We start from the raw sequence: 115,343 nt of genomic DNA on the forward strand, positions 1-115,343 counted from the left end.
AGCTGATAAAGGCAGACTAAAAACAACAAACAAGCCATAAAGAAATTTGAATAATTTATTCATTTTTAGTCTACAGGTATATTTAGACTCAAATATAAAAAAAACATCCTGCCTAATATTTAAAATTAGACAGGATGTTTAATACAGTTTTGAAAAAATGACCTATTGGTCTTTATTGCATATTTTGTAATGCATCACCTTCTTTGGTTGTATAGTTGATTTTAAGAGCTTCAGCTTTTCTTAATTCTTGTTTAATATCTGAAACCAGCCCCATATTTGTTTCTTCATCTACCTTAAGGGCAGTTGTAAGATATGGTATCAATTCTTCTCGTTTTGTTTCTCTTTCAGAAAAGATAAACTGTTGAACTTCACCAACACTGGCAAATTTATCGTTCAACTGAATCCTTGCCTCAGTACCAAATGTTTGCTGGTATCTCGAACTTGGCTTTCCTGCATAGATATACATTACAAGATCCTTCTTGTCAAGCTTTTCAACCTGATCGGCGAATGGTAGTTTATTTTGTACCATTAACGTATTCTGGCGCATAACGGTAACAACCATAAAGAAGAACAGTAACATAAATACAATATCTGGTAAAGATGCTGTACTAATGGCTGGTTGCCCTTCGCTCTTTTTCTTTTTGAATTTAGACATAATTGAGTCTTAAATTTAAGTTTTAATTAGGTTATTAACTCTGCGGTTCAGCTTCAGAAAGCTTTTGAGGAATCATATCTTTAATTAATTCAATTCTCTCTTTAAGCGTTTCTTTAGCGCCTTCACTTGTACGCGAATCGTTATATTTAGCTTCCATCTCAGTAAAGCTGGTACCGAATAAACGCTGCGCTTCCCTATCTCTAAGTTGGTTATAAGCCGCCACAAGTTCGTTTTGTACAGAGATATAAGTTCCATACTCGGTTCCACGGTTATTTACCAAAGAGATAATAGCTTTCTGTGGGTTTACAGAAGAAGTGGCTTCTCCCGCTCCCTGGCAGAAATCACAAGCTTCATCACCTGTTCCTCCACCATTATCGATAAATTCAACTGCAGCTTGTCGCAGCTCCTCTATCTCCATCTCCTCATCTTCTACAAGTAATTGGTTGTTACTGTTAACCAAAACCTGAAAGATATTTCGTTCTTTAATTACCGGTGGCTCTTGCTCTTCTGGCTGCCATGGGGGTAGTTTTCTACTAATCCCACTATCTGTCTCAATGGTTGTGGTTACCAAAAAGAAGATTAGTAGCAAGAAAGCAATATCGGCCATAGAGCCGGCATTAACTTCTGGTGCTTCTCTTCTTGCCATAATTTTATTTCATTAATTTTTTAACTCCGGAAATTACCATTGCTAAAATAGCGATTCCTGCAAGGATGTAAAAAGTTACTAAACCTGCACTTATCCAGTGGGCTGCGCTAGCCGAAAGTATGTCTCCGTCTTTAAGCGTCATTTGAGAACCATCTGTAACAAGATAAGCTATTACAATAACTGCCAAAAATGTTCCTACGGCAATTAATGTGTTTTTTATATTTCCTTTAAACAGGCCTTGTACCACAAAGATAAGGACCAAAGCAACTACTATTGCCAATACTAAATATGCAACATACATAAATGGATTGAGCAAACTGGTTTGCAAATCGGCCGAGGCCTCTATAGCATCACCGTCTTCGGCAAGGATCCTTCCAAGAAGGATAAGCCCTATAACGCCAATAACGATAGATACATATTTTAATATTTTATGTAAAGTCATAATTTAATCTGGTCTTAGATTCTTTTTTTGTTTTTGTAAGCTACCAACATATCGATAAGAGTGATAGATGCATCTTCCATATCATTTACAATACTATCTATCTTAGCAATAATATAGTTGTAAAATATTTGAAGAATAATAGCTACGATCAAACCAAATACGGTTGTAAGAAGTGCTACTTTAATACCTCCGGCAACAAGAGAAGGCTGCATATCACCAGCTGCTTCAATTCTATCGAAGGCGGTAATCATACCAATTACAGTACCCATGAAACCAAGCATAGGAGCAATAGCAATAAATAAAGACAACCAGGAAACGTTTTTCTCTAATTGCCCCATTTGAACACCACCGTAAGCTACAACAGCTTTTTCTGCAGCATCAATACTTTCGTCTGCACGATCCAGACCCTGGTAATAGATAGAAGCAACAGGCCCTTTTGTATTTCTACAAACCTCCTTAGCTGATTCTACTCCACCACTATTTAAAGCATCTTCTACATTTCTAGCTAATTTTCTAGTGTTCGTAGTAGAAAGATTTAAAAAGATAATTCTCTCAATGGCAACAGCCAAACCAAGAATTAAACATAAAAGAACAATCCCCATAAATGCAGGACCACCTTCTATAAAACGTTTTTTAAGTTCCTGATGAAAACCAAGAGTTTCTTCGCCTGCCTCATCTGCGGAAGCTGCAGCCTCTTCATCCTGAACAAAATTCACAATTGTTCCAGGTAATGTGTTAACATCGTTGGCCGCATTCAGGTTTCCGGCTCCAAGCACCATCACCGCGGCGATTACCAAAATAGAAAATAATCTTTTCATTACTGTTTGTCTTAATTTAATTAGTTAAAGGGTTAAAGATATAAAAATAAATTTTTAATAAAAATATAATAATTATAGCAGAGAGGAAGGGATTCGAACCCTCGATACGCTTGTGACGTATACACACTTTCCAGGCGTGCGCCTTCGACCACTCGGCCACCTCTCTTTTTGTTAACGTTTCTAAAACGGTTCGCCAAATAACGAAAAAAAATATACTCCGTCAAGCATCTGCCGTTATTTTTATGACATTTCCCCTCTTAACGAAGTTTCGAAGATGGTTTTAAACACTTTTGGAGACAATTCTTTCCCTAAAAGATACATTAATTTGGCTACCGCAGCCTCGGTACTTATGTCTTTTCCCGAAATCACACCTATCTCTTTCAGCCCTACGCTTGTTTCATACTGCCCCATCACCACACTACCTCCTATGCACTGTGTAACATTTACTATAATTAAGCCTTCTAAAATCTTTTTCTTTAAAATATCCAGAAACCAATCGTCGCTAAGAGCATTACCACTCCCATAAGTCTCCAACACCACTCCCTTTAATCCTGGCTTAGACAATATATGAGCTAAAGTAGCTGCATTTATACCAGGAAACATTTTTAAAACCAATACCTCGTTATTAAAATTGGTATGTAATTTTGTTTTTTGTCTTCGGTTAGGTCGCCAAAGTGCATTATAATTTACCGACAAGTAAACACCAGACTCGGCCAAAGGTTCATAATTTAGAGATGCAAAGGCCTGAAAATGTTCAGCATTAATTTTTGTAGTCCTATTAGCCCTATATAATTTATATTCAAAATATAGACCTACTTCCGAGATTACCGGTTTCCCATTCTTTTGCAAGCCTGCAATTTGAATACTGGTAATAAGATTTTCCTTCGCGTCAGTTCTTAAATCTCCAATAGGTAACTGAGACCCTGTAAAGATGATAGGCTTGGTTAAGTTTTCAAACATAAAACTTAAAGCCGAAGCGGTATAAGACATGGTATCACTTCCATGCAAAACCACAAAACCATCGTAAGCTTTAAAATTATCATGTATAGTATTGGCTATTTTCACCCAACATGCTACATTCATATTAGAAGAATCTATAGGATCTTCAAAGCTCAAGGTATCTATTTCGTGTTCAAGAATTTTAAGTTCAGGAATATTATGTAATAATTCATCAAAATTAAAAGCTTTTAGGACTCCTGTATCATAGTCCTTTATCATCCCAATAGTTCCGCCGGTATAAATTAAAAGGATTTTAGCTTTTTTATTCATAAAGCGCTTCTTTATTAATTACCGGATTTGCATACATTAATAAGTAACTATTAAGCTCAAGGGGATTTTTCACATCTATCCTACGAGTTAGGCGACGTTCAAATTGCCTTTTTTCTTTATCTGAATATTTTTCAGCATAGGTTTCTGAATTTTTAAGCAAATCGAATGCGATATAATTAGCCGGCCATAATTTATAATTTCTATAAATATGTTCGTCTATTTTTGAAGCGATAGCTTTTAACTGTGCGTTTATTGAAGCATGCTTCTCTTCAATTTCTTCAAAAACCTCTTTACCTAAAACTTCTCCTGCATTAATATGGATACGCCCTTTATTACCAAGCGCACCTTGCATAATACTATTAAAATCTTCATTCGCAGACTTCACGTATTCCTCCTTCATTCTTTTGGCTAGAATTTCAGGCATTTTCAAAATATCTGTAGGATCAAATTCATAGGAAATCGCCATCGGAACAATTTTAAGATCGGCAAAATACTGTGCCAGGCTTTGCTTGCCTTTGGCCATACCAAGCATTTTCAACACTCCCTGCTGGGTATAATCACTTCCATCCTTGGTTCTACCCTCTCTTTGCGCCATCCAAACCGACCTACCATCTTCTAAGAGCAACTTTTTAATATAAGCTGAAAGGACCATAGAACTTTTAAGCATTTCCCGGGGACCAAGCCCTCGTTTTACCAAAAAATTCCTATTTAAACGAGACAATGTCATTAAAAAAGGTTTCTGTACTAAATTATCACCAATAGCCGAAGCTGTCATTATTAGATCTTGCTCATACAATGTTGTATTCAACAAGCAGGTATCAAGAATAATATCACGATGATTTGACATGTAGAAATACGCCTGCCGGCTATCTAACTTATCAAAACCACTATACGTAAGCCCCTCGGTACTTTTTTCAATAACTTTTAATACAGAATTATAAATCACTTTAGACTGAAAATCCCTGATAGAATGGCAAGTACCCAATATAGCAGCAATTTCTTCTGAACTTTTCTCGGGAAAAGTAAATTGTAGAAGCGCTTTTATCATAGGATGCCCCAAATATTCCATCAAGGCAGGCTGTACCTCGCTATCTTTATAAAACCTTATGTCTTCGAATTCTTTCACGCAAATTTTATTAACTAGGCAAATGAACAAATTTTAATCCTAACCTACTTTATATCCCGAAGATATCTTTTGAATTTTGGGTGGTTATTTGAGCGATTTCAGCTAAGGGTTTTTGGTAAATGTCTGCTATCTTTTCTGCTACCTTTAGAAGATACTCAGGCTCATTTCGTTTTCCACGGAAGGGCGAGGGTGCCAAATATGGCCCATCGGTCTCCAAAACAATATCTTTTAAAGGAACTTGATCCAGAAATTTATTGATGCCGCCATTTTTAAATGTAACCACCCCACCAATGCCGAGCTTCAAATTATAAGAGAGCGCCCTTTTAGCTTGGTCCAGGTTACCTGTAAAACAATGAAAAATCCCAAAAAGATCATCGCTTTTTTCCTCTTCTAACACCTCAAAAACCTCATCAAAAGCCTTTCTACAATGAATTACAACCGGCAATTTATGTTTTTTTGCCAATCTAATCTGCCTTCTAAAAGCTTCCTGCTGTATCGCCAAAGTACTTTTATCCCAATGCAAGTCTATCCCTATCTCCCCCACCGCATAAAACCTTCTTTGCCCAAACTGCTCCTCCACATGCTTCAATTCATCTTCAAAATTCTCCTGAACATGCGTTGGGTGCAAGCCCATCATTAAAAAAACATGCTCGGGGTAACGAGCTTCCAGGTCGTACATGGCCTGCGTGGTTTCAGAATCTATTGCCGGAAGAAAAAATCTTTCAATATGCTGCTTAAATGCATTTTCTATAAGCTGGTCCCTATCATCTTCATAATCTTCGCTATAAAGATGTATATGCGTATCGGTTAAAATCATAAAAGCAAAAATAATTTATTTTGAAGACCTATCTTTGTGAAAAATACAAAGAATGTCATCTTTAAAAAAATTACTTAAAGAAAAAGGCTTTAAGCGTGTAAAGCTAAAATATACAAAAACACAGCATCTGGAATTAGTAGCCAGGATTAATGGGATTGAAGGAAACTTTATTCTAGATACAGGCGCCTCCAGCACTTGTGTAGGCCTTGAAGCAGTAGAACACTTTAAACTGCTTGCAGAAGATAGCGATATAAAAGCTGCCGGGGCTGGTGCAACCAATATGCTTACTCAAATTGCACAAAAGAATCAAATTGAAATTAAAGGCTGGAAAAAGAAAAAAGTAGACCTTGTACTTTTTGATTTAAGACATGTAAACGAAGCTCTTACAAATCATGAAGCTGAAAAAGTACATGGAATTATTGGCGCAGACCTGTTAAAAAAAGGGAAAGCCATTATAGACTACAAAGCACCGGCTCTTTACTTAAAATAGTAAAAAAGGGGGTTTATCCCCTTGTCGTGAAACCACATTCTACCTAAGTTTGAGCTAATTAATGTTAGTAGAATGTCCAGCGTTTCGAAAAATAAAAATCCACATATTTTCCTTTATATACTATTGGGAATCTTTGTGATTTGTGTTTTATCTTTAAACATCGCGAATTTGTTGTTATTATTATAATTTGTTTTTACCAAAAAAAAGAGGCAACGAATTCGTTGCCTCTTTTTTTTTTGATTATCACTCTTTCCAATTAAAGTTCTAGAGCTCTTTTTACATCGTTATCCATCAATAATTCTTCCGGGTTTTCTATAGCTTCTTTAACAGCCACCAGGAAACCTACAGATTCTTTTCCATCAATAATTCTATGGTCATAAGAAAGCGCCAAATACATAATAGGTCGAATCTCTACATGACCATCTATAGCAACAGGACGCTCTACTATATTATGCATTCCTAAAATTGCGCTTTGCGGAGGGTTTATAATTGGAGTAGAAAGCATAGAACCAAATACCCCACCATTTGTAATAGTAAAAGTACCCCCGGTCATTTCATCTACAGTAATTTTCCCATCACGCGCTCTTAATGCAAGGCGTTTCACCTCATCTTCTACACCTCTAAAACTTAAGTTTTCAGCATTTCTTATTACAGGCACCATCAAGCCTTTTGGGCCAGAAACTGCAATACTAATATCCTGATAGTCAAACTTAACCTGATGATCTCCATCTATCATAGAATTCACATCAGGAAATTGCTTTAAGGCTCTCACTACTGCAAGGGTAAAGAAAGACATAAAGCCTAAACCAACCCCATGCTTATCTTTAAATTCTTCTTTATATTTCTTTCGTAAATTAAAAATAGGCTGCATATCTACCTCATTAAAAGTAGTAAGCATAGCGGTATCATTTTTAACTGAAACCAAACGAGAAGCTACTTTTCTACGAAGCATAGACATTTTCTTCTTAGACTCCCCTCGTTTTCCTTTACCCGGGCTACCCATAGAAGCTTTGGCCTGAACCGCATCTTCTTTTGTGATACGACCATCTTTTCCGCTACCTTCTACATCCTTCTTATCAATCCCTTTTTCGTCCAGAATTTTTTTAGCTGCAGGAGACGGGGTCCCTTTTGCGTGAGAATCTTGCTTTTGCGCAGGTGTTGTGGACTTAGAAGGCTCCTCAGTTTTAGGTGCTGCCTTATCTTTATTATCTTCCTCTTTATTTGAAGCCCCATCTTTAGACTCCTTTTTATCGTCACTTCCACCCGGCTTTTCAGCTTCGGTATCTATAAGACAAACTACTTCACCTACAGCCACAGCATCACCTTCCTCTGCTTTTAGTGTAATAATTCCGCTAGCTTCAGCCGGAAGTTCCAGGGTAGCTTTATCGCTATCTACTTCGGCAATTGCCTGATCTTTTTCTACATAGTCGCCATCTTCAACTAACCATTCAGCTATTTCAACTTCGGTTATAGATTCTCCCGGAGAAGGAACTTTCATTTCTAAGGCCATGATCTTTGTTTTTATTTAAAGTTTCCGCCAGGCGAAAACATTGGATTCGTTATTTTAAATTCTTTTTAATTCTCTACTGTTTTATCAAAAACGCTTGCAATCACCTTTTCGTGACGCTTTTTAAATCTTACAGAACTTCCGGCAGCAGGAGAACCATAAAATTTTCTACTGCAAACCCTAAAGTTTTTAGCTTGGTCAAAATGCAATAACATATGTCCATAAGCACCCATATTTCTTGGTTCTTCCTGGGCCCAAACTATATCATCTGCATTCTTGTATTTTTCAATAGTTCTATTCATTTTATCTGTAGGCAACGGGAATAATTGTTCCACACGCACCAATGCCACATCATCACGCCCATTCTCCTCTTTATATTCCAATAAATCGTAGTAAAATTTACCGGTACAAAACACAAGGGTTTTTACCTCTTCTGCCTTTGCTTTTGGATCGTCAAGTAAAGGCTGAAAACCGCCTTTTGAAAAATCTTCTTTTGTTGAAATTACTTTAGAATGCCTTAACAAGCTCTTTGGCGTAAAAATCACCAAAGGTTTTCTAAATCCGGCTTTCATTTGCCTACGCAAAATATGAAACATATTTGCCGGTGTAGTCACATCGGCTACGTACATATTATCTTTGGCACAAAGTTGAAGAAAACGCTCCATTCTTCCTGAAGAGTGTTCTGCCCCCTGGCCTTCATACCCATGTGGCAAGAAAAGCACCAGGCCGTTTTGTAATTTCCACTTATCTTCTGCAGCAGAAAGATACTGGTCTATCATTATTTGCGCACCATTTACAAAGTCCCCAAATTGAGCTTCCCAAATAGTTAAGGTTTTAGGGCTTGCCATCGCATAACCATAATCAAACCCCATAACACCATATTCTGAAAGCGGAGAGTTATACACAAAGAAATCGCCATCCCGACCTTCTATATTATTGTGCAAAATGATTTCCTCTTCACTATCTTCTACTTTTACTACTGCGTGGCGGTGAGAAAAAGTACCTCTTTCACTATCCTGACCACTAATTCGAATATTGAATCCTTCTTTTAGAAGTGAACCGTAGGCCAAGTGCTCTCCCATAGCCCAATCCAGCTTATCTTCCTCAAAATATTGTTTATTACGAAGCTCTATAATCTTTTTTACCTTACGCATAAACTTTTTATCCTCAGGTAATTTAGAAATAGCATCGGCAACCAAATCAAGATCCTCTAATTTGTAGGTAGTATCTATATCCTTGATCATTTCATCTTCAAAGACATTTTCGAAGCCTTCCCATTCATCTTGCATAAATGGGGTAATTCTTGTGTTTTTCTCTTTTTTAGAGTCCTCGAGGTTTTCTTCCAGGTCTGCCTTATATTCTTCTTCAAGCTTCGTAAGATAAGCTTCATCAATTACCCCGGCTGCTTTTAATTTTTCAGCATAAATATCTCGTGCATTCTTATGTTTTGAAATAGCCTTATACAGTTTAGGTTGTGTAAACTTAGGCTCATCCCCTTCATTGTGGCCATATTTTCTATAGCCCAATAAATCTATAAAAACATCTCGCTTAAATTTCATTCTAAAATCCAGCGCAAATGAAACTGCATGCACAACAGCTTCTACATCATCGGCATTTACATGCAATACAGGAGAATGTGTTACTTTCCCTACGTCGGTACAGTAGGTAGAAGATCGCGCATCTAAATAATTTGTGGTAAAACCTATTTGATTGTTCACTACAATATGTATTGTACCTCCGGTTTCATAGCCTTCTAATTGGGCCATTTGCACCACTTCGTACACTACACCCTGCCCTGCAATAGCAGCATCGCCATGCACCAGAATAGGCAACACCTTCATATTGTCGCCTCCATAGTGCCTATCTTGTTTGGCTCTGGATATTCCCTGAACCACAGGCCCTACTGTTTCTAAATGCGAAGGGTTTGGTGCAATATTTATATTTATTCCTTTTCCATTATCCGTAAGTCGGCAAGAAGTCCACCCAAGATGATATTTTACATCACCATCAAAAATATCCTGTTCGTAATCCTTCCCGTCAAACTCGCTAAAAATATCCTTTGCACTTTTACCAAAAATATTGGTTAGAGTATTTAACCTACCTCTATGAGCCATACCCATCACAAAATCCCTCACCCCGTAATCTGAAGCTTTTTCGATAAGCACATCGAGGGCTGGAATAAGGCTTTCGCCACCTTCTAACGAAAAACGTTTTTGACCCACATATTTTCTATGCAAAAATGATTCAAAAGAAACCGCCTGATTTAATTTCTTCAGGATTTTCTTTTTCTCCTCATTATTAAAATTAGGATGATTTTCGTTTGTATTTAATTTATCCTGAATCCATTTAATTTCCTCTGGTTTACGAATAAACATATATTCGATTCCGATAGATTCGCAATAAATTTTCTCTAGATGGTTTATTATCTCACGAAGGCTGCTTGGGCCAAGCCCCAACATGTCACCCGCATTAAATTTTGTATCAAGATCAGCTTTTTCAAGCCCAAAGTTTTCTATATCCAGGGTTGGACGATATTGACGACGCTCCCTAACCGGATTTGTTTTTGTAAACAAATGCCCCCGGGTTCGGTAACCGTCTATAAGGCGTATAACCTTAAATTCCTTCACAACATGATCTGGAATCTCCCCTTCTTGAAAATTAACTGGAGCTTCTTCCAGGTTTTCTGCGGAAACTCCGTTTTGTTGCATTCCAAAATCAAAGCCTTGAAAAAAAGCCCTCCAACTGGGCTCTACACTATCGGGGTACTGAAGGTATTGATCGTAAAGTTCGGCAAAATATGCTGTGTGCGCAGCATTTAGAAATGAAAATCTATCCATAGTTTGAAACTAATGTTTCTTTTAAGTGTAAAACTAAGCAAAAATACGATTTTAAAAAAAACAGCCTGTAGTAAACCATAGAATTATCTTATGAATTATAAGAAGTTTAACATCCTAAAAACTTCAGGAGGTTGTTAAAAATATCTATTGCTTATAAATATGCAGATATAAGAGCAAAAGTATTAAGAAATTCTTAATCTAGGTTTTTCAAAAATTAAACCGTACGATTCATAAGCATTTCCCCAAATTCTCGTAAAGGGCGCTTTTTTTCTTCAGAGATTTCAATTTCATCAAGTACCTTAAAAGCCATTTCAGTATATTTTTCTATTTCAAGCTTTGTTAAAGCTGCGGCACCACTACTTCTAAATAGGCTTTTTACCGCATCAATTTTACCCGCAGTCTCAACAGGATTTATAGTATACAAATGTTCCAACTGGCGCGCCTCGCTTTCTCCGGAAGCCTCCAGAGATTTTAAATAAAGAAAAGTCTTTTTATTTTCTATAATATCTCCTCCAGGCTGCTTCCCAAAAGTCTCAGGGTCTCCAAAAGCATCTAAATAATCGTCCTGAAGCTGGAATGCAATACCCAATAAGCGTCCAAATTCATATACAGATTCTTTATTTACGGCCGAAGTATTGGCCACAATGGCACCCATTTGCAATGAAGCCCCCACCAGCACGGCAGTTTTATACTCTATCATTTTAAGATAATTCTCAATGGTAACATCATCTCTAGACTCAAAATCTATATCATATTGCTGACCTTCACAAACCTGCATAGCGGTTTTACTAAACAATTTTGCCAGTTCCTGAAAGGTCTCACTGTCATAATTTTCAAATAGTTGATAGGCATTTATCAACATAGCATCACCCGATAAAATTCCGGTGTTAATATCCCATCGCTCGTGCACGGTCTGCTTTCCCCTACGCAAAGGTGCATCATCCATAATATCATCGTGAACCAAAGAGAAATTGTGAAATATCTCTATGGCCAGGGCAGCATCCAGGGCTTTTTCATAATTGGCTTCAAAAATTTCAGCAGACATCAATACTAACACCGGCCTTAAACGCTTTCCTCCCAAACCAAGAATATAACGCATAGGGTTATAAAGGTTCTCGGGCTCTTTCACCTCTATTTTATAATCCAGATATTCCTGAAAAGCTTCTCTATATTGAGAAATAGACTTCATACCAAAAAATTTTCCGGCTAAAATACATTAATTGAAACTATTTCAAATTCGTAGAATAAGTTAAATTATCTTAAACCTTAGAAACTTTTCTTGTATCATAAGTTTCCATGACCTAATTTTGCACAAAAATTTCAAGAGAAATAACGTGAAAGAAGCAATTCAAACTACAGCTACCAACCTCTTCTTAAAACTAGGTTTTAAGAGTGTAACTATGGACGACATTGCAGAAGAAATGGGCATTTCCAAAAAAACTATTTATGCGCATTACAGCAACAAGTCTATGCTTATTGAAGGCAGTGTTTGGCAACTAATGGAAGAAATAAACACTGGTATAAAGTCTTTACGCGCAAAAAAACTAAATCCCATCGTAGAGAATTTTGAGGTAAAAGTATATGTACAGCGTATGCTTAAAAATGAAAAGACATCACCCCAATTTCAACTTAAAAAGTATTACCCCAAGATATACAACACAATTCGCAACAAGAAATTTGAAATCGCACAACATTCTATAATAGAGAATTTGGAGCGAGGTATTAAAAGTGGTCATTACCGCCCTAACATTTCCATTTCTTTTGTGAGCAGGCTTTATTTTGCCAGCTTATTAGCCATTAAGGATAAAAACCTTTTTCCAGAGGAAGAGTACAGCAACAATAAACTCATGGATTATTTACTGGAATATCATTTAAAAGCTATATGTACTCCAAAAGGCCTAAAAGTTTTAGAAGATTTATTAATCAAGAATAAAGAAAAAAATGAAATATAGACACCTGTTACTTTTACTGATTTCTTTAAGCAGTATGGCCCAGGAAACTTCCCAAAGTTACAGTTTCTCCATGGAGGAAGCCATTGAATTTGGTTTAGAAAATAATTACACATCGGTAAATGCACAAAAAGATATTGAGATAGCCCTTAAACAAAAATGGGAAATTATTGCCCAGGGATTACCGCAAATAAGTGCTACTGCCGATTATCAAAATTATCTCAAACAGCCCGTAACCTTACTTCCGGCTGAAATAACCGGCGGCGAACCCGGCACTTTTACCCCGGTAACTTTTGGTACCAAGCAAAATGTAAATGCTACGGCCACCTGGAACCAATTAATTTTTGACGGGTCTTATATAGTAGGTATTCAATCAGCCAGAACTTTGCTTCAAATTTCTGAAAATGCCAAAACGAAAACCAATCTTGAGATAAAGAAGGCCGTAATTAATGCCTACGGAAATGTGTTACTGGCCGAGGAAAATGTAGCTATTCTTCAAAAAAACGTAGAAAACGTACAGAAGAACTACGATGAGACCAACGAAATCTATAAAAACGGGCTTGCAGAACAAGAGGATGTAGAACAACTGAAAATCACCTTACTTAACTTAAAAAACAATTTAAGCCGAAGCAAACGTATGCGGGATATTGCTTATGAAATGTTTAACCTAACACTTGGGATTCCCGTTGAAATTCCCGTTAACCTAACCGAAGAACTGGATAACCTGGCGATGGAGTATTTCGACCTGTCTCTATTACAAAAAGAAGTTCCGGTAGAAGAAAATATAGATTACCGGATTGCTGCGAATACAGCAGAGTCTCGTGAAATAGAGGTAAAACTGGAAAAATCTAAAGCGCTTCCTTCACTTACCGGATTTCTAAATTACGGCGTACAGGGGTTTAGCCAGGAATTCACTTTTTTAAATGAAGACCAGGAATATTTTGGGCAATCTATTTTAGGCTTAAGCTTAAACATCCCAATTTTAAGTAGCGGTATGCGTAGTGCCAGAACGCAGCAAAAACAAATTGCCTACGAACAGGCCATGATAGAACTGGAACAAACAGAAAACGAAGTAAAACGCAAGATTAATTCGGCCAAAAGCGATTATGAGTTTAGCCTGGAAAACTACCAAAACCAAAAGAAAAATCTTGAACTTGCAGAAAGGATAGAGAGCAAAAATCAAATAAAGTTTTTTGAAGGAATTGCCAGTAGTTTTGAGTTAAGCGAAGCACAACGCCAACTCTACCAGGCACAACAAGACTTTTTACAGTCTATGCTTGATGTAATAACGGCCAAAGTAGAATTAGAAAACCTCCTGGACACCAGAAAATATAACAATGAAGATTAAATACACCCATCAAATAACAACAATGAAAAAGTTAGCTGTTTTAATAAGTATTCCGCTTTTTTTGCTCTCCTGTGGAAATAAAGAAGAAGGAAAATCTATAGATGAACTTATAGAAAGTGAGAACCTCACAGAGATTAGAGCCAAAAAAACAGAATTGAGCAAAGAGCAAAGCGACCTTACCCAAAAGCTTGATAAACTTGACCAGGCTATAAATAGATTGGACAAGAGTAGACGTCTTGATCTCATTATGACGCAAGAAATAACTGACACTTTATTTAAGCATTATGCAGAAGTACAGGGTGATGTTGCAACTGATGAAAATATTGTAATCTATGCCGAGTTTTCAGGAATTCTTCAGGACGTGCGCGTAAAAGAAGGAGCTCAGGTAAGAAAAGGGCAAGTACTTGCTAAAATAGATGATGGCGGACTCTCAAGCGAATTAGCTCAATTAGAAACCCAGGCTACTTTAGCAAAAACCACTTTTGAGCGCCAGCAGCGTTTGTGGGAGCAAAATATTGGATCTGAGATGCAGTATTTAGAAGCCAAAACCAATTACGAATCTATGCAGAATTCGGTAAACAGATTAAAATCCCAACTAAACAAAACTATTGTAAGAGCTCCCTTTAGCGGAATTATAGACGAGATAATTACCGAAGAAGGAGAGGTTGTAAACCCAGGGCAAAGTCAGTTATTTCGCTTAGTAAGTTTAAAAAACATGTATGTAGAAGCTGATGTGCCAGAAGGTTATTTAAACAAAATAAACAAGGGCACCGAAGTACTTGTAGAAATTAGCTCTTTAGGCCGTGAATTTGAAGGTGAAGTAAGAAGAGTTGGTAATACAATTAATCCTAACAACCGTTCTTTTAGCATACAGGTTACGGTTCCTAACGAAAACGGGATGCTTAAACCCAACCAAATTGCCACCCTTAAACTAAATGACTACACGGCAGAAAACGCTGTAATTATTCCTGAAAATGCATTGCTAAAAAATGCGCAGGGCCAAAGTGTAGTGTTTATTTACAACGAGAAAGAAGCAACCAAAGACAATATAGGTATTGCTAAAAGACAAATAGTAGAAACAGGATATACTTATAATAGTCAGGTAGAAATTACCAGTGGCTTAAAAGCCGGAGAAACACTGATCGTAGAAGGCGCAAAAAACCTTAGAGATGGTCAGGAAGTTAAAATAAGAAACTAAGCTACAATGAATTTAGATAAAGAATTTAAGCTTTCGTCCTGGGCCATCAATAATAAAATGACGGTATATGTAATTATCGCCATTATCATGATTGGTGGACTCATGTCTTACTACAATATGCCAAGGGAAACTTTTCCTGAGGTTGTAGAGACTAAGATTTATGTAAGCTCTATTAACCCCGGAAACTCGGCCGAAGATGTAGAAAAATTTATTACCGAACCGCTGGAGGAAGAGTTTAACGATGTTGCCGGAGTAAAAGAAATTTCCTCTTCTACATTTCAGGATTATTCCCTGGTAATTGTTGAGTTTGAAGAAGATGTAGAAGTTGAAAGTGCCAAGACAAAAGTAAAGGACAAGGTAGATATGGTGAAAGCCGAAACTACCTGGCCTACCTTAGATAATGGCGCCAAGGTAGAACCAAACGTGTTTGATCTTAACATTTCAGAAGAAATGCCTATTCTAAACATCAATCTTACCGGAGATTATACCGTTCAGCAATTAAAAGAATATGCCGAATATCTTCAGGAACGTATTGAATTGCTTCCGCAAATAAAAGAAGCCAGTATTCGTGGGGCTGAAGAAATGGAAGTTGAAATCGCAGTAGACATCTATAAAATGACGGCTTCTAAGGTTAGTTTTTCAGATGTAATAAACGCGGTAAGTGCAGAAAACAGAACAATTTCAGGCGGAAATGTTATTAACAGCGGCGTTCAAAAAAATATACGTATAGTTGGAGAAATCGAAGATCCAAAAGAACTTCAAAATGTTGTAGTTAAAACCGATGGGGGCAATATTTTCTTAAAAGATATCGCGAATATTAATTTTAGGGAAAAAGACGCTACCACCTTTGCACGGGAGTACGGTAAACCGGTAGTAATGCTTGATGTAAAAAAGCGTGCCGGTAAGAATATGATCGAGGCCGTAGACCAGATTAAAGAAATTGTAAAGACAGAACAGGAAGAATACCTTCCTGAAAGTCTTGGAATAAGCATTACCAACGACCTTTCTACCAATACCAAGAGTCAGGTAGACGATTTGGTGAACAACATTATTTTTGGGGTAATTCTGGTTGTTTTAGTCTTAATGTTTTTCCTTGGCTTTAGAAATGCCCTGTTTGTAGGAATTGCAATCCCACTATCTATGTTCCTTTCTTACATTATTCTATCCAGTATGGGATACACCCTAAATACCATGGTGCTTTTCGCTCTGGTAATGGGACTTGGAATGCTTGTAGATAACGGTATTGTGGTAGTAGAAAACGTCTATACCTTAATGGACGAGGGAATGCCACGAAAACAGGCGGCCAAGCAAGGTTTAGGAGAAATTGCCTGGCCAATTATAGCTTCAACAGCAACTACATTAGCCGCATTTTTCCCACTAGGACTCTGGCCGGGAATTATAGGAAGTTTTATGGTAATTTTCCCTATTACACTGTCTATAGTCTTAGGTTCATCGCTTTTTGTAGCCCTTATAATTAACTCGATGCTTACTTCTCAGTTTATGAAAACAGAAGAAGGTGAGTTCACTAAGAAAAAACTTATAAGAATAAGCTCTATTCTAGCCGGGTTTGGAGGTTTATTACTCCTAATTGGATTCCTGATAGATGCTGGTGCTTTAAGGGCTTTTGGAAATATATTAATCCTGGCAGCTATCCTGCTTTGGGCTTATAAATATTTTATATCAAAAGGTGTAGATTACTTTCAATATACCGCCCTTAAATGGATGGAGAATATTTATGAAAAAACCCTTAAGTTCTCGCTACGCGGAAAAAAAGCTTATTTAGTTTTCTTCGGAACCCTACTTTTGCTATTCCTTTCTTTTGTATTAATTGCATTGGTACAACCAAAAGTATTGTTCTTTCCTGAAAATGAACCCAACCAGGTAATCACTTATATTGAATACCCTCAGGGAACCGATATTCATAAGACAAATACCCTTACCAAAAAAGTAGAGCAACGCATCTTTGAAGCCATAGAACAATATGAAGATGAAGACGGCTATAACTTTATGGTAGAGTCGGCCATTTCCCAGGTTGGTGAAGGTGCAGGAAACCCACAAACCGATGGTGGGCAGCAAAATGAAATGCCACATAAAGCCAAGGTCACACTCTCTATGCGCGAATTTACTGAACGACGCGGCGTAAGCAGTAGTGAAGTTCTATCTGTAGTTCGGGAAGCAGTACAGGGGTTCCCCGGTGCTTCTATTGTAGTTGAAAAAGATGCAGCCGGCCCACCTACAGGTTACCCAATTAACATGGAACTAAAAGGTGAAGACTATGAGCAAATGCTAATGGAAGCAGAGAACCTGCGAACCTATATTAATGACCTTAGCATTGCAGGGATTGAAGAGTTAAAAATAGATGTAAACAAATCTAAACCCGAGTTAAGCGTAGAAGTAGATCGTAAAAAAGCAGGACAACTTGGAGTTTCTACCTCACAGGTAGGCCAAACGCTGCGACGTGCAATCTACGGGGAAGAGGTTTCAACTTATAAAGACGGTGACGACGATTACGAAATAAACGTAAGATTTGGTGATGAATACCGCTACAATGAAAATGTATTGTTCAATCAACCAGTTACTTTTAAAGACCAGAACACAGGAGAAATAATTCAGGTACCAATTTCATCTTTAGTGAATACCGAGTCTTCTTCTTCTTTTAGTTCTATTAAAAGGAAAGATCTAAAAAGAGTAATCACCCTATACTCTAACGTGCTTCAGGGCTATAACGGCAATGAAATTGTTGGGCAGTTAAAAACAGCACTTAGAAGTTACGATCTTCCAAAAGATATTACCCTGGAGTTTACCGGGGAACAGGAAGAACAGGAAGAAAATATGGCTTTCCTATTAAAAGCCTTATTGATTGCCATGGGTGGTATTCTACTAATTCTTGTAGCCCAATTTAACTCGCTTTCAAAACCAATTATTATTGTTATGGCAGTGGTATTGAGTTTGGTGGGAGTATTTCTTGGTCTAATTATCTTCCAAATGGATTTCATAATCATTATGACAATGATGGGAATTATCTCACTTGCCGGAATTGTGGTAAACAATGCCATTGTTCTAATAGATTACACGCAAATCCTGATAGACCGTAAAAAACGGGAACTAAATATAGATGAAGATGAATTGCTTACCCGTGCACAGTATTTCGACTGTATTGTTAGGGGTGGAAAATCCAGGTTAAGACCAGTATTGCTTACTGCAATCACTACGGTTCTTGGTCTAATTCCATTAGCAGTAGGACTAAATATTGATTTCTTTAGCCTGTTTACAGATTACGACCCCAAAATATTTATTGGTGGTGATAACGTAGTTTTCTGGGGGCCATTGGCCTGGACGGTAATCTTTGGATTGGTGTTTGCCACCTTCCTTACACTGGTAGTAGTTCCGGTTATGTTTTACCTGGTAAATAGAGCCAAGGTAAAAGCCGCCGACAAACGCAAAGCGCGTAAACAAAGAAAACTGGAAGCACAGGCTTAAAAAATAAAAATGGCTGTTTAAAAATTTTAAACAGCCATTTTTTTCAACTAAAAAACTCTATAAACCTATCATCTACTAATTACTCCTAGCTTAGCAAAAAACTAATTTTATTCTACTTTTTACAGGAAGCCCCTTATTTCATTTTCCGTTTCAATTAGCTAGCTTATACTAGCAAACTTATTCCAATAAGTATTAACCAAAACAAGCGGAAATCATGAAAACAAAACATCAATTTACCAGTTTACAAAAAATTTCAATCCTGTTAATATTTTTCTTTTCCTGCGGAATTTTTGCACAGGAAACCTATGAAAATTCAATTTCTTTTTCAAAAAGTGACTCAAACCTGAAATGGAGCCCCTGTCCAGATTTTATGCCTGAAGGTTGTAATATCGCCGTACTACAAGGTAATCCTACCGAAAAGAATACAGACATCTTTTTTAAAGTTCCAGCAAATGCTTATATCCCTGCCCACACTCACACCTCGGCAGAAAGAATGGTTCTTATTGCCGGCGAGTTAGAAGTAACTTATGAAGGGGAGCAACCCCAAACTTTAAAAGAGGGCACGTATGCCTATGGGCCGGCCGGTAAGCCACATTCAGCCAAATGCGGAGATTCTCCCTGCGTTCTTTTTATTGCTTTTGAAGAGCCTATAGATGCTATGCCTATAGAAAAAGAATAGAAGTATGGACACAAAAAAAGCCGCCTAATTTAGACAGCTTTTACACTTATATTATATAGATATCAAGCTCTAGTTCTCAGCTAAAGCCGCATCACTTTTCCAGGTATTTACCCCGGCAATTTGATTATTATCGTAATCTATTTCAGTAAGTTTATCTGAACTCCAAAAAAACCATTTTCCGGTTTTTTTCCCTTCGGTATAATTGGCTAAACTTTGCTTTTTTCCTTCAGTATCATAAGCCACCCATTCTCCATGCAGTTTTCCATTCTTATAAGTTCCCTGCTGTCTTATAGTTCCATCTTCATAAAAAAAAGTTCCTTTAATAAGGTCTCCTTCCTTTTCAAACTTTGGTTCCGGGCCTTCCTGCGCCATAGCAGCTGCACCAATAGTAAAAATGGCAGCCATCAATATGTTTTTTATCTTCTTCATAGCTTTTTTATTTATAATTCTCTCTACGAATATAGCCAAAACTTTACCTTAAAACAACAATCACGTAACATTAATTTAACATTGAAAACAAATATCGTTGTTTTTCAGCGTTTTGCGTTTTGTTTTTAATCAAAAAGTAAACTAACCAAGGGGCAAGCCTCGGGATATTATACCCTTTGGCAATGCCAATAAATTAATGCATAATATTTTCTGAGACTATTATATCGGGAAACCCAATTGAACTTCTTACTTTTGCGCTACTTAAAATTTTAGGAATATTATGTATAGAAGTCATACCTGCGGGGAATTGAACGCAACTTCAATTGGTAAGGAAGTAAAACTTTCTGGCTGGGTGCAGAAAATAAGGGATAAAGGCTTTATGGTTTGGGTAGATTTACGCGACCGCTATGGCATTACCCAACTTATTTTTGATGAAGAACGCTCTTCAAAAGAACTTATGGAGAAGGCACAGGGCCTGGGGCGCGAATTTGTAATCCAGGTTAGCGGAAAAGTGATTGAGCGGGAATCTAAAAATACAAATATTCCAACCGGGGAGATTGAAGTTTTGGTTACTGAGCTTACCATTCTAAATACTTCCCTTACGCCTCCATTTACTATTGAAGAAGACACCGATGGAGGTGAAGACCTTAGAATGAAATACCGCTATCTTGACATAAGAAGAAACCCGGTAAAAAATAAGCTTAAATTTCGTCATAAGGTTGGAATGGAAGTTAGAAATTACCTTTCTAACCAGGATTTTATTGAGGTAGAGACGCCATACCTAATAAAATCTACACCAGAAGGTGCTCGCGATTTCGTGGTACCAAGCAGAATGAACGAAGGGCAATTTTATGCCCTACCCCAATCGCCACAAACCTTTAAGCAATTATTAATGGTTGGGGGAATGGATAAATATTTCCAGATTGTAAAATGTTTTAGGGATGAAGATCTAAGAGCAGACAGACAGCCGGAGTTTACGCAAATTGATTGCGAAATGGCTTTTGTTGAACAGGAAGACATCTTAAACATTTTTGAAGGTTTAACCAGGCATTTATTGAAAGAAATCAACGGTGTGGAAGTTGAAAAATTCCCTAGAATAACCTATGATGAAGCGATGAAAAAATACGGAAACGACAAACCAGACATTAGGTTTGGGATGGAGTTTGCCGAATTGAATAGCCTGGCCAAAAACAAAGGCTTTAATGTTTTTGACCAGCAGGAATTAATTGTGGGTATTGCGGTTCCGGGTGCGGCTTCGTTTACCAGAAAAGAAATAGATAAATTAATATCCTGGGTAAAAAGACCACAGGTAGGGGCCAACGGACTTGTATGGGCAAAATATAATGAAGATGGTACTCTAAAGTCTTCGGTAGATAAGTTTTATTCAGAAGAAGATTTAAAATCCTGGGCAAAGGAAACCGGCGCTAAACCAGGAGACCTTATTTTGGTTATGGCTGGAGACACAGCCAAAACCAGAACGCAGCTTAGTGCATTAAGAATGTATTTGGGTAACGAACTTGGCCTTAGAAAAGCTAATGAGTTTGCACCACTTTGGGTTATAGATTTCCCACTATTGGAATGGGACGAAGAAACAGAGCGTTTTCACGCCATGCACCATCCTTTTACTTCGCCAAAAAAAGAAGATTTCGCTTTATTGGAAACAAAGCCGGGTGAAGTACGTGCCAATGCCTATGATTTAGTTTTAAATGGTAATGAGATTGGTGGAGGTTCTATACGTATTCACGATAAAGAAACTCAGTCTAAAATGTTCGATTATCTTGGTTTCACACCAGAAGAAGCTAAAGCACAATTTGGATTTTTAATGGATGCTTTTCAATATGGTGCTCCTCCTCATGGAGGTATTGCCTTTGGCTTTGACCGTTTGGTTGCCATTCTTGGAGGACAGGAAAGTATCAGGGATTTTATTGCTTTCCCAAAAAACAATAATGGCAGGGATGTAATGATAGATGCTCCGGCAAAACTTGATGAAGCACAATTAAAAGAACTTCATCTTCAAATAAACCAGCAAGTAGAAAGCTAAAAAGAAATTCTTGGAGAATGATTTTAGTTCTAAATCAACTTCCGGGGTATTTAACTATCGAACAAAATAATTATTGATAAAAAATCCCGGTTTCGCACCGGGATTTTTTTATCTTCATTTAAATAATTTTTGAGTGGGGACTAAAGCTACAAAATTGCTAATACGTTTTTCTAAGTGGAGCAATAAACACTTAAGCCATCAGCAATTTCTGATGTTATTAAGTGCCATTATTGGCTTTACAGCCGGATTGGGTGCGGTAGCGATTAAAAACCTTACCCACTTTATACAGCGATTACTTGAAGGAAGCCTTATCGTAAACTACCACCATGCGTTTTACTTTATTTTTCCATTAATTGGCTTAAGCCTTAGCTTGTTTATAGTAAAGGTAGTTCTTAGAAAAAAAATTGGTCACGGCATTCCATCTACTCTCTATGCTATTTCACGCCGAAAAGGAATTATGCGAAGCTTTCAAATGTACGCGTCGCTTATTACCGCCCCATTAACTGTAGGCTTTGGGGGATCTGTTGGTTTAGAAGGTCCTACCGTTGCCACCGGTGCTTCCCTGGGATCTAATATCTCCAGGTTTTTTAAGATGAACCAAAGCTCCCGCACCCTATTAATTGGTTGTGCAGCAGCCGGCGCTATGTCTTCTATCTTTAAGGCACCTATTGCGGCTATTATTTTTGCCATTGAAGTATTTAGTTTAGACCTTACCCTAATCTCCATGGTCCCTTTGTTAATTGCATCGGTCTCAGCAATCCTCACTTCCTATTTTTTCTTTGGCTCTGATATTATTCTACCTTTTGAATTACAGGATAATTTCACGATTTCTGAAGTTCCTTTTTACATCATCCTGGGAGTTCTTGCTGCAGGTTGTTCTATGTATTTCACTCATATTTATTTTAAAATTGCCGATGCTTTTAAAAAAATAGATTCGCTTTTTTTTAGATTATTATTAGGTGGACTTGGCCTGGGATTTCTAATTTATTTAATTCCGCCTCTTTATGGCGAAGGCTATAATGTTATAAACAATTTACTTGCTGAAGACTACATACAAGCACTGGGAACCAATTTCTTTAACGAATACCTGGATAATATTTGGATTGTGATTATCCTACTGGCAGGCCTTGTGATTTTTAAAATCGTTGCTACTTCCTTAACTTTTGGTGCTGGTGGTATTGGTGGTATTTTTGCCCCGGTATTATTTATGGGAAGTGCCATGGGACACTGTTTTGCCTTACTGGTAAATAACATGGGAATATTAAGAAATCCCATCTCGGTAAGTAGCTTTACAATGGTAGGTATGGCCGGGCTTATGGCTGGAGTTTTACACGCCCCACTCACGGCAATTTTCCTTATCGCAGAATTAACCGGTGGCTACGAGCTTTTTGTTCCCTTAATGATCACTGCGGCAATTTCGTTTATGATTACAAACCAGTTTCAACCGCACTCGGTGTACACAATGGAACTTGCAAAACGAGGGGATTTATTAACTCATAATAAAGACCAGGCGGTTTTAACCCTCTTGAATATTCAACAAATTATTGAAAAGAACTTTATAAGTCTAAACATAGACATGAATCTTGGCGATATTATTCATAAAGGTGTAATAAAATCTTCCCGAAATCTTTTTCCTGTTATCGATGAAGATCGTAACTTTCTAGGAATTATACTTTTAGACGACATACGTCCCATAATGTTTGATCAAAAAATGTATAACGAAGTAAAAGTAAGCGATGTAATGCAAAGGGCTCCAACCGTTATAGATCTTAAAAAAGACCGGCCAAAAGATACGATGCGCAAATTTCAGGAAACAAATGCCTGGAATTTACCAGTGGTAGAAGACGGGAAATATGTTGGGTTTATCTCTAAATCTAAGCTACTTACCGCTTACCGCCAAAAATTAATTGAAGTAACCGTTTAATGCTATGAATACCGTTTTAAAGATTTTAGGAATATCGATACTAATTGCCATTGGAGTGGGATTTTATTACCGCACTTTTGAGGATGTTCTCTTAGGAGACCAAATAATTGGTCTTGCTGTTTTGGCGAGTGCATTTATTTTAATGCCCATTTTCCTTTATGTTAGATGGAAAGGAAAACGCCTTAAAGACTACACTCTTACTAAAGAGAACATGGATAAAATGCGAGACAAAGGCATAGATTAAACACTTGTTTTAGAATACTTTCAAAAGAAAAATAGTATTATTGCATTGTCTTCAATAATATTGTACTAACTTTGTTCTCTATTAATTATTTATTTTATTATTACAATGGAAGGTACAGTTAAATTTTTCAATGAGTCTAAAGGATACGGATTCATTACCAACGACGAAACAGGAAGAGATATCTTCGTACACATTACTGGATTAGATGGCGAGAGCTTGAACGAAGGTGATAAAGTTGAGTACGTTGAAGTAGAAGGAAGAAAAGGAGTTAACGCTGCAGAAGTACGCGTTATAGAATAATATATATTATCCTATTTCAAGAACTGGAAAGCCGCTTTATAAGCGGCTTTTTTATGCTTTTTTCTTAAAAAAAGAAAAGCCTTCTATGATACACTAGAAGGTTTGTAAAAATACTATTTTTTAAAATGTGTTCATTTCGAATTTTTTAACTGGCCTGAAACACCGGTAAGCATCTCTTTAACCAGGCTTTGTAAATCAAATTCGTGCTTCCAGTTCCAGTCTTTTCTTGCCTCAGAATCGTTTACACTTGAGGGCCAGGAATCGGCTATTTTCTGTCTAAAATCTGGTTGATATGCTATTTTAAACTCGGGAATTTCCTTCTGAATAGCTTCAGCAAGAATTTTTGGTGTAAAACTTAAAGCCGATAAATTATAAGAAGACCTTACTTTTATTTTTTCTGAAGCTGCTGCCATAATATCTACGGTAGCCTTTATTGCATCGTCCATATACATCATAGGCAGGCCGGCATCTTCAGCCAAAAAAGAAGTATACTCTTTGTTCTTTAGTGCTTCATGAAAAATTTCAATTGCATAATCGGTAGTTCCACCCCCGGGAAGGGTTTTATAGCTTATAATTCCCGGATAACGTATACTTCTTACATCTACGCCGTATTTATCATGATAATATTCGCACCAACGTTCTCCGGTTTGCTTACTGATACCGTACACCGTAGAAGGCTCCATAATGGTAGTTTGCGGGGTATCGTTTTTAGGAGTAGTCGGACCAAAAACTGCTATACTTGAGGGCCAAAATACCTTTTCAATCTTTTTATCCTTAGCGAAATTCAAAATATGAAAAAGCGAATCCATATTAAGGTTCCAGGCCTTCATTGGGGCCTTTTCTGCGGTAGCACTTAACATAGCAGCCATTAAGTAGACTTCACTAATATTATATGTGTCTATCAAAGCTTCAATTTTTGCAGCGTCGGTTGCATTGGCAAGCTCAAACGGGCCAGAACTCATCAGCTCTTCATTTCCTTCTCTAATATCACTCGCCACCACCTGATCATTTCCATAAAGATCCCGTAATTTCAGCGTTAATTCGGTTCCAATTTGTCCGCAAGCACCAATAATTAAAATTTTTCCGGCCATGGTATTCATTTTTCCGCAAATATATTTAAATACATAGAGGTATTCGTAAAAAAACTTCTGAAACCTTCACTTCTATTAGACAATTTTCATGTATTTAGTTTTATCAGCATAAATTCTATGAAAACTGAAGTAATTTAGACTAACTTTGTGTTTATATGAAAAAACTGGTTTTTATATCAATAATTCTCTTTTGGTCTTGTACCGAAAAGTCTTCTAATAAAGACAATTTCAATACGAAATTAGACTCTATAACCTTAAAGCAACCTATAAAAACCACTAACCAGGAAATAGTTTTACTTCCTGAAGCCAGGGAGCAAGCCATAAAGTGGTTGGCTTATATCGCTGCACAAAATGAAGTAGACCAATTAAAAAACTATAACCTGCAACAAACCATTGAAAGCTCTAAACCTATCTCGCAGGTTATGGGATCCCTTGTCTCCAGCATTCCAGATTCACTAAATTCTAATGCAGTAAGTGCCCGCGCCAATGTGTTGGCCACCAAAGCAAAGGTTTTGGAGCAACTCTCCCATCGTAGACATTTAGACGCAGAAGCAATTGCCGAAGTTGCAGGGGAAATCCCGGAAGAATTTAATAATTTTAAAATTCAGCTAAATGAACTTTTTCTGAAAACCCTGGAGGATTTTGAAGAAGAACTGGATGAATTTAAAGCCGAAAGAGATACCATTTCTACTCCTGCCGATTCTATCTCTATAGAATAAATTACCTTGTGGTAAGCCAGCGAAGTATTAAAAGAAAAGGTTTTTTATATCGAGGCAGGCCCCGGAACATAAAATTTAATTACCGAAAAAATTAAAAAGTATTAGCATGAAAAAGATTGCAGTAATTATTTTCCTGTTTTTCAGTATAACTGGTTTTGCACAAGACAAATCTAAAATAGACCATGTATTAACACAATGGCATAAAGCGGCGGCAGAAGCTAATTTTCAGGATTATTTTGATTTAATGACCAAAGACGGTGTTTTTATAGGCACAGATGCAACAGAAAACTGGCAAAATAAAGATTTTAGGGAATTTTCTAAACCTTATTTTGACCGCGGAAAAGCCTGGAGTTTTAAAACTTTAGAACGAAATATCTATACCGAAGAAAATGCTAAAACTGCCTGGTTTGATGAATTATTAATTACCCAAATGGGCATTTGTCGTGGCTCGGGCGTGCTTCAAAAAACAGCAAATGGTTGGAAAATTGCCCACTATGTGCTTTCAATCACCATCCCTAATGAAAATGTTGCCGAAATAACCCAACTTAAAAAAGAATTTGACCAAAAGCTTATAGAAGAAAAACAATAAGCTAACTACTTCTTACAATATCTGGATTCACTCTAGATAAATTAATAATAATCAGCTACATATATCAATTTATTGTTCGTTATTATATATGCTACTTTTTAGTATTTTAGCCAAAGAATTTATAATAATTTAAACCACACATGAAAAAAATAACCAAAGTAATGTTGCTTTCGGTTTTGGGGACTGCTACGCTTAGCAGTTGTCAGGATAACGAAAAGGAGCAATCTAAAAAAGAAGAAGTTCACGGTATTAACCTTGCTTACATGGATACCACCGTTGCACCTCAAGACGACTTTTTTAAGTATGTAAACGGGAAATGGGTAGATGCTACCGAAATCCCATCAGACCAGACTACCTGGGGAAGTTTTATGGAGCTTCGTGAGCGAACCGATGAAGATGCCATGGCTATCCTTGAAGGTGCTTCTAAAAACGATAGTTTAGACCATTCCAGCGACCAGGCTAAGGCGGTTTATCTTTACAATACCATTATGGACACCCTTGCCAGAAACGAAAAAGGCGTGGAACCGGTAAAACCATATTTGGAAAAAGTAGACGCAATAAATAACAAAGAAGATTTACAGGAGTTCCTTAGCGAAATGCAACAATATGGTGGCGCCGGATTTTTCTCTTTTGGGGTAAGTTCAGATGCTAAAAATAGTAATATGAATGCAGCATATATCTATCCTTCAGGTTTAGGATTACCAGATCGTGACTACTATGTAGCCGATGATGCAGATTCTAAAGAAAAAAGGGAAAAATACAAGCAGCATATTACCAGGATGCTTCAGTATATAGATTACTCTAAAGAAGAAGCTGCTAATGCTGCAGCACGAATCCTGGCCTTTGAAACCAAGCTTGCAGAACCCAGGCTGGATAAAGTAGAACGTCGCGATGCCCGTAAAACTTACAATCCAAAAACGCTAGCCGAGCTTCAAAATATGGTTCCTGCTTTTAAGTGGAATACCTATTTTGAAAAAATTGGTGCAAAAAATTTAGATACCATTATAGTTTCACAACCTGAATATATGAAATCACTACAAGAAGTGATTGCTAAAAATGAGGTTGAAGACTGGAAAGATTATTTAAAATGGAGCATTTTTAATGATGCCGCCGGAACCCTTTCTACAGATATTGAAACTGCAAACTGGGAATTCTACAGTAAAACCCTAAGAGGAGCACAGGAACAACGCCCACGTGACGAGCGGGCTTTACAAACCGTAAACAGAACACTTGGAGAGGCCTTGGGCAAACTTTATGTAGAAGAACATTTTCCGGCTGAAGCTAAAGAAAAAGCTCAGGAAATGATAGCTAACCTTATCAAAGCTTACGAAAACAGGATTGATAACTTAAGCTGGATGGGCGAAGAGACTAAGAAAAAAGCCAAAGAAAAACTGGGAACTACCACTATTAAAGTTGGATATCCCGACGAGTGGGAAGATTATAGCAAGCTGGAGATTGTAAATACTGAAGAAGGTGGGTCGTATTTCCAAAATATGATGAACTCAAGCAAATGGAGAGTTGCCAAAAACATGGCAGAACTAGGCCAACCGGTAGATAAAAGCAAATGGTTTATGCCACCACAAACCGTAAATGCATATTACAACCCAAGTTACAACGAAATTGTATTCCCGGCAGCTATTTTACAACCACCTTTTTACGATTATAAAGCCGATGCCGCTGTAAACTACGGTGGAATTGGAGCGGTAATTGGCCACGAAATATCTCACGGATTTGATGATAGTGGTGCTCGTTTTGATGCTGAAGGAAACCTAAACAACTGGTGGACAGATGAAGACTTAAAACAATTTGAAGCACTTGGCAAAGACCTTGCAGATCAATACAGCAGCATTGAAGTATTGGATAGTGTTTATATAAACGGACAGTTTACCCTGGGTGAAAATATTGGAGACCTTGGCGGCGTGAATGCTGCTTATGATGGGCTACAAATTCATTTAGAAGAACATGGAAATCCTGGAAAAATAGATGGTTACACACCAGAACAGCGTTTCTTTATGTCCTGGGCCACCGTTTGGCGAACAAAAATGCGAGACGAAGCTCTAAAAAACAAAATTAAAACAGATCCTCATTCTCCGGGAATGTACCGTGCTTATGTACCGCTACAGAATATAGATGCTTTTTATACTGCTTTCGATATTAAAGAAGGAGATAAAATGTATGTAGCCCCGGAAGAGCGGGTGAAGATTTGGTAATTAAACTTCTTTAAAAGAAAATCTATAAAAATATAGACCTCCCAGGTTTCAAAAACCTGGGAGGTCTTTTTATTTAGATCAAGTTGGCTCACCCAAAATGTAGAAAAGCATCTTCCAAATGTTCAACCTTTATTCCGGCTTTATTTTTAATGATAGCGATAATATCAAAGCGAGTGTCCAGTTCTAATTGATGATCATTTAAAAAGAAATCGGCAGCTTTTACCAGCTGCCGAATTTGTTTAGGCTTTACAAAACTTTGTGGGTCCCCAAAATCGGGTGTGCTTCTTGTCTTCACTTCCACTACTACCAGAACCTCATCCTTCCGGGCTAAAATGTCTATTTCCGCTTTGTCATAAACATAATTTCTAGCCAAAATTTCATATCCCTTTTTCAAAAGAAGTTCTTCAGCAAGGCGTTCACCCAATTCCCCCAAAGCATTATGCTGAGCCATATGTGAATTTAAAATTTTACAGGGGCTTTCAGCCTGGGGGTTTCCCTGTAAAAAGCACCTAGTTCATAAGCATAATACTTGAGACCTTTAAATCCATTTTCTTTACTTCCTCTTCGTTCACTTCAATAATGCTGTCTTTATAGTATTTATTTGGCATATCAACGTTTGGAGCAAGAAACACCCTTAAATTAGAGTCTTCTAATTTTCCATCATTCCAAAGTACTGCTCCTCCATAATCCCAGCCAAACCCATAAAAAGAGATTTTTTGGCCATTAAGTTCATTTAAAGCATCATAAGAAGTTCCAATTTCAATTCCCTGTGCAGATTTCCATCTTCCCTTTCCTGAAAAGCGAATATCGAAAATTTCCTCTCGCTTTTCACTTTTCCAGCTAATATGCAACTCATCGGTAGTTTCCGGGTACATTATGGTATAGGCTCTCTCTACGGTCCCTTCTTCAAACATCCCGCTATCTTCATAGAAATTAGCGTCCGGATAATTATTTATCAAATCTTCGGCGCTATATCCTGTAAGGTTTTCTACTACAAATTTATCTTTAGAGGCTTTATGCTTAGAACTTCCACAAGCCGCTAAACTCAGCACAAAAATTAGTAAGCTTAATTTTTTCATTGGTTAGTTATTAGAAATAGTTTTAAAAGGCTAAAATCAGAAACATTTGTGGCAGTCATGCTGTGTTTTACAAGAATTTAACGCGTATTTTTATGGAGTTGCTTACCTTTGCTGCCTCAATAAATTTTAAGATAAATGAACAATACTCCACAGCGATACACTATTACCGCAGCATTACCATACACCAACGGCCCTATTCACATTGGCCATCTTGCCGGTGTTTATGTTCCAGCCGATATTTATGCCCGATACTTACGAATGCAGGGTAATGATGTGGCTTTTGTATGTGGAAGTGATGAGCACGGAGTACCTATTACCATAAAAGCAAAAAAAGAAGGTGTTAGCCCGCAGGATATTGTAGATAAGTATGATGGTATCATCAGCAAATCTTTTGAAGATTTTGGAGTTTCATTTAATAATTATTCCAGAACTTCTGCAAAGGTACATCACGACACTGCTTCTGCATTTTTTAAAAAAATGTATGAAGCCGGAAAGTTCGTAGAAGAAACCACTCAACAACTTTACGATGAAAAGGCAGGCCAATTCCTGGCCGATAGATTTGTAACGGGAACCTGTCCTAAATGTGGAAACGAGGAAGCCTATGGCGACCAGTGTGAAAGCTGCGGAACCTCATTAAACGCTACAGACCTAATTAATCCAAAATCGGCCATTACTGGTGAAGTTCCTACCTTAAAAGAAACCCGTCACTGGTTTTTACCACTGGACCAATACCAGGAGTGGCTAGACGAATGGATTGTAAAAGGCCATGCCCACGATTGGAAAAGCAATGTGCATGGGCAGGTAAAATCATGGTTAAACGATGGTTTACGCGCAAGAGCGGTAACCCGAGACCTCGACTGGGGGATTCCGGTACCGGTAGAAGGCGGGGAAGGCAAAGTACTTTACGTTTGGTTTGATGCACCCATTGGTTATATTTCTTCTACCAAAGAATGGGCCGAGCGCGAAGGCAAAGACTGGGAACCTTATTGGAAAGACGAAAACACCAAACTAATTCATTTTATAGGAAAAGATAATATAGTATTTCACTGTATAATTTTTCCAACCATGCTTAAAGCTCACGGAGAATATATTTTGCCTGAAAACGTTCCTGCAAACGAATTCCTTAATCTGGAAGGAAAAAAGCTTTCTACCTCCAAAAATTGGGCGGTTTGGTTACACGAGTATTTAGAAGAATTCCCTAATCAACAGGATGTGTTGCGTTATGTTCTAACTGCAAATGCACCTGAAGCCAAGGATAATGATTTTACCTGGAAAGATTTTCAGGCAAGAAACAATAATGAATTGGTGGCTATTTTCGGTAATTTTATCAATCGTGTTATTGTATTAACCAATAAATATTACTCGGGCATTGTTCCAAAGCCAAATAATTATACGGAAGTAGATGAGCAAACCATTGCCGAACTAAAGGCCTATCCTGCCGTTATAGCAAGTTCTATTGAAAAATACCGTTTCCGTGAAGCGCAGGGCGAATTAATGAATTTAGCTCGTTTAGGAAATAAATACCTGGCCGATGAAGAGCCCTGGAAATTGATTAAAACCGATGAAGAACGTGTAAAAACCATTATGTATGTGGCCTTACAAATCGCTTCGGCTTTAGCCACCTTAAGCGAACCGTTTTTACCGTTTACTTCGGCAAAACTTCAAAAAATGCTGAATTTTACCGATGCTGAAAGCAAGCTTTCTGCAAAGGAACATTCACAATGGGATAAAATAGCCACACGGGATTCTTTACTTCCCGCAGGTCATCAAATCGATAAAGCGCAATTACTTTTCAGTAAAATAGAAGACGCACAAATACAACAACAATTGGATAAACTGGAAGCAACAAAAACAGCCAATGCTGCCGAAAACAAAGCAATAGAGCCGCAGAAAAAAACCGCTACTTTTGAGGATTTCACCAAAATGGATTTACGTGTGGGCACTATTATAGAGGCCCATAAAATGCCAAAAACCAAAAAATTAATGGTGATAAAAGTAGATACGGGCTTAGATCAAAGAACAGTGGTTTCCGGAATCGCCGAGCATTATAAAGCTGAAGAAATTATTGGTAAAAAGGTAACTGTTTTAGCCAATTTGGCACCTAGAAAACTACGTGGTGTAGAAAGCCAGGGAATGATTTTAATGACCGAAAATGCAGCCGGAAAATTGGTTTTTGTAAATCCGGATGAAGATGGGGTTGAGCCGGGAACTACGATAAATTAATACTTACCCCAAAATGCATTCGGATTGACTAAATTCATCAAACATTAAATAATTATGAAGAAAATTTCTCTCTTTTTACTTATTCTTTTTCAGTTTTCATATGCACAAGAAAGAGTATTAGAATTTAAAACAGAGCTTAACCAAAATTCAGAGGTATTTAATATTGTAGATGAAGAGAATGATAACCTTGCATTATTCACTCTTAAAGGAAGAAAAATCGAGGCGCTTTTATTTGATAACAATTTTAAAAAAATTGGCCATATAAAGCCTTTAAAAATTCCTAATAAATTCGACATTTTCTCTGGATATATTATCAAGGATAAGGAAGTGAGCCTTTTTTTATCCAATACAACTAAAACTAAATTTTCGAAAATAGTTTTTCATTTTGATTCCGGAGAAACTAATTTCACAGAATTAGAAATTAGATTAAAAGAAGAAAGGTTTTTAGGAAGTATAAATTACAAAAACAGTTTTTTTATTTTCTCTCTTCCTAATAGCTCTGAAGCCATTAAGTTATATAAATATACAAAAGACAACTCTCCTTCTACCACCCTAATAGATTTTAGCGAAAGTAACTACCTCAACGAGAATAATAGACCAATAAAATTCAATGATCTTTTCACATCTTATGAGGGATTCTCAAAAATCACTGACATTGGTATAATGCAGGAGGGACAACCCAATAGTATTGAAGAAGCTTCCAAAAACGTAAAGATCTTAAAACAAGAAAATCAGCTTTTGGTTAACCTCGATAAAAATCATTATTTCACCTATCTTTTACAAATAAATTTAGATGAATTGACTGGTGATATAAGTAGGATTGCCAAACCACGTTTTGGAAAAGAGATGAATCATAAAGCTTCGAACAGCTTTGTTTTAGATCATAACATATATCAGGTAATTACAACTAAAGATGCTCTGAAGTTTCACATTGTAAATCTTAAAAACAACTCTGTTTTAAACTCCCATGAAGTTAGTAAGGGTGAAGAGATTTACTTTAAGAATACTCCTATAGTTCAAGAAGGAGGTATGTATACATCATATCGTGAATATGAAAAAACAGCCAAATTTATCCGAAAAATGAAAAATCTACCTATTGCCATAACTGCTAGAAAAAAGGGCGAGGTATATCAAATAAATCTAGGAAGCTCACTAGAGGTCAAAAGTAATCCTGCCATGGGCATGGGCATGATGGGTGGTGCCTTAGGTGGAGGAATGGCAAGTGCCATGACTATAGGGTTTAACCCAATGTTAACCGGATATATTTCTTATGGCTATAGTAGAACAGTGGAAATTAATGGTTTATTTGATAAAAATTATAAACACATTGAAGGCGATATAGAACCAAATATTTTTAATAAAATTAAAAAAGTTTCTGAAAAATATGGAAATATATTCGCCGAAACGATTTTTGAAAAAAACGGAAATTATTACTGGGGCGGTTATAACAATTTTGCTAGTGTTTATAATATTTACAAAATATAATTTTCAACCACGCAATGCAGGTAAATATGGCCATTGGGAATGATTAGAAAGTTAGTTCATGCTCAAAATCGCTTACCATCCCATCTATAAACATCCTTTACCCGAAGGCCATCGTTTCCCGATGGAGAAATATGAGCTTCTACCCAGACAGTTGCTTCACGAAGGAACCTGTAGCGAAGACAACTTTTTTGAACCGGGATTCCCCGAAGAAAAATATATTCTAAATGTTCACGATAAAGATTACTTTGAACGATTATGCAACTTAAATCTTAGTAAAAAAGAAATTAGAAGAAGCGGCTTCCCACTGTCTGAAGCTTTGGTAAAACGGGAAATGATTATTGCCGATGGGACCATGAAAGCTGTTCATTACTCTTTAGAAAATGGAATCTCTTTTAATATTGCCGGTGGTACCCACCACGCTTATACCAATCGTGCAGAAGCTTTTTGCCTGCTAAACGACCAGGCAATTGCCGCCAGGTACCTTCAGCATAAAAAATTAGCTGATAAAATTCTTATCGTAGACCTGGACGTTCATCAGGGAAACGGTACAGCCGAAATTTTTCAGGATGACCCTTCGGTTTTTACTTTTTCTATGCACGGAAAAGGCAATTATCCCTTCAAGAAAGAGAAGTCAGACCTCGACATTGAAGTACCGGACGGTAGTAGCGACGACAATTACTTAAAACTATTAAAAGAAACTTTACCCGGTTTAATTGAAAAACAGAAACCAGATTTCATCTTTTACCTAAGCGGCGTAGATATTTTAGAAACCGATAAGCTAGGCCGACTTTCCTGCACTGTAAATGGCTGTAAAGAAAGAGACAGGTTTGTTTTAGAAACCTGCCACGATCTAAATATTCCCGTGCAATGCAGTATGGGCGGCGGCTACTCTAAAGAAATAAGAGTGATTATAGAAGCTCACGCCAATACCTATCGCCTGGCCCACGAGATCTATTTTTGACCTAACAGCAACAACTCATTGCAAACAATTTCAGTAATATAGCGTTTATTGCCATCTTTGTCGTCCCAACTCCGGTTGGTAAGCTTTCCCTCTATCCCAACTTCTTTACCTTTACCTACATATTTTTCTACTAACTCGGCAGTTTTACCCCAGGCTATAATGTTATGCCATTGGGTATCGGTAATGCGCTCCCCATTTCCATTTTTGTAATTCTCGTTAGTCGCAACCGAGAATTTCGCGAGCTTTTTGCCCGAATCAAGATTTACGATTTCAGGTTCCTTTCCTACATTCCCGATCAATTGTACTTTGTTTCTAATAGTGCTCATAACATATTCATTTAAAAAGCTGAAAATCGTTGGTTCATTTCAACAGCACAAACATATATCTTAAAACAAATTCTAATCGTCTGGTAATTATTTATTTACGTTTAAAGACGCTTGTAAACGTTTGTAAATGATTAAATAGTAAATTTAGATTAATCATAATAGGTTATAGAAATTATTTTTTGCCCAGAGTTGTGATTCTCAAATTGAAAGCTTTTATTAGAGGAAAAAGATGCTACAAGAAGAGCCCAAAGTTTGGTATGCCTGTTATGGTTCCAATTTACTAAAAGAACGTTTTAGCTGCTATATTAGTGGCGGCAAACCTGCAAATGCTAAGCGTGTTTATCCCGGTTGCACTAATAAAACACTTCCTGAAAAATCTAAAAGTATTAGTATTAGCGGTGAACTTTATTTCGCTAAATCTTCAAAAACCTGGAGTGGAGGCGGTGCCGGATTTATAAAACCCGACTTTAATCAAAATATTAAAACCCTGGGCAGGATGTACCTCATTACCCAACAACAATTTGTGGATTTGGTGCAACAGGAAATAAAATTTGAAGGCGATTTTGATATAGATCTGAAACAAGTAATTAAAAATGCTAGCCTGGATATGAAAAATAACTCCTGGTACGGGAAAATTATTTACCTGGGGGAGGAAGAAAACTGCCCTATTTTTACCTTCACCAATGAAGAATACTTAAAAGATGAAATCAATTCTCCGCACGAATTCTATTTAAAAATTATTATTGAAGGCCTAAAAGAAACCTACTGTATGACCAATACAGAAATTGAAAATTATTTAAAAACTAAAGAAGGAATTAAAGGCTTCCCCATTGAAACCAGATTACAGCAACTCATAAAAGCCTAAAGGATTTTTATTGCAAAAGTCTAGACACCAGAGTGGTTAAAAATCTCACTTATCGTATAAATAACAAACCTTTTGTTTCAAACCTGAAGTAATTTAAAAGCAATTATATTTTTATAGCGCTATAACTGTAGGGAACCTTATCTTTGTAAGTCCCGTAAGTCTTTGATTTTTAATAAAAAAGCATCTGGTTTAAATCAAATTGTATGTCATTAGAAAAACTGAATGTTCCGCTTAAAGAAGCTTTGGAAAGACTAAAAATTGAAAAGCTGCTTCCTTTTCAAAAGCAAATTTTACCCAAAATTAAAAGTGGAAGGGATTTATTTATCGTAGCTCCAGAGGGTTCGGGAAAAACAACGGCACTTGTAATTAGTACCATTCAGAAATTAGATAGTGCGGCATTTGAAGATGCTCCAAGAGCATTGATTTTTGTGCAGGACAAAGAGGCTGCCCTTGCTTTGGAGAAAGAATTCGACAAATTCACTAAATATATGGATTTGCGTGTATATAGTGCCTACGATGCTCCAGACATCAGTAAACAAAAAGATGATATTTATGCCGGTGTTGATATTGTTATTGCTACTCCTAAAAAGCTATTCAAGCTTTTTAAAATCACCGGTATTAATGTAAGTCAGTTAAAAGTTCTTGCCGTAGAAAACGCCGAATTTTTAACTAAGAACAGTGATTATAACGATCTAATTAGAATTCCCCAGCATATTTCAAGATGTCAATATTTGGTTTTTGCATCCAATATGAGTCCAAAAATAGAACGCTTAAAAGATTCTTTTATGGCTCGTGCAGAAACGCTTAGGCTTAAGGTATAATAGTTATTTTGTATTTTAGAATATGCGAAAATTTATAAGCTGCTATATTCTAATTTTCTTCAGCGTGAGTTTACACGCCCAGGATCTTTCTAAACACCAATGGAAAGACCGTCTCATTTTAATTATTGCTTCAAAAAACAACCAAAAATTTCAACAACAATATAAAGAACTTCAAAAAGAGCCTGAGGGCTTAAAAGAACGAAAACTGGTGATTTACCAAATTCTACCCGAAAAATATAAAACTGGCTTTAAGGAGAAAAACTGGAAAAAATCAACCGAACTCTTTGAAGCATATAATGGTAAAAAAAGTGATTTTCGGGTATTGCTTATTGGTTTAGACGGCGGTAAAAAACTGGATCAAACTAAAATGCTTTCAGCAAAAAAACTCTTCAATATTATAGATAGTATGCCCATGCGCCAGGCAGAAATACAAAAAAACGAACAGTAAACTACCTCGGGGGCGGCACCAATAAAAAACCTTAAAAAACTGAATTTCAGAATTTAATAAGGTTTTTCTTATATTTAATGTAAACTAACTATCTTGAAATAGGCTTAGAGAGAATTTACTCAAAGGTTTAAATCTCGATTATCAAGCTAATATGCAAAAATCCTGTTTGGAATGTGGCGAAAAAATGGTGGGGCGTGTAGATAAAAAATTCTGCAGCGATTACTGCCGCAATTCCTATCATAATAACCGCAACAAAGACAGGAAAAACCTTGTAAGGAATGTAAACAACCAACTGCGTAAAAATTACCGCATTTTAGAGGAATTTAATCCAAACGAAAAAACCACGATTCGTAAAAATAAATTACTATCTCGTGGTTTTAGTTTTGAATATATTACCAGTATTTATACTACAAAAACAGGAAAAGTCTATTATTTTGTGTACAATCAGGGCTATCTCCCTTTAGAAAACGACGTTTATGCGTTGGTAAAACGCAATTAAACCTGGTGCCAATTATTTCCTTTTAATTTTACTGCTGCCCGCAAAACATCACTCTGACTAATTTGTCCAACAAGCTTTCCGTTTTCTACAATGGGAAAACGTCTAAAACGCTTTTCAATAAAGAGTTTGGCCGCATCCATAACATTCATGTTTCCCTCAATGGTTTCTACATTGCAAGTCATTCGCTTTCCAACCGTAGCATCATCTAAAGGCATATTGTAATATCGGCTGTCAGAAATTTGTTTCATGCAATCTCCTTCAGAAATAAGACCCAATAACCTATTATTATCGTCTACAACACACCCACCAGAGATCTTATGCTTGGTAAGTTTTTCGGCAACATCCATAATATTCTCATGCTCCTTAAAAGTTATAAGCGAAGTACTCATATAATCCCTAACCAACATAGGCGCGCTTTTCGGTTTTTCCGGCGCTGCCCTTTTTCCCTGAAAACTTTTAATACCCATAGCCCAATTTTTTGATTACTAATAACTTAAATATAGGTAAAATTTAATTATTTTGAAAGCTTACTTAGCAGTGCTACAATTCCTTAAAATCTTAAGTATCTTTAAACCCTGTGAAATCTTTTGTTCTTTTCTGAATTATGCTGAAAAATATACCTCGTTTTTTCTCATTTATTTTTATTGCTGTTGCAATTTGGTTTAGTTTTTACAGCAGCCAGCCAAAAACTATTGAAGCTGAAGACGCTCTAGAAAACACGTTTTCAACCCAAAGCGCTTTTAAACATGTTGAAGCAATAGCCCAAAAACCACATTACGTAGGAACCGCATCACATAGTCGTGTTAGAAACTATATTGTGTCCCGCCTACAGGAAATGGGTTTACAGGCGCAAACCCATGAAGATTATACCCTTAATAAACATGGCGTATTGGTTCGCCCTCAAAATATCATGGCCCGTATAGAAGGCAACGGAAACGGTGAGGCTTTAGTGATTATGACGCATTATGATAGTAATCCGCATTCTTCATTGGGAGCCAGCGATGCCGGCAGCGGTGTGGGAACAATTTTAGAGGGAATACGCGCTTTTTTAACCGAAAACCCAAGCCATAAAAACGATATTATCATCCTATTTACCGATGCCGAAGAATTAGGTTTAAATGGTGCCGAACTTTTTATAAAAGACCATCCCTGGGCTAAAGATGCAAAACTTGCCCTTAATTTTGAAGCTCGTGGTAGTGGAGGCGATTCCTTTATGTTCCTGGAAACCAACACGGGTAACGCCGGGCTCATAAAAGCTTTTAAAGAAGCTAATCCCAAATTTCCCGTTACCAATTCCCTGGTCTACAGCGTTTATAAAATGTTGCCTAACGATACAGATCTAACGGTTTTACGTGAACAAGGCAATATCCCAGGATATAATTTCGCATTTATAGACGATCATTTTGATTATCATACCGCAACAGACACTCCCAAAAATTTAGATAAAGAAAGCCTGGCACACCAGGGCAGCTACCTTATGCCATTGCTTCAGTATTTCAAAGATGCCAATTTGAATGAAGTTAAATCGCAGAAAGAAGTATTGTTCTTTAATCTTCCTGGCGGGGAAATTATCAGTTATCCATTTTCATGGATTTTCCCAATGCTTATTCTGGCTTTTATCTTATTTTTTGGTCTCTTGGCTTATGGTGTTTCTCAAAACAAACTTGATTTTAAAGAGATTGCAAAGAGTAGTATTCCTTTTATTGTAAGCCTTGTCTTCTCTGGCCTATTGGTTTTTCTTTTTTGGAAGCTTCTCCTCTACAGCTATCCGGAATATTCAGAGATGGAACATGGCTTCACCTATAACGGGTATTATTATATCGCTGCATTTGTTTCACTAAGTTTATTGATTGCCTTTTTTAGCTATTTTCGATTTCGACATATAGAAAACAAGGCAAATCTATTTGTTATCCCCCTATTCTTCTGGCTACTGCTTTGTACTTTACTCGCTTTCTTTTTAAAAGGTGCGGCCTATTTTATTATCCCCGGCCTATTTGCCTTGTTACAATTTTTTATTATGCTACGGCAAGAATCGCCTAACTCATTATTGATGGCTTTCTTAAGCCTTCCGGCTATCTTTATTTTGGCACCTTTTATAAAAATGTTCCCGGTAGCTTTAGGCTTAAAAATCTTATTTGTTTCGGCTTTGCTTAGCGTATTATTGTTCCAACTTTTATTGCCGGTTTTCACCTATTTTAAGAGTAATAAAAAAATTGCGGTATTCTTCTTTCTTCTGTTTAATATCCTTTTAATTACCGCTCATTTTAAAGCCGATTTCACCAAAGAACATCCAAAACCCAATTCCCTAGTGTATCTTTTTGATGCCGATAAGGATAAAACCAATTGGTATTCATACGATAAAATGCCCGATGAATGGACGGCTTTATACTTTGGAAAAGAGCCTTTAATTGCTCCTTCCGAAAACAACACATTTAGCAGTAAATACAAGTCAAATTTCACCTGGCGTAACAGTGCACCAAAAATTAAACTGAAATCGCCCGGCATAATTTGGAAACAAACCGATTCTACCCCGGCCTTTAACTCCTATTCCCTAAAAATAGCTACCAACCGCAATGCCGGGAGAATAGAACTCTTTGCTGATAGGGAAACAGATTTTGAAAGTTTTAAGGTAAACGGGCTTGAAGCTGATTCGGTGGCACTTGGCAATAATAAATTTCATATTCATACCCGAAGATGGCACAACCGGATTTTAACTTATCACGTTTCAGGCAGGGATACTTTACAATTGGAATTCAGTTTAAAGAAGGATAAAAAACCTCAATTTACACTTTACGAGTCTAGCTACGATTTAATTGAAAATGAAGCTTTAAATGTAAAACCAAGGCCAGAGACTATGATTCCGAGACCCTTTGTACTAAATGATGCTGTAATTTTTAAGAAAACCATAAGTCCTGAGTAGAATTTGGTTTTGTAGCTTTGGGTTAAGTGGTTTTTTGCCCCGAATACACGAATATTTTTTAAGATCATTAAAATTGTTTAAATATTTTCCAGGTTTCGTCAAGCTAAACTTGCCCGTGTGTTTAGGTGGGCTTGTTTCAGCTTCTAACATGTTCTTAGTTTAAAACAAATTAGATCCTGAAAATAATTCAGGATGACGTTCCATCAATCTTCAAATAGCCTATCAAGAGAACTATTAATTATGAATATATCTATACTAGGAACCGGTTGGCTGGGATTGCCACTAGCAAAAAAACTAAAAGAAGAGCATACTGTAAAAGGCTCGGTAACCGGCAGGGAAAAAATGCAAAAGCTACGGGAAGCCGGGATTACACCTTATCAGATTAAAATTTTTACAGAAGGTATCCAGGGAGACCTTACTTCTTTCCTTGCCCATTCTGAAATTTTAATTATTGATATTCCGCCGGGATTACGCAGCGATCCCAAAGCCGATTTCGTAGGAAAAATTGGGCGAATCATTGATTATATTGAAAAATCTCCTATTGAAAAAGTGCTTTTTGTAAGCTCTACTTCAGTTTATAAAGATGAAGAAGATATACCGGAATATACCGAGGAAAATGAAGCCAACGGAATTTCAGAAGCGGCGAAACAACTAATTTCTTCTGAAAAAATGGTATTAAAAAATAAGCATTTTCAAACCACCGTTATTCGGTTTGGGGGTTTAATTGGCCCGGGAAGGCATCCTGTAAATTTTCTTGCAAATAAAACCGGCATTAAAAACCCAAAGGCACCTGTAAATCTTATTCAACAGATAGATTGTATTGAAATTATAAACCAGATCATCAAAAAAGAAGCCTGGGGAAAGATCTTTAACGCCGCCTACCCCTATCATCCCACCAAAGAAGATTATTACACGAAAACCGCAAAGGAAAAGAATTTAAATATTCCCGACTTTGACCAAAATGGAATTTCTAAAGGAAAAAAGATTAGCTCGGTAAATTTGAAGGAAGTTTTAGATTATGAGTTTAAGGGAACTATTTAACAGCATAGATTGCGAAAACAAGTTCAGAATGTGGGAAGTTCTTAACCACCCCGGCCTATCGGCCACCCCTCCTTAAAAAGAAGGGGAGCTTAAATTAAAAATTTGGGCAAAAAACAGGTCTATGATTAAAATAAAATATCGTCGATGAAACAGGGTCCAAATAAAGAAAACTAAAGCTCCTTCCCTTTCTAAGGGAAGGTGGAATTCCGCAGGAATTACGGAAGGGTTCCAACCACCCCGGCCTATCGGCCACCCCTCCTTAGAAAGGAGGGGAGCATTATTCAGAATAAATCCTTCTTCGGGAGTTAGAGCTTGTCCCGAATTTACTTAGAAAGGGTCTCAACCTCTTCTTCTTTCGTCCTAAAGTCTAAGGGTACCAAAACTTTTAATGCACTTTCAATAGAAGTAATTTTATCAAAAGTTAAGAGTAATCTCAGGCCATTTCTGGTTTTCTTCTCCTTCATAGTACATTTATGCCTATGGGATTGCACATATTGCAACACTCTGGTAAAAGTTTTGGTTTGATAAAACCTGGATTGTTGATCGGAAATAAAGTAGCCCACCAGCTTGCCTTGTTTTAGGATAATTTTTTCTATACCTATAGCAGCGGCAATCCATTTTATACGCACACTATTCAATAAATCTACTGCCTGTGCCGGTAATTCTCCAAAACGATCTACAAGTTCAGCTTCAAATTTTAGCAATTCTTCTTCCGAAGTGATTTTATTCAGCTGCGTATATAAATTTAGTCTTTCTGTAATATTATTGATATAATCATCAGGGAATAAAATCTCAAAATCGGTATCTATTTGCGTATCCTTTACAAAGGTTTTATCCTCTATGTTTTCTGCTTCGTTATACAATTCCTGGAACTCATTTTCTTTTAATTCTTCAATCGCCTCATTTAGGATTTTTTGGTAAGTATCAAAACCTATTTCATTGATAAACCCACTTTGCTCACCGCCCAGTAAATCGCCGGCACCCCGAATTTCCAAATCTTTCATCGCGATATTTATCCCACTCCCAAGATCTGAAAACTGTTCCAGTGCGCTCATTCGTTTCCGGGCATCTTCGGTCATTACCGAATATGGCGGTGTTATAAAGTAGCAAAAAGCTTTTTTATTGCTTCGGCCTACCCTACCCCGCATTTGGTGAAGATCTGAAACTCCAAAGTTGTTGGCGTTATTAATAAAAATAGTATTTGCATTGGTTACATCCAGTCCACTTTCTACAATAGTGGTAGAGACCAAAACATCAAATTCACCGTTTATAAAACTCAACATCAGCTTTTCCAGCTTTTTACCTTCCATTTGCCCATGTCCCACACCAATCTTAGCATCGGGCACTACACGCTGAATCATGCCGGCAACTTCCTTAATGTTTTCAATCCTGTTATGGATAAAGAAAACCTGCCCTCCCCGCTGAATTTCATAAGAAACAGCATCCCGAATAGTTTCTTCAGAAAACCGTATCACATTGGTTTCTATTGGGTATCTGTTGGGTGGTGGCGTAGTAATGGTAGATAAATCTCTTGCGGCCATTAAACTAAACTGAAGCGTTCTTGGAATAGGCGTTGCCGTTAAGGTTAAGGTATCTACATTTTCCTTTATGGTTTTTAGCTTATCTTTTACCGAAACCCCGAATTTCTGTTCTTCATCTACAATTAAAAGTCCGAGATCCTTAAATTTTACAGCTTTGTTTACTAATTGGTGCGTACCAATTATAATATCTACTTTACCATTTTCGAGATCTGCGAGGGTTTCCCTACGTTCTTTGGCCGTTCTAAACCTATTTAAATAATCTACAGTGACCGGAAAATCTTTTAAACGTTCAGAAAAAGTTTCATGGTGTTGAAAAGCCAATATGGTGGTGGGTACTAAAACCGCCACCTGCTTCCCGTTGTCTACGGCTTTAAAAGCTGCCCGAATGGCCACCTCTGTTTTTCCAAATCCAACATCCCCACAAACCAACCTATCCATGGGCCGTTCGCTTTCCATATCTTCTTTCACCGCCTGGGTGGCAGTACTTTGGTCTGGAGTATCTTCATACATAAAAGAGGCTTCCAGCTCGTGTTGTAAATAAGAATCGGGGCCAAATGCAAATCCCTTTTGCAATCGGCGTTTTGCATACAGTTCAATTAAATTATAAGCAATATGCTTTACCCGGGCTTTGGTCTTTTGTTTAAGTTTCTTCCAGGCATTACTTCCCAATTTAAAGATTTTGGGCTCCTTACCATCCTTCCCGTTATACTTTGAGATTTTATGTAAGGAATGGATGCTGAGATATAAAATATCACGCTCACCGTAAAAAAGCTTAATGGCTTCCTGCTTCTTTCCTTCTACATCAATTTTTTGCAGGCCTCCAAACTTCCCAATTCCGTGATCAATATGAGTAACATAATCGCCTACTTCAAGATTACTCAATTCCTTGATGGTAATTGCCTGTTTTTTGGCATAGCCATTCTTTAGATGAAACTTATGATAGCGCTCAAAAATCTGGTGATCTGTATAGCAAATATTTTTTCCGGTTTCATCTATAAAACCCTGGAACAAAGACAAAGCGACGGTTTGATATTTCACGATACGGTCCTGGTCGTCGAAGATATCATGAAAACGTTTGGCTTGCTGTTCACTTACACAGAAAATATAATTGGTATACCCGTTTTCCTGGTTTTTAATTAAGTTATCAATGAGTAAATCGAATTGCTTATTGAACGAAGGCTGAGGTGTTGTTTGAAATTCTATACTTTTTTGAGGCTCTAGATACGCCTGGTTACTCAATTCTACCACAGAGAAGAGCTCCAACTGACTTTTAATTAACTGCCCGCTACAGAACAGCTCTTTAGGCTCGCTGTGTTTTACTTCTTCAGAGAGTTTTTGAAAAGCTTCTTCGGCCTTACCAAAAAGTTTATCGGCCTGTGCTGTAAGCAAATCAAGGTTTTTTACAAAAACCACTGTATTTTCAGCAATATATTTTAGAAAACTCTCCCTGATTTCGTCCAGGTGCTTGTTTTCAACATTAGGCATTACCGAAATTTTCTTCACTTTATCTGTAGAAAGTTGGGTCTCTACATCAAAGCTTCGAATGCTATCTACCTCGTCTCCAAAAAACTCGATACGGTAGGGCTCGTCGTTACTAAAGGAAAAAACATCTATAATCCCTCCACGTACAGAGAATTCTCCCGGTTCGGTTACAAAATCTACCCGCTTAAATTTGTATTCAAAAAGTACTTCATTTACAAAATCTATAGAAAGTTCGTCTTCAACAGATATTTTAAGGGTACTGCGATCCAGCTCTTTGCGGGTTACTACTTTTTCAAATAAAGCGTCAGGATAGGTAACAACAATCGCCGGTTTCTTTCGTGAATTAATTCGGTTTAAGACCTCGGCCCTTAAAAGTACGTTTGCATTATCGGTTTCTTCAATTTGATATGGGCGCCGGTAACTGCCGGGATAAAAAAGCACGTTTTTTTCTCCAACCAATTGCTCGAGATCGTTAAGATAATAAGCGGCTTCTTCCTTATCATTAAAAATTAGCAAAAAGGGTTTTTCTGCCTCTTTAAATGCATTAGCAGCAACGAAAGAAAAGGCAGAACCAACAAGACCTTTTAATTGAATTTTAGTTCTATTTTTTTCTTTTTTGTCCTCCTGAGCAGAGTCGAAAGAGGCAAGGGATTCCCTCAATTCCTGCTGTTGCGGGGATTGTGCAAAGCTCTGGGCGATCATTGATGTACTCATTGGCGCAAAGATAATTGCAGAAACATTGTCCCGCAACCTCTCAACATTTTTTTAACGTTAGTGGGTTTATACTTTTTTCTTTGCGGGATCTTGCCATGTATTAAACACAGAATAAACAATTACCTCACTTTCCAGAACTTCGTAGATAATAATATACGGGAAACGCTTAACTACAGCTTCCCTAAATGGTTTTCTTTTTTGCGAAAAATGAAGCGGATAATTTCTAATCCACCTAAAATAAGAAGTAAGATGATCTAAAAACAAATCGCCCAGCCCATTTTGTTTTCGCTCATAATAAAGAAAAGCTTCCATTACTTCTAACTGAGCTTCCTCTTTAATTATAAGTTTAAAAGTCATTTCTTCAAAGAATCTTTAACTCTTTGCTGCACTTCTTCCCAGGAATAGGATTCACTTTTCTCTTTTAGATGATTCAACCTACGCTTATCCATTTCCTGGTAATCTGATTCGGAGAGAACTGAAGAGTCGTTATTTTCATAACTTTCGGCGAGAGAAAGCATCATTTCTAATAGACGTTCATCTGCTTCTTCAACATATTTCAGGACCGTTTTTTTTAACGCTATTGTTTCCATAATCAGAATGTTATTGATAATATAAAATTACAAATTTTATATTTTAGAACTTTTAAAGTTTCATCCATTTTCCACTTTTACCATTTCCATAACAGCAAATGCAACTGAAGATGGCTAATTTGCTATGATAAATAATTATTATGGGATTTGAGCATTTTGATGTATTTGTAATAGGAACAGGAACTGCAGGCAAAGGTGTGGCCAAAGACTGTGCAAAAGCAGGCTGGAAAGTCGCCATAGCCGATAATAGGGAATATGGCGGCACCTGCCCCAATAGGGGTTGCGATCCTAAAAAAGTTCTGGTAGGCTTTACCGAAATTATAGATAGGACTCAAAAAATGAAAGGAAAGGGAATTACAAAAATACCTCAGGTAAGCTGGAGCGAACTTATGGCATTTAAAGAAACTTTTGTAGATGCCATTCCTGCCGCTACCGAAAAAGATCTTACCGGTTTGGGCATAAAAATGTATCATCAGTCCCCAAGATTTTTAGATAAAAACACACTTTCGGTAGAAGGAAAAACGGTAACAGCCGATAAAATTGTAATCGCCACCGGCCAAAAACCAATGCCTTTAAAAATACCCGGGGAAGAACATGCGCTATTAAGTGAAGACTTCCTGAAATTAGAAAAATTACCGGAAACCATGCTTTTTATAGGCGCCGGCTATATTGGGATGGAATTTGCCCATATTGCTGCAAGATTTGGGGTGAAAGTTACGATGATGGATTTTGCACCGCGACCACTTTCCAACTTCGATAAAGATATGGTAAACTACATTCAACAGGTTTCAAAAGAAGACCTTGGCATTGAATTTATTTTTAATGCTGAAGTAAATGAAATTGAAAAACTACAAAAGAACTTTAGGGTGAAGGCGATGCAAGATGGAAAAGAAATTTCAGCAAAAGCCGAAATAGTTTTTAATACTGCGGGCCGTGTACCATCTATAGACGATTTAGCATTGGAAAAAGGCGAGGTCGCTTTTAGCAACAAAGGGATTACTGTGAACGAATTTCTTCAAAATACCACCAACGAAAATGTTTATGCTTGTGGTGATGTTTCGGCAAGTCCCGGCTTACCGCTAACCCCACTTTCTTCGCAGGAATCGAAGATTGTCGCAGCAAATCTTCTAAACGAAAAAGCATCTAAAAAAACAGATTTTCCGCCTCAACCTACCGTGGTTTTTACGCTCCCCAAATTGGCTTCGGTAGGGCTTTTAGAAAAAGAAGCAAAAGAACAGGGCTACGATTATACTTTAGAGCATAAATTAGTTCCAGATTGGTTTAATCCCAAGCATATAAATGAAAAAATATATGCCTACAAAACATTAGTAGACAATAAAACCGGACTTGTAATTGGGGCGCACCTGATTGGCCCTGAAGCGTCAGAAATCATCAATATGTTTGTTATGGCTATGTGTGGCAAACTGGATTGTGAGACTTTAAAAAAGATGATTTTCACGTATCCCAGTTGGGCAAGTGATATAAAGGGAATGGTGTAAATATCTCTCGCAAACAGCTAAAGATTGTTAGTTAATCGCGCTTAATTAATTTATACATCGGGTTTGTCTCTTTATTCATCCAACCGTGGTAAATAATATTCGAAAAAATGGCAATTGCACCTATTAAAGCTGAATAAGCAATGAGGGGAAACTCCCCAAAATGCCTAAAATAGATTGCAACCAATGCCCAAACCCCAACAGCGGCAAATTCACGCATATTTCTTCGCCAAATGATTGCGATGTTTAGAAAAGTCGCCACGACAATCATCACAACCGTCCAAATTTCCTCTCCAAAAAAAGGTGCCGTCCATTCAATTTTAGCTAAATAAGCTGAAACATTAGCAATACTGGCCACAGCTATCCAACCCGAATAAAGACAAATAGGCCACCAGCTAAAAGCCAGAATTTTTAGGGGAGCATCCCAACGCTCCATATTGGTGTTCAAAATCACCTTTATTAGTGCAAAAAGGATTAAAAACATGAACAAGACCGAGATTCCGGTAAACTCATACAACCAAACAAGTACCCAGCCGGCATTGGCCAGGTTGGCAGTTAAAAACCAATAACCTGAATCCCTTAAAAACTTTAAATCTTCTTTAGCTGAAAAGGCCTGATAAACCTGATATCCGGAAAAGGCCAAAAGCGAAAGAAAGATTATTCCCCAAATAGCAAAAGCATAAGCTGCCGGAGTAAAAAGGTTATAATATTCGGCGCTAAGACTTCCCATTGTATTGCCATTAATAATTCCTGTTTGGGAAATATAGCTCACTGCAATGATTAGGATTACCGAGATAAAGTTCAATATTGCAAGTCGTTTTTCCATTTTTAGGTGTTTTCTATTAAAATTACTTCATTTTGTGTAATCGCGTATGCTTTTTCCCCATCATTTAGCTTCATCAAAAAATTCCCTGTAAATTCGCCAAAAGCAGGAAAAATAAACTGATCTATTTTTCGGAAAAAACAGGGCAGTTTGAGGCTTTGCTTTCCTTTTCCGTTAAGTTTATAGGCCGGGTGAACATGACCGCACAGGTTAAAGAAACCTTCCCTGGTTTCGGGGTGATGCGTGAGTAAAAAATCTTTCAATTGCCATTCTGAATGAATTTCCACACCCAATTCTTCATATTTTAAAGGAGAAATTATATCGTGATTACCAGCTATTAGAATCACCTTAGCTTCTACAAACCCAAGCCAGTCTTCAAATAATTTCCATTCACTATTAAGATCACTATGAAAAAGATCGCCTAAAAAGCAAACAACTTTGGGCTGAAACTTTCCTACAACTTCGCTTAATCTCAAAAAATTTGCGTGAATTGCCTTATGAGGCACAGCACTTCCAAATTTCCTAAAATGCGAAATCTTCCCTAAATGAACATCGCTAATAAGGAGAATTGCTTGCTCCTTCCAAAAAGCAGCACCGCTTGGATGGAGTTCAAAGCTTTGTTTTTGGAGGTTTATAGTCATTGGTTTATTTGAGTAACGTAATTAAAATCGGCATCCTGAAGTTATTTCAGAGCCTAGCTAGATTATTTTGCCGGAGATCTAAAATGTTGATAATTAAAAACAAGATAGAAGTTGAAACGAGTTCAGCTTGACGTAACCAGGCTTTTCAGACAAACCTGGTGTTATAATTTATGTAAAATCTCAGCTGCTTTTTCCAGGGTTTCGTCTGTTTTAGCAAAGCAGAAACGCAACTGTTTATGATCTTTCCCATTTTTATGAAATACAGAAACCGGTATGGCAGCAAGTCCATGTTCGGTAATTAATCGTTTTGCAAAATCAACATCGGGCTCGTCGGTAATTTTTGAATAATCCATTACCTGGAAATAGGTTCCTTTAGAAGGAGTTCCCTTAAACCCTGAACCTTGCATTAAGTCGAAAAATTTATCCCGTTTTTGCTGATAAAAATCACCTAATTGCAGATAATGCTCAGGTTTTTTCAGGTACTCTGCAAAAGCACGCTGCATAGGATGATTTACACAAAACACTGTAGCCTGGTGAAGTTTTATGATTTCTTTCATTAAAACTTCGGGAGCAACGCAGTAGCCCATTTTCCAACCGGTATTATGAAAAGTTTTCCCAAAAGAGGCACAAACAATAGCTCTTTCAGCTAAACCAGGGAACTTTGACGCACTTTCATGTACTTCATCATCAAAAATAAGATGCTCGTACACTTCATCGCTCAGCAGAATGATATTTGTACATCTTATCAACTTTTCCAGTTGTTGCATATCATTTTTTGAAAGTACCGTACCTGTGGGGTTATGTGGAGTATTAATTATGATCATCCTGGTTTTGGAAGTGATTTTTGCCTCAACTTCCTGCCAGTCTATTTTAAAATTTTTTCCTTTTAATTCTACTAAAACAGGTTTTCCTCCGGCTAATTTAATATCAGGTTCATAAGAATCGTAAGCCGGCTTAAAAACAATCACCTCATCACCGGGGTGTACAAAAGCGTTTATTGCACAGTATAAGGCTTGGGTTGCGCCGTTGGTAACGAGTATTTCGGTCTCAAAATCATAACAAATATCATATAAAGCTGCAATTTTTTCGGCTATTCGCGTACGTAACGCCCATACTCCACTCATTGGCGGATATTGGTTATAGCCATCTTTCATCGCTTTACAAACCAAGTCTTTTAAATGATTATCGGTTTCAAAATTTGGGAAGCCTTGAGAGAGATCTATGGCTTTATGCTTTCTTGCAAGTCCACTCATTACCGAAAATATACTGGTTTTCCCGGCTGGAAGTTTTGAGGGAAGGTTTTTAAAATTTGGCATGTAGTCAATTTTCAAATAAGTTGCATAAAAAATCCCAAATTCGAAAAGAATTTGGGATTGATTTGTTCTTATTTAAGGAAGTTTTATCCTTTGGTACTGGCTGAAAGATATTCACGGTTCATACGTGCAATATTGTCTAAAGAAATTCCTTTTGGACATTCAATTTCACAAGCTCCCGTATTACTACAGTTTCCAAAACCTTCTTCGTCCATTTGCCTAACCATGGCCTGAACACGCTCGGTAGCTTCTACCTGACCCTGAGGCAGCAAGGCATATTGAGAAACTTTTGCCGAAGTGAAAAGCATAGCACTTGCATTTTTACAAGCCGCTACACAAGCTCCACAGCCAATACAGGTTGCTGCGTTAAAAGACTCATCGGCTTTTTCTTTTTCTACCGGAATCGTGTTGGCATCTACGGTGTTTCCTGATGTATTTACCGAAACATAACCCCAGGCCTGCTGAATTCGGTCAAAAGCACTTCTATCTACAATAAGATCTTTTACTACCGGAAACGCCTTGGCTCTAAATGGTTCTATATAAATAGTATCTCCATCCTTAAAAGAACGCATATGCAACTGGCAGGTAGCGATTAGTTTATCAGGCCCATGAGGCTCTCCATTAATTTGGAGTGAACAAGAACCACAAATTCCTTCACGACAATCGTGATCAAACTGAATAGTATCTTCTCCTTTCTCTACCAACTGCTCGTTAAGTATATCCAGCATTTCAAGAAAAGACATATCCCCGTCTATCCCATCTATAGGATAATCTACCATTTTTCCTTTAGCCGTGGCACTTTCCTGACGCCATATTTTAAGTGTTAACTTCATAATCGTTAAAAGTTAAGTGTTAAAAGTAAATAGGATTTATCTGCTTTTTTCAGATAATTAATATAGCCATTCAAAACAACTATTCCTTCTTCAACTTTTTTCTTTAATTTTTCAAATTTTTTCTCGTCAATATACTGTTCATCCAGTGCAGTGATTAACTGATCCTTTATTTCATAAAGCGAGCCTCTGGAAACTCTACAGAACTGGATATTTTCCTTAAAATGAAATCTTCCATACCCTTCAGCTAAATTATGAGTTACCGATCGAGAAGCCCTTCTCATTTGGGAAACCAATTCAAATTTTTCTTCAGCAGGAAATTGTTTAATAAGTTGAGAAATCTCCATTCGAATAGCCCTACCTTTTTGCCAGCAGACTAAATCTTCGAATGATTTTATCTTTTCCATTAACAATTAACCATTCACTATGAACTTACTTGTAACTTCTTGTTTTCAATTCTATATTTTCAAATACCAGGTCTTCTTTGTGAAGAACTGCATCTGCGGGTTTTCCTTTATATTCCCAGGCAGCAACATATTTAAAGTTTTCATCGTCCCTTAATGCTTCTCCCTCTTCGGTTTGGTATTCTTCCCTAAAATGCCCTCCACAAGATTCATTTCTATGCAAAGCATCTTTAGCAAATAACTCACCTAACTCAAGGAAATCTGCCACACGTCCGGCCTTTTCAAGTTCTGCGTTCTTAGAAGTAGCACTTCCGGGAACTTTTACATTCTTCCAGAAATCTTCTCTTAAAGCCGCAATTTCTTCAACAGCTTCCTTTAGTCCCTTTTCATTACGAGCCATTCCGCATTTGTTCCACATAATCAAACCTAATTCCTTATGATAGGAATCTACAGATTTGTTTCCGTTGGCATTCATTAACTTCTCGATACGTTCTTTTACGGCCTTTTCGGTTTCCTCAAATTCTGGAGAATCTGTAGAAATTGCTCCGGTACGAATATCATCAGATAAATAATTACCAATAGTATAAGGCAGCACGAAATAACCATCTGCCAAACCTTGCATTAATGCCGAAGCACCAAGCCTATTGGCACCATGGTCAGAGAAGTTGGCTTCTCCTGCAGCATAGCAACCGGGAATGGTTGTTTGCAGGTTATAATCTACCCAAAGACCACCCATAGTATAGTGCACAGCCGGGTATATCATCATTGGGGTTTCATATGGGTTCTGGTCTACGATCTTGTTATACATATCGAAGAGGTTTCCATATTTTGCAGCCACAACTTCTTTTCCAAGTTTTGTAACTTCTTCTTTCGAAGGGTTTTTATGTCCCGAAGTAAAAGCTTTTTCTTTTCCGTAGCGTTCAATGGCACTGGAGAAATCAAGAAATACTGCCTGCCCGGTTTTATTAACTCCAAAACCGGCATCACAACGCTCTTTAGCCGCTCTTGAAGCCACATCACGTGGTACAAGGTTACCAAAAGCAGGATAGCGACGCTCTAAATAGTAATCTCTTTCTTCTTCTGAAAGCTCGGTTGGTTTTTTCTTCCCTGCCCTTATAGCCTCAGCATCTTCTTTTTTCTTAGGCACCCAAATTCGTCCATCATTCCTTAGAGACTCAGACATCAATGTTAATTTAGATTGATGATCTCCGGAAACCGGAATACAGGTTGGGTGAATTTGTGTATAACAAGGGTTGGCAAAATAAGCTCCTCTACGGTGTGCTCTCCAGGCAGCTGTTACGTTACTTCCCATCGCATTTGTAGAAAGGAAGAATACATTTCCGTAACCACCGGAAGCCAATACCACGGCGTGTGCCGAGTGGCGCTCAATCTCGCCGGTAACCATATTTCTGGCAATTATTCCACGCGCTTTACCGCCTACCAATACCAAATCCATCATTTCGTGACGGTTATAAGGCTTGATTTTCCCACGATTAATTTGACGGTTCATTGCCGAATATGCTCCCAGTAACAACTGTTGTCCTGTTTGCCCTTTTGCGTAAAAAGTACGGGATACCAACACTCCTCCAAAAGAACGGTTGTCAAGATAACCACCATATTCACGGGCAAAAGGAACTCCCTGTGCCACACATTGATCTATAATATTTCCTGACACCTCGGCAAGACGGTAAACGTTTGCTTCACGAGAGCGGTAATCACCACCTTTTACGGTATCGTAAAACAAGCGATAATCTGAATCTCCATCGCCCTGGTAATTCTTAGAGGCGTTAATTCCTCCCTGAGCCGCAATAGAGTGTGCACGTCTTGGAGAATCCTGGTAACAAAATGTTTTTACATTATAACCTAACTCTGCAAGGGTTGCAGCTGCCGCTCCTCCTGCAAGTCCTGTTCCTACTACAATAACGTCTATATTACGCTTGTTGGCAGGGTTAACAAGATCGATATTGTTTTTATGATTGGTCCACTTCTCTGCTAGAGGCCCTTTAGGTATTTTTGAATCTAAAACTGACATAAATCTTACTTATTAAAGGTTATTAATATAGTGAAAAAGGGCTATAAAAATAAATCCTAGCGGTATAACGATTGCATAAGCTTTGGTGAATCCTCTAAGTCCTTTGGCATATTTATTTCTCCATCCCATAGACTGAAAAGAAGAAGAAAACCCATGATAAAGGTGTAGGGCCAAAAATACAAATGAAACCACGTATAATATTGTTCTAACCGGGCTTTCGAATTTCGCAACCAACTCACCGTAATAACGAGTTGCATCTTCGGGATGAGACTCTACGTATTTGTGTATCATTTCCGGAAACCAAAAATCGTAGAAGTGAAGTGCTAAAAAAGCTAAAACTACAAGGCCTGAGTAAATCATATTTCTTGATACCCAACTTGAGTTTTCATTTCCGGCAAACTTAACATACTTAACGTTTCTTGCTCCACGGTTTTTCGCCTCCAGGATAAAACCCATTATAAAATGGAAAATTACCCCAAAAATCAATATGGGTTGCAATAAAGCCTGCACAAAGAAGTTGGTCCCCATAAAGTGGGAAACCTCATTAAATACGTCTTTACTAAATACCGAAATAAAATTGATGCTAAAATGCTGAGCTAAAAATAAGACCAGAAATAGTCCCGATAAGGCCATAGCAAATTTTCTTGCTATGGTTGAATTTAGAAATCCACCCATTGGTTTGATAATTTTATAGAAATTTAACAGCAAAAATACACTGCAAATCACTTACTGACAAACTTTCAAGCCTGTTTATAGGGCTATTTAGAATAAATATAAGTAAGCAATAATTTTGTTGAATATCATTATTTGCATTTCCTATATTACCAAGAGCTAAAACCTTTAGTTAACCAATATGTCTCATAAAGTAAATGCAGTTTTTTGGTAGAATTCAAAGAGATGCCGCTTCCACAATTCACAAACTATGTTAAGATTAAATTACCCAACGAAGATCGGTAATGTTTAAATCTGAACTACCCGGTAAAAAACTTCGTAAACTACTTCGGGACATTACACTCTTTGGCGTAAATAAAAAAAGCTACCTGGATTCAGGTAGCTTTTTAGTAAACTATCTCGAGGCAAACTTCGAGGTATTATATTATTTGACTGTGCCAATAAAACCTAAGTTTCAATTGGATTTATCAATCTTTTAATAACTATCGGAGTGAACATTGGCTACTGCTCTACCCGATGGATCGTTCATATTTTTAAAAGACTCATCCCACTCTAAGGCAGTTGGAGTACTGCAAGCTACAGAAGGTACAGAAGGTACAGATTTTGCTGCGGCATCGCTTGGAAAATGATTCGCAAAAATAGTACGGTAATAATATTCTTCCTTGCTAGATGGTGGCTGAATTGGGAATTTAAAGTGTGCATTTTCAAGCTGTTCATCACTTACCTCTGCATTCACCAATTCTTTAAGAGTATCTATCCAACTATAACCAACCCCGTCAGAAAATTGTTCTTTTTGTCTCCAGGCTACACTCTCTGGCAAATAATCTTCAAATGCCTTTCTTAGCACCCATTTTTCAATGCGTTCGCCGGTAATCATCTTATCCTTAGGGTTTATTCTCATGGCAACATCCATAAACTCTTTGTCCAGGAATGGAACACGCCCTTCAATACCCCAGGCAGAAAGAGATTTATTAGCTCTTAAACAATCGTATTGGTGTAATTTATCTAATTTCCTAACGGTTTCCTCGTGAAATTCTTTGGCATTGGGGGCCTTATGGAAGTAAAGATACCCACCAAACAATTCATCAGATCCTTCACCCGAAAGCACCATCTTAATCCCCAAAGATTTAATAGTTCTAGCCATTAAATACATAGGCGTAGACGCTCTAATCGTAGTTACATCATAAGTTTCTAAATGATAAATAACATCTTTAATAGCATCCAAACCTTCTTGAATGGTAAATTTCACCTCATGATGTACTGTATCTAAATGATCGGCTACTTTTTGAGCAGCAGCAAGGTCTGGCGATCCCTCTAAGCCAATGGCAAAAGAGTGTAATCTTGGGTACCAGGCCGCATCTTTATCGTCGCTCTCTATCCTTTTTTCAGCATACAGTTTAGCAACTGCTGAAGTAATTGAAGAATCTAAGCCACCCGAAAGCAATACACCATACGGTACATCACTCATTAATTGACGGTGCACTGCTCTTTCAAGAGCCTCCTTTAAATCTTCAATACTGGTTTCATTGTCCTTTACGGCATCATACTCCATCCAGTCACGCTCATACCACTTTTGAAAACCTTCTTTCTTACTTGATAGATAATGCCCCGGAGGAAATAATTCAATCTTAGCACATTTCCCTTCCAAAGCTTTTAATTCTGAAGCCACATAAAAAGTTCCATTTTGATCCCAACCTATATATAAAGGAATAATCCCCATATGGTCGCGAGCAATAAGATACTCATCATTTTCGGCATCATAGATAGCAAAACCAAAGATCCCATTTAATTCATCTAAAAAGCTATCGCCTTTCTCTTTATAAAGCGCAAGAATAACCTCGCAATCAGATTCTGTTTGAAAATTATAATTTGGAAATTGACTTCTTAAATCTTTATGGTTATAGATTTCCCCATTCGCAGCAAGTACAAGCTGCTTATCTTCAGACAGTAAAGGCTGTCCTCCAGAAATGGGATCTACAATGGCCAGTCGCTCATGCGCCAAAATAGCTTTTTCATCACTATAAATTCCACTCCAGTCCGGGCCACGATGCCTTAAACTTTTAGCCATTTCTAATATCTGAGGTCTTAAATCTTCAGACCTTTCTTTTAAATCGAAAGCACAAACAATTCCACACACAATTTTAAAGTTTTAAGTATTAATGTTGAAACAAATATTGAACTAATATTTCGTAAAAAAAGCTAATAAATCACATTTGATTACAAATGAAAATTAAAAAACATAAATTAACTTCATATCAAAAATTAAACCCAGCAATAGCTACAATTTAATTTCAACAGTAAAAATTTTAGAAAACGCTTAATAAATCACCTGTAAAATTGAAACCCAAAAACCAACAACCAACTCTTTTTCAGCTATTAAAACCTGTATTTTCGAATATTATTTCTTATAAAAATTACAAAAGATTTGCAAAAGAGAGAACAATGCCAGCGTTTCCATTGCTAATACGACACACCTTATTTCACAAAAACTTAATGGAAAGTAAGCCAGCTTTTTAGTAATTTCAGGAGATATAATTTCAACATAAAATTTTATGGATTTTATAGACTATTACAAATTATTGGAATTAGACAAATCTGCCAGCCAGGCCGATATTAAAAAAGCTTATCGCAAACTGGCCCGAAAGTATCATCCAGACCTCAACCCCAATAATAAAGAAGCACAGCTAAGGTTTCAGCAGATAAATGAAGCCAACGAGGTGTTGAGCGATCCTGAAAAACGAAAAAAATACGACCAATACGGAAAAGATTGGCAACACGCCGATGCCTATGAAGAAGCCCGAAAACAGCAACAAGCCTCCGGCGGCAGAACCTATACCGGCGGCGGGTTTGGAAATACCGGATTTGGAGGCGGCCAGGGAAGTTACTCCTATTCGGGAAATTTTGACGAAGATACTTTTTCAGATTTTTTTGAGGAAATGTTTGGCAGCAGGGCGAGGGCCCATGGTTCAGGTCGCGGCCATCATTTTAAAGGTCAGGATTTTAATGCCGAGCTTCAACTAAAATTAAGCGACGTATACACCAGCCACAAACAAACTCTTAGTGTAAACGGAAAGAACATTAGGCTTACAATTCCTGCAGGTGTTGAAAACGGACAAACCATTAAAATTAAAGAACACGGTGGTCCCGGCGTTCAGGGCGGGCCAAAAGGCGATCTCTATATTACCTTTAATATTATAAATAACACCAAATTTAAACGTGAAAAAGAGGATTTGTTTAGCCAGGTAGACCTGGATTTATATACCGCCTTACTAGGGGGAGAAATTACCGTAGATACTTTTAATGGAAAAGTGAAATTAAAAGTGAAACCCGAAACCCAAACCGGAACCAAAGTGAAATTAAAAGGCAAAGGTTTTCCTAAGTACAAAAAAGAGAACCAGTTTGGAGACTTAATAATTACCTACAATGTAAAAATGCCCGATAATTTAAGTACTCGTGAAAAAGAATTATTTAAAGAACTTCAAAAATTACGCTCATGAATTTAGAAGATTTAATACCCACCAATGAGATTTGCGCAAAGTACCGGGTAGAAAGCACTTTTGTGCGTTCATTACACGAAAGCGGACTTATAGAAATTATTACCGTGGAAGAAACCCAATATGTGCATTGTGATGCTATTTCAGAATTTGAAAGGTTACGAAGATTGCATTACGACCTGGACATAAACTTAGAGGGACTGGAAGCTATTCAGCATTTATTAGGACAGGTAAGAAAACTACAAAAGGAGAATTTAGCGCTTAAAAACAGGCTGAATATATTTGAATAAGCAAGGAACTGTTTATCCAATAACCGAAATTAAATACACCAAAACTTGTCACAAAATCAAATTATAGTCTTTAGATAAGAATTTATGGGATTACTGAGAGGTTTTTTCCTCTGTATTATATTGATAACTTTGCAAACACAACAAAAAACTAAATAAATTATTTCTCGTCAAGCTGAACTTGTTTTCAGCTTCTAACATGTTTTTAATACCAAAACTTAGATCCCCGAGAAAATAATCGGGGCAGGCTCTGAAATAAATTCAGGATGACGTTACAAAATACTTTCTTAACCAAGAAAACCAAATATAAACCTAAAGGTTTTAAATTAATAAATATGAGATACGATCAAATAGACAGTAAGTTATTTATAAAAAACCGCAAAAGCTTTATGGCAGGGATGAAACCTAATAGCCTGGCGGTTTTTAATGCAAACGATATTTACCCTATTGGGGCAGATAGCACCATGCCTTTTCAACAGAACAGGGACTTATTTTACTTAAGCGGTGTAGACCAGGAAGAAGCAATTTTAGTGCTTTTCCCAGATGCTCCAAAACCGGAACATCGCGAAATTTTATTTTTAACCGAAACCAATGCGCATATTGCCGTGTGGGAAGGTGCAAAATTAGATAAGCAAAAGGCTTTAGAAGTTAGCGGTATTGAAACGGTTTACTGGCTTCAGGATTTTGAAAAAATTTTCTTTGAAGTAATGACTCAATGTGAAACGGTATATTTTAATACCAACGAGCATTATCGAGCCAATGTACAAACCGAAACCCGCGACGAAAGATTTATAAAATGGTGTAAAGAAAAGTATCCGGCGCACCAGGTAGCAAAAAGCAATCCTATTTTACAAAGACTACGTTCAGTAAAAGACCCTATTGAGCTGGATTTAATGCAAAAAGCCTGCGACATTACCGAAAAAGCTTTCCGTAGAGCTTTAAAATTCACCAAACCCGGAGTATGGGAGCACGAAATTGAGGCCGAATACTGGCACGAAATGATAAGAAACCGTAGCCGCGGATTTGCCTATACCCCAATTATTGCCAGTGGAAATAATGCAAATGTTTTGCATTATACCGAAAACAACCAGCAATGTAAAGAAGGAGACCTAATACTTCTTGACACCGGAGCAGAATATGCAAATTACTCTAGTGATATGACCAGAACCATCCCGGTTTCAGGAAGGTTTTCAGAACGTCAGAAACAAATTTACAATGCCGTAAACAAAGTAAAAAAAGAAGCTACCAAGTGGCTGGTTCCCGGTACTATTTGGGCTGAATACCATAAAGAGGTAGGTAAATTAATGACTTCTGAATTACTGGATCTTGGATTACTGGACAAGGCAGATGTTCAAAATGAAGACCCAAAATGGCCGGCTTATAAAAAGTATTTTATGCACGGTACAGCCCATAATATTGGCCTGGACACGCACGATTATGGAATTCTAACCGAACCCATGAAACCTAACCAGGTATTTACGGTAGAACCGGGAATTTATCTCCCCGATGAAGGTTTCGGAATTCGATTAGAAGATGATGTGGTGATTCAAAAAGAAGGAGAGCCCTTCAACCTAATGCGTAATATTCCTATTGAAATTGAAGAGATTGAAGAAATTATGAATTCTTAATCGAATAATTCTTACAACTAGATCAGTTTATTTTACCGTCAAGCTGAATTTATTTCAGCTTCTAACATGAGACTAATTAGAATTATATTAGATCCTGAAACCAGTTCAGGATGACGATTTCAAACCAAAGCCACGAATACACGAATTAATTTGTGAGTTCGTGGCTTTTTCTATTTTAAACAGCCATGGAAACAACCTATAAAGACACAACTATTGCTTATACAAGTATGGGAACCGGGAACCCGCTTGTTCTCTTACACGGATTCTTAGAGTCTAAAATTATCTGGAAAGATTTTATCACAGAACTTGCTGTGAAAAGACAGGTTATTTGCATAGACCTTCCCGGCCACGGAGATTCAGGAAACCTTAATGAAATAAACACAATGGCCGATATGGCCAGGGCAGTAAAAGCGGTTTTAGATGAGTTAGATATCACAAAAGCTTCCTTTGCCGGTCACTCCATGGGAGGCTATGTAAGTTTGGAATTCCAAAATATTTTTCCTAACATACCTCGTAGTTTAGCACTCCTGAACTCTACTCCCGAAGCAGATTCAGAAGAACGCAAAGTTACCCGCAACAGGGCAGCAGCATTGGTTCTAAAAAATAAAAGAGCATTTGTTAGTATGGCACTATCTAACTTATTAACTCCTGAAAATAATAAAAAGTTTAGATCTCAAATTGAAATTTTAAAGAAGCATGCCCTACAATTTTCATCTGCCGGAATCTATGCAGCTATTAAAGGCATGAAAATTCGTACAGATCATACGAAGCTTTTTGCAAAATTTAAGGGTCAAAAAATTGTTGTTGCAGGAAAAAATGACCCAGTTATGGATTACAACACAATAAAATCTGTTGCAAAACGCTGTAATAGCAAGTTTATTGGTTTACCGGATGGGCATTTGTGTTTTATCGAAAATCAAACAGAAGTTCGAGAGATTTTGCATTTGATCGATTAATATTAACTTTTTGCCGAAATATTAACTTTTTTTTATAATTTTAAACTTTCAAAACAAACAGAATCAAACTTTTATGAAGGAAAGAGCCCCCAAAAAATTTTCGTTCGCTAAAGTTTTTTGCAGCATTTTTGGGCATAAACTACGAGTTTCCAAAAATGTGACAGATCATGTTCACGAATATAAATGCGAAAAATGCGGAATGGAAATGACCGATACTGCAAATGGCTTTTTAGCCCGGTTAACACCAAAATTTAAGGAAACCAACGATTATATTGCCAAAATACACCAAAGAAGAAAGCGCAAGCATTACGCCAACGCTTCCTAGTTTTCTTTGTAATATTATTGGAGAATTTTATTTTTCGTTTGCATCCCTATTATCCATAGAGTTCCAACCACGAGCAATAAGGGGAAGTTTTTGGTTTGCACGTGTAATTAAATGCATACCTTCCTTTTCTTCGGTCATATGCCCAATAATGCTTAAATTGGGGTTTGCTTTTATTTTTTCGTAATCATCTTGTGAAACAGTAAAAAGCAATTCATAGTCTTCACCGCCACTTAAAGCTATTGTGGTACTATCTATATCAAACTCTTCACATACCGAAATTACCGCAGGGTCTAGCGGAATTTTCTCTTCAAATAAATTAGCCCCTACTTGCGAGTTTTTACACAAATGAATAATTTCAGAAGAAAGCCCATCACTTATATCAATCATAGAGGTTGGTTTCACTCCAAGTTCCTTTAATAAAGGTGGGATATCTTTTCTGGCTTCCGGCTTTAATTGCCTTTCAATTAAATAGGTATAAGGATCCAGGTCGGGCTGTGCATTAGGATTGGCTTTAAAAACTTCTTTTTCACGCTCTAAAATTTGCAAGCCCATATAAGCAGCCCCAAGATCACCGGTTACCACAAGTAAATCATTTGGTTTAGCTCCACTTCTGTAAACTACATCTTCTTTTTCGGCCACACCCAGCGCAGTAATACTAATTAATAATCCAGAAGTAGAAGAGGTGGTATCCCCACCCACAACATCAATATTATACAAATTTGCAGCCAGTTCTATTCCAGAATATAATTCCTCTAGCGCCTCTACCGGAAACCGGTTGGAAGCTGCAATAGAAACAGTTATTTGTGTGGCTTTGGCATTCATTGCGTAAATATCAGATGCATTTACCATTACGGCCTTATAACCCAAATGTTTCAAAGGCATATAGGCAAGGTCAAAATGTACACCTTCAACCAAAAGATCGGTACTAACTATCGTGTGCTTATCATTAAATTTCAATACCGCGGCATCGTCGCCAATACCTTTTACGGTAGAAGATAATTTAGGCTCGAAACCTTTTGTTAGGTGATCTATTAAACCAAATTCACCTAATTCTGAAAGATTTGTGCGCATATCCTGACTATTCTGAAACATAAGAGTATATTTTATTTGGCAAAATAAATGAATATTATTCAACTGTGATACTAAAGATAGGCATAGATTAAAAAAGCTAACAAATCAATTTTAGAAAAAACAAATAAAACCACACAAAACAGACTAATTTTCAATCATTTAAGCATTTCAAATCCTATAATTCAGGAATTGGTAACACTTATCATTGTATTTTTAAAACATATACAGAGGCTATGGTAAACCGTTAGTTTTATAGTATATTTGTAGCTAATTTAGAATTAATCTTTTTAGCTATGATAAAAGTAAGCGAAAGCGCTAAAAAAAAGATTGCAGCGCTAATGAGCGATGAAGGTTTTGATAATTTACAAGACTTTGTGCGTGTTGGTGTTAAAAGCGGTGGCTGTTCTGGCTTGTCATACGAATTAAAATTTGACAAAGCTAAAACAGAAGACGACAAACTTTTTGAAGATAATGATGTAAAAATAGTAGTTGACAAACGCAGTGTTTTATACCTGGCAGGAACTGTTTTAGAATTTTCTGGAGGCTTAAACGGGAAAGGTTTTGTATTTAACAATCCCAATGCCCAAAGAACCTGTGGATGTGGAGAGAGTTTTTCTCTTTAATGGTTCAAACTTTAGATTTTGACCTTAACTTATAAAAAATTGAAATGGCATATACTGAAGACGATTTAAAAAAAGAGCTCGAAACGAAAGAATATGAGTACGGATTTTATACCGATATTGAATCGGATACTTTTCCTGTGGGATTAAATGAAGACATCGTTAGAGCGATCTCTAAAAAGAAGGAAGAACCAGAGTGGATGACCGAATGGCGATTAGAAGCATTTCGCTACTGGCAAACCCTGGAGGAGCCGGAATGGGCAAACGTACATTACGAAAAACCAAACTTCCAAAATATATCTTATTATTCGGCACCAAATAAAAAACCGAAATATGATAGTTTAGACGAGGTAGATCCAGAATTGCTGGATACTTTTAAGAAATTGGGTATCTCTGTAGATGAGCAGAAGAAATTGGCCGGTGTGGCCGTAGATGTGGTGATGGATTCTGTTTCGGTAACCACAACTTTTAAAAAGACCCTGGCCGAAAAAGGAATTATTTTCTGTTCTATCTCAGAAGCCATTAGGGAACATCCCGAGCTTGTAAAGAAATATATTGGATCTGTAGTTCCTAAAACCGACAACTTCTACGCCGCATTAAACTCGGCTGTATTTAGTGATGGTTCGTTTTGCTACATCCCAAAGGGCGTAAGATGCCCAATGGAACTTTCTACTTACTTTAGAATTAACCAGGCCGGAACAGGACAATTTGAACGTACACTGGTAGTGGCAGAACCGGGAAGCTATGTAAGCTACCTGGAGGGTTGTACCGCTCCCATGCGTGACGAAAACCAACTACACGCTGCCGTGGTAGAACTTATTGCATTAGATGATGCAGAGGTTAAGTACAGTACCGTTCAAAACTGGTTCCCCGGAAATAAAGACGGAAAAGGTGGCGTGTTTAACTTTGTTACTAAACGCGGACTTTGTGAAAAAGGTGCAAAAATTTCCTGGACACAGGTAGAAACAGGGTCGGCGGTAACCTGGAAATATCCTTCTTGTATTTTAAAAGGAGATAATTCTATTGGAGAGTTTTATTCTATTGCGGTTACCAATAATTTCCAGCAGGCAGATACCGGTACAAAAATGGTACACCTGGGTAAAAACACAAAAAGTACTATTATTTCCAAAGGTATTTCGGCGGGACAATCGCAGAATTCTTACCGCGGATTGGTACAAATAAACGGAAGAGCCCAAAATGCACGTAACTTTTCACAATGTGACTCTCTTTTAATGGGTAACAAATGTGGAGCGCACACCTTCCCATATATTGAAGTAAAAAACAAAACCGGACAGGTAGAGCACGAAGCTACGACAAGTAAAATTGGGGAAGACCAAATTTTTTACTGTAACCAACGTGGTATTGATACAGAAAAAGCAATTGCACTTATTGTAAACGGATTTAGCAAAGAGGTATTGAACAAATTACCAATGGAATTTGCAGTAGAAGCCCAAAAACTATTAGAAATTTCGCTTGAAGGATCTGTAGGATAAACAGCAAAATGAAAATTGATAGAATGAAAAAGCTTTTGCTCATCTTTGCTATTGCCCTAACTGCCTTTTCTTGCCAGGACGAAGGCAGGGAAGATTTAATGAACCAACCTGAAACCGAAAAAGTGCCCGATAGCATTCAAACGCTAACCGGGGATTTTATCTATGCAGGAGACGAGGCAATTTTACGGGGTAGCGATTTTATCTATGGCGTAAGTATAGACTCTATGTCTAAAATATTGGCCAAACAGGTACAGCCATTTCAAAAAGAAGAATTTGACATGGTAGCTGTTAAGGTAAAAGGGAAGATAATTACCAATCCGCGCCAGGATGGCTGGGATGAAAATATAGAAATACGAGAGATTTTAGAAATTCTGGAAACCGAAAAGGCTACAGAACAAAACGAAGAAGAATAATAAACCAATCCCATTTATTAGGGATGCATACAGAGAACTTATGCTAAAAATAAAGAATTTACACGCGAGTATAGAAGATAAAGAAATCCTTAAAGGAATTAATCTAGACATTAACCCTGGAGAGGTTCATGCTATTATGGGACCTAACGGTTCAGGAAAAAGTACACTTTCTTCGGTAATTGCCGGAAAAGAAGAATTTGAGCAAACTGAGGGAGAAATCATTTTTGAAAATACAGAAATTTCAGAAATGGACCCTGAAGAAAGAGCCCATAAAGGTATTTTTCTTTCTTTTCAATACCCGGTAGAAATTCCAGGTGTTTCGGTTACTAATTTTATGAAAACCGCCATTAATGCGCATAGAAAAGCTAACGGGCTTGAAGATATGCCGGCCAATGAAATGTTGAAAAAAATTAGAGAGAAGTCAGAAAGTTTAGAGATAGACCGTAAGTTCTTATCAAGATCTTTAAACGAAGGTTTTTCCGGAGGGGAAAAGAAGCGAAACGAGATTTTTCAAATGGCTATGTTAGAACCAAAATTAGCTATTCTCGATGAAACCGATTCTGGTTTGGATATTGACGCCCTTAAAATTGTTGCCGATGGTGTTAATAAACTTAGAACTAAAGACAACGCGGTACTGCTAATTACGCACTACCAACGTTTACTTAACTACATTGTACCAGATGTAGTTCACGTAATGGTAGATGGAAAAATTGTGAAGTCTGGCGGTAAAGAACTTGCTCTAGAGCTGGAAGAAAGAGGTTATGAATGGATTAAAGCTGAAAAAGCCCTTTAAAAATAATCCGTTTTTAAAACCAAAACACTAAAATTATGATTCCCTTATTTTAAGGGGAAATAAATTGAATCTGCAATGGAATTAAAAGAAAAATTAGTATCATCATTTCTGGCTTTTGAAGAAGAGTATACAGGAACGAATGATGATCTTCATAAAATACGCAACCAGGCAATTAAAGATTTTGAAGCCCTGGGTTTTCCAAGCCGAAAGCAAGAAGAGTATAAATACACTTCCCTAAAATCGGTTTTAAAAGAAGACTACAGTCTTTTTCCAAAGAAGGAAAATACCATAGAATATAGAGATATTGAAAAATACCTTATTCACGAGATAGACACTTACGATTTGGTATTTATAGACGGCATATACTCCTCTCACTTATCAAGTACTACACACGATAAGATTGATGTTTGCCTTATGTCTTCGGCACTAAACAAAGATCTTTACAAGCCGGTAATTGATAATTATTTCAACAAAATTGCTCCAAAAAATGGGCTAAATTCGTTGAATACGGCATTTACCAAAGAAGGTGCCTTTATACATATTCATAAAAACACATTAGCCGATAAACCTATTCAGATTATAAATTTCTCTACCGGAAATGAATCTTCTGTTTTGGTACAACCGCGCAACCTGATTGTGGTAGACGAGAATTCACATTGTCAAATTATTGAACGTCACCAAAGTTTAACCGAACAACCGGTACTTACCAACTCGGTTACCGAAATCTTTGCCAATAAACGCGCTATTGTAGACTATTACAAGATTCAAAACGATAATCTATCGGCTTCTTTAATAGACAATACCTATATAGAACAACAAACTGAAAGCTTTTGTTCGGTACATACCTTTTCCCTTGGCGGAAAATTAACCCGAAACAATCTTAATTTCTATCAAAAGGGAGAACGTATAGATTCTACCATGAAAGGTGTTACCATTATCGAAGGAAAACAACATGTAGATCACAACACTTTAGTGCATCATATAGAACCTAATTGTGAGTCTCACCAGGATTACAAAGGTATTTTTGATGAAAAATCGGTGGGGGTTTTTAACGGAAAAGTGGTTGTAGAAAAAGAAGCGCAAAAAACAAACGCTTACCAGTCTAACAACAATGTTTTGTTAAACGACAAAGCAACCATAAACTCAAAACCTCAGTTGGAGATTTTTGCAGACGACGTAAAGTGTAGCCATGGCTGTACCATTGGTCAATTAGACGAAGAAGCTTTATTCTATCTGCAGTCTCGTGGTATTCCAAGAAAAGAAGCTAGCGGTTTACTAATGTATGCCTTTGCCAACAACGTACTGGAAAGTGTAAAAATTCCGGAAATTAAAAAGAGAATCAATAAACTTATAGCCCTAAAATTAGGGGTAGAATTAGGATTCAATCTATAAATTGCTTTTAAAAGTAGCATTAAATAGAATCTTTAAATCCATATTAAAATGAGCATTGCTACTAATAACATAGCATTTAACGTTGAAAAAATTAGAAAAGACTTCCCTATTCTAAATAGGGAAGTTAATGGTTATCCCCTGGTATATTTAGACAATGCGGCAACCTCGCAAACTCCAAAACAGGTAATGGATGCCATTGTAGACTATTATTCTAACTACAACGCAAATATTCACCGTGGGGTGCATAGCTTATCCCAGGAAGCAACCGACAAATATGAAGTTGCCAGAAAAAAAATTCAACAACATTTCAATGCTAAAAAAGCACACGAAATAATATTTACCTCAGGTACCACCCATGGAATAAATTTGGTTGCCAACGGCTTTGCATCCTTTTTGGAGGCAGGAGACGAAATTTTGGTTTCGGCCTTAGAGCATCACTCCAATATTGTTCCCTGGCAAATGCTTTGTGAAAAAACAGGAGCAATTTTAAAGGTGATCCCTATGAGCGAAGAGGGGGAGCTTATTTATGAAACTTTCGAAGAATTGCTTTCTAAAAAAACAAAAATGGTTTTCCTAAACCATGTTTCAAACGCTTTGGGAACCATAAATCCTATTAAAAAAATTATAGATAAGGCCCACGAGAAAGGTGCAGCCGTTTTAATAGATGGTGCCCAGGCAGCCCCGCACATTAAAGCCGATGTCCAGGCGCTGGATGTTGATTTCTATGTGGTTTCTGCACATAAAATGTGTGGCCCAACAGGAGTTGGGGTTTTATATGGCAAAGAAGAATGGCTCGATAAACTACCCCCTTACCAGGGTGGTGGTGAGATGATTGCTACGGTAAGTTTTGAAAAAACAACCTATGCCGGACTTCCCCATAAATTTGAAGCAGGTACCCCCAATATTTGTGGCGGTATTGCTTTTGGTGCAGCTTTAGATTATATGAACAACATAGGATTTGAAGCTATTGCACGCTACGAAGAAGAATTGTTAGATTATGCCACTTTAAAACTTCAGGAAATTGAAGGAATGAAAATTTACGGCACGTCTAAAGAGAAAACTGCGGTAATTTCTTTTAATATTGAAGGATTACACCCTTACGATATTGGCACCCTGGTAGACAAAATGGGAGTTGCCGTTAGAACCGGCCACCATTGCGCCCAACCTATTATGGATTTTTATAAAATTCCCGGTACGGTTAGAGCTTCTTTTTCGTTCTATAATACCAAACAGGAAGTTGAGCGTTTTATTGAAGCGGTTAAAAAAGCAAAAACCATGCTTTCCTAAACAAAAAATAATGAAGAAACTTATATTTATACTAAGTGTATTTTTAATGATTTCCTGCGGAAATTCAGAAGAAAAAATTTCAGAAAACCCGGCCGACCTCGCAAGTCTTAATGGCAATTACAAATTGCTGGAATTGGATGGGGAAAATATTGCTTCCGAAGGATTTATCCTAAATTTTGAAGGAAAAGAGCAACGACTTTCGGGAAAGACCGGTTGTAATAATTTTGTAGCAAGCTATAAAGTCCAGGACTCTATCATAAGATTTAATCAGCCTTTAGGCACAAAAATGTTTTGCCAGGGGCAAATGGAACATGAAGAGATTTTTGGCAAAGTGCTACCTGAAATTAGAAATGTAAAGATTAGCGATAAAGATTTAATATTTTTATCGGCAGAAAATCAGGAGCTTTTAAACCTGCAAAAAACAGAAGACAGTGAGTAAAACGATACAGGAAATACAGGAAGAAATTGTAGATGAGTTCGCCATGTTCGAAGACTGGATGCAGCGTTACGAATATATGATAGAGCTTGGAAAAGCACTTCCGCTTATAGAAGAAAAATATAAAATTGAGGAAAACCTTATTAAAGGTTGCCAAAGTAAAGTTTGGGTTCACGCTGAATTAAAAGATGATAAATTGGTGTTTACGGCCGATAGTGATGCGATAATCACCAAAGGGATTGTAGCTATTTTAATAAGGGCTTTTTCAAATCATCATCCTTCTGAAATTATAGAAGCCGACACAAAGTTTATAGATGACATTGGCCTAAAAGAACACTTATCACCAACTCGTGCCAATGGTTTGGTAAGTATGGTCAAACAACTTAAAATGTATGCTGTGGCATACCAAACACAATTAAAATAAGATGGAGCAAGAAATAGACACGCAAGAATTGGGAGAAAAGATCGTAAAGGTTTTAAAAACCATTTATGACCCCGAGATTCCTGTAGACATATACGAATTAGGGCTTATTTACGACGTAATGGTAAATACAGATTATGAAGTAAAAATCCTTATGACCCTTACAACACCCAACTGCCCGGTAGCCGAAAGTTTACCACAGGAAGTGAAAGAAAAAGTCGCTTCTATAGATACCGTTAAAGAAGCCGAGGTAGAGATCACTTTCGATCCGCCCTGGAACCAGGATTTAATAAGTGAAGAAGCGAAATTGGAATTAGGACTTTTATAAATTCTAAAAGTTTAAAAACCTATTAACTTTTAACCATAAACCCTTTACTTTATTATGGCCGAAGAAATTGTAAACCGGGTAGCCAACAGTAAACTTATAACCTTTAATCTTGAGGATTATTATCCCGAAGGTGAACGTGTATTGTTTGATGTGAAAGATTGGCTCCTGGAAGGTTTCGTTTTACGCGAAAGTGAATTTAGAGAGCAGGCCAAAAATCACGACTGGGGCCAGTATCAAGACAAGTTTATTGCGCTTACCTGTTCTAGTGATGCGATAATCCCGGCCTGGGCCTTTATGCTATTGGCCACTTATTTACAAGCCTACGCAAAAAAGGTAATTACCGGCGATTTAGAAACCCTGGAAACTATACTTTATACTGACGTTATTTCAAAGTTAGATGTTAGCGAATTACAGGACAAACCTGTAATCGTAAAAGGCTGCGCCCATAAACCGGTTCCAAAAAACGCCTATTTATTACTTATCGAAAAATTGCAGCCGGTGGTAAAGAGTTTAATGTATGGCGAGGCCTGCTCGTCTGTACCTTTATACAAAAAACCAAAAAATTAATATGAAGAAACTAGTATTTGCCCTCGCTTTATTTGGCGGGATTTTCAACCTAAGCGCCCAGGAAGAGGAAGAAGAACAAAAACAAGGATGGACTACAGAAGGGAATATTTCATTACTATTTAATCAATCGGCTTTTAACGCCGAATGGACCGGGGGTGGAACTTCCAACATTGCCGGAAACTTACTCTTCGATTATAATTTCAATTATTTAAAGGACGATTTTACCTGGGACAATAAATTGCTTGTAGATTACGGACTCACCAAACAACGAAGCGATGAATTTGCCAGAAAAACCAGTGACCGTTTAGAATTTAACTCTATTGCCGGGAAACAACTACAAGACTCAAACTGGTATTATTCGCTTTTCCTTAATTTTAGAACCCAATTAACCAAAGGGTATAAGTTTGGTGAAGACGCTGAAACAGGGGAGACTACCAGAACAGAATATACCAACTTCTTATCGCCGGCGTACCTACAATTTGGTCCGGGTATAATGTGGAAAAAAAGTGAAAATTTATACGTAAATCTTGCCCCGGCTACCGGAAGAATGGTTTTTGTAGATAAAGATTTCACCTCTGCACCAGGGTATGTAGATGGGGATTATTTTGGTGTAGACGCCAATAAAGCTATGCGTTTTGAACTTGGTGCCTCGCTTTCAGGCTATGCCAAATTCCAAATTATCGAGAACGTAAGCATGGAAAATTTACTTAACCTTTACTCTAACTACCTAGAAGATCCTAAAAATGTTGATATAGATTACACTATGAACATGAAAATGAAGATTAACGATTATCTCTCTACCAATCTTATTTTTCAGGCAATTTATGATGATAATGCCGTGAAGGGTTTTCAAATTAGAGAGGTGTTTGGCCTGGGCTTCAATTATGGGTTTTAGGTACTGTACCAGGGCTCAGAAATTTCGTCTAAGCCTAAAGAATTAAAAATACGAGGCTGTTTGAAAAGTCTATTTTCGTTAAACTGAACTTGCTTCATGATAACGGTTTTAAAAGCTTTTCAAACAGCTTTTTTTATATGTTTTTAGTTAAAAATATGTTGAAATGAATTCAGCAAAATCGCAGTAGCAATCTATTGTGTAACTTTGTATTTATGATTGAAAAAACCGACCTAAGCCACGAAAAAGCTGTTTTAATTGGTATCGTTACCAAAGAACAGGGGCATGATAAATTAAAAGAATACCTGGATGAACTGGAGTTCCTTACTTATACCGCCGGTGGGGAAGTAATAAAGCGTTTTAGCCAGAATATGGACAAACCCAATCCTAAAACTTTTATTGGTACCGGGAAGATGAACGAAGTAAAAGAATTTGTTGATGAAAACGAAGTAGGTACCGCTATTTTTGATGATGAACTTTCTCCTGCCCAGCAAAAGAATATTGAGAAGATATTAAAATGTAAAGTCTTAGATAGAACCACCCTAATCCTGGATATTTTTGCCCAAAGGGCCCAAACAAGTTATGCCAGAACACAGGTAGAACTTGCCCAATATGAATATTTATTACCAAGACTGGCAGGTATGTGGACGCACCTTGAACGGCAACGTGGGGGTATTGGAATGCGTGGCCCGGGGGAAACAGAAATTGAAACCGACCGTAGGATTGTTAGGGATAAAATTGCGCTTCTAAAGAAAAAGCTCGAAACCATAGACAAGCAAATGGAAGTGCAACGCGGTAACCGCGGGCAATTGGTTAGAGTAGCCCTGGTAGGTTATACCAATGTAGGCAAATCTACTTTAATGAATACCATTAGCAAAAGCCAGGTATTTGCAGAAAACAAGCTTTTTGCAACCTTAGATACCACGGTTAGAAAAGTAGTGATTCGTAATTTGCCTTTCTTATTAACCGACACAGTAGGTTTTATACGTAAGTTACCTACGCAATTAGTAGAGTCTTTTAAATCTACCTTAGATGAGGTAAGAGAAGCCGATTTGCTATTGCACGTAGTAGATATCTCCCATCCTAATTTCGAAGATCATATAGCCTCTGTTAACCAGATTATGAGTGAGATTAAAAGCAATGATAAACCAACCATCATGGTTTTTAATAAAATAGACCAATATGAAGCCGAAGAAATTGAAGAAGATGATTTGGTGACCGAAAAAACCAAAGCCCATTATACCCTGAAGGAGTGGAAACAAACCTGGATGAACAAAATGGGAGACAATGTGTTGTTTATTTCGGCTTTGAATAAGGAAAATATGGAAGATTTTAGAAGAAAAGTTTACGAAGCGGTTCGCAAAATACATATTACCCGCTTTCCATACAACAACTTTCTCTATCCGGAATATGATAAATATGGAGAAGAAAAATAACAATAGTAAGCCCCGAAATTTTCGGGGTTTTTTATTGAATTTTTCCGTAAATTGGATTATACCAATATATTAGCTTATGAAAAAATTAACATTACTCCCTCTCTTATTTTGTTTTGGTTTTATAACAGCTCAGGAGCTGGATGGTGCCTGGAAATTAATTCAAAAGAACGGAGAAAAGGTCACCGATCGTGAGGTGATTAAAATAGTTCAGGACGGTTATTTTGCACTGGGCTCTAAAAGTCTGGCTAATGATGAGTTTTTAGGAGCAGCAGGTGGGGAACTTAACTTAGATGATGAAACCCTTACCGAAATAAGGGATTTTGACACTTACAATTCCGAAAATATTGGCACTGAACAAGAATTTAATATTTCATGGGAAGGAGAGCGTATCTTAGAAATTTCTGATGGAATAGCTACCAAAGTATGGGAAAGAATATCTGAAGAAAGTGATGCTCTAACCGGAAACTGGGTAATTACGGGTCGCCAAAGAAACGGAACGATGAATACCATGACTCCCGGTGACAGACGCACTATTAAGATTTTAAGTGGAGGCAGGTTTCAATGGGTTGCCTTCAATTCGGCTACCAAAGAATTTAACGGATCGGGTGGAGGCACCTATACTGCAGAAAACGGAAAATATACAGAAAACATCGAATTTTTCTCAAGAGATGTAAGTCGCGTAGGGGCCAGTTTAGAATTTCAATATGAAGTAAAAGATGGCAAATGGCATCATCGAGGCAAAAGTTCTAAAGGAGATCCTATTTACGAGATTTGGTCGCCATATAGCCAGGCTTATCAAAAATAAAGTTATTGAATAAGGAAAGCCTCCTTTGGTATGTAAAATTCTCCGGGAGGCACTTCTTTTAAATAAAACCGTATTGTCTTTTCACTTTCTATATATTGTAAACGTATTTTTCCGGAGCTTAGACTTACAGCACTTTCTATAGTGCCATCGTAAATACCTTTAGCAATTTTCACCAGATTAATACTAAAAGTACCGACCTCATTATTCCTACAGTCGGTTTTCCCTTCCTTATTAAAAACCACACAATGGGTTCCATTAATTCTGTTTTGATTTTCATATGTAAGCTGTAGCTCCATCGTGTTTTGACCATTTGGTGATTTCCAAAACCACTTACCGGACAAATCCTGGGATTGCTGCGAAAATCCCGAAACGAAAAATAGTAAAAAGAGGTAGGGTAAAGTTTGCTTCATATATTAAAATTAAACGAATGTGCTAATTTACTCAAGATTCAATTCTCAGGGGTTTAGTCGAAATCATTTTTTGCCCTTTAAGGCCTTGTTGTTTTTAACAAATGGCAATGTACTCAATTCCCGGTTACCCGAATGTTATCAATATCATAAGTAGTGCTTTTATCTGGTGCGGCGCCCAAATACCTGAAAGCAAAATGAACCTGCCCCTTTAAACAAGAAATATCAATCTTACTTTTTACAAAACCCCTACCGTATTGATTGGTGGGGCCTATAGGAATTATCGCATCTAAAGTTTTCCATGTAGTGCTAACTACATTACCGGTAAATTCTTCGGCAATTAAAACACTTAAAATAGTTGCGTTATCGTAAGAAGCCATAATTTCAAAAGATAATTGGGCGTCTAACACAGTACTTAAATCTATTGCCGGGCTCACCAACCAGGCTTCCAGTGGAGTTTCTTCAGAATTAAAAGCCGAAATTCGCACATACCTGTTACCATCAAAAGTTCCGGGTTCAAACTTTTTACCTCCGTTTACATTGATATTGATCCACCCTGAATTTTCCAAAGAGGCAAGACTGGTAATATTGGTAAAATTTTCTTCAAAAATAACATCTATTCCTTCAGAAGTATTGTTTGAGCAATGTAAAAACTCAGGATCACAGCGTTCAGCATTAAAACTTAAATCATCGGGGGAATTTACAGCGATCACAAAATAATCATCAAAAAAATTACGCGTTAGCACGCCTTTTACACTCCCTGATTCCTTTGGTAAATACAAAGATTTAAATCCGGAAAAAGTACTTGTACCAAGCATTGTACTACCACCTGTGCTACAACTCTCCAATTGCCTTTCCCCATCATATTCATCGGTCACTTCCCCGGCAAAAGTATAGTGATGATTCTCTCTTAATAGATTTCGGTTGAATTGAACATCCTGAATTTCAATAAATAAGTTTTCGTGCATTTCCTTAAATTCTGAAATTTCTAATGGAAGCGGAACAATTTCAGCTGTTTCAGTAGTTCTAAGAATGTGATCGTCTATTCTGGAGGGCGGGATCGCTACCACATCTCCCCTATTTTGAACCCCTAACTGGTGTACTCCGTTATTAGACCATAAAGCAAGCCCATCTAATTTCACATAGATTTTACGACCAAAATTATAAGTCTCAAACAGCGAATTATCATCTAGCAATAAAAGGATTCCCGCATTAGGATTTTCGGGTTTATCCTGTAACACCAACTCTTTATAAAAATTACCTCCTTCATCGCTAGAAACCACATAAGCCTCCATCCAGGTATTGGTTTCAGAAAACACATAAATCCCTTCGCTTTCGGGCTTAAAATTGCTTTTTACGGCTGAAATTCCGGTAATATCACCTTCTATATTCACCTCCTTAATTTCAGTTCCTGGCAATTGAAAATCATCGGTTTTTACACATGAAATTTGCAAAAACACACCCAAAAAGACCAGGTTTATTATTTTTAGTTTTTTCATCGCAGCAGTATTAAAATCGTATATAGACCATAGCAAAATAGGAAGCACCGGTTCCATACCAGTATTTTGGGCCAAAAATGGGGATTTCCCTCTCCAGGTCTTGTTTTAAGGTTCGGTAGTTCGCATTTCGGGATTGCTCAAAGCCACCCGTTTTATAGAGTTTATCAAAAATATTATTCAGACTTACAAAAAAACCTATAAATTTTCCTTTTACCAGCCAGGATTTACCACCTATGGCATTCACCAACATATAATCCTTAAACTGTTCTTGTTTTAGCATATCCCGGGCAATATTTTCGTCGAAATTTAAAATTGGGAGGCCATCGCTGTCATTCCTAAAATTTGCCGTTCTTGTTAAAGGACTTATATCTAAAAATGCGTGGGAAAAGAAATTGGCTGTAGTCGCAAAGAACCAATAATCGGCATCCCTATATTCAAAACCAATTTGGGCGGCTCTTTGAGGCCCGCCGGCAATTCGGTAATCTTTTAAATAAGAAGTTCCATAATCTACAATCTCATTAAAATCGTCTGAAGTTAAGTACAGGTTTGGGTTATTGTTATAAGTAAACTGCCCCAATGCCCCGGCTGCCTTTAATTTTATAGCCGGGGTTATTTTTGCTTCAATCCCCATTTCTAAACCTATATATTGTTTATCTATTCCGCTTAAAACCTCCTGAACAAAAGCCGTGGTGCTATTTCTTCCCAGGCCTGACAGCCCATCGGCATAATAAAAAGAGATTTCGGTGGCGTTTTTTATTTGGGTATAATAAGCAGAGATTCTGGCTTTAATATTTGGAGATCTATAACGGTAACTAAAATCTATATTCTGAATTTGCTCGCTTTTAAGACCCTTTACAACCTCATTATTTTGTCGGGAATTTGAAAAGGAATTTCTAAGATTGGGCGGTTTAGAAAACCAGGCTGCATTAAAACCCAACAAGTGTTTTGCGGTAATTTTATAGTTTGCACCAATTTTTCCTCCAAAATCGGTGAAATTTAATTGTTCACTTTTGCCCAGGGAATTATCGGGATAATTGCCATTTTGAAATAGCCCATCTCGCTGATAAGAAGTTTGGGAAGCCATAGTTGCGGCATAAAAATCAAAGCGATCGTAATCGAAATTTAACTGGGCAAAGGCTTTGGCCGAATTCGCATAAAGCCGAAAATTATATTTGTAGGCCTCATTTTCGGTTACACTTCTATTTGGATTTTGAAGATCGCTTTGCGCCCTGTTTTCCAGGGAGGTTTCCCGGTTTCCTTCAGCAAAGAAATCTACATCAAGAAAAGTGTCCCCACCCAGCATATCTTTAATTGAGGCAAAATTATGTGAATTCAAATAGGCAAAGGCCAGTTTCCCATTTAGGTCTATATGCTCATTTATTTTAGCTGAAAGAATAGAGTTCAAATCAAATTTAAGATCGTCGTTTCTATCTTCAGCCAATGCGTATAAGGTATACCCGGCAGCTTTATTCGCATTATACAGCTGTTGCCAGTCTACTTGTCCATTCTCTTTAAACTCTTGTTGCGCCAGGTAAGCTGCTTCATAATTGGGATTGTCTTTAAAGCGCAAATAATAGCTGGGTAATTTTTGATAATAAGTAGGGTCTGGATTGGTGCCGCCACCTACATAACCCGACTGGCCATTAATTTCTACCTTTTTGGTCCCTCCAAAATCTATCCTTGAATTGCCGGTTTTTCCAAACTGAAAAGCGAAATTATTATTGATGCTTATTTTCTCAGAAACATCCCAATAATGATTCAACATCAACACGGGTTCTTTTATTTCCCTAACCCGGGAATTTCTAACCTCTCCATCCTGGTAACCCCAGTAAGCATTATACTTTCGACCTTTTAATTCGAAAACCTCTTCAGTATTGGGAGAAGACTTTCCGCGGATATTCGGCGTATAAAAACCGGTAAAATTAAGACTATGTTTTTCATTAAAAGTTTTTTCAACCGAAAGGAAAAAACCATTGGCATCGTACAGGCTCCCGTCTACGTAAGCTTCTTTTGCAAACCTTCGGGAGGCTGAAACTGCATAAGCCCAGCCATTTTTCAACTCTCCTGAACCATAACTTGCCATGAACCTCCCATTATAACTCCTATTAGCCGCTGCGATAGAAGCTTTACCACCTTTGGCGTATTTTGAAGCCCGCATAATTATATTGGTAGTTCCGGCCAATCCGCCAAAACCAACTTCAGAAGGGCTAAGACCCATCGAAAAAACCTGGTTGCGCTGCACATCGTTTAATCCGCCCCAGGCACTCCATTGGGGTCGGCCGGTATAAACCTTATTCATTTCTACACCATTAATCAAAACCTTCCCGTGTTCGCTATCAAGTCCGCGAGGCCTAAAGAAAGTCTGACTAAAATCGAAAGCTGCCGCGTTAAGAAAAACATCGCGGGAAGCCTGTAAAAAGCCTGAGAGGTTCTCTATATATGCTTCATCCTCATCTAGCTCGGCATCAGAAAGACTTATAGTACTTATTTGATTGGCATAGTCGGCTACAACAGGCTGCATAAGAATAAGTCCCATATCTTTAATCCCTGCTTTTTCGATAATTACCGGGATTCTAAGTAGTTTGTAATTGGCCAGGCTTATTTTTAAAATATGTTCGCCGGTTGGGAGATCTTTGCCGGTAAGTATAAAAGTGCCATCTTCAGCAGAAAGGGTTTCAAAAAAGCTTTCCTCGATTTGAACTTTGGCACCCGATAATTCTTTATAGGTTTGCGCATCTACCAACTTTCCTTTCAGCGAAATTTCCTGTGCTAAAGAGCCAGAAAACCCCAATGCAAAAAAGAACATAAAAATTAAAAATTTCATAGCCAGGTAGTGTCATATTCAATATAAGTTAAGATATTTAAGAGTTAAAAATCAAAATATCAACACTTTACAACAATAATTTAGCGTTAATGTAAGACTATGAGTACCCGTATTTTTCCCCTTTTTGTTTTTTGTCTGTTATTCCTTTTAGGAGTTGAAAGAGGATTCTCACAGGAAAAGGAGTATAAAATTATAAGTGTTGCCTTTTATAATGTTGAAAATTTATTTGACACCGAAGATAATCCGTTCACTTTTGATGATGATCGTACCCCGAAAGGAAATGATGTTTGGACGCAGGAGAAATACCAGGATAAAGTGCAAAAACTAGCCAGGGTTATTACTGAAATAGGCTTTGAAACCACAAATCAGCCTCCAGCAATTGTAGGCGTCTGTGAAGTGGAGAACCGGGGAGTTTTAGAAGACTTAATCAATGAACCTAAACTAAAACAATACAACTATGGTATTGTACATTATAACTCTCCAGATCGCCGTGGAATTGATGTTGCTTTATTATACCGAAAGGATATTTTTAAATTAGAAAATTCAGTTTCTCACGAATTATTGATCTACAACAGCAAAGAGCCCGATAAAAGGGTTTATACCAGGGATCAGCTGGTAGTTAGTGGTAATATAGATGATGAAAAGTTACATTTTATTGTAAATCACTGGCCTTCCCGAAGTGGTGGAGAAACAGCAAGCAGTTACAAACGGGAAAAAGCGGCGGCACTAAATAAAATCATTCTTGATTCCATCTTTAAAAAAGAACCTTTAGCCAGGGTAATAAGCATGGGCGATTTTAATGATGACCCTACCAATAAAAGCTTTAAAGAAGTCCTGAAAACCAAAGCTGATGCAACAGGCCTAAATCCGCATCAGTTATATAATCCTATGGAGCCTATGTTGAAAAAGGGAATGGGGACACTTGCCTACCGCGATGGCTGGAATTTATTTGATCAAATTCTTGTGTCGGGCGCATTAACAACTAAGGATTATTCCGGCTTTCAATTTTATAAAGCAGGCATTTTTAATAAAAAATATCTTATCACTAAAAACGGACAATACAAAGGTTATCCCTTTAGAAGCTATGGTTATTCGGGATATCAGGGCGGTTATAGTGACCATTTTCCGGTGTATATCTATCTTATAAAACAAGTTGCTTATACTTTATCTATTAAGAATTAAATAAAATACCCCGCGATAGGCTCACGAGGTATATAATAAAATTTCTTTTAGATTTCGCGCTTAGCCGCCCGGCATTAAATCTAGCTTATCGGGGAAAAACAACTGTTTATTAAAACCAGGCACTCCATGGAATTCGGGACAACATCACCAATAATCCAAGGGTATAAAATATAGCCAGGGTTTTAAATTTTGGCTTTGAGGTAAGTTTATTCTTATGCTTAGAATACCCAATTGTTATCAATACTAACGCAATAATCATCATTAAAGGGTGCTCCATGATGTAAAGTCTAAGTGTAGGATCTGGCATAACCGTACCCATACCCTTTTCTAATAATACAGAAAAATAAGGGGAAGTAAAATATAAGACCACTCCTATTAAAAACTGAATATGGGATGTGATAAGCGTAAAAAGAGCAATTCTAAAGTTGGTGGCTCCGTACTCTTTATTTGAAGCATACCCAATAATTGCATTTAAGGAGGCAACAAATAAAACAATAAGCACTAAATAGGCCCAATAAGAATGTATGAATTGTACTGTTGGATACATAAAAATAATTTTTTAGTAAATATAGGATTTTCTATAACAAAGCTACTCAATTATAGGTTAGTTTATACCACACTTCAGCATTTATAAATTAATCAAAAAACAACACCAAACACATAAAAATGATGTTTATGTACTCTTATGGCATTTTAATTGATACATAATCAGTCAACCAGCCTTTCTATTACACTTTTAATTTTCGAGTACTAACTGTTAAATAATCTATCTTATGAAACCCAAGAAAAATCCAAAAGCCGATCTTCGAAAAAAATCAAATTTGTTTTTATCCTTCGGACTTATCCTTGCTTTGCTGGCCAGTTTTCTGCTAATAGAATGGAAAGTTTATGATAAAAAAGACATCAGCTCACAAAAAGTATATTTTGATGCGCTGGATACCGAAGAAATTCCTATTACAGAACTGGCAAACACACCACCTCCCAAGCCTCCGGTAATTCCCGATGTAATAGATGTTGTTGAAGACGATCCCGAGCTTGAGGAAGACGAGATTGAGTCTAGCGAGATAAACCTGGACGATATTGTAGAGCCCGGGGAAATAGTTGAACCTGAAAACGTAGAAGAACCCGAAACAGTACCTTTTATCTTACTGGAAGATGTCCCCATATTTCCGGGCTGCGAAGCCTTAAAAGACAATAGCAAAAGAAAAGCCTGTATGACCGAAAAAATAACTGCTTACGTAAATAAAAATTTTAATAAAGAGCTGGGTAGCGAATTGGAATTATCAGGGGTAAACCGCATCAACATTCTTTTTCAAATTAATACCGAAGGAGAAATAGTAAACATACAGGCACGGGCACCACATCCACAACTTGAAGACGAAGCCAAAAGAGTTATAAAATCTTTACCAAAAATGAAACCGGGAAAACAACGTGGAAAACCTGTTAATGTAAACTATTCATTACCTATAATTTTCCAGGTTCAAAATTGATATCACAGTATAACTAAGAAATTTGTTTTTATAATAAGCTTCTAGAATAAGGCTAAAAATTATCAAGGCTGGAAACTTTATTGGCACCGCCAAAGGGTGTAATAGCCCGAGGAAGTTTACTGATAAATAAAACTCGAATAGCAAAAGAGTTTTAACCAGTAGAGATTAGGCTCGTAGAACTAAAAAAGGTAACAGGTAATTAGAAAATATTAACTCCTGAATATGCTAAGAAAAATCAGAAAATAGTTTATCTTTTATTGATACAATAGTCATGTAAAAGATTAATTATGATTGCCGCTGTTACCTTATTTTTTATCATCACCCTTTCAGCCTTAATTACACGCATTGCAGCTATTGCTTTGGCGCACACGGGACTTTCTACCCAAATAGCAAGGTTTCAGGCACGCTCTGCATATACCGGCTCGGGTTTCACTTCATCAGAAACTGAGAAAATAATGAACCACCCGGTTCGTAGAAAGATTATTTACAGCCTTATGCTTATTGGTAATGCCGGTATTGTAACCGCTATGTCTTCCTTAATTTTAACTTTTGTGCTGCCAGACAGTAATGCTTCCCGGCTATACGGTTTACTAATTGTAGTGGTAGGCCTGGCTATATTATGGTGGGCCATTAGAAGCGATTGGGTAGACCGCGGACTATCTAAAGTGATTAATAGAATGCTAAAAAAATACACCGATATAAATGTACAGGATTATGCGGCCGTATTACACTTACACGATAATTATCATGTAAGCGAAATGCGAGTAGAAAAAGACAGTTGGCTAGCCAATAAAACTTTAATAGAATTAGACCTGAGAAAAGAAGGCATAACAGTTCTTGGGATAGATAGAAAAGGCGAAGGCTATTTAGGTTCCCCTACAGGAAATTCGAAAATATTGCCACTTGATGTTATTACCGTGTACGGCAAGGCAGAGGTTTTTGAAAGCATCTACAAAAGATCTCGTGATATTGGTGGTGAAATACAACATCAAAAATTTGTTGAAAAAGAAGCCGATAGGAAACAGCAGGAAGAAGGTAAGAATTAAGAAAAAACTAAAGAATAGTTTTCTTTATCATATTAAAAAGGCTTCTTAATAGAAATTAAAAGAGTGTAAAACGCGGTATAATTAATGTTATTCTAAGAAACCACTCAAAATAAAAAGGCCGTCTAAAAATTGCTTTTAGACGGCCTTTTTTGTGATCTTTTATTCTATTAACTAGAAGTTAAAGGTTATTCCCGCATTCCAGGTTCTTCCAAATCCGAAATAAACTCTGTTATTCACATTAACTCCGTTATAAGTTTCATCTCCAGCTCCAGCTAAAAGATTAGTGTCTGCCTCAGAAATATACATAGTATCAAAAACGTTATTGACATTAAGTCTAAAGTTAAGACTATTATTATCTTTCCCAATTGGCAGTCTAAACGAAGCTCCAGCATCTACCAACCCATAAGAAGGTAGCTTTAATGCCTTAAAATTATCGTCGCCTAATGCATCAGTTGCATCGAAATCAGCATAAAGATTATCTATATATCTATAATTAGCATCAATTCCAAGACCTTCAATTATCTCATAGTCAGCACCAAAACTAGCAGTAAGTTGCGGTGCATCTCCAACTTTTACTCCGTCCAAAGCCAAAGTTGCAGTTTGTGGATTTCCATTTTCGTCTAAAATTGGTTCTTGATCGTTATCGAAGTAAGTTGCTTCAACATCTCCCTCATACTCCCAATTTCCTACAGAAAACATACCTTTAAACCTTAATTTATCTGACACTCTTCCAGTAAAATCAATTTCAAGACCAGTATGTACTTGAGTAATTCCATACAAATTGGCTCTACCTCTTATTTCCTGAGGAGTTTCTGCATTAAATACAGCTCCCACATCCTCGAACCTATCTGCCCAGGATGTTCTGTAAATATTTACATTGGCACTAAATAAACTAGATCTAAATCCATATCCAATCTCGGTTCCAATTATTTGTTCATTTTGAAGATCTGGGTTTAGATTATTTCCAAAATTAATATAAACTGCATCAAAAAGTGGCTGTTTTGAATAGTAGCCTGCATTTGCATATACATTATGCATTTCATCTATATTCCAGTTTAAACCACCTTTTATATTACCTCCAATAATATTCTCCCAATCTGTCTCCTGATTTCCTTCAAGTTCTCCAAAGTATTCCACTCGCTTAAAACCTTGATTTGAAATAGAACCTTGAACAAAAGCTGAAATAATTTCGTTATTATATTCTAACTGTCCAAAAGTACCAGCCCATCTTACTAAACCGTCATTATAATAATCGATCTTTTCTTCTGAATCTATATCAGAAAACACCCAGAATTTGGGCTCAGCTGAGTATGTTTCTCTTAGTACGGGGTCTGGATCATTATTAATGTTATCTGTTTGAAGATAAGCATCTCCTCCAAGTAAATCATTAACTCTTCTATAATGAATTCCTTTATAAGTTCTTAAATCAATACCTACATCTAAAGTAAGTTCATCTGTTAACTGGTTGCTTAAGTTAGATAGTACTCCAAACCAGTTATGAGAATTTATTGAAGCTCTTCGGCTAATACCATTGGCAGCCGATCTATCTCCATTCCCTTGATTAAGATAAATTCCATCAGTCAAAGCTCTTTGTCCTGTTGGGTTATCGTCGCTCCCAAAATCTGGTACAGCCTGACCACTATTATAAGCAATAATATCGTCTACCCTAACCAAACCATCTTCAGTACGAGGTAAGGCAAATTGTCTTCTTCCGTTTATTCTTCCTATCTCGCCTGTTCCACCACCACGACCAAACGATGCATAAGCTGAAGTAGAAAGCTGAGTCTTAGAATTAATGTCAAAATCCCAGTTTAAAGACATAATTGGTTTGTGATAGAAGTTTTTTCTAAAAGAATACTCCTCTCCATTTCTGTATCCCCACTCTTCATTATACTTAATATTAGGCTCATCATTATCACTATAACGTTGATAAGTTTCTATTGAACTACTTCTACTACGCTGATGATGCCATTGTGGAGCTCCCGTTACGGTAAACTGAAAGTCATGTTTATCGTTAGGTCTATAACCAAAACCTAAGTAGTAATTATACCCCTGAAATTTCGTACCATCTACATAACCATCACCTTGAGTTTGGCTCAATAATACGGTAGTGGAAAAACCACTTTCCATTAACCCAGTATTATAAGAAGCAATAGTTTTTAAGTATCCGTCATTACCTGTAGTGGCGGTAACAAATCCACCTTCAGATTTATCTGCAGCTCTGGTAAGAACATTTATAGTTCCACCTACAGAAGATACTGCTAATTTAGAAGAACCAAGTCCTCTTTGAACCTGTATAGCAGAAGCCACATCACTTAAACCAGCCCAGTTACTCCAGTAAACAGAACCGTTTTCCATATCATTAATTGGCACACCATTAATCATCACGGCTGAATTGTTGGTATCAAAACCTCTAATATTAATACGAGCGTCTCCAAATCCACCCCCTTGTTTGGTAGCGTAAATTGAAGGAGTGTTATTAAGTATTTCAGGGAATTCCTGAGAACCTAATTTCTCCTGAATTTCAGCTGCTTTAATAGTCGATACAGCCACAGGAGTCTCACGATCTTTTGCTAAATCGGCTACACCAGTAATTACAACTTCAGCCAAAGCACCAGCATCAACCCCTAAAGAGATCGTGCCCAAGTTTTGGGTTTCTCCACCAGACACATTAAATCTGACAGTTTTTCTTTCATAACCAATAAAAGTTATGTTAATCTTACCTGTAGTTGACGAAACGTCAAGGGAGAAATTCCCATCAAAGTCCGTAGTAGTCCCATTGCTGGTACCTACTACCATAACCGTAGCCCCAGGCAATGGACCGTCCATTTCCGAATCTATCACCGTACCGGTAATAGTTCCTTGAGCAAAAATTGTAGCTGATGTTAAAAACAACGCTAATGCTAATAATTTCCTCATGTTTAAAATTTGTTTGTTTTGAGTTTAAATTTCGATGCAAATGAAGTCAAATCTTTCAAATCCCGGTTTATCAGAATGTTAATAAATTTAACTTTAACATCTCTTTCGCTGCAAAACTAAAACAAAATTTTAACTATTTGATTCTTTGGAAACTAATGATTTGCACAAATTGTTAACAAAACAACTATTTTTACTTAAAAAACACCTCTAAAAGCTTTTTAGTAGAAGAATCGTGATTTTTAACCGATTTATCTTCGATTTCCGCAAGAATTTTACTCGCAAGCTGCTTACCCAGTTCAACACCCCATTGATCGTAGCTATAGATGTTCCAAATCACCCCCTGTACAAAGATTTTATGTTCATACATAGCGATAATTTTCCCTAAACTTTCGGGGGTTAGTTTATCTATTAGCAAAGTATTAGTAGGCTTATTCCCCTCAAACTCCTTAAAAGGCACCAACTGCTCTATCTCATCTGTAGATAGGCCCTGGGCCTCCAATTCTTTTTTAACTTCTTCTTTACTTTTCCCCTGAAGCAAGGCTTCGGTTTGAGCAAAGAAATTAGCCATTAGTTTGTTATGATGGTCATTATCCTGATGCAAAGACTCTTTAAACCCAATGAAATCTGCCGGGATCAATTTAGTTCCCTGGTGGATTAATTGAAAAAAAGCATGCTGAGAATTGGTTCCAGGTTCACCCCAAATAAGGGTACCGGTTTGATAATCTACTTTTTTTCCATTTCTATCTACACTCTTTCCATTACTTTCCATAATGGCCTGCTGCAAATAAGCCGGAAGCCTGTTTAAATATTGTGTATAAGGAATTACCGCTTCGCTTTCTGCCCTGTAAAAATTATTGTACCAAATACTTAACAATGCAAGCTGAACCGGAATATTTTCTTTAAAATCTGAAGTTCTAAAATGCTCATCCATTTTATGAGCACCCTTCAACAGGGCTTCAAAATTATTATAACCTACCGCCAAACTTATAGACAGTCCCACGGCACTCCATAGCGAAAAACGCCCTCCAACCCAATCCCACATGGGGAATACATTTTCTATAGCAATACCAAACTCCTCTACCTTTTTTAGGTTAGTAGAAACAGCCACAAAATGCTTAGATACTGCGTCTTTTGGCGCTGTTTTTCTAAACCAGTTTCTAATTGTTGTGGCATTAGAAAGGGTTTCCTGAGTAGTAAAGGTTTTTGAAACTACCAGAAATAAAGTAGTTTCAGGGTTTAAATTCTTTATGGTTTCATAAACATGATCGCCGTCTACATTAGATACATAATGAACCTTTAAATGATTATGATAATATTTCAACGACTCGGTAACCATTACGGGACCAAGATCTGAGCCTCCAATTCCAATATTTACGATATCGGTAAAAGCCTTCCCGGTATACCCCTTTTTCTCCCCACTTATAATTTTTTCAGAAAAATTGCTAATCTTCCTTTTCACTTCCTGCACCTCAGGGACCACATTCTGGTTATCTACTTCTATATTAACATCAGCAGGGGCTCTTAGTGCTGTGTGCAAAACCGCACGGTTCTCAGTTCTATTAATCGCATCTCCACCAAAATAAGAATTTATTGCAGCAGTAAGATCACAGTCTTCTGCCAACTCCAACAACAAATCCCTGGTTTCCGCTGTAATTCTATTTTTACTGTAATCCAGATAAAAATCTTCCCAGGCAATAGAGAACTCTGAAGCTCTCTCAGAATCCTTCTCAAATAACTCTTTAAGTTTCACTTGCTCCACCTGGCTAAAATGCTTTTCTAATTTTTTCCAGGCTGTGGTTTGGGTTGGATTAATATTTTTCATTTTTATTTAATTTTTCGGCTTTGCCTAAACTTTTATTTATCTTAAAATTACACGCACCTTCTATACTTTCGATCTTTAAACCGAAAAAATAGAAGCTTTCATCTATCATGAGAACTTAGTTCTTGCTTTCTAAATCTCTTTATAAGGGATTCCGTCTAATGAGGTTTTCAAATCTTCAATCGCTGCAAGATATTTGTCCTTATGCTCTGGCTCTATATGCTTGGCAGTTGGCAGTTTTTGGCGGTAAGGATCTACCTGCCTTCCATGAACCCAAAAACGATAACACACATGAGGCCCTGTAGCCAGGCCTGTACTCCCAACAAAACCAATAACATCTCCTTGTTTCACACGTTGGCCGTTTCTAACATTTCGTTTGCTCATGTGCAAATACTGGGTGGTATATTTATCGTTATGCCTTACTTTAACATAGTTCCCATTACCTGAAGTATAACTGGAAGCTATTACCGTTCCGTCGGCAGTACTTACAATGGGTGTTCCGTGTGCTGCCGCATAATCGGTTCCCAGGTGAGCTTTCCAACGTTTTTGAACAGGATGAAACCTCCTTTTCGTATATCTTGAAGAGATTCGGCTGTAATTTAGGGGCGCTTTTAAAAAGAAACTTTGCAAAGATTTAGCTTCTTCATCGTAAAAACTAGGTTGCCCGGTCACCGAATCTGTCTTGTATGCAAAAGCATAAAAAGGCCTATCTTCATGTTTAAAAACAGCGGCCTCCACATTTTCTATTCCCGCAAAAATAGTATCATCTATATATTTTTCAGAATAAATCATTTTAAATTGATCTCCTTTCTGGAGCTTAAAAAAGTCGATACTCCATTGATATATATCAGAAAGCTCATACACCAACAAATTGCTCAATCCCTGTTCTGCAACTGCTTCTGAAAGCGAAGAACTCACCACACCGGAAACCTCCCTCTTTTTTATAGTAACAGGCTTCTTTTTACGTGCTGCACTAATGCTATCGCCAATGCCCACCACGGTATAGTTTATCCTATCGTTTTGATAGATAAAATACTGAGGCGTCCTGGCCGAATCTTTTGATTTAAGAATCATGTATTTTCTACCGGCCGTGATCCTTGCGGGATTAAAGGTATCTTTTACCTTCTCTGAAATCTGATATATTTTCCCCCTGTCTACTCCGTGCTGATCTAAAAGGTAACCAAAACTATCTCCCGATTCTATAACACCATTTACCACCTCATAGTCATCCAAAATAAAGCCGAACTCCTTTTTTACAGGCTTGGGCGCCTTTTTTTCGGCTTTCTCAGCATTTAACGCCGTTTCTTTTGTATTATCTTCACAGGCTGTAAAAGCCAATATCAATATTAGTAGGAAACTTAATTTTTTCAATTTTCTAGTAGTTTTTCTTTTCTGTATTAAACATATGGTTTACCCATTCTCTACCCCAATTTTCCAATTCTTCTTCACTCCATAAATAAGGAAAAAAACTATTTTTTTGAAATGTAGGTGGTAAAAATTCCTTCCAATTTGTACCGCCGGTAGCTGCAACCGCCTCTCTATCCTTATTTAAGTACCTATAAGCTGCCCCCATATGCATTAAGGGCCAGTTTACATTTACATAGGTATCAAAATTACGCAATGCTTCCTTTAAAAACTTATTATTTTTAACCGAATCTGGCAGTTCTTTATATTTATGAAAAAGAGTTCTTCCTTTATACTCTGAAGCTATTCGCAAGAAACGCGGCGTATAGCGCTTTTCGAATTGTCTAAGTGTTAAAGTCTTTTCCCTGGTTTTAAGATCTATACCTCCTTCTTTCCAGTAAATATTTTCGTACAATTCCTCCAGGCTATTTTCTTCTGAAAATTTATCCCTAAGCTCATAAGAAACCAAATTTTCCAGGGGCGTAGCATACATTTCTATCATTCTAAATTGTGCTGATTGAAATCCGCTTGCCGGCAATAAAGACATTCTAAATTTTAGAAATTGTTTACGCTCCATCCCTTTTATCATCACATCAAAGGAATCGGTTAGAATTCTAAAATAGCGATTTAAACGATTGTATTTTTCAATTAAAAAATCGGCATCTGGCGATTCTTTTTCAATTATTTGCCGCTGCTCATGGATTATAAGCTTAAAATATAGCTCTGTAATTTGATGATAGGAAATAAAAATTTTCTCATCGGGAAAATGAGTTAGGGTTTTTTGTAAACTCAAAAGGGTATCTATACTTAAATAATCCCAATACGTAAGATACCTATCATGTAAAAGCCCATCTAAATAGGAAGCCAAATCCTGACCTGAATTTTTAAACTTTTCCTCTAATGCAAAAATGCGCTCTGCAATTTCCGGCTTTATTTCCATGTACTATTTCATAATTATTTTAAACGGATGCTTTAAACCTTTGTATGCATCTAAATCGGCATCGAGAGAACCAACCGCAAGATTTGCTTCTATTTTAAGAGGAAGCCTATTTGCATCGTCACTTACCCAAAAAGTAAGGCTTTCTTTCTCTTTAAAAACCCTTCCGGCCATTACATAAGGTCTAAACTTTAAAGTAGCAACTTTCCCAAATTTGGTTCTAATCACCTCCCTACCAAGAAATTTCAATTTGAAATCCATATTCTCATCATCTATAAAAAGATTGAGTCGCATTTCATCTCCGGGCCTAAGCTCGTCGTTCTTAATATTGTTGCGAATATAATAAAATGCCGATAACATATCGTGCACATTTGGCTTGGTAGTGTAGGTATGATGCTCATTATGCTTTCTATCAAAAACATAGGCCTTGTTATCGCTATGATCAAAGTCTATTTCCAGGTCTTTTGTATAACCACCTTCATCAATTTTACGGATAAACTTATAAGGTTTCCCATCTTGCTTATCTATAAAAGTTTGGTAATCGTCATCTACTTTAAAAAACCAATGCAATAATCCGGTAGACTTCCCCCTACCTTTTATATGATAGACAGACTCTCCCTTTATTCTGGTTTCATCTACCTCTAATGTAGCATAACTTGCGTTGAAAGGACCATAATGTATACGAAACTTAAACCATTCTCCGGCACCAAATGCCGTTTGTGGTTGCGCCTGAAGTACAAAGCCTGTAATAAGAAAGAGAAAAATTGTAAATAGACTTTTTTTCATACCAAATTTTTAAATACTGAATTTCAGATTGATTAGGCTAAGTATATTTACAATTTCTATTCCAAATGTATTAAAACAAAAAACCCCATCAAATTAATGAAGGGGTTTTTGTCTTATTAACCAACTAAAACTTAAATTATGAAAAAAATTTATTACATTATTGGTAACCACTCCAAAAATGCGAGCGCAAAATTCCACATTTAGTAGAGTATTAGCAACAATAAAATCAAGTTTAACACAAAACTTTTAGAAGGTATTTATTTTTAACACAAAACAATAATTTACTTCCATTTTTTGTGATTATTGCAAAGTTCCTCGCAAATCCTGCTCCCTTTCTATCGCTTCAAATAAAGCTTTAAAGTTGCCTTTTCCGAAAGATTGAGCTCCTTTTCGCTGAATAATCTCAAAAAACATAGTTGGACGATCTAAAACAGGCTTGGTAAAAATTTGCAAAAGATAACCCTCATCATCCCTATCTACCAATACCCCTAACTCTTTTAAGGGTTCAAGATCTTCATCAATTTCACCAACCCTTTCTAACAAAGTGTCGTAATACGTGTCTGGAACATATAAAAATTCCACACCACGATCCCTAAGCTGGGTTACTGTTTCAATAATATTATCTGTTGCAAGCGCAATATGCTGCACACCTGCCCCGTGGTAAAAATCTATATATTCTTCAATTTGGGATTTTTTCTTTCCTTCAGCAGGTTCGTTTATCGGAAATTTAATCCTACCATTCCCATTACTCATCACCTTGCTCATTAAGGCCGTATAATCTGTAGAAATATCTTTATCATCAAAAGAGACCATTTGCGCAAAGCCCATTACTTTAGCATAAAAATCTACCCATTTATTCATCTCGTTCCAGCCTACATTTCCAACCATATGGTCTATATAATTTAAGCCCGTATCTTTTGCTTCTGCTTTCGTAGCATAAGCCTTATAGCCCGGCAAAAAAGGACCTTCATAATCTTTTCGCTCAACAAATAAGTGAATGGTCTCCCCATATGTATGAATTCCGGAAATTACGGCTTTTCCATGCTCATCTTCCATTTCATAAGGAGCTACATAAGACTTTGCTCCACGTTTTGTAGTCTCTTCATAACTCTTTTTAGCATCATCTACCCAAAGCGCCACCATTTTCACACCATCACCATGCTTATTGATATGGGCATTTATATCGCCATCTGGCTGTAAGGGAGAGGTGAGCACAATTCTAATCTTACCTTGTTGTAGTACATAAGAAACACTATCTTTTCTACCTGTTTCCAGACCAGAATAAGCTACCGGCTGAAAACCCCAGGCGTGCTGATAATAATAAGCCGCCTGCTTGGCATTACCCACATAAAGTTCAACAAAATCTGTTCCCAGGATTGGAAGAAAATCTTCAGCATCCTGCATTACCTTTTCTAATTTTAATGATGTATTATCGGTTGTCATTTTTAAAATTTTAATGCTGTTTTCAATTTTTTGTTATTTAAAATCTACACCCATTATTCTAACCAGGATTTATAATAGGTTTCATCGGCTATCTCCATAGCATCTTCGGTAAGCATAAGTGGCTTGAAGGTATCTACCATTACCGCCAACTCTTCGGTTTCAACCTGCCCAATACTTCGTTCTACAGCTCCGGGATGAGGCCCATGTGGAATTCCCGCCGGATGTAAAGAGATATGCCCTGCCTCAATATCGTTTCTGCTCATAAAATCGCCATCTACATAATAAAGCACCTCATCACTATCTATGTTACTGTGACTATATGGTGCCGGTATACTTTCCGGATGATAATCGTACTTACGCGGACAAAAACTGCAAACTACAAAAGCATCGGTTTCAAAAGTTTGGTGCACCGGTGGCGGCTGATGAATTCTACCGGTTATGGGTTCAAAATCGTGAATAGAAAAAGCATAAGGATAATTATACCCATCGTAGCCCACCACATCAAATGGATGGGTAGCATAAACCATATCGAATATTTCGCCCTGCTTTTTCACTTTTATAATAAAATCGCCTTTCTCATCATTGGTCTCCAACTCATGAGGTTGCCTCAAATCGCGCTCACAAAAAGGCGAGTGCTCTAAAAGTTGCCCAAACCAGTTTCTATAGCGTTTTGGGGTATATATTGGCCTTCTGGACTCAACAATAAACAAGCGATTATCTTCGTCATCAAAATCTATTTTATAAATAGTACCCCTTGGGATTAACAGGTAATCCCCATATTTAAAATCAAGATTACCAAGGTGGGTTCTTAATTTACCTGTTCCTTTATGGACAAATAGCAATTCATCTGAGTCGGCATTTTTATAAAAATAGTCTTTTGTAGATCCTTGTGGAGAAGCCAAAGCAATATCTACATCGCTGTTAGTAAGAACCACTTTTCGGCTTTCAAGATAGTCTGGATTAGGCTTTACCTGAAACCCCTTAAAGCGATAAGACTTTATATTGTTGCCTACAGCTATTTTTGGTTTTACACTATAACTCCCTTTTACTTCTTTTACCTGGGTAGGGCGGTGCTCATGGTAAAGATTAGAAGACATGCCGTCAAAACCAATAGTACCAAAAAGCTGCTCGTAATAAAGACTTCCGTCGGGCTTTTTAAAAACCGTATGGCGTTTATGAGGAATTTTACCGAGTTTGTGATAAAAAGGCATAATTTGATATTTTTATTTAAATCGCAATTTCTAAAAGAATATTGAGAATTTGTTATTTTTTTCGGCATAATTTTACCTTAAAACAAATATCGGGAATTTTTAAAGAAACATTCTTAAAACATCTCTAAAAACAGGATTGTAGAATTTAAAATATTTTCAGCAAAAAGGCATTAAATCCTTATAGGGATCTTATTAAAACCAGAAGCCAAGACTAAAAAACCATTCACTAGCTTTAATTTCGGGCGAGTACGTATATTTTAACTCCAGAGGCCCCACAAAAGTATCTATACCATAACCTAATGCATAACCCGTATAATCTGGAGCGGTAAACCAGTTTCCGGAAGAATACAACTTGTTACCTACATTGGCAATATTAGCCCCTAAAATCACATGATTTTTTCTAAAAATTTCATAATCAAACTCCAGGAGACCTTTAATATAACTATCACCCGAAAGGCTTATAAAATCATATCCGTAAAACGGAACAAAATTATTGATGAGGTTATTTCCGTAGCCACCCAGGGAAAAATCAAGTGTGTTCCCCCCATTATTTCCTATTTTAAACCCTGCTTCAGTCACTATTCTGGCTGAAAATTTATTAAAAGGAGAGAAGGCATATCCCAAAGTTCCCTTAGCTATCGAAAATTCGGCAAAATCATTATTATAATCTGATGAAAACAGGTATACGTGAAAGTCTCCATCAAAATAAACTCCCCTGGAAGGAAAGTATTTATTATCATAAGAATCATATTTTAAATACCCAAACACACTATAAAAATGACTGTTTTCGAATAGGATTTGTTCATTAAGAGCAGTATCGGGATTTACTAAAGTTTCAGATGCAATTTTCAGGTACTTATGCTCTGCCCCCAAACCAAATGAAAAAACCTGTTTAAACAAAGTCTCTGCATATATTTGGTTGGTAAAGTCACGGTAATCTACATCTATTCTATTTATACCAATATCTTCTAATTGGGCGTTTTTTCTGGCAAAATCAAAAGAAACCGGATGTTCAAATTTATTATAACGTGATTTTATCCCTATGCTCCAATAAAAACCTTTGTCTATGTAATAGTCGAAATTATATCTAAATTGGTCACCAACCACCAGGTCCAGGGAGGCCACATCATTTGAAAACAGCAAACTTTTGCGGGTGTAATTAATCAAGGCTCCAATATTATATAGTTCATCATAATGTAAGCCCAAACGCAAAAGACTTTTATTTTCGCTCTCTTCCATCTTCATGGCCAGCGTATAAAGCCCATCGTCGTTATTAGGAATTAACCGATAATTAATCCTATTAAAATTCCCGGAAGCCGAGAGGTTATTAATCCCACTATTTAAGTCTTTAAGGGTGAAATCTGTAAAATAATTAAGTCGTAATTTCCCCATAATATACGAACGCGGGTAGGCATTATTCCCCTCCAGGGTTAAGGTGCTTATTTGAAAAGTATCTATAGCAGAAATCTTTACATTCTGGCGTTTAAGGCTTTGCCGTTCTGCCAACTTTTTAAGTTCGTTTACTCTTTTTAAAGCAGCAACCTCACCGGTATCTATAATTGCCTTCCCTTTTTCGAAAGACATTACCGAAAACGGACTTATATCGGGTTTAATATAAATATCGGTTTTGGGAATTTTCTCTTTCATATCGTTTATAGTACGAAAGTTGCTAATTTGGGTAAGGATATCAAACGCACTACTTAATTCTTCCCTATCTACCAAACTATCCTGCACATCTACTCCAATAATTACTTCTGCCCCTCTTTTTCTAAGTTCTTCTACCGGGTAATTATTCGCTACCCCACCATCTATCAACAATTTTCCATCTATTTTTACGGGACTAAAAACAGAAGGGATGGCACCGCTCGCAGAAACAGCTTGCGCAAAAGAACCTTCATCTAAAATCACTTCCTCCCCGGTTTCCACATCTGCAGCTATACAGAAAAACGGAATAGGCAATTTGCTAAAATCGTCTACGTTTCCTAAATGCATTGTGAGTTGGGACATTAAATTATAAATATTTTGCCCTCGCGAAAGTCCCGATGGTAAACCTATTTTAAAATTATCAAAAGGGAGGCTTAGTGCGTATTTTTCGGAATCTTCCTTTTCGTAAAAAGATTTAGCGCTACGCGGAATATTATCCTGGATTAGGATATTGAAATTGGTCTCATGAAATATAGAATCTAATTGTTGCGCGGTATACCCTGAAGCATAAAGCCCCCCAACAATAGCCCCCATACTACTCCCGCCTATATAATCTATTCTAATTCCAGCTTCTTCTATAACTTTTAGAGCTCCAATATGAGCAAGGCCTTTTGCACCACCACCACTTAAAACCAAACCAACTTTTAAATCTTCCTCATCCTGGGCAAAACCAGGAAGGGCTAAAAGCAGAAAAATTAAAAGCAGTAGTTTTTTCATCTATCTATAATTTTAAAAGCTTATTAAGTTTCTTTTTTAGACTTATAATACTTGTAGATAATCGCGGCTTTAGAAACCCCAATAACTTCGGCCAGTTCTTTCTCTGAGGCTTCTTTTATTCGTTTTACCGATCTAAATTGTTTCAGTAATTCTATCACTGTCTTTTCACCGATTCCGCTTATCTCTTCCAACTCTGTATTTAACGCACTTTTACTTCTTTTGTTACGATGAAAAGTAATTCCAAACCTATGCGCCTCATTACGCAACTGTTGAATAATCTTTAGGGTTTCAGATTTCTTGTCTAAATAAAGAGGAATACTATCTCCCGGATAGAAAATCTCTTCCAAACGTTTCGCAATACCAATAATAGCAATTTTTCCGCGCAGCCCTAAAGCTTCCAGGGCTTTCACCCCAGAAGAAAGCTGGCCTTTGCCACCATCAACAATAACTAACTGGGGCAAATCCTCGCCTTCATTCAACAAACGTTTATAGCGCCTAAAGACTACCTCTTCCATAGATGCGAAATCATCGGGGCCTTCTACGGTTTTAATATTAAATTTACGATAATCTTTTTTACTTGGTTTTCCATTTTTAAAAACCACACAGGCGGCTACAGGATTTGTTCCCTGTATGTTGGAATTATCAAAACATTCTATATGAGTGGGCGCTACCTGAAGCCGAAGATCCTCTTTCATTTGTGCCATAATGCGCTTCACATGCCTATCTGGATCTACAATCTTCATCTGTTTAAAACGCTCCTGGCGGTAATACTTGGCATTTCGCTGCGATAATTCTACGATTTTCTTTTTATCGCCCAGTTTTGGGATGGTAACCTTTACATCTTCTCCTGCATCAACTTTAAAAGGAACATAGATTTCTTTTGATTTAGAGCTAAAACGCTGCCGTATTTCGGTAATTGCCAATTCCAGTAACTCCTCATCGGTTTCATCGAGTTTTTTCTTCATTTCTATGGTATGCGACCTAATAATTGCCCCATGGGAAAGCTGAAGAAAATTCACATAACCATAACCTTCATCTGAAACTATAGAAAATACATCTACATTCGTAATTTTTGGATTTACCACTGTAGATTTTGCCTGGTAATTCTCCAGCACATCAATTTTGTTTTTAATGCGCTGGGCATCTTCAAACTCCATCTTTTCAGCGTGCTGCTTCATTTGCTCCCTAAATTGTTGCAAAGATTCTTTAAAATTACCTTTTACAATCTGCCTAATTGCCTCAATGTTACTGTTATATTCGGCCTCAGGCTGTTTTGCCTCACAAGGGCCCTTACAGTTCCCCAAATGATATTCAAGACAAACTTTATACTTTCCGTTTCTTATTTTCTCTTCAGAGAGATCGTAATTGCAGGTTCTAAGCTTATACAAACCCTTAATAAGGTCCAGTAATGTATTTACCGTTTTAAAGCTGGTAAACGGCCCATAATATTCGCTGCCGTCCTTTACCAATTTTCGGGTTGGAAAAACTCTTGGGAATCGCTCATTTTTAATACAAATCCACGGATAGGTTTTATCGTCTTTAAGCATCACGTTAAACCGTGGCTGATGCTTTTTTATAAGATTGTTTTCCAAGAGCAAAGCATCGGTTTCAGATTCAACCACAATATGCTTTATCTCCTTTATCTTTTTTACCATTACCCCAATACGATGACTATCGTGACGCTTGGTAAAATAAGAGGTTACTCTTTTTTTTAGGTTTTTAGCCTTCCCTACATATAGAATTTTTTGGTTTTTATCGTAATATTGATAAACACCAGGACTACTGGGCAAGGTTTGTAATTGTACTTCTAAAGCAGGCGTTTCCATCTTCCCAAAGGTAGAATTTATTATGGGTAGCTCTAAAAATTACGGCCGCCTACAATTGTTAAATTTATATTAAATAAAAAGCAAAGAAACCTGCCCGATATACTTATTTAAAAAGGTAAAGCCATAAATTTTATAATTTCTATAAAAAGATTGCATGGGTATTTTACTAACTTGCAGTATGGAGAAAACAGTAATTGGGCGTTTCGACAAGGCAGACTTCCCTGCTTTGCACCTGGAAGATATCGCTATTAAAATTGACACAGGGGCTTATACTTCATCAATTCATTGCGAGAATATCCTTGAGAAAGATGGGGTTTTAGAATGTATGTTCCTGGATGAAGAACATCCTCTCTACAATGGAAAAAAATTTACTTTTACCGATTATGATATTGTTTTTGTGCGCAGTAGCAACGGCATGATTCAAAAAAGATATCAAATAAACTCTACTATTAAAATTTTTAATAAGGTCTACAAAATTTCACTTTCTTTGTCCTCACGACAGGAAATGAGGTTTCCAGTATTAATTGGCCGAAAATTCCTTACCAAAAAATTCATAGTAGATACCGAATTAACTGACGTTTCTTACAATCTTAAACAACAATGAAAATAAAAATCCTTTCGCGTAATAGCCATCTTTACTCTACCAAACGACTAGTGGAAGCAGCTACCAAACGTAAACACGAAGTAGAAGTAGTAGATCCGCTAAAATGCGATATCGTAATTGAAAAGCGCAAACCCAATATATATTACAAAGGAGCCTATATAGAAGACGTAGACGCGGTAATACCACGAATTGGGGCTTCGGTCACTTTTTATGGAACCGCAGTAGTACGCCAGTTTGAGATGATGGGGGCCTTTACCACCACCGAATCGGAATCTCTTATTAGAAGTCGCGATAAATTGCGCAGCCTACAAGTGCTTTCCAGAGCTAAAATTGGACTTCCAAAAACGGTTTTCACCAACTACTCCAGAGATGTTTCGGGAGTTATAAAGCAAGTAGGCGGCACACCATTGGTTATAAAACTACTGGAAGGAACCCAGGGAGTAGGTGTAGTTTTGGCAGAAACCAAAAATGCTGCAGAATCTGTTATTGAAGCTTTTAATGGCTTACAAGCTCGTGTAATTGTTCAGGAGTTCATCAAAGAAGCAAAAGGCGCAGATATTAGGGCCTTTGTGGTAGATGGCCACGTAATAGGCGCTATGAAAAGACAGGGTAAAGATGGAGAATTTAGATCTAATTTACACCGTGGTGGAAGCGCAGAGGTAGTAGAACTTACCGACGAAGAAGAAATAGCAGCCGTAAAAGCTACTAAAGCCATGGGACTTGGTGTGGCCGGAGTAGATATGCTTCAAAGTGCCCGCGGCCCATTAATTCTTGAGGTTAATTCTTCTCCAGGACTGGAAGGTATTGAAAGAGCCACCGGGAAAGATATCGCTAAATCTATTATAAGATATATAGAACGGAACGTTTAGTAGATGGCAAGAATAACCAGTGATAATGTCCTGGAAATCCTGGGCGAAAAAGTAAAACCCGGAAAAAGCGCCACGATCAACTTCAACATGGCCAAACTCTACACGACAACCTCGGTAGAAGTTCCGGTAATTATTGAACGCTCTAAGAAGCCGGGACCTGTGGTACTCATTACCGCCGGAATTCACGGCGATGAGATTAACGGGGTAGAAATTGTTCGGCAAATTATTTCTAAAGGAATCAACAAACCTCAAAAAGGGACTATTATTTGTATTCCCGTAGTCAACATTTTTGGGTTTTTAAATTTACGTAGAGAATTTCCCGATGGGCGCGACTTAAACCGAATGTTTCCCGGAACAAAAAATGGATCGCTGGCCAGCCGCTTTGCATTTCAGTTTGTAAAAAATATATTGCCTCTTGCAAATTTCTGTTTAGACTTTCATACCGGAGGTGCCAGCAGATTTAATGCCCCACAAATAAGGGTAAAGCGTGGGGATGAACAAAGCATTAAATATGCCCGTATTTTTAGCGCTCCATTTACCATTCACTCTAAAACAATCACAAAATCCTATCGTGAAACCTGTTCCAAAAAAGGAATTCCTGTACTCCTATTTGAGGGCGGAAAATCTAGAGACAGCAATAAAGAAATCGCAAAATTTGGAGTAGAAGGGGTGATGCGTATTTTGAGTTTTTTAGAAATGTTACAGCCAAAATTCGAATATCCAGATCCCATTGGCGATACCGTGGTTATTGAAAACAGTATTTGGATGCGCGCCAAATACAGCGGATTATTACATATAAAAATTCCTTGCGGGAAACATGTAGAAAAAGGTGAATATATTGGAACCATTACCGACCCCTATGGTAAATTTAGGCATAAAATAAAAGCCGTTAATACCGGCTACGTAATCAATATAAACGAATCGCCTATTGTATACCAGGGCGATGCCATTTTTCATATTTCAGCCCCAACTAAAGATGAATAAAACAGCACTCCGAAAGAAATACAAAAACTTACGCCTAGGGCTTTCTGAAGAAAAAATAGAGGAATTAAGCCTGGAAATAGCCAACAACCTTTTACAGCTACCCATTTGGCAAAAAGAATTTTATCATCTTTTTCTTAGTATAGCCGAACAAAAAGAAATTGCTACCGAATATATTTTACATATTCTGCAAGGCAAAGACAAAAATGTGGTACTGTCTAAAACCAATATTCAGGAGCATACATTAGATCATTTTTTACTAACCGACAATAGTGTAATAAAGAAAAATAAATGGAATATCCCAGAACCTGAGGGAGGTATTGCCATTGCCCCAAACCAGCTTGATGTGGTTTTTGTGCCACTACTGGCATTTGATGAAAAAGGGCACCGTATTGGTTATGGTAAGGGATTTTACGACAATTTTCTTAAGGAATGTAAACCAGATGTACTAAAAATTGGGCTCTCATTTTTTAAAGCCGAGCCCGAATTTAAAGAAGTATTCAACAGCGATGTACCACTAGATTATTGCGTTACACCAAATAAGATATATAGCTTTAAAAATTAGGGAATTAAGAAGTTTTATGTTATTTTTAACAAAACTCTTGTTTCTTTAATGTTAAACGACATTCAATTAAACAGTATTCTTGAAGATTTTGATATTGCTTACTGGAAGATTAATCTTCTGAATAAAGAGGTAAGCTGGTCAGAACATTTTAACACGCTGGTTGGAAAACCGGAACTCTCCGAATCTAATTTTGATTATTTTCTAAAAGAAATTTTACATAGCGACTATCGTTACGATTTCAGAATTTATTTTGAAAAGCTAACCGAAGAGAATGAAGCCTTTAGCATTGAAGTTAAACTAAAACTTAGCAATGGTAAATATCGTTGGTTTGAATGCCGAAACCTTATAAACAAAGACAATAATAGGAAAACCGCTGTGTTGCTGTTTGTAAACATACACCAAAGCAAGCGCGACCAATATACCATTGAAGAAAACTTTTTCTATTACCATGAAACCGCACAAATGACCAATACCGGGGGATGGTATATAGACATCGTAAATCGCAATATTTATTGGGATAATGTTACCAAAAAAATTATTGACTGCCCCCTTGATTATCAGCCCCCCTATGAAGAACATTTTAAGTTCTACGCACCCCAGGAGCATGCAACCGTAATGTCGGCTTTTGAGAAATGCGAGAAATATGGAATTCCGTTTAAACTGGAATTAAAAATGCGAAACCTCTATCATAAGGATTTTTGGATATGCGCCACAGGAAAACCGGTTTATAACGAAGAACAAAAAATCATAGGAATCAGGGGCGTTTTTCAGGACATCAATAAACAAAAGATCAATGAACTTAACTTACAGAATTCCCTGGATATCATAGCCACCCAAAATTCGAGGCTATTTAATTTTGCACATATAGTTTCCCATAGTTTACGCTCCCACAGCAGCAATTTATGCCTTATTGCAGAATTATTAAAAGAAGCGAAAACCGATACCGACAAAGTAGAGTTAATTCCTAATGTGACAGATATTTCAGAAAATCTGGATTCGGCTATAAATCAATTAAATGAAATTGTAAACAAGCAAACACTTTTGCGAAAAGAACGCAGAATTATATCCTTTGAAAAAGCATTAAGTGGGGTAATGGCTTCAACCTCATCTCTAATAAATCGAGAAAATGCAAAAATCGTAGCTGAATTTCACAACCTAAAAGAAATTAGCTATATCCCTGAATATCTTGAAAGTATTTTACTAAATTTAATCACAAATGCTATAAAATATAAACATCCTGGAAGAAAACCGGTGATTTTTATACAAACCTATATGAAAAACGAAACTCCTTTTTTGGAGATTAGTGATAATGGGTTGGGCATTGACCTGGATCGATATGGTGATAAGATGTTTGGGATGTATAAAACCTTTCATGAGAACCTGGATTCGCGAGGTATTGGGCTTTTTATAACTAAAAACCAGGTAGAAACACTTGGCGGTTCAATCTCGGTAACCAGCACTATAGATGTAGGCACTACATTTAAAATTAAGTTTTAACACTAAACACTAATTCTCATGGGGCAAAAAGTAGAATTGGCGTGTATTATTGACGATGACAAAATATACGTAAACCTGGTTAAAAAGATTATTGAGATCAAAAAGCTATCAAATAATCTCCTTATTTTCAAAAATGGCAAAGAGGCTTTAGATCATTTCAAACTTATACTTGAAAATGCCAACGAAGAAATACTACCCGACATCATTTTTCTTGACATTAATATGCCTATAATGGATGGCTGGGAGTTTTTAAATGAATTCATTAAAATCAAGAATATTTTTGACAAAAAAATAACCCTTTATGTAGTAAGCTCTTCTATAGATCCGAGGGATTTGGAACGGGCAAAATCTTTTAACCTGGTTACAGATTATTTAATCAAGCCTATAGAGCTAAAAAAATTCGAGAAAATTTTTCACCGTAACGGCCACGCTGCGGCTTAACTTTATTTTTTTGTTTCTTCTTCTTTTGGAAAAGCACGTTTATTAAAAAGCAGCAGCAATATTACCCCGGCACTAATGGCGGTGTCAGCTATGTTAAATACAGGCTCAAAAAATGTAAAGTAATTTCCTCCCCAAAAAGGAATCCATTCGGGCAGGTTACCCTGCCATAAGGGAAAGTATAGCATATCTACCACCTTTCCATGAAATAAGGTGCCGTAGCCACCCTCTGCCGGCATAAATTCGGCTACCTGACCGTAACTATCGTTAAAGATAATACCATATATAACAGAGTCTATAATATTACCCATAGCCCCTGCAAAAATTAAGGCTATTGCGGTAATTAAAATCCTGGAACCATTTTTTCTAACCGAGTCCCACAACCAATAACCAATACCTACAACGGCCACCAATCTAAAAAGTGTTAGAAAAAGCTTACCATATTCGCCGGGAATTTTTGTCCCCCAGGCCATACCCTCATTTTCTACAAAAAGAATCCTAAACCAATCAAAAACCGGCACTTCCTCGCCAAGCGCAAAATTGGTTTTAATATAAAATTTTGAAATTTGGTCTATTAAAAGTACCAAAACGATTATAATACTCGCTTTTTTTAAGGACATGAACTCTATAAGATTAAATAAAGCCGCTAAAATACTATTTTTATTTAGTTTTTAACCGGTTATAAATCAGCTTACAGAAAACCGATTTATAATTAAATAAAACATCCCCAAGCATAAGCCAAGGGATGCTGTATAATTGCTATGCAAGAAGTTGTTATTTCTGCATATTTTTAGCTTCAATGCTCAAGGTAGCGTGTGGCACCAGCTTTAAACGCTCTTTAGCGATTAATTTTCCGGTTACACGACAAATACCATAGGTTTTATTTTCAATACGATTTAGTGCGTTTTTTAGATCACGAATAAACTTCTCCTGCCTAATAGCCAATTGCGAGTTTGCCTCTTTACTCATGGTCTCACTACCCTCTTCAAAAGCTTTAAAAGTAGGGGCAGTATCATCTGTACCGTTGTTCCCATCATTTTTATAAGCATTTTGATAAATCTCTAACTGTTCCTGTGCTTTGGTAATTTTCCCTTTTATAAGGGCTTTAAACTCCGCTAGCTCAGCGTCGCTATACCGCTCTTTTACTTCAGTTTCCATAATTCTAATGTTTTTTAATCAACATTTTAGTAGTAATGTCATCAAAAGCCACTTCGACTCCCTCGTTTACTACCTCTGCAAATTCGAGACTTGCAGTTAATGTCTCATTTTTGATATAGGTTATATTTTGGTTAACGGCATTCTCGACTATACCGTCTCTTTGTAGGGTCACTTCAATAGTATCTGTTACCTCAAATCCAGAATCCTTTCTTATATTCTGTATCCTGTTCACCAATTCCCTGGCAATACCTTCCATTTTTAATTCTTCAGAAATACTAACGTCTAAAGCTACAGTAATATTACCACTACTTGCAACTAACCAACCTTCAATATCCTGGGAAGTAATCTCTACTTCTTCTGTAGCTAATTTAATCATTTCTCCGTTAAGATTTACAGCAATCTCCCCTTCTCGCTCTATGGTTGCAATATCTTCAGATGTTAAATTATTTATCTCATTGACTATCAGCTTCATATCCTTACCAAACCTCGGGCCAAGCACTTTAAAATTTGGTTTTATCTGCTTAATTAATAGCCCTGAAGCATCGTCTATAAGCTGCAACTCTTTTACATTAACCTCAGATTTTATCAAATCTTCAACTGCCTGAATTTCTTCACGTTGCTGTTCGTCAAGCACCGGTATCATTACCCTTTGAAGCGGTTGGCGTACTTTTATCATCTCCTTTTTTCTAAGCGAAAGCACCAGGGATGAAATAGTTTGCGCCTTCTCCATTTTGCGCTCTAAAGATTTATCAACAAACTTATTATCATACTTTGAAAACTCAGCCAAATGTACCGATTCAAAGTTCTCTTTATGTGTACTATTGTTTAAGTCTTTGTAAAGTCTGTCCATAAAGAAAGGAGCCACAGGTGCACTTAGTTTCGCTACTTCAATTAAACAGGTATATAAGGTTTGATATGCCGAAATTTTATCTTGCTGATAATCTCCTTTCCAGAACCTTCTTCTACTTAAGCGCACAAACCAATTACTAAGGTTTTCCTGTACAAATTCTGAAATTGCCCGGGTAGCCCGGGTAGGTTCATAATCGGCATAAAATTTATCTACCTTCTCAATAAGCGTATGTAACTCTGAAAGAATCCAGCGGTCTATCTCGGGCCTTTCTGCCAAAGGCACATCTTCTTCTTTATAGGTAAAGCCATCAATATTGGCATATAGAGTAAAAAATGAATAGGTGTTATAGAGCGTACCGAAGAATTTACGTCGCACCTCAGCAATTCCTTCAATATCAAACTTTAAATTATCCCAGGGATTAGCATTAGAGATCATATACCACCGGGTGGCATCTGGCCCGTATGCGGCAAGCGTCTCAAAAGGATCTGCTGCATTTCCTAGACGTTTAGACATTTTTTGTCCGTTTTTATCTAAGACAAGTCCGTTAGAAACTACGTTTTTATAGGCTACATCATCAAAAATCATGGTAGCAATTGTGTGTAGGGTATAAAACCATCCGCGGGTTTGGTCTACCCCTTCTGCTATAAAATCGGCCTGGCGGTCTCCTGCTTCTACTTTTTCTTTATTCTCAAACGGGTAATGCCATTGTGCATAGGGCATAGAACCAGAATCAAACCAAACATCTATCAAATCGGCCTCACGTTTCATTGGTTTCCCCGAGTCTGAAACTAACGTAATTTGGTCTACTACATTCTTGTGAAGATCTACCAAATCGTAGTTTTCTTCACTCATATTTCCGGGCTCAAAGCCTTCAAAAATATCCTTCTCCATCAATCCGGCTGCTACAGCCTTTGTCATTTCTTCTTTCAATTCGGCAATAGACCCAATAATCTTTTCTTCGTCACCTTCTTCGGTCCTCCAAATTGGCAAAGGTATTCCCCAGTAACGACTTCTGGACAAATTCCAGTCGTTCGCATTGGCCAACCAGTTGCCAAACCTACCTTCGCCGGTAGATTTTGGTTTCCAGTTTATACCCGTGTTAAGTTCGTGCATGCGATCCTTAAATTCTGTTACTTTTATAAACCAGGAATCTAAAGGATAATAAAGTATAGGCTTATCGGTTCTCCAGCAATTTGGATAGCTGTGAACGTATTTTTCTACTTTAAAAGCACGATTTTCTTCTTTCAGTTTAATAGCAAGTTCAACGTCTACAGATTTCTCCGGAGCCTGCCCTTCGTCATAATATTCGTTCTTTACGTACTTACCAGCAAATTCGCCCATTTCGGGCCTAAATTTACCCTGAAGATCTACCAGGGGAACCAGGTTTCCATGCTCATCTTTTACCAATAATGGCGGAACCTGCGGACTAGCCTGCCTGGCCACCAGAGCATCGTCTGCACCAAAAGTTGGCGCAGTATGTACTATTCCGGTACCATCTTCTGTAGTCACAAAATCCCCCGAAATAACGCGGAAAGCATTTTCTGGATTTTCTGAGGGCAAAGCATACGGCAATAACTGCTCGTATTTTATCCCTACAAGATCTTTTCCTAAAATAGTTTCCCCGATTAAAAACGGTATTTTTTTATCGCCTTCGGTATAGGCTTTTAGCTCTTCTTCGGTTTCAACTTCTTTAAATTTCTTATCGAATTGAGCCTTTGCCAGTGCCTTCGCAACCAAAATGGTTATTGGCTTAAAAGTGTACTGGTTATAGGTTTTTACTGAAACATATTCAATTTTAGGGCCTACGGTTAATGCCGTGTTAGACGGTAGAGTCCAGGGTGTGGTAGTCCAGGCTATTAAAAATGCTTCTTCCAGTTCTTTTTTTACGGCAGCTTTAGAGGCATCTGTAATTTTAAACATGGCAGTTACCGTAGTATCGGTCACATCCTGGTAAGTCCCGGGCTGATTAAGCTCGTGAGAACTTAAGCCAGTTCCTGCTTTTGGTGAATATGGCTGTATGGTGTAGCCCTTGTAAATAAGGTCTTTCTTATAAATTTCGGAAAGCAGCCACCAAACTGTTTCCATATATTTAGATTTGTAGGTAATGTATGGGTCGTCCATATCTACCCAATATCCTATTTTTTCGGTAAGATCGTTCCATACATCGGTGTAACGCATTACCGCATTTTTACAGGCATCATTATACTTTTCTACAGAAATCTTGGTACCAATATCTTCTTTGGTAATACCTAATTCCTTTTCAACCCCAAGTTCTATAGGCAAACCATGGGTATCCCAACCGGCTTTACGTTTTACCTGAAAGCCCTTTTGAGTTTTATATCGGCAAAAAATATCCTTAATAGCTCGCGCCATTACATGGTGAATTCCCGGAAGTCCATTTGCCGAAGGCGGCCCTTCAAAAAACACAAACGGCTCTTTGCCTTCCCGAGTAGAAACACTCTTTTCAAAAATATCGTTTTCCTTCCAGTAACTTAAAATTTCTTCTGCTACTTTAGGTAAGTCAAGTCCTTTATATTCAGGGAACTTATTGCTCATTTTTTCAAAATTTCCAATGAATCGCGAAAATAATCAATTTTAAGAAAAGAGTAGGTCAGAAAAACGGAAAAAGCTAACTCAAAAGAAAAGCATTTTTTAAACTGGCCTACAGATTTTTAAAAATTTTAGGGTTTAAAGAAACAGTTTCTAAAAACTATACCTCAGCGATAAAACTAAATTTCTACCTGCTGCGGCAATTCCCGAAGAATAGGTGCGGTAGCGTTGGTTGGTAATGTTCTCCAGGGAAGCGGTTGCCAGCAATTTTTTACTAAACTCGTATTGGCCGGTAAAATTAAGACTATACCAGGAAGGCGAATAAGGATTTCCATTATCATCTATGGCATATAAATAGGTTTTTCCCTGTTCGGAAGGAGCCAGATCTTCATAGTCAAACTGCCCATTGTATTCAGCAAAAAGATCGAATTTCAGCTTTTTTTTATGCCAAATCAAATGGGTATTTCCAAAGATAGGAGCTGCATGGCGTAAGGCCGCGGTAGAACCATCTTCCTGTTCTTCCTTACCTTCGGTTAGGCTAATTTGAGAGGTTAATCGCAAAGCCACAGAAAAATCTATCTCTACCCCGGTTTCAAAACCGTACACAAAGGCTTTCGAAGCATTTTGAATAGCCTGTACGCGACTTGGCTCTCCCTGGTAGTCAATTTCAGTTTCTCCATTTAGATTAAAATCCCTGCGCACCATGGCATCATTCAAATAGGTATAAAATGCAGTAGCAATAAAACTGATATTTTCTGCCGGCTTCCAGTCAAAACCAAGTTCACTGCTGTAAGCGTATTCTGGTTTTAAATCTGGATTTGGCACTACCACTGCACCAGGTTCAGAATCAAAAATTTTCCCTACATCATCTATATTAGGCGCCCTAAAAGCGGTAGAGAGATTTAACCGCCAGCCGATGAACCTATTTTGTTGCCAGTTAATTCCCGCGCTTCCGGTTAAAGCTCCGGTATTAATATTGGCTTTCTTAAATGGAAAATCGTATAAATTCTCATCAAAATCGGCATTTACCAGAATATGATTATATCGAAGCCCCGATTGAAAAGAAAGGTCTTCCTGAATTTTCCATTGATAAGTAGTGTAAGCAGCTATAGACTGCCAGGTGGCATCATCGGGGTATCGGGAAGCGGTAACTTGCTCTTCATCTGTTAAAATATTTTCAGCAAAACCTGTGGAGTTCACCTTATTAAAAACATATTCTGCCCCGTAAAACAAACGGCTATCGCTAAAGGTCTTTTCAAAATCTAAATTAAGCGAATAGGCATCTACATTTTCTGTAGTGTTGTACAACCAATCTTCGCCAAAATCGCGATTATGTCGACTTTCTTCAAAAAACTGGTAAGCTGCGGTCATTTGGGCTTTATCATATAATGCCCCATCTCCTTTTTTATTGATTTTAAAATTCCCCATAAACCATTCTTGTGGCCCATAGTACCACTGCGCACTGCGCAATGCGCCATCCCGCTTTCTATAAAGTCGGTCGAATCTTGGGAAATTAGAAGTGGCAGAATAGATAAGCCCTAAATTAAGGTCCCAATCTTTATGAGGCATAAATTTCACCTTTTGTAGCAGGTTTATTTGCTCATAACCCGTAGGCTTCTGCACTCTGGGATCGTCATTTGAAATTGCCACATCTTGCCCATCTCTTCGTACAACATATTCGTTGCGCAAATATTCATCAGGACCGTGTGCCCCCATTTTTAAATCATCGAAATCTGAAAAACTAACACTGCTTAAAAATGCCCAGTTCTCACGACCAATATTCACATCGGCGTGAATAGTTTTTTCGTTGTTGGCAGTAGCGTATCGAGCGTATGCGCTACCTGATACGGAAGTATCATCGCCAAATGAAAATCTTGGTTTTAAGGTATAAAAATTCATCACCCCACCTATGGCATCACTACCATAAACTACCGATCCCGGCCCGAGGATCACCTCGGTATCTCCTATGGCTAAAGGATCTATTGATATAATATTTTGAAGGTTTCCGCTTCTAAAAATTGCGGTATTCATACGAACGCCATCTACTGTTATTAAAAGCCTATTAGTAGCAAAACCACGAATCATTGGGCTCCCACCACCCAACTGACTTTTTTGAACAAAAACCTGCCCGCTGCTTTCCAAAAGATCGGCCGATGTTTGTGGACTGGCCATAATAATATCCTTTGCTGAAAGACTAAGGATCTTCTGCGGAACCTCATCTTTGTCCATTTCAAATTTTGCCACCGAAAGCACTACTTGCTCCAGCTCGTTACCGTCATTTTTTAAATAAACCTTGTTTTTATCCTGTAATATTTGAGATTTTCTAATACTGTGCTCCCCGAAGTTAACGTGCTTAAAATGAATAAGCTCCTCCCTATCAAATATTGAAATATTAGCGATCCCCTTAAAATTGGTGAGGGCACTTTTAGACTTATTGGTATTGTACAAAGCCACACCTGCCAGTGGCTCATGAGTTTCTTCATCTAAAACCTGCACCTGCTGCGCATAGCTACTTTGAAGCATAAAAAAAAGGAGAATTACTCCTAGAATTGAATTTTGCATTTAGCTAAAAATTTCATTGAGAACGGCAAGCGATTTTGGTTTCTTAAATCCTTCTATGTGCAACCCGTAATACAAAAGTAGCATATTTAGGAAGTTTGCCCTGGTTTGTTGATTCAATTTCAAAGTATTTAAGTCATCAAAATGTATGCCTAACAACTGCCTTAAAACCGCTACATTTTGGCCATCTATACAATAATTATTTACGCTATTCCACTCAAAAACCCCCTCCAAAAGATTAAAATAATCGAGTTCCCTGGCATCGGCATCGGGATAAAAACCAAGGTATCGCGTAAGGTTTAAAAGAAAAAGGAGATGAAAGTTAGCTATTTGGTCATGCAAATCCAACCACATCAAAGAAGTCTCCAGATACTCAAATAATTCGCGGTTGGCTTCTTCTTCACGAATGGCATTTTTTAAGACTTCGGCCAAAAACATAAGCATAGCACCCTTTACCATATTGGTATGCAAGCTTGTATAAGTGTGCTTAACTTTGGCTTCTTTAAGATATTCCATCTTCCCCTGATTGCGATGCCTGGCCACAATTTCCAATTGGGTGAGCAGTTGAAATTGCGAAGCTTTAAATTTGCCTTTTTTAGATTTAAGCACGCCTTTTAGCATATAGGTTTTTAAACCATCGCTATACGTATAGGCTTTCACAATTAAATCGGCCTCGCCATATTTTAAGGCACTAATTATAATTGCCGGGGTAGTAACAAGCATTTTTAAAAAATTTATGCTTTTCGAAGATAAATAAAAGAGGTTGCCTGAAAAGGTTTTAAAACCATCATCTTGAATTTATTTCAAGATCTAACGTGTTGGTAATTAAGAGTATGTTAGAAGCTGAAACAAGTTCAGCTTGACGAGAATAGACTTTCCAGACAGCCTCTTTTTATACTTTTAATAAGCGTGATTTACACTACGCCCTGAGCGAGCATAGCATCGGCCACTTTTACAAAACCAGCAATATTAGCGCCTTTTACATAGTCTATATAACCGTCTTCTTCTGTTCCAAATTCTACACAACGCTCGTGAATATTGTTCATAATCTCGTGGAGCTTTTCATCTACTTCTTCTGAAGTCCAATTGTAGCGTATTGCATTTTGGCTCATTTCCAATCCTGAAGTAGCAACCCCACCGGCATTAGAAGCTTTACCCGGGGCGAAAAGGATTTTGGCGTTTTTAAACACTTCTACGGCTTCGGGCGTACAGGGCATATTGGCTCCTTCACCAATACAAATACAACCATTGGCTACCAATTTCTTTGCATCTGCTTCTTCCAGTTCGTTTTGCGTTGCACAAGGAAGTGCTACATCACAGGAAACTTCCCACGGAGTTTTACCTTCAAGATATTCTGCAGAAGGATACTCCTTTACATATTCGCTAATTCTACCACGTCTTTCATTTTTAAGCTCCATAACAAACTGAAGCTTCTCTTTATCTATGCCATCTTTATCATACACATATCCACCAGAATCACTAAGGGTCACTACTTTCCCACCAAATTCAAGGGCTTTTTCGGCGGCATATTGAGCTACGTTACCAGAACCCGATATTACAACGGTCTTATCTTTAAAAGACTCTCCTTTTGTACTAAGCATATTTTGTGCAAAATACACATTCCCGTAACCTGTAGCTTCAGGACGAATAAGAGAACCACCATAAGAAAGCCCTTTTCCGGTTAAGATTCCGGTAAATTCATTTTGTAGCCTTTTATATTGCCCAAACATATATCCTACTTCCCGTGCACCAACGCCAATATCACCAGCAGGAACATCGGTATCGGCACCAATATGGCGATAGAGCTCTGTGATAAAACTTTGGCAAAAACGCATCACTTCATTATCTGATTTTCCTTTAGGGTCGAAATCAGATCCACCTTTTCCACCACCAAGGGGCAATGTGGTTAAACTATTTTTAAATACCTGCTCGAAAGCTAGAAATTTAAGTATACTTAGATTTACCGAAGGATGAAAACGCAGCCCTCCTTTGTAGGGCCCTATGGCTGAATTCATTTGAATCCTAAAGCCACGATTTACCTGAATATTACCCTCATCATCTAACCAGGTAACCCTAAACATAATAACTCGTTCCGGTTCTACCATGCGTTCCAGCAATTGCTTGTTTTGATACTTTTTATTCTTTTCTATAAAAGGAATGATAGTTTCAGCAACCTCGTGCACTGCCTGCAAGAATTCCGGTTCATTTTGATTTCTTTCCGATACTTTATCGAGAAAATCTTTTATATTTTGTTCCATACTGTGTAATAGTTCAAATAATTTATAAAAAAACTGTGTTTAGTCTGCAAATATATAGGTTATCTAAAACCTGACCTCAAATTTTCATCTTTTCAAACCATATTAACGGCCTTAATGTAGCAAATTAGAAACAGAATATATTATAATTTTTCTTAATGTAGTTTTTATATATTTGTTATTCGTCCAAGCCTGAGGTAATGTTCAATTACAAAAAATTTTTAACTTTTAGTGTTTTTTTATTCCTCTTTCAGGTGAAGGGATTTTCCCAATTTGGAATTGCGCACGAAATTGCCGTTAAGGCAGGTCCGGCTTCATTTTTTACAGATTACGGTGAACGCTGGAACGTAAGAAACAACCTGAATAACGCGGGCTACGGAATAGGAATTTCCCATTATATAAATTTTGCTTATAAAACCGATTGCCATTATTCGCAAACGGCCTCCTTTTTTATCAACCATTTTAGAATTAGAAATGAATTGGATTACTTTTATTCTAAACTGGAGCATTTTGGCCCCGTAGCCAGTAAACCATCAAGGGGAGGTGAATTGTTGCGAGCTATGCACGGAGAAAGTGAGATTATTGAAGGTGGGATCCACCTGGAATACCATCCCTTTAGAATTCGGGATTTCACCCATTCGGGATATATGTTTTCACCCTACATAAGCCTGGGAGGACATTTTGTATCTTATAAAGCAGATGCCTATTCTGATTTAGGCCCACTAACCGACCCCAACAACGTATTTCCAACTTTTATTGGTGGAATGAATTTTGACCGCGGCACCACCTATTCTATCGTAGCCGGCCTTGGAGTTCGCTATCGATTGGGATTTAGGCACGACCTTTTACTGGAAGCCCGGGGACAATATTACGGAAGCGATTGGATTGACGGACTAAACATTAATGCTCCTCAAAATAAGTTTAACGACTATATTCTTTGGATTAATGTAGGCTATGTTTATTATATTAATTTTCAATAGTTGATGAAGTTATAATTTTACCTCCCAAATCTTTTAATGCTGCTTTTGCTTTTTCAAAGTCTTCCGTATTTAGCGCTCTCGTAGCATCTTCTATAATAGTAGCTTTAAAACCTTCTTTTATAGCATCTTTAGCAGTAAAATACACACAAATTTCGGCGGCAAGCCCACAGAAATAGAGATCTTTTGCATTTTTCTCTTTTAAATAGCCGGAAAGCCCCGTAGATTTTAAATGCCTGTTATCATAAAATGCGCTATAACTGTCTATTTCTAAACTTGTTCCTTTTCTAAAAATAGCTTCAATTTTAGCCGTTTGTAAATCTTTATGAAATTCGGCTCCCCCGGTATTTTGTATACAATGGTCTGGCCACATCACTTGTGGAGTTCCATGAAGGTCTATGGTTTCAAACTCATTTCTCCCATTATGACTGCTGGCAAAACTGGCGTGCCCTTTTGGGTGCCAATCCTGGGAGACAATTACCAGGTCAAATTTTTCCTGAAGTTTATTTATGATAGGTATAATTTCATCTCCCCCCGGAACCGGAAGGGAACCGCCGGGCATAAAATCGTTTTGCGGATCTACAATAATTAGTGTTTTCATGTATACTATTTTTGGTAAGCAGCAATCAATTTATCACGTTCCTCTTTTAAGGCTTCACTAATCCCTACCTTATAAATATGCGGATTATTGAATCGTTTATATTCTATAGAAAGCTCTGCCAGCCTTCTTTTACTATACTCAGCAATTTCCTGAAGCGTTTTAGGTGTTAATTTGTTCTTTCCTTTTTCCATTACCGGCTTAAGTAGCGGTTCTTTTTGTAAGCCCCCCACCTTCATTTGCTTATAAGGCTCAAAAGGGTGGATCATATTTTCAATCTCCTCCTCTTCAAAAAGGCTCACCAGGTCTGCACCCACGCAATTCCCTTCAGAATCCCTTAAGCGATACACTTGTTTTTTATGCGGAAGCGTAACCTTGGCAATGCTCTCTGATATTTTAATTCTTGGTTTTCCGTGGGAGTAGGCCAATTTATAAACCCCGTCTAAGGCGGCATCGGGGCTGCCAATAACGAGGTTGGTGCCCACTCCAAAAACATCTATCTGGGCTCCTTGTTCCAGCAAGCTTTTTATAACATTCTCGTCTAGCTGATTAGAAGCCGCTATTTTCACATAATCCAATCCAGCAGCATCCAGCATTTTTCTACTTTGTTTAGAAAAATAAGCCAGGTCTCCGCTATCAAGCCTAATGGCCATTAATTTTTCACCGCGTGCTTCCATTTCTTTGGCAACTTTAATAGCATTTGGCACACCACTTTTAAGTGTATCGTAAGTATCTACCAGCAAAACACAATCTTTTGGCCTGCCCTGGGCGAAATCCCTAAACGCAGTGATTTCATCGTCATAACTCTGAATAAAAGAATGCGCCATAGTTCCTGAAACCGGAATATTAAAATCCCTGCCGGCCACCACATTGCTTGTGCCATTAAAACCACCAACCATAGCTGCACGGGTTGCATAATATCCACCCGGCCCCTGGGCTCTTCTTAAACCAAAATCCAATAAGCTGCGTTCTCCCGAAACCAATTTAATTCTGCTGGCTTTGGTTGCAATTAAGGTTTGAAAATTCAGCAAATTCAGTAAAATGGTTTCAACGATTTGAGCTTCTATAATATTGGCTTCCACCTGTAGGATTGGGCGGGTTTGAAAAACCACATCTCCCTCCTGAACAGCGTAAATATTTCCGTGGAACTTAAAATTTTTCAGGTATTCCAGGAAATCATCATCAAAATCCTGTTTTTTCAGGTAAGCAAGGTCCTTATCGTTAAATTTTAAGTTTTCAATAATTTCCAGTAGGTCCTGAAGCCCGGCAAAAATAGCGTAACCACCCTGATAGGGAAGTTTCCTAAAATAATAATCGAATATAGCGGTGTGGTTCTTTTGGCCTTTTTTAAAATATACCTGTGCCATTGCCAGTTGATACTGGTCGGTATAGGTAGCTGAAAAATCTAGCATAGCTTTTAGTTGGTTTAGACTTTATGAAGCAACGCACTAAATTTTAAAATTTACGCTGCTCTACCCTACAAATTTAAGCTTTTACAAAACTCTAGCTTTGTAATTTTAGGTAAATTACCTCGTGGCAAGCCAACAAAGTATTAATTGGAAAAGTTTTTTTTGCTTTCGAAGCAAGCCTGGGAATTCCGATAGTTATCGGGATAAATTTCGATTATCGCGTAAAGCTTTTAAAAGAAGTGGTTAATTTTACCCTATGGATCACAAAATCAAGATTTTTAAAGAAGTGGTACTTACCAAAAGTTTTACCAAAGCTGCAAAAAACCTGTATATGTCGCAGCCGGCAGTTTCTAAAACCATAAAAAACCTGGAAGAAGAATACGGAAAAGCCTTCTTTTTAAGGGAGGGAAACAGTATCGCTTTAACCCATGAAGGCGAAAGGTTTTTAAATTATGCTGAAAGTCTATTGGATATTTATACTAAAATGGAACACGAATTTTCTTCAGAAAATCCAGCCTTCCCTGATAGTATTAAAATTGGCGCCAGCACCACTATTGCACAGTATGTAATCCCCAAAATAGCAGCTTTGCTTCAAAATACACATAAAGACTTAAGTTTTCAACTAATTTCGGGAAACACGGGCTATATTCAGCAACTTATTTTAAATGGGCAGTTAGATTTTGGTATTATTGAAGGCGAAAATCAAAATACCCGGTTAAGTTATGAGCCTTTTGTAAAAGATGAACTTGTTTTGGTGACAAGTACCAAAAATAAGGCAAGCCAAGAAGAAATTAGGCTAGACCAATTTGGGGACCTGGATTTTGTAGAACGCGAGAGTGGCTCCGGAACCCGCGAAGTAATTGCCAATGCCTTAAAAAAACAGGGTATTCCAGAGCTAAAAGTAAAAACCACGTTGGGCAGTACAGAAAGCATCAAAGCTTATTTACGGTACTCCAATCACTTTGCCTTCCTTTCTATTCACGCCATAAACCAGGAGATTTTAGACGGCCACCTAAAGGTTGTAGAAGTGCCTGAACTTTCTATAACACGTTGGTTTTATTTTGTAAAAAGACAGGGCTTTCAATCGAGGCTAAACCAAAAACTGGAAAATATTTTTGTTGAAGGTTATAATAAAAACGAATAGCCCATTACTTTTTGCTTTGCTTGGTTACTTAGTATTCTCGCGTTCTTTGTAGCATCTAACTAAGATGTTATGAAGGCTAATAAAACTAAAACAGGAATATTTATAGTATTAATAGCTGTATGTTTCAGCGGACTCATAAGTGGCGCTATAGCTTTGGTATTAGGATTTTTATTTACTGTATTTGCCGGGCAGCTCTTTCCTAATTTCACCCATAAAAGTATCCAGTTTTTATTAAAAATTTCGGTAGTGGGACTTGGTTTTGGGATGTATATCACCGAAACTTTACAAATAGGGAAAGAAGGTTTAAACATTACTTTATTTACCATTGCTGCCACCCTGATTTTGGGGTGGCTTTTAGCAAAAATCTTAAAAATAGACGTGCGTTTAGGGCATCTTATTTCTTCGGGCACTTCTATTTGTGGCGGTAGTGCCATAGCGGCCATTTCACCAGTAATAAATGCAAAACCTAAAACTATTTCTGTTTCCCTGGGAGTTGTTTTTTTACTTAATTCGGTAGCCTTATTTATTTTTCCGGGAATTGGTCACTTTTTTAATATGAGTCAACATCAATTTGGCCTTTGGACGGCTATTGCCATTCACGATACCAGCTCTGTGGTAGGCGCTGCTTTGGCCTATGGTGAGGAAGCACTACGGGTAGCAACCACTGTTAAGCTGGCCCGTACACTTTGGATTATTCCGGTTTCTTTAATCTCTATGTTCTTATTTAAAACAAAAGACGGTAAGATTAAAATCCCCATGTTTATTCTTTTCTTTATCCTTGCTATTGCAATAAACAGCTACTTTAATTTACCTGCTGAACTAACCCAAAGTATCACCGGCATTTCCAAAAGGCTTTTAGTGGCATGCCTGTTTTTGGTGGGTACTACCCTATCTCTAAAAGACATAAAACAAACAGGATTTAGACCCTTTGTATTAGGTATTAGCCTTTGGGTATTTATTTCTATAAGCTCACTGCTTGTTATTCTTGGTTGAAACCTATTGATTATGAAGCCTATT

The 115,343-nt window shown here is 37.3% G+C and carries 103 protein-coding genes and 1 tRNA gene (1 of these 104 only partly in view); 53 read left to right on the forward strand and 51 right to left on the reverse strand.

Annotation, left to right across the window (positions count from 1 at the left end):
- The 9 genes from I6U50_RS11680 to I6U50_RS11720 all read right to left on the reverse strand — a co-directional run.
- Window positions 1-63: the start of a porin family protein gene (locus I6U50_RS11680; protein ID WP_198638957.1), read on the reverse strand. Its footprint begins 666 nt before the window's first position; 63 of the gene's 729 nt are visible here — the first part of the coding sequence; its start codon is at window positions 61-63; its stop codon lies off the left edge, out of view.
- Window positions 64-172: 109 nt separating this feature from the next.
- Window positions 173-655, reverse strand: coding sequence for an ExbD/TolR family protein (locus tag I6U50_RS11685; protein ID WP_193710135.1), 483 nt, complete (start codon window positions 653-655; stop codon window positions 173-175).
- A gap of 34 nt (window positions 656-689) precedes the next feature.
- Window positions 690-1,301 (reverse strand): ExbD/TolR family protein, encoded by a 612-nt coding sequence (locus I6U50_RS11690; RefSeq protein WP_193710134.1) that lies wholly within the window; start codon window positions 1,299-1,301, stop codon window positions 690-692.
- 4 nt (window positions 1,302-1,305) lie between these two features.
- Window positions 1,306-1,743: an Asp23/Gls24 family envelope stress response protein gene (locus tag I6U50_RS11695; RefSeq protein WP_193710133.1), complete on the reverse strand. Its 438-nt coding sequence runs from the start codon at window positions 1,741-1,743 to the stop codon at window positions 1,306-1,308.
- Between the two features lie 14 nt (window positions 1,744-1,757).
- Window positions 1,758-2,561 (reverse strand): MotA/TolQ/ExbB proton channel family protein, encoded by an 804-nt coding sequence (locus I6U50_RS11700; protein WP_193710132.1) that lies wholly within the window; start codon window positions 2,559-2,561, stop codon window positions 1,758-1,760.
- A gap of 78 nt (window positions 2,562-2,639) precedes the next feature.
- A tRNA-Ser gene (locus tag I6U50_RS11705) sits at window positions 2,640-2,727 on the reverse strand.
- Window positions 2,728-2,801: 74 nt separating this feature from the next.
- On the reverse strand, window positions 2,802-3,830 hold the full coding sequence (locus tag I6U50_RS11710; protein ID WP_198638958.1) for an asparaginase: 1,029 nt from the start codon (window positions 3,828-3,830) through the stop codon (window positions 2,802-2,804).
- A complete protein-coding gene (locus I6U50_RS11715) occupies window positions 3,823-4,956 on the reverse strand; it encodes a 1-acyl-sn-glycerol-3-phosphate acyltransferase (protein ID WP_198638959.1) in 1,134 nt (377 codons plus the stop codon). Before I6U50_RS11715 ends, I6U50_RS11710 begins: the two co-directional genes overlap by 8 nt.
- A 49-nt stretch (window positions 4,957-5,005) precedes the next feature.
- On the reverse strand, window positions 5,006-5,773 hold the full coding sequence (locus I6U50_RS11720; RefSeq protein ID WP_198638960.1) for a TatD family hydrolase: 768 nt from the start codon (window positions 5,771-5,773) through the stop codon (window positions 5,006-5,008).
- A 52-nt stretch (window positions 5,774-5,825) separates the two neighbouring features.
- Between I6U50_RS11720 and I6U50_RS11725 the strand changes: the two genes are divergently transcribed.
- Entirely contained in the window at window positions 5,826-6,263 is a 438-nt protein-coding gene (locus I6U50_RS11725) for a retropepsin-like aspartic protease (RefSeq protein ID WP_193710128.1), read from the forward strand.
- Window positions 6,264-6,519: 256 nt separating this feature from the next.
- Here I6U50_RS11725 and odhB read toward each other — a convergent pair whose 3' ends face one another.
- The 3 genes from odhB to I6U50_RS11740 form a co-directional block, all read right to left on the reverse strand.
- On the reverse strand, window positions 6,520-7,773 hold the full coding sequence (gene odhB / locus I6U50_RS11730; protein ID WP_198638961.1) for a 2-oxoglutarate dehydrogenase complex dihydrolipoyllysine-residue succinyltransferase: 1,254 nt from the start codon (window positions 7,771-7,773) through the stop codon (window positions 6,520-6,522).
- A gap of 65 nt (window positions 7,774-7,838) precedes the next feature.
- Window positions 7,839-10,607: a 2-oxoglutarate dehydrogenase E1 component gene (locus I6U50_RS11735; protein ID WP_198638962.1), complete on the reverse strand. Its 2,769-nt coding sequence runs from the start codon at window positions 10,605-10,607 to the stop codon at window positions 7,839-7,841.
- 214 nt (window positions 10,608-10,821) lie between these two features.
- Window positions 10,822-11,796, reverse strand: coding sequence for a polyprenyl synthetase family protein (locus I6U50_RS11740; RefSeq protein ID WP_198638963.1), 975 nt, complete (start codon window positions 11,794-11,796; stop codon window positions 10,822-10,824).
- Between the two features lie 145 nt (window positions 11,797-11,941).
- On the opposite strand from I6U50_RS11740, the gene I6U50_RS11745 reads away from it, so the two are divergent.
- The 5 genes from I6U50_RS11745 (at window position 11,942) to I6U50_RS11765 (ending at window position 19,261) form a co-directional block, all read left to right on the forward strand.
- On the forward strand, window positions 11,942-12,559 hold the full coding sequence (locus I6U50_RS11745; protein ID WP_198638964.1) for a TetR/AcrR family transcriptional regulator: 618 nt from the start codon (window positions 11,942-11,944) through the stop codon (window positions 12,557-12,559).
- Entirely contained in the window at window positions 12,549-13,904 is a 1,356-nt protein-coding gene (locus I6U50_RS11750; protein WP_198638965.1) for a TolC family protein, read from the forward strand. The genes I6U50_RS11745 and I6U50_RS11750 overlap by 11 nt, the downstream gene beginning before the upstream one ends.
- Before the next feature lie 22 nt (window positions 13,905-13,926).
- Window positions 13,927-15,102 (forward strand): efflux RND transporter periplasmic adaptor subunit, encoded by a 1,176-nt coding sequence (locus I6U50_RS11755; protein ID WP_198638966.1) that lies wholly within the window; start codon window positions 13,927-13,929, stop codon window positions 15,100-15,102.
- A 6-nt stretch (window positions 15,103-15,108) separates the two neighbouring features.
- The gene (locus I6U50_RS11760; protein ID WP_198638967.1) at window positions 15,109-18,582 is read left to right on the forward strand and encodes an efflux RND transporter permease subunit; all 3,474 of its coding nucleotides are present in this window, start codon (window positions 15,109-15,111) and stop codon (window positions 18,580-18,582) included.
- Between the two features lie 214 nt (window positions 18,583-18,796).
- On the forward strand, window positions 18,797-19,261 hold the full coding sequence (locus tag I6U50_RS11765; protein ID WP_198638968.1) for a cupin domain-containing protein: 465 nt from the start codon (window positions 18,797-18,799) through the stop codon (window positions 19,259-19,261).
- Between the two features lie 69 nt (window positions 19,262-19,330).
- Here I6U50_RS11765 and I6U50_RS11770 read toward each other — a convergent pair whose 3' ends face one another.
- On the reverse strand, window positions 19,331-19,690 hold the full coding sequence (locus I6U50_RS11770; RefSeq protein WP_193710119.1) for a toxin-antitoxin system YwqK family antitoxin: 360 nt from the start codon (window positions 19,688-19,690) through the stop codon (window positions 19,331-19,333).
- A 280-nt stretch (window positions 19,691-19,970) separates the two neighbouring features.
- Between I6U50_RS11770 and aspS the strand changes: the two genes are divergently transcribed.
- The 4 genes from aspS to I6U50_RS11790 all read left to right on the forward strand — a co-directional run bounded on the left by aspS (window position 19,971) and on the right by I6U50_RS11790 (window position 24,199).
- Window positions 19,971-21,731 (forward strand): aspartate--tRNA ligase, encoded by a 1,761-nt coding sequence (gene aspS, locus I6U50_RS11775; protein WP_198638969.1) that lies wholly within the window; start codon window positions 19,971-19,973, stop codon window positions 21,729-21,731.
- Between the two features lie 211 nt (window positions 21,732-21,942).
- Window positions 21,943-23,655 carry a chloride channel protein gene (locus I6U50_RS11780; RefSeq protein WP_198639028.1) on the forward strand — a complete coding sequence of 571 codons (1,713 nt, stop codon included), beginning with the start codon at window positions 21,943-21,945 and terminating at the stop codon, window positions 23,653-23,655.
- Window positions 23,656-23,659: 4 nt separating this feature from the next.
- Window positions 23,660-23,899 (forward strand): hypothetical protein, encoded by a 240-nt coding sequence (locus tag I6U50_RS11785; protein ID WP_198627991.1) that lies wholly within the window; start codon window positions 23,660-23,662, stop codon window positions 23,897-23,899.
- A 105-nt stretch (window positions 23,900-24,004) separates the two neighbouring features.
- Complete coding sequence (locus tag I6U50_RS11790) at window positions 24,005-24,199, forward strand: cold-shock protein (RefSeq protein WP_037318850.1); 195 nt, start codon at window positions 24,005-24,007, stop codon at window positions 24,197-24,199.
- A 131-nt stretch (window positions 24,200-24,330) separates the two neighbouring features.
- On the opposite strand, the gene I6U50_RS11795 is transcribed toward I6U50_RS11790, so the two are convergent.
- Entirely contained in the window at window positions 24,331-25,290 is a 960-nt protein-coding gene (locus I6U50_RS11795; RefSeq protein ID WP_198638970.1) for an NAD-dependent epimerase/dehydratase family protein, read from the reverse strand.
- Window positions 25,291-25,445: 155 nt separating this feature from the next.
- On the opposite strand from I6U50_RS11795, the gene I6U50_RS11800 reads away from it, so the two are divergent.
- The 3 genes from I6U50_RS11800 to I6U50_RS11810 all read left to right on the forward strand — a co-directional run bounded on the left by I6U50_RS11800 (window position 25,446) and on the right by I6U50_RS11810 (window position 28,808).
- Window positions 25,446-26,009 carry a hypothetical protein gene (locus I6U50_RS11800; protein ID WP_198638971.1) on the forward strand — a complete coding sequence of 188 codons (564 nt, stop codon included), beginning with the start codon at window positions 25,446-25,448 and terminating at the stop codon, window positions 26,007-26,009.
- 106 nt (window positions 26,010-26,115) lie between these two features.
- Window positions 26,116-26,598 (forward strand): nuclear transport factor 2 family protein, encoded by a 483-nt coding sequence (locus I6U50_RS11805; protein ID WP_198638972.1) that lies wholly within the window; start codon window positions 26,116-26,118, stop codon window positions 26,596-26,598.
- A 140-nt stretch (window positions 26,599-26,738) separates the two neighbouring features.
- Window positions 26,739-28,808: a M13 family metallopeptidase gene (locus I6U50_RS11810; RefSeq protein WP_198638973.1), complete on the forward strand. Its 2,070-nt coding sequence runs from the start codon at window positions 26,739-26,741 to the stop codon at window positions 28,806-28,808.
- Between the two features lie 88 nt (window positions 28,809-28,896).
- Here the strand turns inward: I6U50_RS11810 and I6U50_RS11815 are convergent, their stop codons facing one another.
- Both I6U50_RS11815 and I6U50_RS11820 read right to left on the reverse strand, forming a co-directional pair.
- Window positions 28,897-29,259 (reverse strand): YraN family protein, encoded by a 363-nt coding sequence (locus I6U50_RS11815; protein ID WP_198638974.1) that lies wholly within the window; start codon window positions 29,257-29,259, stop codon window positions 28,897-28,899.
- A 58-nt stretch (window positions 29,260-29,317) separates the two neighbouring features.
- Entirely contained in the window at window positions 29,318-29,887 is a 570-nt protein-coding gene (locus I6U50_RS11820) for a hypothetical protein (protein WP_193710106.1), read from the reverse strand.
- A gap of 135 nt (window positions 29,888-30,022) precedes the next feature.
- Here I6U50_RS11820 and metG point away from each other — a divergent pair, with 135 nt between their 5' ends.
- The 3 genes from metG to I6U50_RS11835 are packed head-to-tail and all read left to right on the forward strand — an operon-like array spanning window position 30,023 to window position 34,556.
- On the forward strand, window positions 30,023-32,110 hold the full coding sequence (metG, locus tag I6U50_RS11825) for a methionine--tRNA ligase (protein WP_198638975.1): 2,088 nt from the start codon (window positions 30,023-30,025) through the stop codon (window positions 32,108-32,110).
- A gap of 54 nt (window positions 32,111-32,164) precedes the next feature.
- Entirely contained in the window at window positions 32,165-33,595 is a 1,431-nt protein-coding gene (locus I6U50_RS11830) for a hypothetical protein (RefSeq protein WP_198638976.1), read from the forward strand.
- A 58-nt stretch (window positions 33,596-33,653) separates the two neighbouring features.
- Window positions 33,654-34,556, forward strand: coding sequence for a histone deacetylase family protein (locus I6U50_RS11835; protein ID WP_198638977.1), 903 nt, complete (start codon window positions 33,654-33,656; stop codon window positions 34,554-34,556).
- Here I6U50_RS11835 and I6U50_RS11840 read toward each other — a convergent pair.
- Window positions 34,547-34,882: a single-stranded DNA-binding protein gene (locus tag I6U50_RS11840; protein WP_198638978.1), complete on the reverse strand. Its 336-nt coding sequence runs from the start codon at window positions 34,880-34,882 to the stop codon at window positions 34,547-34,549. The two genes, I6U50_RS11835 and I6U50_RS11840, sit on opposite strands and share 10 nt — an antisense overlap.
- Window positions 34,883-35,111: 229 nt before the next feature.
- On the opposite strand from I6U50_RS11840, the gene I6U50_RS11845 reads away from it, so the two are divergent.
- The 4 genes from I6U50_RS11845 to I6U50_RS11860 all read left to right on the forward strand — a co-directional run bounded on the left by I6U50_RS11845 (window position 35,112) and on the right by I6U50_RS11860 (window position 37,515).
- Entirely contained in the window at window positions 35,112-35,747 is a 636-nt protein-coding gene (locus I6U50_RS11845; RefSeq protein ID WP_198638979.1) for a hypothetical protein, read from the forward strand.
- Between the two features lie 203 nt (window positions 35,748-35,950).
- Complete coding sequence (locus I6U50_RS11850) at window positions 35,951-36,568, forward strand: DEAD/DEAH box helicase (protein WP_198638980.1); 618 nt, start codon at window positions 35,951-35,953, stop codon at window positions 36,566-36,568.
- A gap of 22 nt (window positions 36,569-36,590) precedes the next feature.
- Window positions 36,591-37,016 carry a DUF4174 domain-containing protein gene (locus tag I6U50_RS11855; RefSeq protein WP_227740299.1) on the forward strand — a complete coding sequence of 142 codons (426 nt, stop codon included), beginning with the start codon at window positions 36,591-36,593 and terminating at the stop codon, window positions 37,014-37,016.
- Between the two features lie 151 nt (window positions 37,017-37,167).
- The gene (locus I6U50_RS11860) at window positions 37,168-37,515 is read left to right on the forward strand and encodes a hypothetical protein (RefSeq protein ID WP_193710097.1); all 348 of its coding nucleotides are present in this window, start codon (window positions 37,168-37,170) and stop codon (window positions 37,513-37,515) included.
- Here I6U50_RS11860 and I6U50_RS11865 read toward each other — a convergent pair.
- On the reverse strand, window positions 37,512-37,982 hold the full coding sequence (locus I6U50_RS11865) for a CBS domain-containing protein (protein WP_198638981.1): 471 nt from the start codon (window positions 37,980-37,982) through the stop codon (window positions 37,512-37,514). The genes I6U50_RS11860 and I6U50_RS11865 overlap by 4 nt on opposite strands.
- Window positions 37,983-38,119: 137 nt before the next feature.
- Here I6U50_RS11865 and I6U50_RS11870 point away from each other — a divergent pair, with 137 nt between their 5' ends.
- Window positions 38,120-40,435, forward strand: coding sequence for a M28 family peptidase (locus tag I6U50_RS11870; protein ID WP_198638982.1), 2,316 nt, complete (start codon window positions 38,120-38,122; stop codon window positions 40,433-40,435).
- 240 nt (window positions 40,436-40,675) lie between these two features.
- Window positions 40,676-41,476 carry an NAD(P)H-binding protein gene (locus I6U50_RS11875; protein ID WP_198638983.1) on the forward strand — a complete coding sequence of 267 codons (801 nt, stop codon included), beginning with the start codon at window positions 40,676-40,678 and terminating at the stop codon, window positions 41,474-41,476.
- A 323-nt stretch (window positions 41,477-41,799) separates the two neighbouring features.
- On the opposite strand, the gene mfd is transcribed toward I6U50_RS11875, so the two are convergent.
- The 3 genes from mfd to I6U50_RS11890 all read right to left on the reverse strand — a co-directional run bounded on the left by mfd (window position 41,800) and on the right by I6U50_RS11890 (window position 45,803).
- A complete protein-coding gene (gene mfd, locus I6U50_RS11880) occupies window positions 41,800-45,213 on the reverse strand; it encodes a transcription-repair coupling factor (RefSeq protein ID WP_198638984.1) in 3,414 nt (1,137 codons plus the stop codon).
- A 66-nt stretch (window positions 45,214-45,279) separates the two neighbouring features.
- Window positions 45,280-45,570 (reverse strand): type II toxin-antitoxin system RelE/ParE family toxin, encoded by a 291-nt coding sequence (locus I6U50_RS11885; protein WP_198628010.1) that lies wholly within the window; start codon window positions 45,568-45,570, stop codon window positions 45,280-45,282.
- Window positions 45,567-45,803 carry a hypothetical protein gene (locus tag I6U50_RS11890; RefSeq protein WP_198638985.1) on the reverse strand — a complete coding sequence of 79 codons (237 nt, stop codon included), beginning with the start codon at window positions 45,801-45,803 and terminating at the stop codon, window positions 45,567-45,569. The genes I6U50_RS11885 and I6U50_RS11890 overlap by 4 nt, the downstream gene beginning before the upstream one ends.
- A gap of 140 nt (window positions 45,804-45,943) precedes the next feature.
- Between I6U50_RS11890 and I6U50_RS11895 the strand changes: the two genes are divergently transcribed.
- Window positions 45,944-47,302, forward strand: a complete 1,359-nt coding sequence (locus I6U50_RS11895) for a dihydrolipoyl dehydrogenase family protein (RefSeq protein ID WP_198638986.1) — start codon at window positions 45,944-45,946, stop codon at window positions 47,300-47,302.
- A gap of 31 nt (window positions 47,303-47,333) precedes the next feature.
- Here the strand turns inward: I6U50_RS11895 and I6U50_RS11900 are convergent, their stop codons facing one another.
- From I6U50_RS11900 to asnB, 8 genes are all read right to left on the reverse strand, one after another.
- Complete coding sequence (locus I6U50_RS11900; protein WP_198638987.1) at window positions 47,334-48,125, reverse strand: tryptophan-rich sensory protein; 792 nt, start codon at window positions 48,123-48,125, stop codon at window positions 47,334-47,336.
- A gap of 2 nt (window positions 48,126-48,127) precedes the next feature.
- A complete protein-coding gene (gene pdeM / locus I6U50_RS11905; protein ID WP_198638988.1) occupies window positions 48,128-48,763 on the reverse strand; it encodes a ligase-associated DNA damage response endonuclease PdeM in 636 nt (211 codons plus the stop codon).
- 161 nt (window positions 48,764-48,924) lie between these two features.
- A complete protein-coding gene (locus tag I6U50_RS11910; protein WP_198638989.1) occupies window positions 48,925-50,079 on the reverse strand; it encodes a methionine aminotransferase in 1,155 nt (384 codons plus the stop codon).
- Between the two features lie 83 nt (window positions 50,080-50,162).
- On the reverse strand, window positions 50,163-50,909 hold the full coding sequence (locus I6U50_RS11915) for a succinate dehydrogenase/fumarate reductase iron-sulfur subunit (RefSeq protein ID WP_193710086.1): 747 nt from the start codon (window positions 50,907-50,909) through the stop codon (window positions 50,163-50,165).
- Between the two features lie 5 nt (window positions 50,910-50,914).
- Complete coding sequence (locus I6U50_RS11920) at window positions 50,915-51,313, reverse strand: four helix bundle protein (RefSeq protein ID WP_198638990.1); 399 nt, start codon at window positions 51,311-51,313, stop codon at window positions 50,915-50,917.
- Window positions 51,314-51,338: 25 nt separating this feature from the next.
- On the reverse strand, window positions 51,339-53,342 hold the full coding sequence (locus I6U50_RS11925) for a fumarate reductase/succinate dehydrogenase flavoprotein subunit (RefSeq protein ID WP_193710084.1): 2,004 nt from the start codon (window positions 53,340-53,342) through the stop codon (window positions 51,339-51,341).
- 12 nt (window positions 53,343-53,354) lie between these two features.
- On the reverse strand, window positions 53,355-54,017 hold the full coding sequence (locus I6U50_RS11930) for a succinate dehydrogenase cytochrome b subunit (RefSeq protein ID WP_198638991.1): 663 nt from the start codon (window positions 54,015-54,017) through the stop codon (window positions 53,355-53,357).
- 472 nt (window positions 54,018-54,489) lie between these two features.
- Window positions 54,490-56,151, reverse strand: coding sequence for an asparagine synthase B (gene asnB / locus I6U50_RS11935; RefSeq protein ID WP_198638992.1), 1,662 nt, complete (start codon window positions 56,149-56,151; stop codon window positions 54,490-54,492).
- Between the two features lie 415 nt (window positions 56,152-56,566).
- Here asnB and I6U50_RS11940 point away from each other — a divergent pair, with 415 nt between their 5' ends.
- The 5 genes from I6U50_RS11940 (at window position 56,567) to I6U50_RS11960 (ending at window position 60,704) form a co-directional block, all read left to right on the forward strand.
- Window positions 56,567-57,511 carry a DnaJ C-terminal domain-containing protein gene (locus I6U50_RS11940; RefSeq protein WP_198638993.1) on the forward strand — a complete coding sequence of 315 codons (945 nt, stop codon included), beginning with the start codon at window positions 56,567-56,569 and terminating at the stop codon, window positions 57,509-57,511.
- Window positions 57,508-57,798, forward strand: a complete 291-nt coding sequence (locus I6U50_RS11945; RefSeq protein ID WP_198638994.1) for a chaperone modulator CbpM — start codon at window positions 57,508-57,510, stop codon at window positions 57,796-57,798. Before I6U50_RS11940 ends, I6U50_RS11945 begins: the two co-directional genes overlap by 4 nt.
- A 332-nt stretch (window positions 57,799-58,130) precedes the next feature.
- Window positions 58,131-59,423, forward strand: coding sequence for an aminopeptidase P family protein (locus I6U50_RS11950; protein ID WP_198638995.1), 1,293 nt, complete (start codon window positions 58,131-58,133; stop codon window positions 59,421-59,423).
- Between the two features lie 185 nt (window positions 59,424-59,608).
- On the forward strand, window positions 59,609-60,379 hold the full coding sequence (locus I6U50_RS11955; protein ID WP_198638996.1) for an alpha/beta fold hydrolase: 771 nt from the start codon (window positions 59,609-59,611) through the stop codon (window positions 60,377-60,379).
- Between the two features lie 73 nt (window positions 60,380-60,452).
- Window positions 60,453-60,704, forward strand: a complete 252-nt coding sequence (locus tag I6U50_RS11960) for a hypothetical protein (protein WP_198638997.1) — start codon at window positions 60,453-60,455, stop codon at window positions 60,702-60,704.
- 27 nt (window positions 60,705-60,731) lie between these two features.
- Here the strand turns inward: I6U50_RS11960 and thiL are convergent, their stop codons facing one another.
- Window positions 60,732-61,796 (reverse strand): thiamine-phosphate kinase, encoded by a 1,065-nt coding sequence (thiL, locus tag I6U50_RS11965; RefSeq protein ID WP_198638998.1) that lies wholly within the window; start codon window positions 61,794-61,796, stop codon window positions 60,732-60,734.
- A 272-nt stretch (window positions 61,797-62,068) separates the two neighbouring features.
- On the opposite strand from thiL, the gene I6U50_RS11970 reads away from it, so the two are divergent.
- The 13 genes from I6U50_RS11970 to I6U50_RS12030 all read left to right on the forward strand — a co-directional run bounded on the left by I6U50_RS11970 (window position 62,069) and on the right by I6U50_RS12030 (window position 72,658).
- Window positions 62,069-62,398, forward strand: a complete 330-nt coding sequence (locus I6U50_RS11970; protein ID WP_193710075.1) for a HesB/IscA family protein — start codon at window positions 62,069-62,071, stop codon at window positions 62,396-62,398.
- A gap of 44 nt (window positions 62,399-62,442) precedes the next feature.
- Window positions 62,443-63,888, forward strand: a complete 1,446-nt coding sequence (gene sufB, locus I6U50_RS11975; RefSeq protein WP_198638999.1) for a Fe-S cluster assembly protein SufB — start codon at window positions 62,443-62,445, stop codon at window positions 63,886-63,888.
- A gap of 8 nt (window positions 63,889-63,896) precedes the next feature.
- Window positions 63,897-64,301, forward strand: a complete 405-nt coding sequence (locus tag I6U50_RS11980; RefSeq protein ID WP_198639000.1) for a hypothetical protein — start codon at window positions 63,897-63,899, stop codon at window positions 64,299-64,301.
- Between the two features lie 40 nt (window positions 64,302-64,341).
- Window positions 64,342-65,094, forward strand: coding sequence for a Fe-S cluster assembly ATPase SufC (sufC, locus tag I6U50_RS11985; RefSeq protein WP_198628028.1), 753 nt, complete (start codon window positions 64,342-64,344; stop codon window positions 65,092-65,094).
- Window positions 65,095-65,169: 75 nt separating this feature from the next.
- Window positions 65,170-66,486 (forward strand): Fe-S cluster assembly protein SufD, encoded by a 1,317-nt coding sequence (sufD, locus tag I6U50_RS11990; protein ID WP_193710071.1) that lies wholly within the window; start codon window positions 65,170-65,172, stop codon window positions 66,484-66,486.
- Between the two features lie 48 nt (window positions 66,487-66,534).
- Window positions 66,535-67,773 carry an aminotransferase class V-fold PLP-dependent enzyme gene (locus I6U50_RS11995; protein ID WP_198639001.1) on the forward strand — a complete coding sequence of 413 codons (1,239 nt, stop codon included), beginning with the start codon at window positions 66,535-66,537 and terminating at the stop codon, window positions 67,771-67,773.
- 10 nt (window positions 67,774-67,783) lie between these two features.
- The gene (locus I6U50_RS12000; RefSeq protein ID WP_198639002.1) at window positions 67,784-68,212 is read left to right on the forward strand and encodes an META domain-containing protein; all 429 of its coding nucleotides are present in this window, start codon (window positions 67,784-67,786) and stop codon (window positions 68,210-68,212) included.
- Window positions 68,213-68,255: 43 nt separating this feature from the next.
- A complete protein-coding gene (locus I6U50_RS12005; RefSeq protein ID WP_193710611.1) occupies window positions 68,256-68,633 on the forward strand; it encodes a SufE family protein in 378 nt (125 codons plus the stop codon).
- Window position 68,634: 1 nt separating this feature from the next.
- Complete coding sequence (locus I6U50_RS12010) at window positions 68,635-68,958, forward strand: iron-sulfur cluster assembly protein (RefSeq protein WP_193710068.1); 324 nt, start codon at window positions 68,635-68,637, stop codon at window positions 68,956-68,958.
- 54 nt (window positions 68,959-69,012) lie between these two features.
- On the forward strand, window positions 69,013-69,525 hold the full coding sequence (locus tag I6U50_RS12015; protein ID WP_198639003.1) for a DUF2480 family protein: 513 nt from the start codon (window positions 69,013-69,015) through the stop codon (window positions 69,523-69,525).
- 1 nt (window position 69,526) lies between these two features.
- Window positions 69,527-70,420, forward strand: a complete 894-nt coding sequence (locus I6U50_RS12020) for a DUF3078 domain-containing protein (protein ID WP_193710066.1) — start codon at window positions 69,527-69,529, stop codon at window positions 70,418-70,420.
- A 212-nt stretch (window positions 70,421-70,632) separates the two neighbouring features.
- Window positions 70,633-71,853 (forward strand): GTPase HflX, encoded by a 1,221-nt coding sequence (hflX, locus tag I6U50_RS12025; RefSeq protein WP_193710065.1) that lies wholly within the window; start codon window positions 70,633-70,635, stop codon window positions 71,851-71,853.
- Window positions 71,854-71,929: 76 nt separating this feature from the next.
- Complete coding sequence (locus I6U50_RS12030; RefSeq protein ID WP_198639004.1) at window positions 71,930-72,658, forward strand: hypothetical protein; 729 nt, start codon at window positions 71,930-71,932, stop codon at window positions 72,656-72,658.
- A 2-nt stretch (window positions 72,659-72,660) separates the two neighbouring features.
- Here I6U50_RS12030 and I6U50_RS12035 read toward each other — a convergent pair whose 3' ends face one another.
- The 3 genes from I6U50_RS12035 to I6U50_RS12045 form a co-directional block, all read right to left on the reverse strand.
- Complete coding sequence (locus I6U50_RS12035; RefSeq protein WP_198639005.1) at window positions 72,661-73,068, reverse strand: hypothetical protein; 408 nt, start codon at window positions 73,066-73,068, stop codon at window positions 72,661-72,663.
- Window positions 73,069-73,181: 113 nt separating this feature from the next.
- The gene (locus tag I6U50_RS12040; RefSeq protein WP_232805929.1) at window positions 73,182-74,621 is read right to left on the reverse strand and encodes a DUF5689 domain-containing protein; all 1,440 of its coding nucleotides are present in this window, start codon (window positions 74,619-74,621) and stop codon (window positions 73,182-73,184) included.
- Entirely contained in the window at window positions 74,575-77,388 is a 2,814-nt protein-coding gene (locus tag I6U50_RS12045; RefSeq protein ID WP_198639006.1) for a peptidase associated domain and porin domain-containing protein, read from the reverse strand. The genes I6U50_RS12040 and I6U50_RS12045 overlap by 47 nt, the downstream gene beginning before the upstream one ends.
- A gap of 99 nt (window positions 77,389-77,487) precedes the next feature.
- On the opposite strand from I6U50_RS12045, the gene I6U50_RS12050 reads away from it, so the two are divergent.
- Window positions 77,488-78,570, forward strand: a complete 1,083-nt coding sequence (locus I6U50_RS12050) for an endonuclease/exonuclease/phosphatase family protein (RefSeq protein ID WP_198639007.1) — start codon at window positions 77,488-77,490, stop codon at window positions 78,568-78,570.
- A 109-nt stretch (window positions 78,571-78,679) separates the two neighbouring features.
- Here I6U50_RS12050 and I6U50_RS12055 read toward each other — a convergent pair whose 3' ends face one another.
- Complete coding sequence (locus tag I6U50_RS12055; protein ID WP_198628038.1) at window positions 78,680-79,117, reverse strand: hypothetical protein; 438 nt, start codon at window positions 79,115-79,117, stop codon at window positions 78,680-78,682.
- Window positions 79,118-79,343: 226 nt separating this feature from the next.
- Between I6U50_RS12055 and I6U50_RS12060 the strand changes: the two genes are divergently transcribed.
- Window positions 79,344-80,060, forward strand: coding sequence for an energy transducer TonB (locus I6U50_RS12060; protein WP_198628039.1), 717 nt, complete (start codon window positions 79,344-79,346; stop codon window positions 80,058-80,060).
- Window positions 80,061-80,347: 287 nt separating this feature from the next.
- Window positions 80,348-81,106: a TrkA C-terminal domain-containing protein gene (locus I6U50_RS12065; RefSeq protein WP_198628040.1), complete on the forward strand. Its 759-nt coding sequence runs from the start codon at window positions 80,348-80,350 to the stop codon at window positions 81,104-81,106.
- A 171-nt stretch (window positions 81,107-81,277) separates the two neighbouring features.
- Here the strand turns inward: I6U50_RS12065 and I6U50_RS12070 are convergent, their stop codons facing one another.
- The 9 genes from I6U50_RS12070 to uvrC form a co-directional block, all read right to left on the reverse strand.
- Window positions 81,278-84,025, reverse strand: coding sequence for a TonB-dependent receptor (locus I6U50_RS12070; RefSeq protein ID WP_198639008.1), 2,748 nt, complete (start codon window positions 84,023-84,025; stop codon window positions 81,278-81,280).
- A 190-nt stretch (window positions 84,026-84,215) separates the two neighbouring features.
- The gene (pgi, locus tag I6U50_RS12075; protein ID WP_198639009.1) at window positions 84,216-85,847 is read right to left on the reverse strand and encodes a glucose-6-phosphate isomerase; all 1,632 of its coding nucleotides are present in this window, start codon (window positions 85,845-85,847) and stop codon (window positions 84,216-84,218) included.
- A gap of 129 nt (window positions 85,848-85,976) precedes the next feature.
- Entirely contained in the window at window positions 85,977-87,215 is a 1,239-nt protein-coding gene (locus tag I6U50_RS12080; protein WP_198628043.1) for a peptidoglycan DD-metalloendopeptidase family protein, read from the reverse strand.
- Between the two features lie 4 nt (window positions 87,216-87,219).
- Window positions 87,220-88,188 carry a tryptophan 2,3-dioxygenase family protein gene (locus tag I6U50_RS12085; RefSeq protein ID WP_198628044.1) on the reverse strand — a complete coding sequence of 323 codons (969 nt, stop codon included), beginning with the start codon at window positions 88,186-88,188 and terminating at the stop codon, window positions 87,220-87,222.
- A 3-nt stretch (window positions 88,189-88,191) separates the two neighbouring features.
- A complete protein-coding gene (locus I6U50_RS12090; protein ID WP_198628045.1) occupies window positions 88,192-88,971 on the reverse strand; it encodes a DUF3108 domain-containing protein in 780 nt (259 codons plus the stop codon).
- Between the two features lie 300 nt (window positions 88,972-89,271).
- Entirely contained in the window at window positions 89,272-90,414 is a 1,143-nt protein-coding gene (hppD, locus tag I6U50_RS12095; RefSeq protein WP_198628046.1) for a 4-hydroxyphenylpyruvate dioxygenase, read from the reverse strand.
- A gap of 53 nt (window positions 90,415-90,467) precedes the next feature.
- Window positions 90,468-91,625: a homogentisate 1,2-dioxygenase gene (locus tag I6U50_RS12100; RefSeq protein WP_198628047.1), complete on the reverse strand. Its 1,158-nt coding sequence runs from the start codon at window positions 91,623-91,625 to the stop codon at window positions 90,468-90,470.
- A 192-nt stretch (window positions 91,626-91,817) separates the two neighbouring features.
- The gene (locus I6U50_RS12105) at window positions 91,818-94,046 is read right to left on the reverse strand and encodes a patatin-like phospholipase family protein (protein WP_198639010.1); all 2,229 of its coding nucleotides are present in this window, start codon (window positions 94,044-94,046) and stop codon (window positions 91,818-91,820) included.
- 23 nt (window positions 94,047-94,069) lie between these two features.
- Window positions 94,070-95,872 (reverse strand): excinuclease ABC subunit UvrC, encoded by a 1,803-nt coding sequence (uvrC, locus tag I6U50_RS12110; RefSeq protein ID WP_198639011.1) that lies wholly within the window; start codon window positions 95,870-95,872, stop codon window positions 94,070-94,072.
- A gap of 178 nt (window positions 95,873-96,050) precedes the next feature.
- Here uvrC and I6U50_RS12115 point away from each other — a divergent pair, with 178 nt between their 5' ends.
- The 6 genes from I6U50_RS12115 to I6U50_RS12140 are packed head-to-tail and all read left to right on the forward strand — an operon-like array spanning window position 96,051 to window position 100,829.
- Entirely contained in the window at window positions 96,051-96,476 is a 426-nt protein-coding gene (locus I6U50_RS12115; RefSeq protein ID WP_193710609.1) for an ATP-dependent zinc protease family protein, read from the forward strand.
- The gene (rimK, locus tag I6U50_RS12120; RefSeq protein WP_193710048.1) at window positions 96,473-97,345 is read left to right on the forward strand and encodes a 30S ribosomal protein S6--L-glutamate ligase; all 873 of its coding nucleotides are present in this window, start codon (window positions 96,473-96,475) and stop codon (window positions 97,343-97,345) included. Before I6U50_RS12115 ends, rimK begins: the two co-directional genes overlap by 4 nt.
- A gap of 3 nt (window positions 97,346-97,348) precedes the next feature.
- Entirely contained in the window at window positions 97,349-98,329 is a 981-nt protein-coding gene (locus tag I6U50_RS12125; protein ID WP_198639012.1) for a succinylglutamate desuccinylase/aspartoacylase family protein, read from the forward strand.
- Complete coding sequence (locus tag I6U50_RS12130) at window positions 98,322-98,891, forward strand: 5-formyltetrahydrofolate cyclo-ligase (RefSeq protein ID WP_198639013.1); 570 nt, start codon at window positions 98,322-98,324, stop codon at window positions 98,889-98,891. The genes I6U50_RS12125 and I6U50_RS12130 overlap by 8 nt, the downstream gene beginning before the upstream one ends.
- 48 nt (window positions 98,892-98,939) lie before the next feature.
- Entirely contained in the window at window positions 98,940-100,388 is a 1,449-nt protein-coding gene (locus I6U50_RS12135; protein WP_198628052.1) for a sensor histidine kinase, read from the forward strand.
- Window positions 100,389-100,406: 18 nt separating this feature from the next.
- Window positions 100,407-100,829, forward strand: a complete 423-nt coding sequence (locus I6U50_RS12140; RefSeq protein ID WP_193710044.1) for a response regulator — start codon at window positions 100,407-100,409, stop codon at window positions 100,827-100,829.
- A gap of 2 nt (window positions 100,830-100,831) precedes the next feature.
- On the opposite strand, the gene I6U50_RS12145 is transcribed toward I6U50_RS12140, so the two are convergent.
- The 6 genes from I6U50_RS12145 to gdhA all read right to left on the reverse strand — a co-directional run bounded on the left by I6U50_RS12145 (window position 100,832) and on the right by gdhA (window position 110,201).
- A complete protein-coding gene (locus I6U50_RS12145; RefSeq protein ID WP_193710043.1) occupies window positions 100,832-101,446 on the reverse strand; it encodes a lipoprotein signal peptidase in 615 nt (204 codons plus the stop codon).
- A 154-nt stretch (window positions 101,447-101,600) separates the two neighbouring features.
- Window positions 101,601-101,984, reverse strand: a complete 384-nt coding sequence (locus I6U50_RS12150; protein ID WP_193710042.1) for a TraR/DksA family transcriptional regulator — start codon at window positions 101,982-101,984, stop codon at window positions 101,601-101,603.
- A 4-nt stretch (window positions 101,985-101,988) separates the two neighbouring features.
- Window positions 101,989-105,390 carry an isoleucine--tRNA ligase gene (ileS, locus tag I6U50_RS12155; RefSeq protein ID WP_198639014.1) on the reverse strand — a complete coding sequence of 1,134 codons (3,402 nt, stop codon included), beginning with the start codon at window positions 105,388-105,390 and terminating at the stop codon, window positions 101,989-101,991.
- 147 nt (window positions 105,391-105,537) lie between these two features.
- A complete protein-coding gene (locus I6U50_RS12160; protein ID WP_198639015.1) occupies window positions 105,538-107,946 on the reverse strand; it encodes a TonB-dependent receptor in 2,409 nt (802 codons plus the stop codon).
- Window positions 107,947-108,666, reverse strand: a complete 720-nt coding sequence (recO, locus tag I6U50_RS12165) for a DNA repair protein RecO (protein WP_198639016.1) — start codon at window positions 108,664-108,666, stop codon at window positions 107,947-107,949.
- Between the two features lie 191 nt (window positions 108,667-108,857).
- Window positions 108,858-110,201: an NADP-specific glutamate dehydrogenase gene (gdhA, locus tag I6U50_RS12170; protein WP_198639017.1), complete on the reverse strand. Its 1,344-nt coding sequence runs from the start codon at window positions 110,199-110,201 to the stop codon at window positions 108,858-108,860.
- A 197-nt stretch (window positions 110,202-110,398) separates the two neighbouring features.
- Here gdhA and I6U50_RS12175 point away from each other — a divergent pair, with 197 nt between their 5' ends.
- On the forward strand, window positions 110,399-111,178 hold the full coding sequence (locus I6U50_RS12175) for a THC0290_0291 family protein (protein ID WP_193710036.1): 780 nt from the start codon (window positions 110,399-110,401) through the stop codon (window positions 111,176-111,178).
- Here the strand turns inward: I6U50_RS12175 and pncA are convergent.
- Together pncA and I6U50_RS12185 are read right to left on the reverse strand one after the other, a co-directional pair.
- A complete protein-coding gene (gene pncA, locus I6U50_RS12180; RefSeq protein ID WP_198639018.1) occupies window positions 111,165-111,776 on the reverse strand; it encodes a bifunctional nicotinamidase/pyrazinamidase in 612 nt (203 codons plus the stop codon). The genes I6U50_RS12175 and pncA overlap by 14 nt on opposite strands.
- 5 nt (window positions 111,777-111,781) lie before the next feature.
- Window positions 111,782-113,185, reverse strand: coding sequence for a nicotinate phosphoribosyltransferase (locus I6U50_RS12185; protein WP_198639019.1), 1,404 nt, complete (start codon window positions 113,183-113,185; stop codon window positions 111,782-111,784).
- A gap of 253 nt (window positions 113,186-113,438) precedes the next feature.
- On the opposite strand from I6U50_RS12185, the gene I6U50_RS12190 reads away from it, so the two are divergent.
- Together I6U50_RS12190 and I6U50_RS12195 are read left to right on the forward strand one after the other, a co-directional pair.
- On the forward strand, window positions 113,439-114,326 hold the full coding sequence (locus tag I6U50_RS12190) for a LysR family transcriptional regulator (RefSeq protein ID WP_198639020.1): 888 nt from the start codon (window positions 113,439-113,441) through the stop codon (window positions 114,324-114,326).
- 69 nt (window positions 114,327-114,395) lie between these two features.
- Complete coding sequence (locus I6U50_RS12195) at window positions 114,396-115,319, forward strand: YeiH family protein (RefSeq protein WP_198639021.1); 924 nt, start codon at window positions 114,396-114,398, stop codon at window positions 115,317-115,319.
- Window positions 115,320-115,343 lie beyond the last annotated feature (24 nt).

This window comes from Salegentibacter maritimus (assembly GCF_016236975.1).
GTDB classification, from domain to species: Bacteria; Bacteroidota; Bacteroidia; order Flavobacteriales; family Flavobacteriaceae; genus Salegentibacter; species Salegentibacter maritimus.

Coding starts and splice junctions, on each gene's coding strand:
- I6U50_RS11685 (WP_193710135.1), bottom strand. CDS start 655: ATGTCTAAATTCAAAAAGAAAAAGAGCGAAGGGCAACCAGCCATTAGT.
- I6U50_RS11690 (WP_193710134.1), bottom strand. CDS start 1,301: ATGGCAAGAAGAGAAGCACCAGAAGTTAATGCCGGCTCTATGGCCGAT.
- I6U50_RS11695 (WP_193710133.1), bottom strand. CDS start 1,743: ATGACTTTACATAAAATATTAAAATATGTATCTATCGTTATTGGCGTT.
- I6U50_RS11700 (WP_193710132.1), bottom strand. CDS start 2,561: ATGAAAAGATTATTTTCTATTTTGGTAATCGCCGCGGTGATGGTGCTT.
- I6U50_RS11710 (WP_198638958.1), bottom strand. CDS start 3,830: ATGAATAAAAAAGCTAAAATCCTTTTAATTTATACCGGCGGAACTATT.
- I6U50_RS11720 (WP_198638960.1), bottom strand. CDS start 5,773: ATGATTTTAACCGATACGCATATACATCTTTATAGCGAAGATTATGAA.
- I6U50_RS11725 (WP_193710128.1), top strand. CDS start 5,826: ATGTCATCTTTAAAAAAATTACTTAAAGAAAAAGGCTTTAAGCGTGTA.
- odhB (WP_198638961.1), bottom strand. CDS start 7,773: ATGGCCTTAGAAATGAAAGTTCCTTCTCCGGGAGAATCTATAACCGAA.
- I6U50_RS11735 (WP_198638962.1), bottom strand. CDS start 10,607: ATGGATAGATTTTCATTTCTAAATGCTGCGCACACAGCATATTTTGCC.
- I6U50_RS11740 (WP_198638963.1), bottom strand. CDS start 11,796: ATGAAGTCTATTTCTCAATATAGAGAAGCTTTTCAGGAATATCTGGAT.
- I6U50_RS11750 (WP_198638965.1), top strand. CDS start 12,549: ATGAAATATAGACACCTGTTACTTTTACTGATTTCTTTAAGCAGTATG.
- I6U50_RS11755 (WP_198638966.1), top strand. CDS start 13,927: ATGAAAAAGTTAGCTGTTTTAATAAGTATTCCGCTTTTTTTGCTCTCC.
- I6U50_RS11760 (WP_198638967.1), top strand. CDS start 15,109: ATGAATTTAGATAAAGAATTTAAGCTTTCGTCCTGGGCCATCAATAAT.
- I6U50_RS11765 (WP_198638968.1), top strand. CDS start 18,797: ATGAAAACAAAACATCAATTTACCAGTTTACAAAAAATTTCAATCCTG.
- I6U50_RS11770 (WP_193710119.1), bottom strand. CDS start 19,690: ATGAAGAAGATAAAAAACATATTGATGGCTGCCATTTTTACTATTGGT.
- aspS (WP_198638969.1), top strand. CDS start 19,971: ATGTATAGAAGTCATACCTGCGGGGAATTGAACGCAACTTCAATTGGT.
- I6U50_RS11780 (WP_198639028.1), top strand. CDS start 21,943: ATGTTATTAAGTGCCATTATTGGCTTTACAGCCGGATTGGGTGCGGTA.
- I6U50_RS11785 (WP_198627991.1), top strand. CDS start 23,660: ATGAATACCGTTTTAAAGATTTTAGGAATATCGATACTAATTGCCATT.
- I6U50_RS11790 (WP_037318850.1), top strand. CDS start 24,005: ATGGAAGGTACAGTTAAATTTTTCAATGAGTCTAAAGGATACGGATTC.
- I6U50_RS11795 (WP_198638970.1), bottom strand. CDS start 25,290: ATGGCCGGAAAAATTTTAATTATTGGTGCTTGCGGACAAATTGGAACC.
- I6U50_RS11800 (WP_198638971.1), top strand. CDS start 25,446: ATGAAAAAACTGGTTTTTATATCAATAATTCTCTTTTGGTCTTGTACC.
- I6U50_RS11805 (WP_198638972.1), top strand. CDS start 26,116: ATGAAAAAGATTGCAGTAATTATTTTCCTGTTTTTCAGTATAACTGGT.
- I6U50_RS11810 (WP_198638973.1), top strand. CDS start 26,739: ATGAAAAAAATAACCAAAGTAATGTTGCTTTCGGTTTTGGGGACTGCT.
- I6U50_RS11815 (WP_198638974.1), bottom strand. CDS start 29,259: ATGGCTCAGCATAATGCTTTGGGGGAATTGGGTGAACGCCTTGCTGAA.
- I6U50_RS11820 (WP_193710106.1), bottom strand. CDS start 29,887: ATGAAAAAATTAAGCTTACTAATTTTTGTGCTGAGTTTAGCGGCTTGT.
- metG (WP_198638975.1), top strand. CDS start 30,023: ATGAACAATACTCCACAGCGATACACTATTACCGCAGCATTACCATAC.
- I6U50_RS11830 (WP_198638976.1), top strand. CDS start 32,165: ATGAAGAAAATTTCTCTCTTTTTACTTATTCTTTTTCAGTTTTCATAT.
- I6U50_RS11835 (WP_198638977.1), top strand. CDS start 33,654: ATGCTCAAAATCGCTTACCATCCCATCTATAAACATCCTTTACCCGAA.
- I6U50_RS11840 (WP_198638978.1), bottom strand. CDS start 34,882: ATGAGCACTATTAGAAACAAAGTACAATTGATCGGGAATGTAGGAAAG.
- I6U50_RS11845 (WP_198638979.1), top strand. CDS start 35,112: ATGCTACAAGAAGAGCCCAAAGTTTGGTATGCCTGTTATGGTTCCAAT.
- I6U50_RS11850 (WP_198638980.1), top strand. CDS start 35,951: ATGTCATTAGAAAAACTGAATGTTCCGCTTAAAGAAGCTTTGGAAAGA.
- I6U50_RS11855 (WP_227740299.1), top strand. CDS start 36,591: ATGCGAAAATTTATAAGCTGCTATATTCTAATTTTCTTCAGCGTGAGT.
- I6U50_RS11860 (WP_193710097.1), top strand. CDS start 37,168: ATGCAAAAATCCTGTTTGGAATGTGGCGAAAAAATGGTGGGGCGTGTA.
- I6U50_RS11865 (WP_198638981.1), bottom strand. CDS start 37,982: ATGGGTATTAAAAGTTTTCAGGGAAAAAGGGCAGCGCCGGAAAAACCG.
- I6U50_RS11870 (WP_198638982.1), top strand. CDS start 38,120: ATGCTGAAAAATATACCTCGTTTTTTCTCATTTATTTTTATTGCTGTT.
- I6U50_RS11875 (WP_198638983.1), top strand. CDS start 40,676: ATGAATATATCTATACTAGGAACCGGTTGGCTGGGATTGCCACTAGCA.
- mfd (WP_198638984.1), bottom strand. CDS start 45,213: ATGAGTACATCAATGATCGCCCAGAGCTTTGCACAATCCCCGCAACAG.
- I6U50_RS11885 (WP_198628010.1), bottom strand. CDS start 45,570: ATGACTTTTAAACTTATAATTAAAGAGGAAGCTCAGTTAGAAGTAATG.
- I6U50_RS11890 (WP_198638985.1), bottom strand. CDS start 45,803: ATGGAAACAATAGCGTTAAAAAAAACGGTCCTGAAATATGTTGAAGAA.
- I6U50_RS11895 (WP_198638986.1), top strand. CDS start 45,944: ATGGGATTTGAGCATTTTGATGTATTTGTAATAGGAACAGGAACTGCA.
- I6U50_RS11900 (WP_198638987.1), bottom strand. CDS start 48,125: ATGGAAAAACGACTTGCAATATTGAACTTTATCTCGGTAATCCTAATC.
- pdeM (WP_198638988.1), bottom strand. CDS start 48,763: ATGACTATAAACCTCCAAAAACAAAGCTTTGAACTCCATCCAAGCGGT.
- I6U50_RS11910 (WP_198638989.1), bottom strand. CDS start 50,079: ATGCCAAATTTTAAAAACCTTCCCTCAAAACTTCCAGCCGGGAAAACC.
- I6U50_RS11915 (WP_193710086.1), bottom strand. CDS start 50,909: ATGAAGTTAACACTTAAAATATGGCGTCAGGAAAGTGCCACGGCTAAA.
- I6U50_RS11920 (WP_198638990.1), bottom strand. CDS start 51,313: ATGGAAAAGATAAAATCATTCGAAGATTTAGTCTGCTGGCAAAAAGGT.
- I6U50_RS11925 (WP_193710084.1), bottom strand. CDS start 53,342: ATGTCAGTTTTAGATTCAAAAATACCTAAAGGGCCTCTAGCAGAGAAG.
- I6U50_RS11930 (WP_198638991.1), bottom strand. CDS start 54,017: ATGGGTGGATTTCTAAATTCAACCATAGCAAGAAAATTTGCTATGGCC.
- I6U50_RS11940 (WP_198638993.1), top strand. CDS start 56,567: ATGGATTTTATAGACTATTACAAATTATTGGAATTAGACAAATCTGCC.
- I6U50_RS11945 (WP_198638994.1), top strand. CDS start 57,508: ATGAATTTAGAAGATTTAATACCCACCAATGAGATTTGCGCAAAGTAC.
- I6U50_RS11950 (WP_198638995.1), top strand. CDS start 58,131: ATGAGATACGATCAAATAGACAGTAAGTTATTTATAAAAAACCGCAAA.
- I6U50_RS11955 (WP_198638996.1), top strand. CDS start 59,609: ATGGAAACAACCTATAAAGACACAACTATTGCTTATACAAGTATGGGA.
- I6U50_RS11960 (WP_198638997.1), top strand. CDS start 60,453: ATGAAGGAAAGAGCCCCCAAAAAATTTTCGTTCGCTAAAGTTTTTTGC.
- thiL (WP_198638998.1), bottom strand. CDS start 61,796: ATGTTTCAGAATAGTCAGGATATGCGCACAAATCTTTCAGAATTAGGT.
- I6U50_RS11970 (WP_193710075.1), top strand. CDS start 62,069: ATGATAAAAGTAAGCGAAAGCGCTAAAAAAAAGATTGCAGCGCTAATG.
- sufB (WP_198638999.1), top strand. CDS start 62,443: ATGGCATATACTGAAGACGATTTAAAAAAAGAGCTCGAAACGAAAGAA.
- I6U50_RS11980 (WP_198639000.1), top strand. CDS start 63,897: ATGAAAATTGATAGAATGAAAAAGCTTTTGCTCATCTTTGCTATTGCC.
- sufC (WP_198628028.1), top strand. CDS start 64,342: ATGCTAAAAATAAAGAATTTACACGCGAGTATAGAAGATAAAGAAATC.
- sufD (WP_193710071.1), top strand. CDS start 65,170: ATGGAATTAAAAGAAAAATTAGTATCATCATTTCTGGCTTTTGAAGAA.
- I6U50_RS11995 (WP_198639001.1), top strand. CDS start 66,535: ATGAGCATTGCTACTAATAACATAGCATTTAACGTTGAAAAAATTAGA.
- I6U50_RS12000 (WP_198639002.1), top strand. CDS start 67,784: ATGAAGAAACTTATATTTATACTAAGTGTATTTTTAATGATTTCCTGC.
- I6U50_RS12005 (WP_193710611.1), top strand. CDS start 68,256: ATGTTCGAAGACTGGATGCAGCGTTACGAATATATGATAGAGCTTGGA.
- I6U50_RS12010 (WP_193710068.1), top strand. CDS start 68,635: ATGGAGCAAGAAATAGACACGCAAGAATTGGGAGAAAAGATCGTAAAG.
- I6U50_RS12015 (WP_198639003.1), top strand. CDS start 69,013: ATGGCCGAAGAAATTGTAAACCGGGTAGCCAACAGTAAACTTATAACC.
- I6U50_RS12020 (WP_193710066.1), top strand. CDS start 69,527: ATGAAGAAACTAGTATTTGCCCTCGCTTTATTTGGCGGGATTTTCAAC.
- hflX (WP_193710065.1), top strand. CDS start 70,633: ATGATTGAAAAAACCGACCTAAGCCACGAAAAAGCTGTTTTAATTGGT.
- I6U50_RS12030 (WP_198639004.1), top strand. CDS start 71,930: ATGAAAAAATTAACATTACTCCCTCTCTTATTTTGTTTTGGTTTTATA.
- I6U50_RS12035 (WP_198639005.1), bottom strand. CDS start 73,068: ATGAAGCAAACTTTACCCTACCTCTTTTTACTATTTTTCGTTTCGGGA.
- I6U50_RS12040 (WP_232805929.1), bottom strand. CDS start 74,621: ATGGAACCGGTGCTTCCTATTTTGCTATGGTCTATATACGATTTTAAT.
- I6U50_RS12045 (WP_198639006.1), bottom strand. CDS start 77,388: ATGAAATTTTTAATTTTTATGTTCTTTTTTGCATTGGGGTTTTCTGGC.
- I6U50_RS12050 (WP_198639007.1), top strand. CDS start 77,488: ATGAGTACCCGTATTTTTCCCCTTTTTGTTTTTTGTCTGTTATTCCTT.
- I6U50_RS12055 (WP_198628038.1), bottom strand. CDS start 79,117: ATGTATCCAACAGTACAATTCATACATTCTTATTGGGCCTATTTAGTG.
- I6U50_RS12060 (WP_198628039.1), top strand. CDS start 79,344: ATGAAACCCAAGAAAAATCCAAAAGCCGATCTTCGAAAAAAATCAAAT.
- I6U50_RS12065 (WP_198628040.1), top strand. CDS start 80,348: ATGATTGCCGCTGTTACCTTATTTTTTATCATCACCCTTTCAGCCTTA.
- I6U50_RS12070 (WP_198639008.1), bottom strand. CDS start 84,025: ATGAGGAAATTATTAGCATTAGCGTTGTTTTTAACATCAGCTACAATT.
- pgi (WP_198639009.1), bottom strand. CDS start 85,847: ATGAAAAATATTAATCCAACCCAAACCACAGCCTGGAAAAAATTAGAA.
- I6U50_RS12085 (WP_198628044.1), bottom strand. CDS start 88,188: ATGGAAATAAAGCCGGAAATTGCAGAGCGCATTTTTGCATTAGAGGAA.
- I6U50_RS12090 (WP_198628045.1), bottom strand. CDS start 88,971: ATGAAAAAAAGTCTATTTACAATTTTTCTCTTTCTTATTACAGGCTTT.
- hppD (WP_198628046.1), bottom strand. CDS start 90,414: ATGACAACCGATAATACATCATTAAAATTAGAAAAGGTAATGCAGGAT.
- I6U50_RS12100 (WP_198628047.1), bottom strand. CDS start 91,625: ATGCCTTTTTATCACAAACTCGGTAAAATTCCTCATAAACGCCATACG.
- I6U50_RS12105 (WP_198639010.1), bottom strand. CDS start 94,046: ATGAAAAAACTACTGCTTTTAATTTTTCTGCTTTTAGCCCTTCCTGGT.
- uvrC (WP_198639011.1), bottom strand. CDS start 95,872: ATGGAAACGCCTGCTTTAGAAGTACAATTACAAACCTTGCCCAGTAGT.
- I6U50_RS12115 (WP_193710609.1), top strand. CDS start 96,051: ATGGAGAAAACAGTAATTGGGCGTTTCGACAAGGCAGACTTCCCTGCT.
- rimK (WP_193710048.1), top strand. CDS start 96,473: ATGAAAATAAAAATCCTTTCGCGTAATAGCCATCTTTACTCTACCAAA.
- I6U50_RS12125 (WP_198639012.1), top strand. CDS start 97,349: ATGGCAAGAATAACCAGTGATAATGTCCTGGAAATCCTGGGCGAAAAA.
- I6U50_RS12130 (WP_198639013.1), top strand. CDS start 98,322: ATGAATAAAACAGCACTCCGAAAGAAATACAAAAACTTACGCCTAGGG.
- I6U50_RS12135 (WP_198628052.1), top strand. CDS start 98,940: ATGTTAAACGACATTCAATTAAACAGTATTCTTGAAGATTTTGATATT.
- I6U50_RS12140 (WP_193710044.1), top strand. CDS start 100,407: ATGGGGCAAAAAGTAGAATTGGCGTGTATTATTGACGATGACAAAATA.
- I6U50_RS12145 (WP_193710043.1), bottom strand. CDS start 101,446: ATGTCCTTAAAAAAAGCGAGTATTATAATCGTTTTGGTACTTTTAATA.
- I6U50_RS12150 (WP_193710042.1), bottom strand. CDS start 101,984: ATGGAAACTGAAGTAAAAGAGCGGTATAGCGACGCTGAGCTAGCGGAG.
- ileS (WP_198639014.1), bottom strand. CDS start 105,390: ATGAGCAATAAGTTCCCTGAATATAAAGGACTTGACTTACCTAAAGTA.
- I6U50_RS12160 (WP_198639015.1), bottom strand. CDS start 107,946: ATGCAAAATTCAATTCTAGGAGTAATTCTCCTTTTTTTTATGCTTCAA.
- recO (WP_198639016.1), bottom strand. CDS start 108,666: ATGCTTGTTACTACCCCGGCAATTATAATTAGTGCCTTAAAATATGGC.
- gdhA (WP_198639017.1), bottom strand. CDS start 110,201: ATGGAACAAAATATAAAAGATTTTCTCGATAAAGTATCGGAAAGAAAT.
- I6U50_RS12175 (WP_193710036.1), top strand. CDS start 110,399: ATGTTCAATTACAAAAAATTTTTAACTTTTAGTGTTTTTTTATTCCTC.
- pncA (WP_198639018.1), bottom strand. CDS start 111,776: ATGAAAACACTAATTATTGTAGATCCGCAAAACGATTTTATGCCCGGC.
- I6U50_RS12185 (WP_198639019.1), bottom strand. CDS start 113,185: ATGCTAGATTTTTCAGCTACCTATACCGACCAGTATCAACTGGCAATG.
- I6U50_RS12190 (WP_198639020.1), top strand. CDS start 113,439: ATGGATCACAAAATCAAGATTTTTAAAGAAGTGGTACTTACCAAAAGT.
- I6U50_RS12195 (WP_198639021.1), top strand. CDS start 114,396: ATGAAGGCTAATAAAACTAAAACAGGAATATTTATAGTATTAATAGCT.